The following is a 112,360-nucleotide window of genomic DNA, read 5'->3' as shown; positions in this document are numbered from 1 at the left end:
CTCCAGCCAGGCGACGGCTTCGTCGTCGAGATCGTTGGTGGGCTCGTCCAGCAACAGCAGTTCGGGTGCCGCCGCCAGCGTGGCGGCCAGCGCCAGCCGGGACCGCTGCCCGCCGGACAGCGTGCCCAGCGCCCGGCCGCGGTCGAGGCCCGGCTGTCCGAGTCCGTGCAGCGCCACCTCCACCCTGACGTCGGCTTCATAGCCGCCGCGGGCCTCGTACGCGGCGGTGAGATCGCCGTAGGCGGCCAGGTCTTCAGCGGTTTCCAGTGACGCCTCGGCCGCCCGCAGCCGGGATTCGAGCTCCCGGATGTCGGCCAGCGCGAGGTCGATCGCCTCTCCTACCGTGGCGGTGTCGGGCAGCTCCAGCGTCTGCGGGAGATAGCCGATCCCACCTGGGGCGGAGACGGTCACCGTGCCGTTGCCCGCCTTCTCGCGGCCGGCGATCAGCCTCAGCAACGTGGATTTACCGGAGCCGTTGTCGCCGATGACACCGGCCTTCTCCCCCGGTTTGACGGTGAAGCCGACCTGGTCCAGCACGACGTGGTCGTCGAAACGTTTGGTGACACCGGAGAGCACGAGTTGTGTTCCGGGATTTTGACACGGGGTACGCATAAGGGCGTCCTCCTGGATTCTCGGAAGGAAGAAGAGCGCGCGGAAGGACGCGGCCCGGCGGAGCGAAGGCTCTACGCCAGGGCCGCGTCGAAGGCGAGAATCACAGGAAGGACAAAGTTCCCATGGCCACGACGGTAGCCGGGGAGCGCGGACGGGCAAAACGAATAATGGCTGTGCATCGCTTCACAGAGTGGTCTGTGTCCCGATACCGCGACAACGATGCGCCGGTGACCGACAATCGGCCACGGAGGGTTTCCGTGTCCTGGAGGAAATGGGGTTGCTCGTGCACGGGTCAAGCGGTCCGATCGCCCGGTTCCGGCGGCGGCTCTTTCCCGGCCACAACTCGCTCGCACGTGTCTCGGACCGCGTCGAAGCCCTGCTCCTGAAGCTCATCATCCTCGCCTCGGTCCTCGCCATCCCCGTCGCGGCCGCCGTCGGCTCGGCCAATCACGACCGACAGGTGGCCGAGGCCGCCGCCGCCGCGACCGGCCGCCAGGCCACCACGGCGTACCTGCTGAAAGCCGCGCCCGTCCGCATCGTCGACAGCGAGAGCGTCGGGACCGTCGACGCCACCACCGAGGCCGCCTGGACCGACTCGCGAGGGGTCCGGCACACCGGCGGCGTCCTCGCCACACCCGGCAGCCCCGCCGGATCGCCGGTGCCGATCTGGATCGACGCCCGCGGTGCCCTCACCTCCGCCCCGAAGACCGCGTCCACGGCCGTGTTCGATTCCGTGCTCGTCGGCCTCTGGCTCTGGTTCGCGGTGGTCGCCACGCTCGTCCTCCTCCACCGGGTCCTGCGGCTGATACTGGACCGGCACCGGGCCGCGGCCTGGGAGCGTGCGTGGGCGGTCTATTCGCGTTCCGGTTCCTGGCCCTGATCCCGGCGGCGAAGGCAAAGCGCCTCGGCTAGGGTGCCCGGCATGCGCATCATGATCTCGGCGGACATGGAGGGCGCCACCGGCGTCACCTGGACCGAGGACGTCATCCCCGGAACCGAACAGTGGCAACGTTTCCGGCGCCTGTTCACCGGTGACGTCAACGCGACCATCGCCGGCCTGTTCGACGCGGGCGCCACCGACGTACTGGTCAACGAGGCGCATTCGTCCCAGCGGAATCTTCTGCTCGAAGACCTCGACGGCCGGGCGCGCATGCTCACCGGCAGGCACAAGCCGCTCTCGATGATGCAAGGGATCGACACCGGCGTGGACGGGGTCGTCTTCCTCGGCTATCACGCCGGCGCCGGCTTCGACGGCGTCCTCTCCCACACCTACTTAGAGAACCAGATTACCGGTGTGTGGCTCGACGACGTCCCCGCCAGCGAAGGCAGGCTCAACGCCGCGATGGCGGCCGAGTACGGCGTCCCGGTGCTGGTCGTCTCCGGTGACGACAAGGCCTGCGACGACGCCCAGGACTACGCGCCCGAGGCGGAACTGGTCAGGGTGAAGGAGTGCGTCAGCCGCTACGCCGCGATCTGTCTCCCGCCCGCGAGGACCGCGGAGCTGCTGACCTCGGCCGCGACGGACTCGATGAACCGGGCGGGCAGGGTCGAGCGGTACACCACTGGCCACCGGATCGAGGTCGAGTTCGACGCGAGTCATCTCGCGCAGGCCGCGGCGGTGATCCCGACGGTGGAACAGATCGGCGTCCGGCGAGTCGGCTTCGACGCGCCGGACATGACAGAAGCGATGAAGGCGTTCAAGATCGTCACGGCGATCGCGGCCGGAGCGGTGCAGGGTATCTATGGCTGAGCTGGATGTTGTCGAGGTTTGTTCGCGGTTGATCCGGTTCGACACCACGAACCGCGGTAGCGGGGACTCCGAGGGCGAGCGGGAAGCGGCCGAGTACGTCGCGTCGCTGCTGTCAGGGATCGGGATCGGCTCGAAGATCATCGAGTCCGCGCCCCGGCGCGCGAACGTGATCGCCCGGGTCCCGGGCACCGACCCGAACCTGCCCGCGCTGCTCGTACAAGGGCATCTCGACGTCGTCCCGGCCGACGCCGCCGACTGGTCGGTGGACCCGTTCTCGGGCGAAGTGCGCGACGGATTCCTCTGGGGCCGCGGCGCGGTCGACATGAAGGACTTCTGCGCGATGGTGCTCGCCGCCCTCGCCACCGGTGCGCGCCCGCGCCGAGACCTCGTCCTGGCGTTCGTCGCCGACGAGGAGGACAAGGGCGAGTACGGCGCGCACTGGCTCGCCGCGACGCACCGGTACCTGTTCGACGGCTGCGCGGCCGCGATCAGCGAGTCCGGCGCCTACACCTACCACGTCCCCGCCGCCGACGGCCGGACCGTGCGACTCTATCCGGTGGCCACGGCCGAACGCGGCACCGCGCACCTGCGGCTGACCGCCAAGGGACGGGCAGGGCACGGATCGCGCCCCAACGACGAGAACGCGGTCACCCGCTTGATCACCGCGCTCGGCAAAATCGCCGCGCACCGCTGGCCGGTCCAGCTCACCCCGACGGTGCAAGCGTTCCTGGAACGCACCGGGGAGGCGCTCGGCGTCCCGGTCGATCTGTCCGATGTGGACGGAACGATCGCGCGGCTGGGCCCCGCCGGGGCGCTGGTGGTGCCGACCGTCCGCAACAGCACGACCCCGACCATGCTCGACGCCGGCTACAAGGTGAACGTGATCCCGAGTTCGGCCGAGGCGCAGGTGGACATCCGCGTACTGCCCGGTGCGGAACCCGCCCTGTTCGCCGAGATCGACGCGATGCTCGGCGAGGGCGTCACCCGTGAGTTCGTCGCGCACCAGCCACCGGTGCAGGCCCCGGTGGATTCGCCGTGGTTCGACGCCATGGCGGCCGCACTGCGGTCGGAGGACCCCGAAGCGGTCGTAGTCCCTTACTGCATGGGCGGCGGAACGGACGCGAAGGCGTTCAGCCCACTCGGGATCGACTGCTACGGCTTCGCGCCTTTGTGGCTGCCGGAAGGTTTTCCGTACCGCGCGATGGCTCATGGGGTCGACGAGCGTGTCCCGGTCGAGGGGTTGCGGTTCGGCACGCGGGTGCTGCGGCACTTCCTGGAGAACTGCTGACGCGGGACGGTGTTGGGCGGCGGTCGTGAGTGGCGATTCGGGTTAGAACACGAAACGCCACTCACGACCGCCTTAGCGCGCCCCACGGAAAGCCTCGCAGCGAAGGCGCCTACGCGTCCTATAAGTTTGTTGCTCCGCGCAGTTGTTTGGCCGCAGCTTGACCTCTATCGGGTGAAATGAGCGGCGGCTGATCGCTACGCAAATCGGGCTAGCACATGTGTTCGGTATTCGGTATTCTTGAGGTTGTGGCCAGCGAAAACAGTCCTCAAGTGCGCTCCGAGTGGTGGCGTGCCGATACTGCGACGCTGCACGCCCGCAAACAGGAAATCGAGGTTCTGAAGCGGCAATTGAATGCGGAGCAGTACGCGATCCTGGCGGAAATCAATAACCGGGGTGTCCGTGGATGTTCCGGTCATTCGACGTTGTCGGCGCTGATTTTCGAAGACTTTCATGTCACGGAGAAGGAAGCTGGCGTCCGTGCTGACCGGGTGCTGGCGTTGCATTCCGGGGTGGTGGTGGGTGGCGAGGTCGTGCCACCGCTGGCGCCCTTGACCGCCGAAGCCGCCGCGGAGGGCGCGATCGGCGGCAGTCAGATCGACGCGATCATCCGCACCCTCGCCCGCATCCCCTCCACCGTCCCGGAAGAAGACGTACGAGGCGGGGAGAAAATCCTCGTCGAGCTGGCTCGCCGGGCCGGGCCTCGGCAGATCGCCCGCGCCGGGCGACGACTCCTGGACAAGCTGGACCCTGATGGGAAAGAGCCGCGCAACGAGGACCCGAAAGACGTGCGGCCGGAGTTGCGGTTCGTCACACACCGTGACGGCACCCTCTGCCTCACAGCCACCCTCGATCTGGAGACGTATGCGCGGTTGAAGTCCGACCTCGACCCGATGGCGAAACCCCACAAAGCCATCGACGGGGTCCGCGACTCTCGTACCCCAGACGAACGCTACGGGGATGCCTTCACCGACTACGTGCGGTTGAAGACCACCAGCCGGAACCTCCCCGGACAGGCCGGGGAAGCCACCCACATCCTGATCACCATGTCGTATGAGGACCTGATCAGCGATCTCGGCGAGGCGCACCTGGATCTGGTCGGGCCGATCAATGCCACCGACGCGCGGATCTTGGCCTGTGACGCCCGCGTTCGGCCTGGTGTTCTCGGTACTGCTGGTGAACCGTTGGACATCGGCCGATCCAAACGGACAGTGTCGTTGGCCCAGAAGTACGCCTTGACCATCCGCGATGGCGGCTGCGCGTTTCCCGGCTGCGATATGCCGGTGCCGCGCTGCACCGCACACCACATTGTTTTCTGGCGACATCATGGTGAGACGAAGATCGACAATCTCGTCCTGCTGTGCACCAAACACCACCGGCTGATCCACCACAGCCAATGGAAAGTCCAAATCGCCCAAGACGGACTACCCGAATTCACCCCACCCACCTACCTCGACCCCACCGGGACCCCGAGACGCAACACCATGCACCTCAGGACATAGACCGACGCACCGATCGCGAGAGGTGCCATGGCTTCAACGTGCCGATTCCACCATCGTCACGGGTCCGTCCCTGCCACTCGCGGGACACCACACGCCCCGAAGCCGCTTTCGCGACACACCACCTTTGCTCACCCCTCAATAGACCGACCCCGCAGGAGAGGATAAGTCCTGCCTTCCGCCAGCTGCCCCCGGCTACATTCGCGGGTTCTCGGCGGGTCGTGAGTGGCGATTCGGGTTAGAACACGAAACGCCACTCACGACCCACCCGCGGGCGCGATCACCGCAACCACAAGCATCTGCCCGCACGCGTCATCCGAATTTCATGAAGCCCGCTTAGCGTCGGCGGCGTGAGACCTCTGACTTCGCGCGTCCGGGTGGGCGTGTTCCTGATCGGCCTCGGCACGGCAGTGTCGGCGTGCCGAGGCGCCCTTCCGGTACCGAGCTCCGACGAACCGTCCGCGACATCCACGTCGTACACCGCTCCCCCGGTCGAGACCAAAACCCTGACCGTGACGCCTCCCGCGCCGACCTCGTCGTCCGCGCCGGGCCTCGAACCCGCGGCGATCGACCGGGTGTTCCAGGTCTACATGAACGGTCTGGCCAACCACGACATGACCGCGTTGCGGAGCGGCACCTGCCCGCGTCTGCGCGAAGGGCTGCTGGGCTTCGAACTGAACGGGCACTATGTCGAGCGCTGGGAGATGCTGCCGTACTCCGTCCCGCCAGGAATGGAGTTCGTGACCGTGCAGGCCAAGGTCACCCAGCGGAACGCGCGGACCGGCAGGCTGGCGGGTGACATCGTCTACTCCTGGTACGTCGAGCGGAGCGAGGACACGAACTACTACGTTTGCGGGTGGCTCGACGGCAGATGAATCCCGGAAGTGGCAGGCGAAGGCGGTCGCGCGGGACGAACGGACGGATTTCGCCGCGTCCCTGCGAACGCTGACGCCCGCGCAGTGGTTGCTCGACACAGCGATCCAGCGCTGGGTGGACTCGCTCAGAACGCCGTAGACCGGCTCACGTCCTCCCAAGCCGCCAACTCCGCCGCCTTCGCTTCATGTGTGGCCCGCAGCCCGTCGACAGCGTCGTCGCCGAGCGCGAGCCGCAGCGGCGAGTTGTCGCTTTCGAGCACCTTCACGATCGCGGCGGCGGCCTTCGCAGGGTCGCCGGGCTGTGAGCCGTCCATCCCCTCGACGAAATCCCGGATCGCGCCGGTCGATTCGCGGTAGGCCTCGATCACCCGCGACCGCTGCAGCCGGGCGCCGCCGAACTCGGTGCGGAATGCGCCGGGTTCCACGATCAGCACCTTGACGCCGAATGGTGCGACCTCGGCGGCCAAGGATTCCGACATCGCCTCCAGCGCGAACTTCGCCGAGCAATAGGCACCGAACCCGGGCGGGCTCTGCTGCCCGCCCATCGAACTCATCTGCACGATGGCACCGCTGCCCTGCGCACGCAGGTGTGGAAGCACGGCTTTCGTGACCTCGACGGCGCCGAAGAACATCACGTCCATCAGCGAGCGCAGCTCGGCCATCGTCAGTTCTTCGACCGCCCCGACCGATCCGTGCCCGGCGTTGTTCACCACGACGTCGATCCGGCCGAACGCGGCCAGGGTGGCGCTCACCGCCGCCTCGATCTGCGCGGAGTCGGTGACGTCGAGCGCGGCCGTGCGCACCCGGCCCTGTCCGAGTTCTTCCAGTTCGGCCAGGGTTTCCGGGCGGCGCGCGGTGGCCATCACGCGGTCACCCGCGTCGAGGGCGGCCAGGACGAGGTGCCTGCCGAACCCGGCCGAGCAACCGGTGATCAGCCAGACGCGGCCCGCGGTTTCCTGTGTCATTCGGGTCTTCCTTCGTCTTCGTCCATGCCCCTGAGGCTCAGGGGTGCTTCCGTCCTCCATGGTGCGAAGATCGCGTTCGGCCCGCCAACACCGGCTTCCTGGTGCGGCTACAGTCTGAGCCTGTGACCCCTGAGTTGCGGCAGTTGCGGTACTTCGTCGCCGTCGCCGAAGAAGCGAGCTTCACCGGCGCGGCACGCCGCCTGCATATCGCCCAGCAGTCGCTTTCCCAGCAGATCAGCGTCCTGGAGCGGCTTCTCGGCGCGACCCTCCTGCAGCGCGACAGCCGCGGCACCCGGCTCACCGAAGTCGGCTCACTGTTCCTTCCCGAGGCGCGTGCGGTATTGGCGCGCAACGACGAGGCGCTGTCGGTGCTGGATCGCGCGGTGCGCGGCGAAATCGGCACGCTCCACCTCGGTTTCCTGACCACCACGGCGAACTACCTCCTCCCGCCGGTGGTACGCGCGGTCCGCGACCGGCTCCCTGACCTGACCCTCACCACGGACGACACCCAGATCGCGGCGCTCGTCGACGGGTTGACCCGGGGCCGCTACGACCTGATCTTCACCCGGCCACCGTTGATCGACGGCTTCGAGACCCGCACGTTGATCATCGAGGAGGTCTGCGCCGTGCTGCCCGAGGGGCATCGGCTGGCGGGCTCCCGCGAAGTGAAGCTCGCGGATCTGGCGGACGAGCCGTGGGTGCTCACACCCCGCGGTTCGTGGGAGCCGTGGCATCGCCGCTACGACAGCGAATTCGCGGCGGCCGGGTTCACCCCGCGCGTGGTACAGCGGGCGGCGACCGTCCAGGGGCTGCTCGGCCTGGTCGCCGCGGGCGTCGGCGTGACCAGGTTGGCTCGGTCGTCGCACAGCCTGCGCCGGAGCGGCGTGGTGTTCGTGCCGCTGACGGGCGACACCGCCCGCACGGTGGTGGCCTGGACCCCGGACAACGACAAACCCGCCTTGCCCGGCGTGCTCGACATCGTGTCGGACCTGGCGGCGCGAACGGATCTGACGGAGGCCGGCTGACCCGGCATTGTGATCGTCACACCCGGCTTGCTCACCCGTTCGGACCGGGTGTCCGTAGACTTCGGTGACGATGCGACGTTTCCGGTGGTGGTGGGGTGCTCTCGCGCTCACGTTCGTGGTGGTCCTCGTTGGTTTCTTTGCCTTCTTCGGGTCGGAAAGCCGCCCGGGGCAACCGTCCCCTCGCCAAGGGCCGCCGGGCACGGGGCCGTTGACGGTCGTCTCCATCGGCGACAGCACCGTTTCCGGGGAGGGTGCGGGCGACTACACGCCCACGACCAACGGACAGGGCGGCAACTGGTGCCACCGCTCCCCCAACGCCTTCGTCGAGCAGATCAAGATCCCCGACGTCACCGCGCGCGTGAACCTCGGCTGTTCCGGAGCGCCTTCCGAGCAGGTCGCCCTCGGCGAGGCCAAGCAGTGGACCGAACCGTCGCAGGCCCAGCAGCTCGCGAACCTGATCAAGGACCATCGGGTCGCCGCGGTGGTGATCGCGATCGGCGCGAACGACGAGCCGAAGTTCTCCGCTCAGGTCAACGAATGCTTCAAGGCGTGGTTCTCCCCGCAGAATCCGCCGTGCAGTGCGGCACTCCGCACCACCTGGAAGTCCAAAGTGGACGCCATGGTGCCGAAGGTGACCAATGCCGTCGCCGACGTCAAGAAGGTGCTGGCACAGGCCGGCTACATCCCGGCGGACTACCAGCTCGTGCTGATGTCCTACGCATCACCGGTCGGCCCGCAGATCCCGGAAGCGCTCCGCAGCCTCAACGGCTGCCCGTTCCGCACCGAGGATCTGGACTGGATGCGCCGCGACGGTGTCTCCGTCCTGGCAGACGGGCTCAAGCAGGCATCGCGGGCGACCAGCGCGCGGTTCCTCGACCTTTCGCGGGCGGGCGCGGGCCGTGAGGCGTGCAGCAGCGACCCGGCGAACGAATGGTTCAGCAGGCTGACGCTGCAACTGCGCGACCTCGGCCAAGTGGACCGTGCGAGCCACGCGCTGCAGGAGTCGTTCCACCCCAACGCGAACGGGCACGCTCAGATCGCGAACTGCCTCAACGAGTTCCTCGCCGCACGCGGCGGCAACGCGTCCTGTCTCTCCGGGCCCGACGGCAAACTGCACGCCGCGCCCGAAGTGATCGCCCGCTAGAGGTCGAGTGCGGCGCGCAACGCGATGTCGATGCGCTCCTGGACCTCTTGGTCGATCTCCGCGATCTTCTCGTCGAACCACGGCCGGTACAGGCGCGTGAGGTTCAACGTGGAAACCCAATACCGCGCGTCGACGGCGACACCGAGGATGTCCTGTGGATCACGGTCCAGCAGTTCGGTGCCGAGCAGCCACGGCCGCTCGGATTCGTTCACCCCGTCCGAGGACAGCAGCACGACGGTGCGCTGCCGTGCCGGTTCGGTCGGGGGGTGGTACGTCCAGACTTCACCCCTGTGCACGCAGATCCTTCTCCGCGGCGGTCAGCTCGGCCTCGTCCGACTCGGCGGACGGTTCGACCGGAGTGCGCTGCGGGGTGTATCCGGTGCGGACGGCTTCCCTTCGAGCCGCCTTGGACAACCACGACGAGACCGAGATCCCGTGTGCCTTGGCGGCCCGCTCGGCGAACTCGAGCGCACCACTGTCGAGTGAGAGTGTGACCTTACGTGTTGCCATACCTTTTATCGTACCAGCGCCGCGCAAGCCCACCCTTTTTCCGAGAAAGGGCCGGTCATAAGGTCGGCGAGCGTCCTTCGAACGGCGTCGAAAGCACCACCGTGGTCCGCGTCGAGACCTTGGCGGCCTCGCGGATGCGGCGGAGCAGATCCTCCAGGCCGAGCGGCGAGGCCACCCGGACCAGGAGGATGTACGACTCGTCGCCGGCGACCGAGTAGCAGGACTCGATCTCCTTGATGTGCTCGAGTCGCTGCGGATAGTCGTCCGGGGCGGCGGGGTCGTTCGGCGTCAACGAGATCAGCGCGGTGAGCGGAAGGCCGATCTGCTCGCCGTCGAGGCGCGCGGTGTATCCGAGGATCACGCCGCGCTGCTCCAGCCGCCGCACCCGCTGGTGCACCGCCGACACCGAAAGACCGACCCGCTCGGCGAGATCGGTGAAACTGCGTCGTCCGTCCGCCGCCAGCTCCTGCACGATGGCCTGGTCCAGCGGCTCCAGAGAACCGGTCATGCGTCGAGCACGATCAGGTCGTGCGGACGCTGGTTGACCGACTCGACGCCGTCCTCGGTGACCACGACGATGTCCTCGATCCGGGCGCCCCAGCGGCCCGGCTGGTAGATGCCGGGCTCGACGCTGAAGGCCATGCCCGGCTCGAGCGGCAGTGTGTTGCCCTTGATGATGTAGGGCTCTTCGTGCACGTCGAGACCGATGCCGTGGCCGGTGCGGTGGATGAAGTACTCGCCGAAGCCCGCGTCGGCGATGATGTCGCGCGCGGCGGCGTCGATCGACTCGGCGGTGACGCCGGGACGGACGGCCTCGACCGCGGCGCGCTGAGCCCGCTGCAGGACCGCGTAGGTCTCGGCGACGTCGGCGTCGCGCGGCTCGCCGACCGCGTAGGTGCGGGTGGAATCGGAGTTGTAGCCCTCGGCGATCGGGCCGCCGATGTCGACCACGACGACGTCGCCGCGCTCGATGACCCGCTCGGAGACGTCATGGTGGGGGCTGGCCCCGTTCGGGCCGGAGCCGACGATCACGAAGTCCGCGTGCGTGTGGCCCTCTTCGACGATCGCGGCGGTGATGTCCGCACCGACCTCGGCCTCGGTGCGGCCCGGCCGCAGCCACTCGTGGACGCGGGCGTGGACCCGGTCGATGGCCGCGCCCGCGTCGCGCAGCGCCTGGATCTCGGTCGCGTCCTTGCGCATCCGCAGTTCGCGCACGATCGGCCCGGCCAGCGTCTGCTCGGCCTCGCCGAGCGCGCCGCGGAACGCGAGCACGTGCAGGGCCGGGGTGAAGTCGCTGACCGCGACCTGGCCCGGCTTGCCGAGCCGGTCGGCGACCAGTTCGTAGGCGTTGTCCCCGTCGACCCAGGTGACGACCTCGATGCCCAGTTCGTCGGCGGGGACGTCGGCGTAGCCGGGCGCTTCGAGCTTCGGCAGCACCAGCGCCGGGACGCCGTCGGCCGGGATCACCAGCGTGGTCAGCCGCTCGAACGAGCCACCCGCCTGCCCGATGAGGTAGCGCAGGTCCGAGCCGGGCGCGATCAGCAGGGCGTCGGTGCCGGCCGCGGCCGCGGCGGCGCGGGCCCGGTCGAGGCGGGCGCGAAGGCCGGCGGTGTCGGGGGCTGGGTTGTGAAGGGAACGGCGCGACATGGTGGCGAGCCTAGTCGGTCCCGGCCTCTTGGCTCACCAGCCGGTCGCGCTCGAGGTTGACCTCAACCTAACTTCAGGTTTTACGGTCGGTCGCATGACAACGAACACGCCTTACCAGCTCGCCGTCGTGATCAGCAGCGTCCGCGAGGGCCGCTTCGGCCCCGTAGTCGCGAACTGGTTCCTCGACCGCGCGAAACAGCGCGAAGACGTCAACCTGTCCGTCATCGATTTGGCCGAAACCCCTGAAGGACTCTCCCCCGGCGTCGCCGCCGCGGACGCCGTCGTGCTGATCGTCCCCGAGTACAACCACAGCTACCCTGGCCCGCTCAAGACCGCCCTCGACGCCACCGGCCCCGAATGGCACGGGAAGCCGGTCGCCTTCGTGTCCTACGGCGGGATCTCCGGCGGTCTGCGCGCGGTCGAGCACCTGCGCCCGGTCCTCGCCGAACTGCACGCCGCCACGATCCGCGAGACCGTGAGCTTTCCCTACGCCTGGAACTGCTTCGGGCCCGACGGCGAACCCCACGCCGCCGAAGACGTCGACCTCGCGGCGGCCACGCTGCTGAACCAGCTGGGCTGGTGGGCCAACGCCCTGCGTGACGCGCGCCGGGTGCGGCCCTACGCCGCCTGACCGGCTTCCGTGAAGGACTCGGCTGGGGGTCGGGTCCTTCACGGACTTTCGGACCGGGACGTGGCAGGCTGTCCGGGTGACCGGACCCCTCGCCCTCCTCGATTCCGCGAGCCTCTACTTCCGCTCGTTCTACGCCCTGCCCGAGTCGATGACCGCCCCGGACGGGACGCCGGTCAACGCCGTGCGCGGGTTCACCGACACCGTCGCCAGGATCCTCACCGACCGGCGCCCCGCCCGGCTCGTGGCCTGCCTGGACGCGGACTGGCGGCCGAAGTTCCGCACCGACCTGCTGCCCAGCTACAAGGCGCACCGGGTGGCCGAAGAGGTTCCGGAGGGCGGCGACGTCGAAGAGGTGCCGGACACCCTCACCCCGCAGGTGCCGATCATCCTGGAACTCCTCGAGGCCTTCGGGCTCGCGACCGCCGAGGCGGCCGGATATGAGGCGGACGACGTCATCGGCGCGCTCGCGACCCACGAGAAGAAGTCGCCGGTCGAGGTCATCACCGGGGATCGCGACCTGTTCCAGCTGGTGCGCCACGAGCCGACGCCCACGGTGGTCATCTACGTCGGCAAGGGCTGGAACAAGGCCGAGATCCTCGGCCCGGCCGAGATCGCCGAGAAGTACGGCGTCCCGGTGGAGCACGCCGGCGCCGCGTACGCGGACATGGCCGCGCTCCGGGGAGATCCCTCCGACGGGCTACCCGGGGTGGCCGGGATCGGGGAGAAGACCGCGGCGAAACTGATCACGCAGTTCGGCTCACTGCAGGCGCTGCTGGACGCGTCGACCGCCGGTGACTCCCGGGTGCCGCTCAAGACGCGGTTGCGGCTGACCGACGCCGCCGACTATCTCGCGGTCGCACCGACCGTGGTCCGGGTCGCGGCGGACGCACCGATCGAGCAGTCCCGGCCGGATCTGGTGCCGTCCGAGCCCGCCGATCCGGACAAGGTCGCGGAACTGGCGGAACGCTGGAATCTCGGCCGTTCGGTGGAGCGTCTGCTGGCCGCGCTCCCCAAGTCGTGAGCAACACCGAGACCGACCCGGCCGAACTGCTGTGCCGGGACCGACCCGGCGACGGCGTCACCGTGCTGACCCCGCGTGAGGTCCCGCTCGGCGGGCCGCGCGCGATCCGCGTCCGCCGGACGCTTCCCCAACGACAGCGGTCCCTGATCGGCGCCTGGTGTTTCGCCGACCACTACGGACCGCAGGACGTGTCGGAGTCCGGCGGTATGGACGTCGCACCGCATCCGCACACCGGATTGCAGACCGCGAGCTGGCTGTTCAGCGGTGAGATCGAGCACCGGGACAGCATCGGCACCCGTGCCGTGGTCCGGCCCGGCGAGCTCAACCTGATGACCGGCGGACACGGCATCGCGCACTCGGAAGTGTCCACTCCGGACACTTCGACCCTGCACGGTGTCCAGTTGTGGATCGCGCTGCCGGACGAGCATCGCGACACCGCACGGGATTTCCGGCACTACGCCCCGCCGGTGCTCCGGTTGCCCGGCGCCACCGCACGAGTGTTCCTCGGCAGCCTCGCCGGAACCACTTCACCGGTCCCGGCGTTCACTCCCCTGCTGGGCGCCGAACTGACGGTGGAGCCCGGGGCGACCTTGCCCCTCGGCGTCGACCCGGCTTACGAACACGGTGTCCTGCAGGACATCGGCTCCGTCACCGTCGCCGGGACGGCGCTGGACACCGGAGAACTCGCCTACCTCGCGCCCGGAGCCGAACGGCTGACGCTGGCCAACCCGGGCACCGAGCCGGCCAGGGTGCTGCTCCTCGGCGGGACCCCGTTCACCGAGGAACTGGTGATGTGGTGGAACTTCGTGGGCCGGAGCCACGAGGAGATCGCCGAATACCGCGAGGCTTGGCAGGCCCAGTCGGACCGCTTCGGCCGGGTGGATGGTTACCAGGGCACGACAGCGTGGCTGCCCGCACCCACGCTGCCGCAGGTGCGGATCAAGCCCCGGCGCAACCCGGCCTAGAAGTGCGTACCGCACCACGGCGCCCGCGTGGTGTGGAACAGCGCCTCGGCACGCGCGACCGCCGCCTCGTCGAGCACCTCGACGCGGCCGGCGAGCACCTGGTCACTGAAGAAGCCATGGCCCAGGTACAGCGACGCCAAGGTGTCGACGTCCAGCCGCAGGTCCGGCTCGGCGGTGGTGCGGTGCACGCCGCTCCGGCCGACGACGTAGCGGCCGTTGTTGTCCGGAAGCTGCCTGTCGACCACCTCCAGCACCACGGGTTCGGCCGGGCCGTACGTGCGCGCCTCGAGCGCGGCGAGCACGTCGATGAGCCGCACCCACAGGTCGTCGATCACCTCGGTGGTGGTCACCGCCCGCGGATCGGTGAGCAATTCGGCGATCGGCTCGTCCATCGGGCGCCCACGGCCTTCGACCGCCGACACCAGGTCGACCGACAGCAGGAAACGCCACAGTCCCGCCCACGCCCGCGGTGTGGCGGCGTGGAGTTCACGGATCTGCAGCAGCGCTCCACGGTCCGGTACCTGACGGTCACGTACGTCGACGCTTTGGTAGACCACGAAACCATCATCGCCATCGGGTCCACTGTGGATCGCGACGCGACAGCCTTCGTCCCCGGTGACGGCCCGGTCGAAGAAGCCTGGCCACCACAGGTCCGGTCGGGCGACGAAGCCCGGCCGATCGCCCGCGAATCGCCGGTACAGCGCCGGAACGCGTTCGACCGCCTCGGCCGGGGTGACGAACCTGACCACGCCGTCGCGCCCCACGCCGTCACGAAGCCGGGCTCGGAGGCGTTCGACGACGACGCCTTTCCCATAGGTGGCCGCGCCGTAACCGAAGCGGCCGTAGATCACGCCTTCCGACGCGTGCAACGCCGCCAGCGGGACACCGCGCGCGGCGATGTCCTCCAGCTGTGCGGCCATCATCGAGGTGAGGACGCCGCGGCGGGTCCAGTCCGCGCGGACGCCGACGCCGTCGACGGCCGCGGTGGCGAGCTTCCGTCCACCTGGGACGGTCAGTTCGGTGTCGAAGGAACTGGCGATCCCCACCAGGGTTTCGCGGTCGTCGAAAGCGGCGAACTTCCCAGCCGCGGGCCAGGTCGCGGCCATCTTGGCCCAGACTTCGTCCGAGATCGGCTTGCCGTGCAAGGCCTGTACGAGCAGTTCGAGACAGGCCCGCTGTTCACCTTCGGCCACGGCACGTACGTGGAATTCGCTCATGCCAAGAGATCCTGCCGTCCCGTCATGGCCAACCCAACCGGTTTTCAGCTGGGAGCGCCGACTTCGTAGCGGCCGTCGTCGCCGGTGACGGTGATCGAGACGGTCTTGCCCTTCCCGCCGACCTGGACCGTGCAGTTGAACGAGCTGCCGTCCTTGACGGTCTGGTTGGGCGGGCAGAGCACTTCGCCGACGTCGCGCACTTGGTAGGTCTCGGTGAGGATCTTCCGCACGTCCGCCTGCATGGTCCTCGGATCGAAGACCCGGCTCGCGGTGCGGGAGGCGGGCGAACCACCCGACGTGCCGCCGGTGGACTGTGCGCCCGACGAGAAACTCGTCGTCGGCGGGACCGTGACGGTCTTCGTCGCCGGCGCGGGTGCCGGGGTGTCCGAACACGCCGCCAGTACCGCGAAAGCGGCACCGCACAGAACGACCGTCGCGACGGCTCGCCCGCTCAAGCTTCTCCACCCCCACCGAACGTGATCTTCCAACGTCAGAAGAAGGTACCGCACCAGGGGTTCACTCGCGTACTGAACAGCAGGTCCGCCCGTTCCAGTGCGGCCTCGCCGGTGGCGCGGACGCGTCCGGCGATCGCGAGGTCCGACGCCCGCCAGCCGCCCAGGTACAGCATCGACAGGGTGTCGGCGTGCAGTTCGAGATCGGCCGGATCGGTGGTGCGGGCAGCGCCGTCCTCGGAAAGGCGGTAGCGGCCGGAATTGCGTTCCAGGAAGGGATCGGTGACTTCGATGACGAGCGGTCCGCCAAGGTAGGTGCGGGCGTCGAGCATCGAGGCGACGTCGACGAGGCGGAGCCAGCCCTCGTCCTGGATCTTCTGCACGGCCGCGTGCCGCGGGTCGGTGAACAGCAGCTCGACCGGTTCGTCGAGCGGCCGTTTTTCGGCGGTGATGCGATCGACCAGGTCCACGGAGAGCAGATGCCGCCACAGACCGGCGAACGCGTCGGGGCTCGCGTAATGGAACGACTGGATCTTCAGCAGCGCCGGGGCCCCGAAGTGGGCCCGTTCGACGTGATAGGTGACGTACCCGTCGACACCGTCCGGACCACGATGCACCGCTGTCGCCGTGGGGGTCGTCGCCCTGCGTAGTTCGCGTTCGTAACCCGGCCACAGATTCGGGGTCCGGGCGATCATGCCGGGCCGCGTCCGCGGGAGCGCGTCGAAGAGCGACGGCCATTGCGCGATGGTGCTTTCCAGGTCCAGCAGGGTGATCTCCCCACCCCCCGGTACCTCGGGGCGGAGCCGGGCACGGTGCCTGTCGACCTCGATCGACTTGCCCCGCGCGGCGACGCCGTACCCGAACCGGCCGTAGATGGCGCCTTCCGACGCGTGCAGCATCGCCGCGGGGTAGCCACGGGCGGCGAAATCCTCGAACTGGGTGCGCATCAACGCCGTCAACACACCGCGGCGGGTGCGGTCGGCGCGGACGCCGACGAGGCTGACCGCGGCGAGCGGCACCGTGCCGCCACCGGGCAGCGTCACTTCCGAATCGAAGGACCGGACGGTGCCGATCAGTTCCGGGTCGAACGCGCCGAAACCACGGTCCGGCTGCAATGACGTGGCGGACGCCGACCATTCCTCGTCGGTCATCTCCTTGACGTGCAGGGCACGCCTGAACAGGTCGGTCGCGGCCCGTTCCTCGTCGGACCGCAACCGCCGCACTGAGAAGTCGCTCATGGGACGATCATGCAGGATCGACCGCCCCGGGCGCCCGCCGCTTACCTGGTGACGGCGGGTGGCGAGACCTCGTAGTTGCCGGTGTCACCCTTCACGGTGATCGGCACGTCCTGCGGCTTGCCGTCGATCGTGGCGGTGCAGGCGAACTTCTCGCCGTCCTTGACCTCCTTGCCCGAGGGGCAGGAGACCGCGCTGACGTTCGGGATCTTGTAGGTCTCGGTGAGCAGCTTCTGCACGTCGGTCTGCATCTGCGTGTTGTTGAAGACCTGGGTGTTGAACCAGCCAGGCGTGACGAAGCCGAGGACTCCGACCGCGGCGATGATCACCACGAGCGCGCCGATCCCGATGAACAGGCCCTTCTTGGACTTCGGCTTGTCCTGCGTCTCGCCTTGGGTGCCCTGGAACTGGCCCTGGCCGTACTCGTACTGGCCCTGCTGCTGCGGCTGCCCGTACTGCGGCTGCTGCTGCGGGCCGCTCTGCGGGTAGCCAGGCTGCTGCTGGGGTCCGCTCTGCGGGTATCCCGGCTGCTGGCCGTACTGTGGCTGCTGGCCCCATTGCGGCTGCTGTTGCTGCGTCTGGGAGGGGTCGTGACCCGTCTGCTGCTGGGACGGGTCGTAAGGCGCGGGCTGCTGGCCCCACTGGGGCTGTTGCTGCTGCGTCTGCGACGGGTCGTACTGCGGCTGCTGACCCCACTGTGGTTGCTGCTGCGGGGGTTGCTGCTGCGGGCCGCTCGGCGGTTGAGTGCCGCCCGGCTGTTGCCCGTAGCCCGGCTGCTGCCCCCATTGGGGCTGCTGCTGCGGGTCGTTGCCGCCATACGGCGTGCTCATCGTTTCGCCTCCGCCTGTTCCGCATTGTCCACGACCGAGATACAAGGCCGTCGTGGGCGATCCAACCACAGGTCGGCGCCCCTGCCCACTGTTCCGGGGTGGTGTCGGGACAACTCGACGCGAGGAGTACCCACACCGGTGGCGGCGCCGAATCCGCCGGTCAGCCCAATGGTCCCGTCGAGTCTCGCTACGCACTGCCTGCCGCGACGACGCCACGCCGCAGGGCCTTCACCGCGTCCGAAGCGGCCGCCCCGACCGGATCGGCCCTCCCGAGGACGTCGCGGATCTGGTCCAGCAGGTCGATGACCTGCCGTGACCAGCGGACGAAGTCGCCGGCGGACAGCTCCTGCCCGTTCGCCTCGGCGGCGGTGAGGACCTTCTCCAGCGATTCGCCGCGTGCCCAGCGGTAGATGGGCCAGGCGAAGCCGGCGTCCGGTTCGCGAGTGCGCTCCAGCTTGTGCCGTCGCTCGTCCTCGGTGAGTTCCATCCACAGCCGCGTGGTCGCCTGCCAGGCGTCGACCACTTTGCCGGCGGGCAGCCGCGGCTCCCCCGCGATGTCGCGGCGCGCCTCGAAGACCAGCGTCGAGACGACGGCCGCGAGTTCGGCGGGAGCCAGCCCCTGCCAGACGCCGTTCCGGATGCATTCGGCGGCGAGCAGGTCGGATTCGCTGTAGAGGCGGGTGAGCCGTTTGCCGTGCTCGGTCACGCGGTCCTCGCCGTCGCCCTTGGATTCGGGGCCGAGGTAGCCCCGCTCGCCGAGCAGCCGCAGGATGCGGTCGAAGGCGCGCGCGAGCGAGTGCGTGGTCGCGGCGACCTTGCGTTCCAGTTGCTCGGTCTCCGCCGAGAGACGCTGGTGCCGCTCGACCCAGCGCAGATTCGCCTCGCGTTCGGCCAGCCCGTGGCAAGGATGCGCCCGCAGCGCACGCCGCAACGCGGCCAGCTCACCGTCCTCATTGGCCCCGGTGCGGCGCTTTTGCCTGCCGGGCAAGGAAATTCCCGCGTTGCGGAGACTCGCGGCGATGTCACGACGGGTCTTCGGGGAGCGCAGCTCGATGTGCTTGGGCAGCTTGATGTTCCCCAGCGCCTCGACGGGCGACGGGAAGTCGGAGACCGAGAGCGGGCCGGACCAGCGGTCCTCGGTGACCACGACGGGACGCGGTTCGCGGATCGGGTCGAGCCCCGGGTCGACGACGACCGCGAGCCCCGCGCGCCTACCCGCGGGCACGGCGATGACGTCTCCCTTGCGGAGTTTCTCCAGCGACTCGGCCGTGCCAGCCCGCCGCGCGGAGGTGTTCTGTCGCGAGAGCGCCTTCTCCCTCGCCGAGATCTTCGCGCGCAGCTCGACGTATTCGAGCATGTCGTCGAAGTCCCCGGTGATGGCGGAGGTGTAGCCCCGCAGGGCCTCCTTGTTCCGCTCGATCCGCCGCGCCAGCCCGACCACGGACCGGTCGGCCTGGAACTGCGCGAACGACTGCTCCAGCAGGTCGCGGGCCGCTTCGGCGCCGACCTGCGCGACCAGGTTCACCGCCATGTTGTAGCCGGGCCGGAACGACGACCGCAGCGGGTACGTCCGGGTCGAGGCGAGACCGCCGACCTGTTTCGGGTCGATGCCCGGCTGCCAGGCCACGACGGCATGGCCTTCGACGTCGATCCCACGCCGCCCGGCCCGCCCGGTGAGCTGCGTGTACTCCCCCGGTGTCAGGTCGACGTGTGCCTCGCCGTTGTACTTCACCAGCCGTTCGAGGACCACGGTGCGCGCGGGCATGTTGATCCCGAGCGCGAGCGTCTCGGTGGCGAACACGACCTTCACCAGGCCTTGGACGAACAGTTCCTCGACGGTCTCCTTGAACGCCGGAAGCAGCCCGGCGTGGTGCCCGGCGATGCCGCGTTCGAGCGCCTCACGCCATTCCCAGAAGCCGAGGACGCCGAGATCGCCTTCGGGCAGGTCCTTGGTGCGCTCGGCGACGATGCGGCGGACCTTCTCGACCTCTTCGGGGCCGTTGAGCCGCAGGCCGGACCGGACGCACTGGCCGACGGCGGCGTCGCAGCCCGCGCGGGAGAAGATGAACACGATCGCGGGAAGCAGACCGGCGTTGTCCAGGCGCTCGACCGTGTCGGTGCGCGACGGGGGCCGGTACCTCGGCATCCGAGACGGCGCCCCTCGCCGTCCTCTCGGCCCGCGCAACCCGGCCGGGGCGAAACGTCCGCCGATCTCCTCGGTGCGGCGCAGCAGGCTGGGGTTGATGCGCAGTTCGCTGCCGGGCGCGTTCTCCTCCTGCCCGGCGAAGAGGTCCATCAGCCGGTTGCCGACCAGCATGTGCTGCCACAGCGGCACCGGACGGTGCTCGTCCACCACGACGGTGGTGTCACCGCGGACCTCGACGAGCCATTCGCCGAACTCCTCGGCGTTGCTCACCGTCGCCGACAGGCCGACGACCCGGACGTGCTCGGGCAGATGGAGGATGACCTCTTCCCAGACCGCGCCGCGGAACCGGTCGGCAAGGTAGTGGACCTCGTCCATCACGACGTAGGCGAGTTCGCCGATGGTCGAAGACCCGGCGTAGAGCATGTTGCGCAGTACCTCGGTGGTCATGACCACGACCTGCGCGTTGCCGTTGATCGAAGTGTCACCGGTGAGCAGACCGACGGCGTCGGCGCCGTAGCGGCCGACGAGGTCGGCGTATTTCTGGTTCGACAACGCCTTGATCGGCGTCGTGTAGAAGCATTTGCGCCCCTCGGCGAGGGCGAGGTGCACCGCGAACTCGCCGACCACGGTCTTCCCGGCGCCGGTGGGCGCGCAGACGAGCACGCCATGTCCGTCTTCGAGCGCCTCGCACCCGCGGATCTGGAAATCGTCGAACTCGAACGCCGACTCCGCGGCGAACCGGGTCAGCTGGGGGTATCGAGCGCGGCGCCGGGAGGCCGCGTACGCCTCGGCCGGGGTCTGAGAAGGGCTGTTGACCACTTCGTCAGGGTTCCATACCCCACCGACAGTTCGCACTCGGTGTGACGATCACGGGAACGGTGACCACACCCGCGGCATCCAAGGGGGCGCTTTCCGACCGAGAGGGGATCCCATGGAGCTCGCTTGTCCGCAGTGCGCGCAGGTCGACCAGGTGCAGAGCGTGCCGGCGGTGTTCCAAAGCGGGCAGACCACCTACCGGGTGCAAGGGTCGATGGCGGCTGTCCCGGCCGGTGACGGCGTGGTCTACACCGCGACCTCGCACCGCGGCGTGTCGGTGACCGCGACCGCGGCGGCGCTCAACCCGTATCCGGTGGTCCGCGGCGGCGGCTGCTTCCTGACGCTGGCACTGCTCATGCTGATCCCCGCGTTCGTGTTCGTCTCGTTCGCCAGGGACGTGCTCGCCGAGAACCCCGCTCCGACCGCCGGCGCCCGGGCGGGCCAGCTGATCGGTGTGTGGATCTTCCCGTTCGGGACGTTCGCGCTGGTGGCGTTGTTCGCGGTGCTGTTCGTGCTGCGGCTCCGGCGGAACGCGCGGATCCGCCGGGGCATCCCCGCCGCGCTGGACCGCTGGCGGCAGGCGTGGTTCTGCCACCGTTGCGGTGGGGTGTTCTTCCCACGTGGTGAGTTGATGTCGGCCGCGGCGTTCCGGGGCCAGGTATGGCGGGCGGGCGGCTACGCCGGGGTCAGTCGCGACGTCAGGGGGTCGTGAGTGATTTGGGTCGTTCTACCGGGCATAGAAGCACCAACCGGACACCCGGTCGCAAGGATATGTCCTTTGTGGACTTCCCTGGCCCCTCAGCCGAGGACGGTGAGCGCGCCAGGCACACAGGTGATGTCGATCGGCAGCCCGCCCAGCGGCTCGCCGTCGGCGTAGACGGGCAGGTCGCTGCCGGCGAGGTGGATTTCGCTGGCTTTCAACGTCCGGACCGCCGGATGCGCGAGGTGTTCGCCCTTGCGGACGCCGGGCAGCATGCGGAGCAGGTCGCGCCTGGTGGCCTTCCCGACGACCGTGACGTCGAAGAGGCCGTCTTCGGGGTCCGCTCCCGGGCAGATCGGCATTCCGCCGCCGTAGAACGGGGTGTTGCCGACGGCGATCATGGTGGCGTCGACTTCGATCGTTTCGACGTCGGTGCGGAGCACGACCGGCCAGGTGCGGAAGGCCGCCAGTTCGGCCAGGATCGCGACGTCGTAGCGGCGCGGACCGCGAGGCCAGGTCAGCCGGTTGGCGCGTTCGGTGACCAGCGCGTCGAAGCCGGAGCACAGGACGGTCGCGAACCATTCGCCGCCGGCGCGGCCGAGATCGATCCTCCGCCGCTTCCCCTTTGCGATCCGCCTGGCAACGAGATCGGCGGCCGCGTGCGGGCTCTCCGGAATGCCGAGCGCCCTGGCGAAGTCGTTGCCGGTGCCCGCGGGCACGAGTCCGAGGGCGACGCCGGATTCGGCGCAGAACTGCACGCCCTGATGCGCCGCGCCATCGCCGCCGAGTACGACGAGGACGTCCAGCCCTGCCGCGCGCGAGTCGGTCATCAGCGCGCGGGATTCCTCCACGGTGTTGGCGACGAGGACGTCGAGCCGGTCCACGGCGGGCCGCAGCCGCGCCGCGACCGACTCCATCAGCCGTCCCGCCGCCCCGTTGCCGGAGGCGGGGTGCACGGCCAGTGCCGCGTGCATCCCGATCAGGTGACGTGGTCGGTACTGGTCCGCTTGCCACCGGTGGTGGCCGGGGGTTCGTCGTCGATCTTGCTCGGCGTGTAGTCGAACGGCGCGGCCTCGTCGTCGTCGAGCTGGTCCCAGCCCTCGGTGCCGCGTTCCTTGTCGAGCTTGCGGTCGTGGAAGCGCGCGATCTGGATGGCCAATTCCAGGAGCACCACGAGCGCACCCGCCAAGGCGATCATCGAGAACGGGTCCGAACCGGGCGTCGCGAAGGCAGCGAAGACGAACACGACCATGATCAGGCCGCGACGCCACTTCTTCAGCGTCTGGTACTTCAGGACGCCAACGCGGTTCAGCATCACCACGAACAACGGGAGTTCGAAGCTGACGCCGAAGATCAGCAGCAGCGACAGGATGAACGAGATGTACTTGTCACCGGTGAGGGCGGTGATGAACTGGTCGCCACCGAAGTTCATCAGCAGTTCGAGAGCATGCGGGATGAGCAGGTACGCCAGCACGGCGCCGGTGGCGAAGAGGATCGACGCGAAGAAGACGAAGGTGAGCGCGTACTTGCGCTCCTTCGAATAGAGGCCGGGCGCGATGAACGCCCAGATCTGATAGAGCCACAGCGGCGCCAGCAGCACCGCCCCCGCGGCGAGACCGACCTTCAGCTGGATCATGAAGGCTTCGAACGGCACCGTCTGGAGCAGCTGGCAGGGGCCGTCGATCCTTCCGCCGAGCCTGCGCTGGTACGGGATACCGCAGTACGGACCGGTCATGATGTCGCCCAGCGACGGGATCGGGCCCACCCTGGTCTGGAACCAGAGGAAGCCGATGATCCCGCCGGCCACGATGGCGAGCAGCGCGAAGCCCAGACGGCGCCGGAACTCGTAGATGTGCTCGATGAGCGTCATCGTGCCGTCGGGGTTGCTCCGGCGACTGCGCTTGCGCCGCTTCGGCGCGCGGCGCTCCTCACCCGAGGCGGAATCCGCCACTGAACAGTCCGTTCTCGTCAGGGTCCACCATGAGCGCGCCGGGACTTCGACGCGCTCATCCGCGAACAGGCTCCGCTTGGCTTACTGAAGACCGCTCAGCTGGCGTTCTTCTGCGCCTGCTCGGCCGGAGCGGGCGTGGCGGCCTGCTGCTTCTTGAGCTCGTCGAGCTGACGCTGGAGGTCGGCGACCTGCTTGTCCTGCACGGTCGAGGCGGCGGGCGCCGGCGTGGTCGCCTGCGGCAGCTGCTTGGTCTCGACCTCTTCGGTCTCGGCGGCCTTGTCCTTGTCTCCGGCCAAATCCTTGGTCTCGGCCTTGAAGATCTTCATGGACTTGCCGATGGACCGCGCGGCGTCCGGAAGCCTCTTGGCGCCGAACAGCAGGACAACGACGAGCACCAGGATGATGATGTGCCACGGCTGCAGCGCGTTCATCGTTTGCGGCCTCCTTCTCGAGTCTCTGAGTGTGATGTTACCGGTCTTCGAGCCCACGTCGTTCCGCGATCGCCACGCGCAGCGCGGCCGACCGGGCGCGAAGGAGCCCTGTCCGTTTTCGGGTGTTCGTAGCCACCATGCTCATCGTATGGGTGAGCACGCGCAAGACTCCGCGTAATTTGACCAGCAGAACAAAGAGGGCGATCAGCCCGGCGACGGCGAGCGCGATGCTCGGCAGGTACGACACGGCGTCACCCTACTGCTCGTAGGTTGACGCAAGGTGACGTGCCCGCGCCAGCGCGTCGGCCGCCCGGCGACGAACCGCCTCCCCCAGCGCGGCCGGGCTCTCGACCTGCGCGTCTCCGCCCAGCCCGAGGATCAGCCGGACCATCCAGGACTCGTCCGCGTAGCGCATCCGGATCCGCAGCCGTCCGCCGTCGAGCTCGTCGAGTTCCTCGCACGGGTAGTACTCGGCTACCCAGCGTGCGTCGGGATCGAGTGTCAGAACGGCTTCCTGCTGATCGGGACGCGGGCGGAAGACACCGTCGGAAATGTCGGTCGGCCGGGCGTGCGCCGGCGGGACGGCGGGTTCGTCGAGCACGGTGAGCTCGTCGATGCGGTCCAGCCGGAACAGCCGGACGTCCTCGGCACGGCGGCACCACGCTTCGAGGTAGCCGACGGCCTGGACGATCAGCAGCCGCATCGGGTCGACGGTGCGTTCGGTGATCTCGTCCTTGGACGCGGTGTAGTACCGGATCCGCAACGCCCGCTTCGCGGTGAGCGCGGCACGGACGGCTTCGCGGGTGCGGGCGGTCTTCTTGCCTTCGCGGACTCCCCCGCTGACGACGATTCCCGACGGCTGCGCCTGCCCAGCGGCGGCTTCGATCTTCGCGATGGCGCGGCGGACGGCGTCGGCGTCGAGGACACCGGGCGTCTCGGCGAGCGCTCGCAGTGCGACGAGCATGGCCGTCGCCTCACCACCGGTGAGCCGCAGCGGGCGGTTCATCCCGGCGTCGTGGGTGACGACGATCGTGTCGCCCTCGAAGGAGAGGTCGATCAGGTCACCGGGTCCGTAACCGGGCAGCCCGCACATCCACAGCAGTTCGAGGTCCTTGCGCAGCTGCTTGGGCGAGACGTCGAAGTCGGCGGCGGCGTCGGTGATCTTGATACCGGGCCGGGCGAGCAGGTACGGCACAAGCGCCAGCAGACGCGACATCCGGCCGGTGGCGCTCATCGGGCACCACCGGCGTGCGCGATGGCTTCGAGGCGGCTGAGGACCGACTTCGCGAGGACATCGGGTTCGAGGACCAGGACGTCCGGGCCGTGGGCGGTGAGCCAGTCGGCGGCGGATTCGGGGTAGTACAGCTCGATCTCCACGAGGTCGCCTTCTTCTCCCCCGGCGTCGCTGCGGCCGACGACACGGCCGCGGCGGCGGACCCCGGCCGCCCGGCCGTCGGCGACCCAGACGCTGGCGGTGGTCGGCGCCGACGGGTCCTCACCGCTGCTGGCCGACACCATCCGCAGCAGGTTGACCCCTTCCGGTCGTTCGACGACGCCGGGTCTCCCGATCGGCTCGACCTTCCCGGTGACGCGCGAAAGACGGAAGCAGCGGGGTGCGCCGCGATCCCGGTCGTGCCCGACGACGTACCAGCGGGCACGCCACGACACCACGCCCCAGGGTTCGAGGGTGCGGATCTTGCGTTCGGCGGAACCACTGCGCCGGTACTCGAAGCGGACCGCCTGCCCGGCCTGGACGGCGGCGAGCAGCGGGCCGAACGCCGGTTCGGCGCGCACGCGGGGTTCGACGACGGTCGGGGCGTTGTCGTCCACCTCGACCCCGGCGGCGCGCAGCTTCACCAACGCGCCTTGCGCCTCACCGGTCAGTTCCGGGGAATCCCACAGCCGTACGGCCAGGCCGACGGCGGTCGCTTCGTCGGGTGCGAGGTCGATTTCGCCGAGCTCGTAGTCGCGGCGCGCGATCCGGTAGCCGTCGATGGCGTCGAAGGCGGAGTTGCGTCCGGTCTCCAGCGGGATACCGAGCTCGCGCAGTTCGGTCTTGTCGCGCTCGAACATGCGGAAGTAGGCCTCGTCGCTGGCCGCGTCGGCATACCCGGGCACGATGCCCCGGATCCGCTCGGCGGTGAGGTACTGCCGGGTGGACAGGAGGGCCAGAACCAGGTTGACCAGACGTTCGGCGCGTGCGGTGGACACCCGGCTACCCTAGCCCGCGCCGTCCGACCCGATGGGGAGAGTCGCCGATCGCGCGTCGTAACGGTCTCTGGCGGACTCGACCTCGTCGAACCGCGTCTCGGCCCAGTCCTTGATCCCGGCCAGCAGCTCACGGAGGCTCCGGCCAAGCTCGGTCAGTTCGTAGTCGACCCGGACCGGTACACACGCGGTGACGGTGCGGGTCAGCAGACCGTCCCGCTCCAAGGTGCGCAGTGTCTGCGTGAGCATTTTCTGGCTGACGCCGGCGATCCGGCGGGAGAGGTCGCTGTAGCGCTGGGGCCCGTCGCCGAGCGCGACCAGGACCAGACTGACCCATTTGCCCGAGACCTCGTCGAGCAGCTTCCGGGCCGGACAGGCGGCGAGGTAGGCGTCGTAGGCCCGTTTCTCCTCGTTCCGCCGTTCCTGTGCCGTGCGCGTGACCACGGTCGCCGTACCTCCGCGTGAGTTGGGCACCTCGAAGTGCGTACTTCCCGAAGGAGAGTAACTCCCCATACGTTCGCTCCGAACGAGCCCTTGGAGGAGAACGATGCGCGCAGTGGTGGTCCGCCGGTTCGGCGGCCCGGAGGTCCTGGAGTTCACCGAGATCCCGGTGCCCGAACCGGGAACCGGTCAGGTACGGGTGCAGGTGGCCGCGGCCGGGGTCAACCCGGTCGACGCCGCGACCCGCTCGGGTTTCCTGACCGAGGCGGGGATCATCCCGCCGGTCGAAGTGCTCGGAATCGGCTGGGATGTGGCCGGAACGGTCGACGCGGTAGGCGACGCTGTCACCGGGTTCGCCGCGGGCGACACCGTGATCGGCCTGCGGGATCGGCCGGCGACCGCGCTCGGCGCCTACGCCGAATACGTCGTGCTCGACGCGGACGCGATCGCCGCCGCCCCGGTGACGGTGTCCACTGTGGAGGCCGCGACCCTCCCACTGAACGCTCTCACCGCGGCCCAGGCGCTCGACCTGCTCGATTTACCGCCGGGAGCGACGGTCTTGGTGACCGGGGCAGCGGGCGCTGTCGGCGGGTACGCGGTCGCCTTGGCCAAGGCGCGCGGTTTCCGCGTGGTGGCCGTCGCCGGTCCCGCCGACGAGGCACTGGTCCGAGGCTTCGGCGCGGAGGCTTTCGTGGCCCGGGGCGACTTCCTGGCCGACCGCGTGCGGTCGGAGGTCCCCGGCGGTGTCGACGCGGCCCTGGACACGGCACTGCTCGGTCTCGAAGCCTTGGACGCCGTCGCGAGCCGCGGGCGGTTCGTGGTCTTCGCGGCCGGAGCCGCCCCGATTCCCTTGCGCGGTATCAAGGTCGAGCACGTCTGGATCCGCGCGGACGGCGCCGCGCTCGCCGAACTGGCGACCCTGGTCGATGAAGGCGTGCTCGCCCTGCGGGTCGCGGACACCTTGCCCTTGGACGAGGTGGTGAAAGCACACGAGCGCCTTGCCGCCGGCGGACTCCGCGGGCGACTCGTGCTGACCAACCCCATAAGTTGACGCTTAATTAAGGCTGCGGTTATCTTCGCATCATGGACAACGACGAAATCCGGCTCGAACTCCGGCGCGAGTATCCGGACCCGATCGAAGACGTCTGGTCGGCACTCACCGAATCCGAGCGCACGGCCCGCTGGATCGGCACGTGGACAGGCAACCCAGGAGTCGGCAACACGGTCATGCTGCTGATGACCGCGGAGGAAGGTTCCGAACCGGCGCCCGCTGTTGTCCGCGAATGCGATCCACCGAAGCGGCTGGCCATGGATCTGCACAACACCGACGAGCCGACCTGGCGGGTGGAGCTGACCCTGACCCCGCACGGCGACGGAACACTGCTCGACTTCGTGCACCGGATGCCCAAACCCGATTGGGACACCTCGGACATCGCCAAGGGCTGGCACTTCTATCTCGACCGGCTCGGCGCTTCCCTCTCCGGCGAACCGGTGCCCGATTGGGACACGTACACGCCACCTAGTTTGGAGGCATGAACGATCGAGTACTGCTGATCACCGGCGCCTCCCGCGGCCTCGGCGAGGCCACCGCCCGACGGGCCGCGGCGGCCGGGTTCCGGCTGGCGTTGCTCGCCCGCGACCGCGAGGCGCTGCTCCCCCTCATCGCCGAGTTCGGTGAGGATCGCGTCCTCGCGCTCTCGGTGGACGTCACCGATTGGCACTCGCTGGCGTCCGCGGTCGAGACGGTGAAGAACACCTTCGGCGCGCTGGACGCGGTGTTCGCCAACGCGGGGCAAAGCGTCGTGGTGTCGTTCTTCGGCGACGGCGGCGCGGACCCCGAACAGTGGCGGGACATGGTGCTGACCAACGTCTACGGCACCGCACTCACCGCGAGGGCGACCCTGCCGTCACTGGCGGAGTCGAAGGGACATCTCGTGCTCACCGGTTCGGTCGCCGGGCGCTATCACCGGCCGGGCAACCTCTACTCGGCGACGAAATGGGCGGTGACCGGACTCGCCGGATCCATCCGCGAGGAGGCCGTTGGTACCGGCGTCCGGGTCACCGTGGTGCAACCGGGGCTGGTCGACACCTCGATGATCCCGGAGGACTCGAAGTCCAAGCCGAAGCTGGTACCCGACGACATCGCGAGGGCGGTGCTCTACGCACTGGAGCAGCCGCCCTCGGTCGACGTCAACGAGATCGTGGTCCGGCCGACCGGACAGGTCCGCTAGCGCGTGGCGGCGGGCCGGGGCAGCAACGCCTCGGCCAGCCGCCGCCAGTGCGGCATGGCCGATTCGCCGGGCTCGACGCCGATCATCTGGACCCCGACGTGGTCGGCGCCGGCGTCGAGATGTGCGTGCAGTTTCGCGACGACGGTGTCGAGGTCGCCCCAGAACACGAGGTCGTCGACGAGCCGATCGCTGCCGCGGCCTCCGTCGAGATCGGCTTCGGTGTAGCCGAGACGGAGGTACTTGGCGACGTTGTACTTCGACGTCAGATAGACGTGCAGGTGTTCGCGGGCGATCTCCCGCGCCCTGGCCGGATCCGTTTCGAACAGCACGGCGTGCTCGACGCCGAGGAAGGCCTGGTCCCCCAGCACTTCCCTCGCCTGGGCGGTATGCGACACCGGCACGTGATAGGTGTGCGCGCCCTCGGAACGGTCCCGGGCCAGTTCGAGCATCTTCGGTCCGTAGGCGGCCAGCAGCCGTCGTATCGGCGCGGCGGGCAGCGGGTTGGCGCTGGTGACCGTGTCGAGTTCGTCGAGGTAGGCGTTCATCGCCTCCAGCGGCTTGACTCCGGGCTGCGCGCCACCGAAGCCGAGCCCCAGGACGTGACGGCCCGGATAGGCGTCGGCCAGCAAGAGCGCCGCGCCACGGGCCCAGCGCGCCCCGCGGGAGCCGATCCGCGCGATCCCGTTGACCACGGAGATCCGTTCGGTGGACGCCAGCAGGAATCCGGCGTGAGTCAGCGCCTCGCGGCCGTCCCGTTCCGGGATCCAGATCGCGGGCCAGCCGAGTTCTTCCAGTTCCCGCACCGAATCCCGCAGCATGGCGGCCGGCTGATCTTCGAAGTCGAACGTCCAGATCCCGAAACGCCCCAGTTCCATCTGTCTCTCCTTGAGTCGAGTCCTACATATCGAAGTATCGCAGATTTTCGATATGTCATTCCCGGCGAGGGTCAGATGGCGCGTCCCAGCAGGTCGACGAGCTGCGCGATCCGCTGTTCGTCACGCCGGTAGTGCGTCCACTTCCCCACCCGGGTGGAGCGGACGAGCCCAGCACGCTGCAGCAAGGCCATATACGCCGACACGGTGGACTGCGCGAGCCCCAGCTTCTCCTGGAGATGACTCACGCAGACCCCGACCTCGTTCTGATCGGCGATGGCCCGCTCGGGCGGGAAATGCCGGTCCGGTTCGCGCAACCAGCCGAGCACCTGGAGCCGGACCGGGTTGGCAAGCGCCTTGAACACCTCGACCAGGTGCTCGGTGGCGTCCGGGTCGGGATCTGCGTGTGCGATCATGATCCTCCGAGCTTAAGCCGTTCCTCCTCAGACGAGGATGACCCGGCGCCCACGCGTGTGACCCGCCCGGCTGTCGATCTGCGCCTGCGCGGCCTCGGCGAGCGAGTACGACTTCTCGACCGGGATGTGAAGCCTTCCCCTCGCGATGAGTTCGGCGGCCTCGACGAGCGCGTCCGGCACGCTCCCGGCCACGCCGGAGAACCGGACGCCGAGGTCCGGAGCGCCGAGGTCGGCGATGGAGACGACCTTCCGCGGATCCCCGGTCAACTCGACGAGTTCACGGATCACTCCGGAACCCGCCAGATCGAGAGCCGCGTCCACCCGGCCCAGCGCACGCACCCGCTCGACCCAGCCCTCGTCGTACGTCGTGACGAGAGCGCCCAAGCCGCGCAGATAGTCCTGGTTCGCCGCGCCCGCGATACCGATCACCTTGATGCCGCGGTCCCGCGCGATCTGGAGCACCGCCGATCCGACGCCTCCAGAAGCGCCGCTGACGAGCAACGTCCGCCCCGGCTCGACCCCGACCTCCCGGACGAGGCGCAGCGCGGTTTCCACCACTGAGGGATATCCGGCCGCCTCCTCGAACGTCAGCCCCTCCGGCATCCGGGCCCAAGCCGTCAGCACGGCGAACTCGGCATAAGTGTTCAGACCTTCACCGAACACGCGATCGCCGATTTCCACGCCTTCGACGCCGTCGCCGATCTCGTCCACCACACCGGCGGCGTCCAGCCCGACCCCGGAGGGCAACTCGATCGGATGAGCCCCCAGAACCTGACCTTCACGCAGTCTCCAATCGACGGGATTCACCCCGGCCGCCCGCACCGCGACCCGTACCTGACCGGGTCCCGCGTGCGGCTCCTCCGCATCCAGAAGCCGCAAGACATCGGGACCACCGAACTCGGCGAAACTCACTCTCTTCATGCGATCGACCGTAACACTAACAGTTAGTGTTTTGAAACAAATACTGTTTTGGATCTGATAGTGTCTGCTCATGACAGAGCCGCTGGGACGCCGTGAGCGCAAGAAGGCCGCGACGCGCCAGAGGATCGCCGAAACCGCGTTGCGCCTCTTCCTGGACCGCGGGTACGACGAAGTCGGCATCCGTGACGTGGCCACCGAGGCCGACGTGGCCGTCACGACGCTCTTCTCCCACTTCACCTCGAAAGAGGCACTGGTCTTCGAGCTGGACGCGGACTTCGAACACGGCCTCACCAAGGCAGTCACCGACCGCGCTCCGGGCGAGCCGCTCATCGCCGCGCTGCGCCGGGAAATCCTGACCCAGGTGCGCCACTGCGCCTCGGCCGACGCCGCACCGGTCTGGCGCATGATCGACGGGTCATCCGCGCTGCGTGAGTACGAGGAGTTGATGAGGCTGCGCCACGCGAAGTCGCTGGCGGCTGCCATCGCCACCGACGTCGGCGCGCCGCGGCCCACGACGGCCTGCCGCGCGATCGCGCGGTTCGTGGTCGACGCCCATTCGCTGGCCCGCGAGGCGGGCGACCCGGACGCGGCGGTGGACGAGATCTTCCGGATGATCGATGCGGCCTGGGCGTCGACCGACCGCGTTCAGGCCCCTGATAGCGAGGCCGGGTCGTGAGTGGCGATTCGGGTGAGAACCCGAATCGCCACTCACGACAGCCGGGCGGCCCTGCCTTTCGCGCCGCTAGCCCAGCACGCACCGCGGGCGCAATCGACCGAGTCGAGCGAGCCCGTGTCGAAGGACTGCCAATGCCGTCCACCGTCGGGGCTCAGGTCGCTTCCGCCGGGTCCGACGGCGATGACCGTGTTCCCCAGCCAGGCCAGACCCGAGCGGTAACCGACGGGAGCCTCCGACGGCGTCCGCCAGGTGCGTCCCTTGTCCGCGCTCAACGCCACAGCGGGACCGGGCGCGTTCGGGACCGCGTAGTCGCCGCCGATGGCGACACCATGGCGCGGGTCCCGGAACGTCACGGAGAAGACCCCGGCGGAGGCGCCGCTGGGCAGTGGCGTGTCGGCCGCTTCCCAGGTCTTCCCACCGTCACCCGAGTGCAGGACCCGGGCACGGGCACCACCTCCGGTGGCGATCCAGGCGTCGCGCGGACCCGAAGTGGTGAGGCACTGGCCGCTCGCGGCGAAGCCGAACTCGCCGTCCAGCGCGGGGACCATGCCTTCGGCGGGAACCTGCTGCCAGGTGCGGCCGCCGTCCACAGTGGACCGCAGCCGGAACTTCCCGTCGACCGGATCGCTCATCGCGAGGCCACGGCGGTGGTCGAAGAACGCGAGACAGTCGTAGAAGGCGGCCGGTTCAGGGTTCTGGAACGACAGTCGCCAGCTCTTGCCGCCGTCGTCGGTGCGGTAGATCCGGGACGCCTCACCAGGCCCGATGGACAGCGCGACGGCGTGATCGGCGTCGAAGGCCTCGATATCCCGGAAATCGAGCGCCGCGGTGTCCGGCGGCGCGACGGGCTGCCAGGTGCGGCCGCGGTCGGTGGTCCGCAGAATGGTGCCCCTGCTGCCGCTGACCCACGCCGTACGGGAATCCACCGCGGAGAGACCGCGCAACTGGGCGTCCGTGCCCGTCGGGGTCTCCGTCCAAGCGGGATCGGGACAGTCCGGCGTGGCCTGCGCGACGCCGGTGAACGCCAGCGGAACGACCGCTCCCAGCAGGACAAGCAACGCACGGCGCATCGGCGCACCTCTCCCTCGAAGATCCGTGAAGGCCACCTTAAGGGACTCTGATCCCCTCAAGGTGGCCTTCACGGACCAATCAAAGTGAGCTGATCAGCCGCTCGACCCGTTCGTCGACCGAGCGGAACGGGTCCTTGCACAGCACGGTCCGCTGCGCCTGGTCGTTCAGCTTGAGGTGCACCCAGTCCACGGTGAAGTCCCGCCCGGCGGCCTGCGCGGCGGCGATGAAGTCACCGCGCAGCTTCGCCCGCGTGGTCTGCGGCGGGGTGTCCTTGGCCAATTCGATCTCGCCGTCGTCGGTGACCCGGCGGACCAGACCCTTGCGCTGCAGTAGGTCGAAGATGCCGCGGCCGCGCCGGATGTCGTGGTAGGCCAGGTCGAGCTGCGCGATCCGCGGGCTCGACAGGTCGAGGTCGTGCTTGTTGCGGTAGCGCTCGACCAGCCGGTGCTTGATCGCCCAGTCGATCTCGGTGTCGATCTTGCTGAAGTCCTGCTGCTCGACGGCTTCCAGCGCGCGGCCCCACAGCTCGACGACCCGCTCGGACTGCGGCGAAGAACCGGTCTCCTTGACGTGCTGGACGGCGCGGGCGTGGTACTCACGCTGGATGTCGAGCGCGGACGCCTCCCGGCCGCCGGCGAGCCGGACCTGGCGGCGGCCGGTGAGGTCGTGGCTGATCTCGCGGATGGCCCTTATCGGGTTGTCCAGGGTGAAGTCGCGGAACTGGACGCCCGCCTCGATCATCTCCAGCACCAGGTTCGCCGACCCGACCTTCAGCATCGTGGTCGGTTCGGCCATGTTCGAATCGCCGACGATCACGTGCAGGCGCCGGTAACGCTCGGCGTCCGCGTGCGGCTCGTCGCGGGTGTTGATGATCGGCCGGGACCGCGTCGTCGCGCTCGACACGCCTTCCCAGATGTGTTCCGCTCGCTGGGACAGGCAGTACACCGCGCCGCGCGGCGTCTGCAGCACCTTGCCCGCGCCGCAGATCAGCTGCCGGGTCACCAGGAACGGCAGCAGCACGTCCGCGATCCGGGAGAACTCCCCGGCACGGGTCACCAGGTAGTTCTCGTGACAGCCGTAGGAGTTGCCCGCCGAGTCGGTGTTGTTCTTGAACAGGAAGATGTCGCCGCCGATGCCCTCGTCCGCCAGCCGCCGCTCGGCGTCGACCAGGAGGTCCTCGAGGATCCGCTCCCCAGCCTTGTCGTGCGTGACGAGCTGCACGAGGTCGTCACATTCGGCCGTGGCGTATTCCGGGTGGGAACCCACGTCGAGATAGAGCCGGGAGCCGTTCGACAGGAAGACGTTCGACGAACGTCCCCAGGACACGACACGCCGAAACAGGTAACGCGCCACTTCATCCGGGGAGAGCCTGCGTTGCCCGTGAAAGGTGCACGTGACCCCGAATTCGGTCTCGATGCCAAAGATCCGCCGCTGCATCCCATCAGAGTAGGCGGTGAGGACCGCCTGACGGTGCGCCGTTCGGGCGGCGACACGCGGTCGGTACGTTGCATTCGGTGAAAGGTGTGCGGGAAGTCCCGATCGGGTATCACGCACATGTCGACCTGACCCGGAAGCGGTGAAACCGTGTTAAAGCAGCTCAAACGCCCTTTCCGCAAGGTCGGCCGGACCGACCGACGGCTGATGGTCCGGAGTGCGAGGCTCCCGAGGACCGGAGCCGACGACGTCATCACGGCACTTTCCAAAAGTGCGGACAAATCCAAACTCTGGTGGTGTGTCGCCGTCCTGCTCGCGGCGAAGAAGGGTCCCACCCGCCGGGGTGCTCTCCGCGGCGTGGCCGCCATCGCGGGGGCCAGTGCCGCGGCGAACCTGGTCGGCAAGCCGCTGTTCCCCCGCCGCCGTCCCGCGGCCGAAGAGGTGCCGATGCACCGGCGCCTCGTCCGCCGTCCGACCTCGTCGTCGTTCCCGTCCGGGCACTCGGCGTCCGCGGCCGCCTTCGTCACGGCCGTCGCGATGGAATCCCCCAAAACCGGCGCGGCCCTGGTCCCGCTGGCCGCCGCCGTGGCTTACTCCCGCGTCCACACCGGCGTCCACTGGCCCAGTGACGTCGGCGTGGGTATCGGCATCGGCATCGGCGCGGGCCTGCTCACCCGGCACTGGTGGCCGTTGAATCCCGACGTCCCCGGGCGCACCGCGCACACCGCCGAAGCCCCCGAAATGCGCGACGGCGAGGACATGCTGGTCCTGGTCAACCCACTGTCCGGGATCGACGGCCGCGACCCGACCGAAGACGTCCGCTTCGCCTGGCCGAAGGCCACCGTGCTGTATCCGGACCCCAAGCAGGACCTGCGCCAACAGCTCTGCGACGAGATCGCCGCCCGCGACAACACCGTGCGGGCGCTCGGCGTCGCCGGCGGGGACGGGACGGTCGCCGCGGTGGCCGCCGTCGCGGCCGACCACGACCTGCCGCTCGCGCTCATCCCGGCGGGTACCCTCAACCACTTCGCGCGCGACGTCGGCATGCGCTCGATGCCCGACGCCGACGCCGCCACCGAAGCGGGCAACGCCGTCGGCGTCGATCTCGGCGAAGTCGAGATCAACGATCAGGACGACCACCGCTACTTCGTCAACACCGCGAGCCTTGGCGGCTATCCGGAGATGGTGCGGCTACGGGAAAAGCTCCAGAAGCGGCACCCCAAGTGGCCGTCCGCGGCGATCGCGCTCGCCCGCACGCTCCGGCGCGCGAAGCCGCTGGAAGTGACCCTCAACGGCAAGCAGGCCAGCATCTGGCTGCTGTTCGTCGGCAACGGCACCTACGCGCCGAAGGGGCTCGCGCCCTCGCACCGCCCGGCACTCGATACCGGCCTTCTCGACGTCCGCTACCTGCGCGCCGACCTGCCGTACTCGCGGGCGCGGTTCATCCTGGCCACGATCACGAACAGCCTCAACGCCAGCCACGTCTACCAGGAACTCGACCTGCCGGAACTGCACGTCAAGCTGCTCAACGGCAACCGCCGCGTCGCCACCGACGGTGAGGTCGGACCACTCGGCAAGGACTTCCGGTTCCGGTCGCGGCCCAGCGCGCTGACCATCTACCGGCTCTGAGGGGCGGCCGCGCCCGAAATCAGGCCTTCACGGACTTCCCGACTCAAAGCTGCCGGTGAGGGGTGGGCCGGGTTGGTCGTGAGTGGCGATTCGGGCTCTAACCCGAATCGCCACTCACGACCCCGCTCAGTCCTACTTGGACTCACCTTCGGGCTTGTCGCCCTCGGCCTTGTCCGTCTCTGGCTCCTCCGGCTCGACGGGCAGCAGCGCGTCCAGCGCCGCCCCGGCGACCCTCCGGAACTTGCGGTTGCGCCGCTCCCGCTCCAGGACCGCGACCTCGAGCTTCACCGGGTCCGAGTCGCCGTTCGTGGGTGCCGGGGTGTTGGCGCGCAACGCCTTCACCGCGACGCCGAGCGCGGCTTCCAGCTCCATGTCCGGCTCGAAGCTGTCCTTGAGCTTCGTGGTGAGCGTGTCGGCCTGACCGCCCATCACGACGAACTTCGGCTCGTCGTAGATCGAACCGTCGTAGGTCAACCGGTACAGCTGGTCCTCGGCCGCGGTCGCGCCGACCTCCGCGACGCAGACCTCCACCTCGAACGGCTTCAGCTGCTCAGTGAAGATGCTGCCCAGCGTCGCGGCGTACGCGTTCGCCAGCGCACGCGCGCTGACGTCCCGCCGGTCGTACTGGTAACCCTTCAGGTCCGCGTGCCGGATACCGGCGACCCGCAGGTTCTCGAACTCGCTGTACCGGCCCACGGCCGCGAAACCGATCCGGTCGTAGATCTCCGACACCTTGTGCAACGTCGCCGAGGGGTTCTCGGCCACGAACAGCACGCCACCGCGGTACTTGAGCACGACCACGCTCCGACCGCGCGCGATGCCCTTGCGCGCGATCTCGGAACGCTCCCGCATCAGCTGCTCGGGAGAGGCGTACAACGGCATCGTCACTGTGGTGCTCCGCTCTTTCTGGCTCTCATCGGAAGGGACAGGGGGACGGCTAGCGTCCGCGCGCGGCCCGCGCGGCCACGACGGCCTCGGCCACCGCGGTCGTCTGCTCCACCGGCACGGCGACGGCACCCTGTTCCGCGGTGACCGTGACGACCGTCGGGAAGATCCGGCGCACCAGATCCGGCCCGCCGGTCGCGCTGTCGTCGTCCGCCGCGTCGTACAGCGCCTCGACCGCCACGCGGATGGCGCCTTCGGCGTCCGCGTCCGGGTCGTAAAGCTTCTTCAGCGCGCCCTTCGCGAACAGCGAACCCGAACCGATGGCGTGATACCCGGCGCGCTCCTCGTAACGCCCGCCCGTGGGGTCGTACGACACGATCCTGCCCGCGTGCTTGGCGTCTTCCGCCTCGAGGTCGTAGCCGACGAACAGCGGCAGCACGGCCAAGCCCGCCATCGCCATCTCCAGGTTGGACTTCACCAGCCCGGCGAGCTTGTTCGTCTTACCGTCGAGCGAGAGCGAAACACCCTCGATCTTCTCGTAGTGCGCCAGTTCGACCGCGTACAACCGCACCATCTCGATCGCCAGCCCGGCCGAACCCGCGATCCCCACCGCCGAATACTCGTCGGTGACGTGCACCTTCTCCATGTCGCGCGACGCGATCAGGTTGCCCGACGTCGCCCGCCGGTCACCGGCGATCAGCACCCCGCCCGCGAACTTGACCGCGACGATCGTCGTACCGTGCGGCGCGTCGAGCCCCGCCGCCCCGGCCGCGACCCGTCGCCCGGGAAGCAACTCGGGCGCCTGCGCCCGAAGGAAATCCGAGAACGACGAGGTCGCAGACGAGAAGTACGCGGCGGGCAGCGCCGACTTACCCGAGGTGTGTTCCATACGTGCTCAAAGTTCCAATCTGTGTGATCCGCCGGCTCCGCACCGGCGGCCGCGCGGGCCGCCGGAAGACGAGCTACTCGCCGCCCTTTTGCACGTACGCGCGGACGAAGTCCTCGGCGTTCTCCTCGAGTACGTCGTCGATCTCGTCGAGGATCGTGTCGACGTCCTCACCGAGCTTCTCGCGTCGCTCCTGGCCGGCCGGACCGCCGTCCTCGAACTCTTCGTCCGAGTCGCCGCCGCCGTGCTTTTCGATCTTTTCCTGAGCCATCTCGCCTCCCGGTGCAGCCGATGTTTCCTAGCCTACCCAGCGGTCCCGACATTCCGCGGGATCCGTGATCGCTTAACACTGAGGAAAGGAGAACCCGCTAGTCCGAACCGGTGAGTGCCTCCACCAGTTCCTCGGCGGTCGCCGAGTCGTCCAGCAGCTTCCCCACGTGGGCCTTCGTGCCCCGCAACGGCTCCAACGTCGGGATCCGCACCAGCGATTCCCTGCCGACGTCGAAGATGACCGAATCCCACGACGCCGCGGCGATGGAGTTGGCGTACTTCTCCAGCGTGCGGCCCCGGAAATAGGCCCTGGTGTCCGAAGGCGGCGTCGTGACCGCCTCCAGCACCTCCTCCTCGGTCACCAGGCGCTTCATCGAGCCCCTGGTGACGAGCCTGTTGTACAGGCCCTTGTCCAGCCGGACATCCGAGTACTGCAGGTCGACCAGCCGCAGGCGCGGCGCGCCCCAGCCCAGCTGGTCCCGCGCGCGGTAGCCCTCGAGCAACCGCAGCTTGGCGGGCCAGTCGAGCCTGTCCGCACATTCCTGGGGATCCCGCGCCAGCGCGTCCAGGATCTCGCCCCAGACCCGCAGGACCTCCTTGGACGCCTCGTCCGCGCCGGTGCGCTCCAGATTCGCCGACGCGATCTCGTGATAGGCGAACTGCAGGTCCAGCCCGGTGTACTTCCGACCGTTGGCCAGCGACACCTTCGCCTTCAGCGTCGGGTCGTGGCTGATCTGGTGCACCGCGCGCACCGGCTCGTCCAGCTTGAGGTCGTCGAACCGGATGCCCGCCTCGATCAGGTCCAGCACCAGCGCCGTCGTCCCGACCTTGAGGTAGGTCGAGTACTCGGCCAGGTTCGCGTCTCCGATGATGACGTGCAGCCTGCGGTACTTGTCCGCGTCGGCGTGCGGCTCGTCGCGGGTGTTGATGATCCCGCGTTTGAGCGTGGTCTCCAGGCCGACCTCGACCTCGATGTAGTCGGAGCGCTGCGAGAGCTGGAAACCGGCTTCCTCGCTCTGCTGGCCGATCCCGACCCGGCCCGAACCGGTCATCACCTGACGGGAGGCGAAGAACGGCGTCAGCCCGCCGATCACCGCGGTGAACGGCGTCGACCGCTGCATCAGGTAGTTCTCGTGCGTGCCGTAGCTCGCGCCCTTGCCGTCGACGTTGTTCTTGTACAGCTGCAACGGTGGCTGCCCGGGGACGGTGGCGGCCTTGCGCGCCGCCTCCTCCATGACCCGTTCGCCCGCCTTGTCCCAGATGACCGCGTCGCGCGCGTTCGTCACCTCGGGTGCCGAGTACTCCGGGTGAGCGTGGTCGACGTACAGCCGCGCGCCGTTGGTCAGGATCACATTGGCCGCGCCAAGGTCATCCACGTCCGGGTCGTGCCCAGGGCCGCTCGGCCCGGTCAGGTCGAACCCGCGGGCGTCACGCAAGGGCGATTCGACCTCGTAGTCCCACCGTGCCCGCCTTGCCCGCGGGATGTCGGCCGCGGCCGCGTAGGCCAGCACGACTTGAGTCGAGGTGAGTACCGGGTTCGCCGTCGCGTCGCCCGGCACCGCGATGCCGTACTCGACTTCGGTTCCCATGATCCGCCGCATACCCACCACCCTACGGGGTCGGAGCCGTGCGACGATGCCCCCCATGTCAGGCAGTGACGAACTCGTTGCGCTCTATGACCTCGGCGGAACCGTGGTGGGGGCGGCCGCCCGCTCCCGGGTGCGTGCCGAGAACCTGTGGCACGCCGCCGGCGTGGTCTTGGTCCGTTCGAGTGATGGAAACTCCGTCTACGTGCACCTGCGCACACCCACGAAGGACGTCTATCCCTCCACTTGGGACTGCTGGGCGGGCGGCATCGTCGCGGTGGGTGAGACCCCGGAGGACTGCGCGCGCCGCGAGCTGGCTGAAGAACTCGGTGTTCACGGAGTGGAACTACAGCCGCTTTTCGTCCACATCACCGACGACGGCACGATCCGGTGCCACAACTTCGCCTTCGAGGTCCGCTGGGACGGCCCCTTCGTGCATCAGCCGTCCGAAGTCGTCGAAGGACGATGGCTGACGCTGGACGAACTGCGTTCGTGGCTCGAGGATCCGGAGAGCTTGTTCGTGCCGGACGGACGGCTCGGGGCGTTGGAGTGGTTCCGGCGGGAAGCCGCCCGCTAGGCCGAACGGAGGCGCTGCGCCACGATCGGCAGCAACCGCCGCGCCGCGTCGGCCGCCCGCGCCTCGGTCCCGGCGGTCACGCTGAGCGCGGAAACGAGCTTCCCCTTGGCGAGCAACACCGTGCACGTCTTGCCTTCGCACCAGGCGCGCTGCGCTTCGACACCGGGCTGCCTCGTCAACGTGAGCTTCTTGCCCTCGCAGACCGCCCGGGTGACGACGTCCGAGGCGTCGCGGTCGGTGTACTCGGTGACCTGATGCTCCAGCGTCGAGCCGCTCGGGTACGACCACGCCGTCGAGCGGCTCGTGCCGCGGGTGAGACCGGTCAGACAGCCGGACATCTTGCTCTCGCCCGGGACGACCTCTTCCTCGGCGACGTCCTCGTCTGTCAGCAACGCGGCGGAAACGGCCGCGGGGACCGGGGCCGAGGTCGGCGGCGGCACCGGCGCGGCCTGCGGCTCGACCGAAGGCCGCGTGGGTCCGACCGTGGGCGTCGGCGCCGGGTCGTCGTAATAGGTGTCGAGGTCGTTGGGACGGTCGGCGCATCCGGACAAGCCGAACAACGCGACCGTCGCCACCGCGAGCACCTGCCGATGACGCACCCTCAAGCCTCCCCGGTGTCCCGCCAGTGGTTTGCCGCGAGACTAGACCAGTCCGTCAGTGCCAGCCGAGGCAGGACCTGTGCCGCCAGTAGGCGACGGGTTCTTCGGCGAGCCCCGCCAGCTCCGCGAGCTCGTCCGCGGTCAGCTTCACCTTCGTGGCAAGGAGATTCTCCGCGAGCTGCGCCGTGCTCGACGGACCGATGACCGCCACCGGCCGCCACTCCCGCGCCAGCGCCGCCGCGATCGCCACCGCGTCCGGGCCCGCCTCGTGCTCCCGCGCGGTCCGGGCGAGCACCGGCGGCGGCTCGACCACCAGACGTCCGTTCGCGACGGTTTCCTTGACCAGGACCCGTTTCCCGGCCGCGTGTGCCTCCGCGAGCGCCGGGCCGACCGAAGGTTCGAGCAGGTTCCACGTGGACTGCACGGCGCTGAAGACCGGTGTGCCGGACACTTCCAGCTCGAACGCGCGGCGGACGGCGTCGGCCTGCGCCGGCCCGGAGGTGGAGAATCCCACCGGGACGCCGTCGGCGGCGAGTTCGGCCAGCGCGCCGATCAATCGCTCGTCCGTGAACAGCGGACTGTCCACAGTGAGCGAGTGGACCTGGTAGAGCGACACCGCTTTCCCCAGCAGGCCAACGGTTTCCGCCCACTGTTCGGCGAACCGCGCCGCGGTGTGCTCCTTGACCTCGTGCACGTCGGCGTCGAGCTTCCACTCCCCCACGTAGCGGTAGCCCCATTTGCTCGACACCGTCACGTCCTCGTGGGCGCGATCGGCGAGCCACCCGGCGAGGAACTCCTCCGAAGAACCATACGAACGGGCCACGTCGATCCAGCGGACGCCCGCTCGGTACGCGTCGTCCAGCACGTCGTGGGTCGCCGCGCGCATCGCGTCGACCCCGCGTCCCGGCGGCAGCGCGTCGACCCGGCCGAGGTTGATGTACGCGGGCCTGCCGAGTGCCGCCAGGCCGACGGCGATTCGTTCGCCGACGCAGATTTCCGAGTCTGTCACCGGGTTCCTTCGTTCTTGTGGCGGAGGATCGCGAGCCACTGGCTCGAGTTCTGCGCCTGCCGGTGGAGCTTTTCGAGGCGGGCGGCCGGGGCCCGAACGTAACCCTTGCCGAAGACCGGCGCGATCTGACGGAGGCTGGCGCCCTCTTCCCTGGCGGCGAGCAGTGCCCAGTCGGAGGCGTCGGCACAGGCCGCGGAGGCGCGCCGCAACTCCCCCAGCAGTTCGATGAGTTCGGGGGCGCTCACCTCCCCCGCCTGGACAGCGGCGGCCGTCGTTTCCAGCCACGCCAGGACATCGGCTTCGGTGATCGGCGCGCGCGGGCGCCCGGAGGTTTCGCTCACAGCCCCGAAGTATAGGACGTTATACGCACGACGGTGACCGGCGGCGCGCCGGAGAGCTCGGACACAGCGTCCGAAATCCGCTGGAGTACGCGGAGGTTTCCGGATTCACTGAGCCTGGAGCTTGAGGATTCAGGAGAAGGACAATTGGGACGTTTCGGTATCGCGATCCGGTTCGCGGCACTCGCGATCGTGTGGGGTGCGAGTTTTCTGTTCATCAAGGTCGGTCTCACCGGCCTGTCGCCGGCGCAGGTGGCGCTTTCCCGCATCTGCCTCGGCGCCTTGGCGCTGATCGCCATCGCCGCCTGGCGGCGCAAGCCACTCCCCCGTGATCCGGCACTCTGGGGTCACCTCGCGGTCGTCTCCGTGCTGCTGTGCGTCATCCCGTTCCTGCTGTTCTCCTGGGCCGAGCAGTACATCTCCTCCGGGCTCGCCAGCATCTTCAACGCGACGACCCCGCTGATCACCATGCTCATCGCCGCGGCGGCCCTGCCGTCCGAACGGTTCACGAAGGCCCGCACAACCGGTCTGATCCTCGGTTTTCTCGGCGTGCTCACGATCGTCGGGGTCTGGCAAGGGGTCGACGTCTCCCACGAACTGACGGCGCAGCTGGCCTGCCTCGGCGCGACGACCTGCTACGGGATCTCGTTCGTCTACGTCCGGCGGTTCATCTCCGGGAGGAACCTCGACGCGCCGACCATCGCGCTCGGACAGGTCGGGTGCGGCGCCGTGGTGATGCTGGCGCTGGCGCCGTTCATCGCGACGTCGCCGGTGCGCCTCGACACGCCGATCATCCTCAGCATGATCGCGCTCGGCGCGCTGGGCACCGGCCTCGCCTACGCTTGGAACGCGTCGATCATCGCGGCGTGGGGCGCGTCGAACGCATCGGCCGTGACCTACCTCACACCTGTCGTCGGCGTACTGCTCGGCGTCCTGGTCCTCGACGAACCCTTGGCGTGGAACCAGCCCGTCGGCGCGTTGCTCGTCGTCCTCGGGATCCTGGCCGCACACGGCCGGTTGAGCCCGCGCAAGAAAGTCCAGGAACCCGTACCCGCGTAAGACACACCGAAGGGCCCTTCACCGCTGGCATGCGGTGAAGGGCCCTTCGGTTGGTACTACAGGTACTGACCGGTGTTCGTGGCGGTGTCGATCGCCCGCCCGGAATCCTGGTTCTTGCCGGTGACGAGCGTGCGGATGTAGACGATCCGCTCGCCCTTCTTACCGGAGATCCGGGCCCAGTCATCGGGGTTGGTCGTGTTCGGCAGGTCCTCGTTCTCCGCGAACTCGTCCACGATCGCGTCCAGCAGGTGCTGCACACGCAGGCCGGGCTGCTGGGTTTCCAGCACCGACTTGATGGCCGACTTCTTCGCCCGGTCCACGATGTTCTGGATCATCGCGCCCGAGTTGAAGTCACGGAAGTACAGGACCTCCTTGTCACCGTTGGCGTAGGTGACCTCGAGGAACCGGTTCTCGTCCGTCTCCTCGTACATCCGCTCGACCGTGTGCTGGATCATCGCGTCGAACGTCGCCCGGCGGTCGCCGCCGAACTCGGCGAGGTCGTCGGCGTGGATCGGCAGACCGTCGGACAGATACTTGGAGAAGATGTCCTTCGCGCCTTCGGCGTCCGGACGCTCGATCTTGATCTTGACGTCGAGCCGGCCCGGCCGCAGGATCGCCGGGTCGATCATGTCCTCACGGTTGGAGGCGCCGATGACGATGACGTTCTCCAGGCCCTCGACACCGTCGATCTCCGAAAGCAGCTGCGGGACGATCGTGGTCTCCACATCGGAGGACACGCCCGAACCGCGGGTGCGGAAGATCGAGTCCATCTCGTCGAAGAACACGATCACCGGGGTGCCTTCGGAGGCCTTTTCCCGAGCCCGCTGGAAGATCAGGCGGATATGCCGCTCGGTCTCCCCGACGAACTTGTTCAACAGCTCCGGACCCTTGATGTTCAGGAAGTAGGACTTCCCGTCCGCCTTGTCGCCGCGGGCTTCCGCGACCTTCTTGGCGAGCGAGTTGGCCACCGCCTTGGCGATGAGGGTCTTACCGCAGCCAGGAGGCCCGTAGAGCAGCACGCCCTTCGGCGGGCGCAACTGGTACTCCTGGTAGAGATCGGCGTGCAGGAACGGAAGCTCGACGGCGTCGCGGATCTGCTCGATCTGCCGGGTGAGGCCACCGATGTCCTCGTATTGGACGTCGGGCACCTCCTCCAGCACGAGATCCTCGACCTCCGCCTTCGGCACGCGCTCATAGGCGTAGCCGGCCTTCGAATCCACCAGCAGGGAATCGCCCGGCTTGAGGGGCTGTTCGGCCAGCGGATCGGAGAGCAGGACGACCCGCTCCTCGTCCGCGTGCCCGACCACGAGCGCACGGGGGCTGCCGCCCTCGACGTCCGGGGCCAGCACCTCGCGCAAAGCGCAGACCTCGCCGATCTTCTCGAAGTCGCCGCCTTCGACGACGGTGAGTGCCTCGTTGAGCCGCAACGCCTGTCCGCGCTGCAGTGTCGAGACCTCGACCGCGGGTGAGACCGAGACCCGCATCTTGCGGCCCGCGGTGAACACATCCACCGTGTTGTCCTCGTACGCGGTCACGAACACGCCGTAACCGCTCGGAGGCTGGGCCAGCCTGTCGACCTCCTCCCGCAACGCGAGCAACTGGCCACGCGCCTCGCGGAGCGTCTCGACCAGTTTCGTGTTGCGTTCCGTGAGTTGGCTCACTCGTTCCGACGCCTCGGCGAGTCGCTGCTCCAGCACTCGGTTCTGACGTGGCGAATCGGTGAGCTTCCGGCGCAGCAGGGCAACTTCCTCCTCGAGGAAGCGAACTTGACGTGCCTGCTCGTCGGACGTGATCTCGGCTCCGGTCGTTTCTGAAGGGTCGGCCTCCTCGCGCCGACCTCCGGGAAGGTCATGATGCATTGGGCACCTCCTCGGAGTGCTTTTCATTCCACGGTACCGGCGATCACCGACAATAAAAGGCCTTTCCGCATCACAAGATCGGCGCGTCGCGTTCTGGGCGACCCGACTGCACGTACGTTCCCGCCGCGCAAGGGGCCATCCCGGTGCCGGGTCCGACACTCCCATGGTCACAATCCGTCCACCTGCCTTGACCTGGGCCGGAATACCCGCTCCGTACGGGTGCAAACGGGTTTCCGGTATCAGTTCGGCCCTAATCGAGCGGCGATCCGGGTCGATGGCTAGCATCGGGCCGACGTTCGCCGGGTCGGCGGACCGGCTTGTCGTGTTGAGCAATTTCGCAGAACAGCTAGGGGGCAACAGCCATGACTTACCCGCCGCAGCAGCCCGGCGGCTACGGGCAAGACCCGTACGGCCAACAGGGCGGGTACCCGCAGAGCGGCCCCCAGCCGCAGCAGGGATACCCCGGGGGCGGCCAGTACGGCCAAGACCAGTACGGCCAGCAGGGCGGATACCCGCAGAGCGGGCCCCAGCCCCAGCAGGGATACCCCGGTGGCACGCAGCAGTTCGGCCAGCCGGATCCGTACGGTCAGCAACAGGGCGGTTACAACGCCTACCCGCAGGAAGGCGGCTACGGTGAGCCGCCTAAGAAAAAGAAGACCGGGCTGATCGTCGGCATCGCGATCGGCGCGGTCGTCCTGGTCGGCGGCGGGGTCACCGCGCTGGTCATCGCGCTGAACTCGGACGACGGCGACAAGACCGCCGCCCCGCCCGCCAGTTCCAGCAGCGCGGCTCCGACGGGTTCCGCGTCTTCCTCGGCGCCGAAGTCGTCGTCCTCCTCCACGCGGACCAAGTCCAGCTCGCCGAGCACTCCCAAGGGCTCCGGGCCTGCCCCGCTGGGCAAGGCGACGCCGCAGGAGGTGGCCGACGCCGTCATCGCCGCGTACAACGTCGGTGACGGCAAGATTGTCGCGCAATCGGCCTGCCGCAGCGTGAACACCAAGGACGAGGTGCCGATCGGCAAGGACATCAAGATGGAGAAGACCGGGGAGATGACGATCAGCGGCGACACCGCGAAGCTCCCGGCGAAGGTCACCCAGGGCACCAAGGTCGACTCGGGCAACCTGAACTTCAAGAAGGAGTCCGACCTCTGGTGCTTCACCGGCGGCAAGAGCTGACCCGAAGCCGGTGTCCAGCAGGCTGATCGCCGTTCTCGCCGGCTGCGGCGCGGTCGTGGTCGGTGTCGTGGTGGGGCTGCTGCTGGTGGCCCCGTCCGGCTCCGACCCGGCCGCGTCGAGCACCGCCGCGTTCCCGCCGGGACCGGGTTCGTCCCGTCCGGTCCCGGTGGATCCGGACGTGGCCGCGGTCGAGGTGGTCGGCAAGGCGATCGCCGCGGCCATCGTGAACCACGACGCGACGGCGTTCGGCGAACTCACCTGCGTCCAGCAGTCGTCGGCCGAACTGGCGGAGCTGAAGCGGAAGTGGGAGGCCGCGGGCAAAGTGAGCGCGACCATCCCGGATCCGCCGTCGGTCGGTGGCGACTCGGCCACCGTGACCGTCCACGTCGAAGGCGCGGGCGGTCAGAAGGACACTCCGTTCCCGCTCAAGAAGCGAGACGGCAAGTGGTGCGTGCCCTGATTTCTGTGCCCGGTCAGCCCTTGCCGGAGCGGCGGTGGACGCGCGGCGACACGGTTCCGTCGGCCAGACGGCGCGCCGTCAGCAGGAACGCGGTGTGCGCGACCATCCGGTGGTCCGGCCGCACCGCGAGGCTCACGACGTGCCACGGCCGCATGAGCGTCTCCCACGACTCCGGCTCGGTCCAGCACTGCTGATCCCGCAAGGCTTCCGTGATCCGCGACAGCTGTGTGACCGTCGCCACATAAACCGTCAGCACGCCGCCGGGCACCAGATGCGCGGCGACCGTCTCCAGCTGGTCCCAGGGTGCCAGCATGTCGAGCACCACCCGGTCGACCTCACCGGTGTGGGTCGAAAGATCCGCGACCGTCAGCGACCAGTTGTCCGGTTTGGCCCCGAAGAACTTCTCCACGTTCCGTTCGGCGTGTTCGGCGTGGTCGTCGCGGATCTCGTAGGACTGCACGGTGCCCTCCGAGCCGACCGCCCGCAGCAGCGAACAGGTCAGCGCCCCGGAACCGGCACCTGCCTCGAGCACCCGCGCGCCCGGGTAGATGTCGCCCCACATCACGATCTGCGCGGCGTCCTTCGGGTAGATCACCTGCGCGCCGCGCGGCATCGACAGCACATAGTCCGGCAGCAGCGGACGCAGCGCCAGATAATGGCTGCCGCCCGCCGAAGTGACGACCGAACCCTCCTGCGCCCCGATCACGTCGTCGTGCGCCAGCGCGCCGCGATGGGTGTGGTACTGCTGTCCCTCGGCCAGGACCATGGTGTAGTGCCGCCCCTTGGAGTCGGTCAGCTGAACCCGGTCACCAACACGAAACGGCCCACGGACCGACACTGAACCTCCAGAGCGCAAACACTTGATCGACGATCGATCCTCGCAGGTGGCCGGATCGCGCTACGCCGGGGGTCGGCTCCGGGTCATCGCGGCGCGCAGGTCCTCGCGCCGGAGCACCCCGGCGGGCCTGCCTTCGTCGTCCACGACGAGGAACTGCCACGCGGCGGTTTCCCGCACTCGCTCGGCAATCTCCTCCCCCGACTCCGAGGAAAGCAGCACGGTGTCGGCGCGGATGGGCTCCGCGGCCATCTCCGCGGGCGCGTGCGGCGAGGTCCCGGCCAGTTGCGCGGCGGCCGTCTCGTCGAGCAGCCCGGCCGCGACGCCGTCGGCACGCACCAGGACCACACCGCGGCCGGCCGAAGCGGCCAGCGCGTCCGAGACGGGGCTCTCGGCGGGGAGCTGGAGCACGGGCCGGATGAGTTCGCTCAGCCGTACGCCTTCGGGCCAGCCGCGACGCGCTTCGGCGGCGAGTTCGCTTCGCGCGCCGAGGATCACGAACCACGCGGTCACGACGCAGACGCCGAGCCGAAGCCAGCGGTCCTCGCTGCCGGCCGCCAGTCCCCACAGCGCCCAGATGACCAGTCCGGCCGCGACGAGACCGCCACCGACGACGGCGGCGCGGGTGCCCTTGTCGCGGCGGCCGGTGGCGGCCCAGACCCCCGCGCGGACCAGTCGTCCGCCGTCGAGCGGCAGTCCGGGCAGGAGGTTGAAGATCCCGACGGCGAAGTTCGCGACGGCGCATTCGGCGATGAGCAGCCATGCCGCGCTTTCCGGCGGGACGGCGAACATGAGCAGTCCGCAGAAACCGCCGAGCAGCAACGAAACCACCGGTCCCGCGGCGGCGACGAGTCCTTCGTGCCGCGGCTGGCGGGGTGTCCTGGCGACCTCGGAGAGACCGCCGAGGAGGAACAGCCGCAGACGCCGGACCGGGATGCCGAGGCGCAGCGCCACCAGACAGTGCCCGAGTTCGTGCGCCAGCACCGACAGTCCGAGCAGGACCGCGAACGCGGCCGCCAGCAGCCACGACGTCAGCGTCGTCGCGCCGGGCAGGAACCGTCCGACCAACGGCGTGTAGAGGACGACGATGATCAGCGAGCCGATCCACCACGAGGGGGCGAGCAGCACGGGGATGCCGGAGACGCGGAACAGCAGTAATCCACCGTCCGGCGCCACACCTCGTCGAGGCGGGCCCTGCTCACCCGTCACCGCCATGTGCAGAGCGTAGATGTCCAGGTGTGGGGTGCCGGTAACCCGCCCTTCCCGTCCGGGTGGTGTCGGTCATGCCCGCTCCGGTGCGTCGCGGCCACGGAACTGTCGGTACCCGGCGTTACCCTCCCACCATGCCCGACACCGACACGGTCACCGCCGATCCGCCGCCCGGCGCCGAAGTCCCGCGCCGTCGGCCGGCCCTGTCCCCGTCGCGTGCCAGCGACTTCAAGCAGTGCCCGCTGCTCTACCGCTTCCGCGCGGTGGACAGACTGCCCGAGATCCCGACGAAGGCCCAGCTGCGCGGCACGCTGGTGCATTCCGTGCTGGAGCGCCTGTTCTCCCTCCCGCAAGCAGATCGCACTCCCCCACAGGCCAAGGAGTTGCTCGCGCCGGCGTGGCAGGAGCTGTCCGCGGAACGTCCGGAGTGGATCGAGCTGTTCGATCAAAACGATCCCGAGGCCGTCACCTCGTGGCTGGCTTCGGCCGAGCAGCTCGTCGACACCTACTTCGGGCTCGAAGACCCGCGGCGGCTGGAGCCGGAGGCGTGTGAGCTGCACGTCGAGATCGAACTGGGCTCCGGGGTGCTGCTGCGGGGTTACGTCGACAGGCTGGACGTCGCGCCGACCGGTGAGATCCGCGTCGTCGACTACAAGACCGGCGCCGCGCCCCGCGAGATCGGCGAGGCCAAGGCGATGTTCCAGATGAAGTTCTACGCCGTGGTCCTGTGGCGGCTGCGCGGTGTCGTGCCGCGCCAGCTGAAACTGATGTACCTCACCGACGGGCAGTCACTGGCCTACACCCCCGACGAGGCCGAGCTGATCCGGTTCGAGCGCACGCTCGAAGCGATCTGGCAAGCGATCCTCAAAGCGGGCAAGACCGGCGATTTCCGGCCCAATCCGAGCAAACTCTGCGCGTGGTGCGATCACCAGGCGGTCTGCCCGCAGTACGGCGGCACTCCCCCGCCCTATCCCGGCTGGCCCGAACCGGATCCCGGCGACGAGTCCGTATTGGACCGTGCGGATTAGGGCTTGAACCACGGACCTAGGGTGTCCGGTGTGACAGAAGCCTTCTACATCCCCTCGGGCGACGGAAAGTTCGTGCCGACCGAGCACACCGCGGGCCCGTGGACCCCGGACGCGCAGCACTTCGGGCCGCCCTCGGCGTTGCTGGTGCGCGCGCTGGAGGGGATCGAAGCACCGCACGCGAGCCAGCTCGCTCGGGTGACGATCGAGATCCTCGGCCCGGCTCCGTTGAAGGAGCTTTCGGTGCGGGCATCGGTGAAACGGCCGGGCCGGTCGGTCGAGTGGCTGGAGGCCGAACTCCTCCACGGTGAACGCGCCGTCGCGCGGGCCTCCGCGTGGCGCATCGCGACCTCGGACACCACGCCGGTGGCCACCTTCGAAGGCCCGGCCCTGCCGTCGCCGGACGATCTCCCGGCGTCGAGCTGGCCCGAAGGCTGGCACGGCGGCTATCTGGACGCCATCGAATGGCGGCGGGTCCGCGGCGCGCTCGACGAACCCGGTCCCGCGACGGTCTGGGGACGTCAGCGGGTCGCTCTCGTGGACGGGGAGAAGCCGAGCGCGCTGCAGCGGCTGTTCGTGCTGGCGGACTCCGGCAACGGGATCTCGAACTTCCTCGACCCCCGCGAGTGGTGGTTCATCAACTCGGAGCTGACGGTGCACCTGCGCCGTCCACCACTGGGTGACTGGATCGGCGTCGACGCGGCCACGCTGGTCGGCCCGAACGGCATCGGCACGGCGACGACCACGCTGCACGACGCGTCCGGCCCGCTGGGCTCCGGAGCGCAGGCGTTGCTGGTGCGGCCGCGACAGGCGGGCTCATAGACGCGCTTTCTCGGCGTGTTTCCAATAGCCTTCCCGGAACAACAGACGCAGGGAGCGCTTCGGCATGCAGATCACCTCGGTGGTCAACCAGAAAGGCGGGGTCGGCAAGACCTCACTCAGCGTGGGCGCGTCGGCCGCACTGGCCGAACGCGGCCGCCGGGTGCTGCTGATCGACCTCGACCCACAAGGGCACGCGACCACCGAACTCCTCGGCTTGGACGAGGTGGCCCCGGACGCGCCCAGCCTGGCGAAAGCCCTGACCAAGGTGTGGAAGGGCCCGATCGAGGAACTCGCCGTGCGGCACCCGCGCAGCAACATCGGGCGCGGCGGCGCGTTCGACGTCATCCCGACGTCGCCGGGCATGTTCGACCTGATCAGGCGGCTCGACCAGTTCCGGGTGCCGGGCTGGCAGCTGGCCAGGGTGATCCAGTTCGCGAACTACGACCACATCATCATCGACTGCCCGCCCGCGCTCGACGTCCTGACCAACAACGCGCTCGCCGCGTCACACGGGATTCTGGTGCCGGTGCAGCCGGACCGCACGAGCATCCGCGCGCTGCGCCTGCTCTCGGACCAGGTGCGTTACGTCGAACAGACCGTCGGCCGTCCGCCGATCGCCTACTACGGCCTCGTTCCCGGGCTGTACCGCCGTCCGATCTCGCATTACGCGGCGGCGGCACTCCAGGAGCTGTACACGTTCGGGATCCCGATGCTTTCGCACGTCCCGCTGGGCGTGGTGATGAACGAGGCCGCCGCGCACGGCGTGCCCGTGACGACCTACGCGCCGGAAACCCTGCAGGCGCTGTCGTTCCGGGAGATCGCGGAAACGCTGGACGGGTATCTGCGGAACCACCCGGCGGCGGCGATCGTGCCCGCGGACGAGGAGTTCGTCTTCGAAGACTTCATCACCGAGGTCTCGGTGGCCCGCAGTGCCAACGACAACGGCGCGCGGAAGAAGCTCTACGACCTGATGCCCAAGAAGCCGAACAGGCCTCGGTAGCCGTGGGGTCTCGTGAGTGGTAATGACGGTTAGAACCGTCATTACCACTCACGAGGACCTACAAGCGGCAGGCCCGGATATCCGAGGCCAGGACGGCCTTCGCGCCGGTCTCGGCGAGTTCGTCCATGATCCGGTTGACCTCCTTGCGCGGGACCATCGCCCGCACGGCCACCCAGTCTTCGTGCGCGAGCGGCGCGACGGTCGGTGACTCGAGGCCCGGCGTGATCGCGATGGCCGCGTCGAGCAGCGAACGCGGGCAGTCGTAGTCCAGCATCATGTAGTGCTGGGCGAAGACGACACCCTGCAGCCGCGCCTTCAGCTGGTCCTTGGGCCGGGTGTGGTCGGTGCCCGCGCGCTGCAGCAGCACCGCCTCCGACACGCAGATCGGGTCACCGAAGGCCACGAGGTTGTGCTGACGCAGCGAACGACCGGACTCGACGACGTCGGCGATGGCGTCGGCGACACCGAGCTGGATCGAGATCTCGACGGCGCCGTCGAGGCGGATGACCTCCGCCTCCACCCCGTGCTGTTTCAGGTTCTCCCGGACGAGCCGCGGGTACGACGTCGCGAGCCGCTTGCCCTGCAGGTCTTCGGCTTTCCAGTCCTTGCCCGCCGGCGCGGCGTACCGGAACGTGGAACCGCCGAAGCCGAGGCCGAGGATCTCCTCGACCGGAGCGCCGGAGTCGAGCGCGAGGTCGCGGCCGGTGATGCCGAGATCCAGCTCGCCGGATCCGACGTAGATCGCGATGTCCTTGGGACGCAAGAAGAAGAACTCGACCTCGTTGACCGTGTCCAGCACGGTCAGGTCGCGGGCCTCATGTCGCTTGCGGTAGCCGGCCTCTCCGAGCATCTCCGACGCGGCGGCGGCGAGGGCTCCCTTGTTCGGCACGGCGACACGCAGCATTGCTTCTCCTTGGTTCTCCAGGACGCGAACGCGTCACAGGTACCGGTACACGTCCTCGGTCGACAGCCCACGGCCGAGCATGAGCACCTGCACCCGGTACAGCAGCTGAGAAATCTCCTCCGCGAGCCTGTCGTCGGACTCGTGCTCGGCGGCGATCCACACCTCGCCCGCTTCTTCGAGCACCTTCTTGCCCTGGGCGTGCACTCCAGCGTCCAGCGCGGCGACCGTGCCGGAACCGTCGGGGCGCGTGACCGCGCGGTCGGCAAGCTCGGCGAACAGCTCATCGAAGGTCTTCACGGTCCGAGATCCTTCCATCCGCACCGCGACCGCGCTGCCCCGGGCCGGTGTGGTGACACCGGCGTCACACCTCCGTGTCCGTGAACACGCTCAGAACAGCGTGGTGCCTCCCCGTTCGAAGTCGAGCAGTTGCCGCTTCCGCTCGATACCGCCGCCGTAGCCGGTGAGATCGCCGTTCGAGCCGACGACCCGATGGCACGGCACGATGATCCCCAGCGGGTTCTTCCCGTTGGCGAGCCCGACCGCTCGCGACGCCGTCGGCCTGCCGAGCCGGTCGGCGAGTTCGCCGTAGGAGACCGTCTCGCCGTAGGGGATCCCGACCAGGCCTTGCCAGACCATCCGCTGGAATTCGGTGCCGCCGAAGCTCAGCGGGACGGTGAATTCCTTCCGCTGGCCGGCGAAGTACTCCTTCAGCTGTTTCTCGGTCTCCACGAAGATCCGCGCGGTCGGATCCGGCTGACCGAAACTCTCCTCCACCGGACGGTGCCGTTGCCCGACCATGTACAGGCCGCAGAGGCTCTCGCCGTCCGCGACCAGGGTCAGCGGCCCGTACGGACTGTCGATCAAGGTGTTCGTGCGCATGGTGCTCCTTGCGAATTCAGGCGGCGGGCAGCCGGTTGATCGGGTGATCTCCGGTCGCCCAGAGGTGTTGGACGGCGTAGGCGCGCCAAGGTCGCCAGCGTTCCCCGTGCTCGACGAGCGCGGCCGGGCTCAGCTCGTACTCCTTCGCGGCGACCTTGACGCCGAGGTCGGTCGGGAGAAAGGCGTCCGGGTCGCCGAGGGAGCGCATCGCGATGCTCTCGACGGTCCAAGGGCCGAAGCCGGGCAACGCGTGCAGCCGTTCCCGGGCACGCTGCCAGTCGCTGCCCGCCCCGAGGTCGAGGCCACCGTCGGTCAGTTCGGCGACGAGGCCGAGCAGCGTCCGTTTACGGCTCTGCGGCATGGCGAGGCTTTCGGGGTCGATCTCCGCGAGCGCGGCGGGATCCGGGAAGACGTGGGTGAGGCCGCCGTCCGCGTCGTCGACCGGTTCGCCGTGCGCGAGGACCAGCCGGGCCGCGTGTGTCCGCGCGGCGGCGGTGGACACCTGCTGCCCCAGCACGGCGCGGACGGCGAACTCGTCGCCGTCGACGGTCCGGGGCACCCGCCTGCCCGGCGCGGCGGCCACGAGCGGCGCGAGCAGCGGGTCCGCGCCCAAGAGGTCGTCCACGGCGAGCGGATCGGCGTCGAGGTCGAGCAAGCGACGGCAGCGGCTGATCGCGGTCGAGAGGTCTCGCAGGTCCGACAGGGTGAGGCGGCAGCCGATGTGGCCGTCTTCGGGTTTGAGCGCGACGACGCCCGCGCCGTGCGGGAGTCGCAGTGTCCGGCGGTAGGCGCCGTCGCGCCACTCCTCGACGCCGGGGACACCGGTCGCGACGAGGTGCCCGAAGAGGTTGTCCGGGAACAACGGCTTCCGGTACGGCAGCCGCAGGTTCAGTGTCCCGGGCGCGACCGCCGGCGCGGTGCGCACGCGCGCCCGCAACTCCGTCGGGGACAGCGCGAAGACCTCGCGGACGGTGTCGTTGAAGGTCCGGACACTGCCGAATCCGGCGGCGAGCGCGACGTCGATCATCGGCAGGCTCGTGGTCTCGATCAGCAGCCGCGCCGTCTGCGCACGCTGGGCCCTGGCCAGGCTGAGCGGGCCCGCGCCGAGTTCGGCGCGCACGTGGCGCTCGACCTGCCGGACGCTGTAGCCCAGCCGGGCGGCCAAACCGCTCACGCCGTCGGTGTCGACGACGCCGTCGGCGATCAGCCGCATCGCCCTGGCCACCAGGTCGGCGCGTTCGTTCCACTGCGGCGAACCGGGACTGGCGTCCGGGCGGCACCGTTTGCAGGCGCGGAAACCGGCCTCCTGCGCGGCCGCCGCGCTCGGGTAGAACGCCATGTTCTCCGGTTTGGGCGGGACGACCGGGCAGCTCGCCCGGCAGTAGATCCGCGTCGTCAGGACGGCGGTGAAGAACCAGCCGTCGAAACGGTCGTCCTTCGCCTGGACCGCTCGGACGCAACGCTCGAAGTCCTCATGCACCAGGCCAGCATCACCGACCACGAGGCCGGGGTCTAGCGAGAATGCGACATGGAGGTCAGGGCAGGAGCGCGGTCAATCCCGGCACGTCGAGGCCGACGAGCGAGGAACGGAACACGCGCCGCTCCCCCGGCGGGACGTCGACGTCGTTCGGGATCACCACCACCGTGCAGCCCGCCGCGGCCGCGGAAGCCGCGCCCGGCGGGGAATCCTCGATCGCGACGCACCGGGACGCCTGGACTCCCAGCAACTCCGTCGCCAGCTGATACGGCCTGGCGTGCGGCTTGTTCAGACCATCGACCTCGTCACCGCAGACGGTGGCCGCGAAGTACTCGCGCCCGATGGTGTTGAGGGCGAGTTCGGTCAGAGACCGTTCGGTGGAGGTGACCAGCGCCATCGGCACGCCCTGGGCGCGCAACAGGTCGAGCAGCTCCCGCGCGCCGGGGCGCCACGGGAGAGGCCCGTCGAAGAGGTTGGCCGTGCGCGCGCGGATCCACTCCCCCATCTCCGCGATCGAGTCGGGGGTGACGGGTTTGGCGCACACTTCGAGCAGGAACGCGGCCGTGTCGTCCATATTGGACCCGACGAGGCTCAGCCGCTGCCGCTCGGTCAAGGTGCCACCGAGGCTTTCGACGGCCTCGTAGAGGGCGACGTCCCACAGCTTCTCCGAATCGACCAGCGTGCCGTCCATATCCCACAGCACGGCGGCGAGTCCGTCCGGTGTGGACGGTGCGGTCACGGCTCCCCCTTCACGATCAGGTGTTGAAGTACTTCGCCTCCGGGTGGTGGCAGACGATCGCGCCGGTCGACTGTTCGGGATGCAGCTGGAACTCTTCCGGCAGCTTCACGCCGATCCGCTCCGGGCGGAGCAGCTCGACGATCTTCGCCCGGTCCTCCAGGTTCGGGCAAGCGCCGTATCCCAGGGAGAACCGAGCCCCACGGTAGCCGAGTTTGAAGAACTCCTCGACGTCGTCCGGGTCCTCCTCGGCCACCGCCGCGCCGCCCGCGAAGCGCAGTTATTCGCGCACGCGCCGGTGCCAGTACTCGGCCAGTGCCTCCGTGAGCTGCACGCCGAGGCCGTGGACCTCCAGGTAGTCCCGATAGGCGTTCCCGGCGAACAGCTCGTTGGCGTAGTCGGCGATGGGCTGCCCCATGGTGGCGAGCGTGAACGGAATCACGTCCACCTCGCCGTTCGCGAGCGCCTGGTCGCGTGGCCGGTAGAAGTCGGCGAGGCACAGCCGCCGGTCCCGTCGCTGCCTCGGGAAGGTGAACCGCGACCGCTCCGGAGCGTCCGGCCGGGGCTCGGTCAGCACCACGACGTCGTCGCCGTCGGCGAAGCACGGGAAGTACCCGTAGACCACCGCGGCGTGCGCGAGGACGCCGTCCGCGGTGAGCCGGTCCAGCCAGAACCGCAGCCGCGGCCGCCCCTCGGATTCGACCAGTTCTTCGTAGGTCGGCCCTTGGCCACCACGCACGCCTTTGAGCCCCCACTGGCCCATGAACGTCGCGCGTTCGTCGAGCATGGCGGACCGGGTGTCCCAGAACGGCGGCGACGGAAGCGGGACGTCCGTGGCGACGTCGGAACGGGCCGGAAGGTCCACTTCGGACTCTTCGGCGGCCTTCTTCGCCTTGCGTGCCTCGGCGATCCGCAGGGACCGCTCCCGGCGTTCCTTACGCTCCCGCCGTTTCCGCTCGGCTTCGGCGTCCACGATGGGCGATTCGCCGCGTTTGGCCGCCATGATCGCGTCCATCAGACGCAGTCCCTCGAACGCGTCACGGGCATAGCGCACATCGCCGAGATAAAGCTCCGCGAGGTCGTTCTCCACATAGGACCGGGTGAGCGCCGCCCCGCCCAGCGCCTGGTGGCGGGCTGGACGTCCGCGACCGCTTCGGCGAGTCCCTCGGGTGACAGCGGTTAGACCGCGCCGTTCGGGCCCAGTTCGGGCAGTCCGGCGTTCGGCATCACCGACAGCGGGACGCGCGCGTGCTTCGACAGCTGCCGCAGGTGCTCGCTCATCTCGGCGGGTCCGGTGGCGCAGTTGAGGCCGATCAGATCGATGTCCATCGGCTCCAGCGCGGCCGGCGCCGCGGTGACCTCGGTGCCGAGCAGCATCGTGCCGGTGGTCTCGACAGTGATCGAGGCGAGCACCGGCACCCGCCTGCCCTCGGCCTTCATCGCCCGGTGCGCGGCGATGATCGAGGCCTGGGTCGCGTACTCGTCGGCGACCTCACGGGCGAGCCGCGCGCCCACCTCGGACAGTTCGAAGATCCTGTCCGGAATGCCGTATTCGGCCAGGTTCGCGTAGTTTGCCCCGAAGGTGTTCGTCTCCAAGAGGTCGGCGCCCGCCTCGAGATAGCCGCGATGCACAGTGCGGACGACGTCCGGACGGGTGACGTCGAGGATCTCGTTGCAGCCCTCCAGACCGGCGAAATCATCCAGGCCGAGGTCGTTGCGCCTGCAACGCGGTCCCCATCGCACCGTCGGCTACCAGGACTCGAGTACGCAGCGCGTCGAGCAGCGGTGACGAAAGGCGATCGGACATGCCCAACAGGGTACGACCGCCTGGTCGTAGGCTGGTCCGGTGAGTGAGCCCGTCGACGAGACCCAGCGGCCCGGCCGCGACCAACCGGACGACACCAAGCCGATCATGATCGTCGCCTTCGAAGGATGGAACGACGCAGGTGACGCGGCCAGCCGGGCGGTCGAGCATCTCCAGCTCAACTGGGATGCGACACCGCTGAGCGAGCTGAGTCCGGACGAATACTACGACTTCCAGGTGAGCAGACCGACCGTGCGCATGGTCGACGGTGTCACCCGAAGGGTCGACTGGCCGACCACCCGGCTCTCGGTTTGCCGCCCGGAAGGCTTCAGCCGGGACGTGGTGCTGGTCCAAGGACCCGAGCCGAACATGCGCTGGCGCGCCTTCTGCGGCGAACTGCTGGAGTACATCCAGCAACTGGAGGTCGCCACCGTCGTCACCCTCGGCGCGCTGTTGGCCGACACCGCGCACACCCGGCCCGTCCCGGTGACCGGGACGGCGTACGACAAGGACACCGCCTCACAGTTCGGCTTGGAGCTGAACAACTATCAGGGCCCGACCGGCATCGTCGGCGTCCTGCAGGACTACTGCGTGCAGGCGGGCGTACCGGCGGTGTCGATCTGGGCGGCGGTGCCGCACTACGTCTCACACCCGCCGTCACCGAAGGCCACGCTCGCCCTGCTGCACAAACTCGAAGACGTCCTCGACGTCGAGATCCCGCTCGGCGCGCTGCCGGAGCAGGCCGAGGAGTGGCAGCGGACGGTCACCGACATGGCCGAAGAGGACGAGGAGATCAGCGAGTACGTCCGGGGCCTCGAGGAGCGCGGTGACGCGGAAACCGAGTTCACGCTGGACGACGTGAGCGGGGACAAGATCGCGGCCGAGTTCGAGCGGTACCTGCGGCGCCGCCGTCCCGGACAGGACGGTCCGGGGAGGGGCTGACAGCGGCTTCTCAAGCGCCATGAAAGGTCCCTTGATTGCAAATTTTGCAATGAAGGGGCCTTTCATGGCATCGGCGGTCGCCTCAGAAGATGCGCCGCAGCGGGATCGGACCCCGCGCCCGTTTCCGCCACTCCCGCGGGTAGCCGAGCGAGACCTCCTCGAACCGCACCCCGTCCGCTTCCGTGGAGCGCGGGATGTGCAGGTGCCCGTAGACGGCGACCTCCGCGCGGAACCGCAGGTGCCAGTCCTCGGTCTCGGTCGTCCCGCACCACAGCGCGAACTCCGGCCAGTACAGCGGCGCGGTCGGATGGCGGTGCAGCGGCCAGTGCGACATCAGGATCGTGCCGTGGTCCTCCGGGATCGCCTCCAGCCGCCCGGTGCTGATCTTCACCCGGTCGGCGCACCACGCCTGCCTGTTGGGATACGGGTCCGGATGCAGGAAGAACTCGTCCGTGCAGAGCACACCGGCGTCGCGCGCCTGGTCGATGGCCGCCTGCATCGGCAGCCCTTCGGCCGCCGGGGCCCGCCAGCTGTAGTCGTACAGCACGAACAGCGGGGCGATCGTCAGCGGTTTCTCCTGGTGATCCCACACCGGGTACGGATCCTCCGGGGTGAGGACGTCGATCTCGCGGCATCGCTCGACCAGGTGCTCGTAACGCGCCTGGCCGCGCAGCTGGCATTCGTCTTTCTGGGTGGTCCACAGCTCGTGGTTGCCGGGGACCCAGACGACCTTCGCGAAGCGTTCTCGCAAGGTCTTGAGCACCCTGATCACGGATTCGGCGCGTTCGGCGACGTCACCGGCTACGAGCAGCCAGTCGTCGGAGGTACGGGGGACGACCTCGTCGACGAGCGGGGCGTTGCCCTCATGGGTGACGTGGAGGTCGCTGGTGGCGAAGAGATGCGGCACTCCACCACCGTAGCTTCACTCGGACCGGGGAACCGCCAAGACCGCATCACGGCGTAAGCGGCCCGACGCCAGGACGCCCAGCACGATCAGCGCGGAGACGGTGTGCAGGGCCGCCTGGACGTTCAGCAGGACACCGGTGCCCAGCACACTCACGAGCCCGCCCGCCAGCAGCGCACCCAGCGCGGTGAAGCCCGCCATCCCGGCGAACATCGTGCTGAGCACGCGGCCGGACCGCTCTGGCGACGCGGCCGTCTGGACCAGCGACAGCAAGCCGGAACCGGCCAGTACCCCCGGTGCGCCGACGAGCCCGAAGAGTCCGATGTAGACGCCCAGCGACGCCGTAAGCGCAGGCAGGTTCCAGATCAGCGCCGACAGGAGGCCGAGCGCGAGCCCACCCCAACCGAGCAGCGCGGCGGGCGCGACCTTGCGGGCGACGGTGGCGACGGCGAATCCGGCGGCCAGCCCGCCGAGTGCCTGCACACCGCGCAACAGGCCGACGTCGCCTTCGGTGCCGCTGAGGATGTCGAGCACGAAGACCACGAACAGCACCAGGAACATCCCCTGGGCCAGCGAGGTCAGGACCACGACGGCACCGGCGACACGCAGCCGTCCTTCCCGGCCGATCTCACGAAGGCCGTCGAGCCACGCCCGCACCACCGACTCGTGCGGACCGGCCGCCACTGACGCGGCGGCCCGGCGGAACGGGAGCGCCAGCAGGGCCGACGCGATCACCAGTACGCCGAGGTAAGCCACCACGACCCAGCCCAGGCCACCGAAGCCGAGCAGGAGACCGCCCGCCCAGCCGCCCGCGAGGCGAGCGACGCTGCCGTTGATGCTCATGAGGCCGTTGGCGCCGGTCAGCTCGTCCGGGCCGACCAGTTCCGGTACGAGCGCGTTGCGGGCGGGTTCGAACAGCGAGGCCAGCCCTGCTTGGCCCGCCATGACCGCGTAGATCACGAACACGGGACCGTCGGCCCCGACGAACAGCAGCGGCAGCGCCACGAACGCCTGCGCCGCGCAGACCACGCACAGCACCAGCCGCCGGTTCCAGCGATCCGCGATCACCCCGGCGACCGGGCTGAGCAGCACCGCGGGCAGCAGCCCGAGCACGATGCTCAACGCCGTGGTGGCCGCGGAGCCGGTCGCCTGGAAGACGAACACCGGCAACGCGATCTGCAGCATCCATTCGGCGGTCTCGGAGAAGAAGGCGGCGATCCACAGCCGCGCGAAAGCGGGCTCTCTCAACGGTTTCATCTGCTCGGCTTCCCCTCCGCGTCGATGCGCGGGAACGCGCGCAACCCCAGATGCACCGGCCAGGCCTCCTCCGGCGCGTCCTCGCGGATCGCGCCGACGTAGGGCCGGACCAGGGCGTTGATTCCCTCGATCAGCTTGTCCAGTTCCGCGGCGGTCACCCGCAGCGAATAGGTGTTGATGCCGGCGGAGTCCCGCCACTCCTTGTCCAGCAGGTCCGCGGCTTCGAGGTAGCGCTCGGTCAGTTCCCGCTCCCGCGCGAGTGTCGTGCCCACGACGGCCAGCTGCGCCCCGCGCAGCTCCGGGTCGTCCCCGAATTCGATCCCGACCTGGCAGGCGCGCCAGGGCCGCTCGCGTCCGTCCTCCCCCTCGACGCGTTCGACCAGGCCGTGCTGGGCGAGTTGGCGCAGGTGCCAGCTGATGTTGGAAGCGCTCGAACCGACGGCCGTCGCGCATTCGCTGGCGGTGCGCGGCCCCACCGCCATCAGATGGTCCACCAGCGCCGAACGCAGCGGATGCGCCAGCGCCCGCATCAGCTCGACGTCCTCGATCCGCTTGCGCGGCGGCAACCCGCTCATCGTCCGACCAATCTGAAAGGTTTATTTCGAAAGTTCTCTTTCAGAGTTTCAGACGTCCGCCGCGGTGTCAAACCGGAACCGGGGGTTGACTAACGCTACATAGGTTGCGTTAGACTGCTCGCATCATGGACAACTGACACCGCATCCCTCCCCCGCTCCGAGGCGGCTTCGGTAGAGCACGGCTCCCGCAAGCGACCAAGCCCGGCGGGGATCCCTCACGGATCCGAAACGCGGTGATGTCGTATGTCTTCCCTTTCTTTGATCGCCAAGGACCTCGTCCGCTCCTACGGCACCCGCGTCGTGCTCGACGGCGTCGACCTGATCGCTTCGGCGGGGCAACGGCTCGGTCTCGTCGGCGAGAACGGTGTCGGGAAGTCCACGCTCCTGCGCCTGCTCGCCGGCGTCGAAGAGCCGGACGGCGGTGAGGTGCTCCGTGGCGACGACGTCGGATTCCTGCTGCAGGAGCTGCCATTCCCTGCGACGGCACGGTTCTCCGACGTCATCGACGACGCGCTCGCCGAGATCCGGCAGGCGTCGGCGAGACTCGACGAACTGACCGCGGCGCTTACGGAACGCCCTGACGACGCGGTTGTCCTCGACGAGTACGGCACCGTCCTCGAATGGGCCCAGGCGCACGACCTCTGGGACGCCGACCGGCGGGCCGAGGTCGTCTGCGCGGGTCTCGGGCTCGCCGGGATCGATCCGGCGCGGCCGTTGGGCACGCTGTCGGGCGGGCAGCGGTCACGGCTCGGCCTGGCCGCGCTGCTGATCCGGCGACCGGGAACGCTGATCCTCGATGAGCCGACGAACCACCTCGACGACGGGGCGATGGAGTTCCTCGAACAGCATCTCGCGTCGCTGACCGGTGTCCTCGTGCTGGCGTCGCACGATCGCGTGTTCCTCGACGCGGTGTGCACCGACATCGTCGACCTCGATCCGGCGCTGGGCGGACCGACCCGGTACGGCGGCGCGTATTCCGCCTACCTGGACCAGAAACGGGCCGAACGGGCGCGCTGGGAACAGCGGTACGCCGAGGAACAGGACGAGCTGAAGGAACTGCGCGAATCGGTCGCCGTCACCGCGCGCAACGTCGCGCACAACCGGCCGCAGCGTGACAACGCCAAGATGCTCTACGACTTCAAAACCGGGAGGGTGCAGAAACAGATCTCACGCCGGGTCCGCAACGCCCAGCTGCGGCTGGACGAACTGGAACGCGATCAGGTGCGGAAGCCACCCGGCCCGCTGCGGTTCCAGGCGGAACTGACCGGCACGCCCGGCGAGGACAAGACGGCGATCTCGGTCCGGGACATCCACGTCCCGGGACGGCTGCGGCTGGAGACCCTCGACATCACGACCACGTCGAGACTCCTGATCACCGGCGGGAACGGCGCGGGGAAGTCCACGCTCCTGTCCGTGCTCACCGGCGCGCTGACCCCGGACGCCGGGACCGTCCTTCGTGGACGCGGGATCCGGATCGGCCTGCTGGCACAGGATGTGGAGTTCGCCGAGCCGGACCGGTCGGCGCAGCGGATCTACGCCGAAACACTCGGCGAGGGTGTGCCGCCGTTGCGCAGCCTGGGTTTGCTGGCTCCGCGGGACCTCGGGACCAGTGTCGGCGCGCTGTCGGTCGGGCAGCGGCGGCGGCTCGCGCTGGCGTTGCTGATCGCCGATCCACCGGAGGTGCTGCTGCTCGACGAGCCGACGAACCATCTCTCGCTCACCCTGGCCGAGGAATTGTTCGCCGCGCTCGACACGGCTCCGGGCGCCGTCGTCATCGCTTCGCATGACCGCTGGCTGCGCCGGGACTGGACGGGCGACCACCTGCGGCTGGAAGCCGGTCGCGTCGCGGTATAGGGCGTTATACGGTCTTCGGGTGTGTCATGAGGGGTCCCCATAGGACGAAATTTGTCCCATGGGGACCCCTCATGACGTTTTTCAGAGCACAGGGTTTTCAGAGCACGATGCCGAGCAGCGCGTTCACGCCGTTCCGGATCAGCCCGGGTGCCGCCGGATCGGAGCCGGCGCGGTTCAGCGCCTCGGCCACCCAGGCGTCGACGGCGGCGAGTGCCTTCGGGGTGTCGAGATCGTCGGTCAGGTGGTCGCGGAGGCGGGCGATCGTGTCCTCCGCGGCCGGACCGGTGCCGAGCGAAACAGCGTCACGCCAGCGGGCGAGCCGGTCCTCCGCGTCCGCGAGCAGCTGCGCGCTCCATGGGCGGTCTTCCCGGTAGTGACCGGCGAAGAGCGCGAGCCGGATCGCGCCGGGGTCGACCTTGTCGGCCCGCAGCCGCGAGACGAACACGAGGTTCCCCCGCGACTTCGACATCTTCTCGCCATCGAGGCCGATCATCCCGGCGTGCACGTAGTGGCGCGCGAACGGCCGGTCCCCCGCGACGGCTTCCGCGTGCGCGGCGCTGTACTCGTGGTGCGGGAAGATGAGGTCCGAGCCGCCGCCCTGGACGTCGAAGCCGAGACCGAGACGGTTGACCGCGATCGCACTGCACTCGATGTGCCAGCCGGGGCGCCCGGCACCCAGTTCCGACTCCCACGACGGTTCCCCCGGTCGCGCCATCCGCCACAGCAGGGCGTCGAGCGGGTGCTGCTTGCCCGGCCGGTCCGGGTCTCCCCCGCGTTCGGCGAAGTACTTCGCCATGGTCTCGGCGTCGTAGTTCGACTCGGAGCCGAAGTGCCCGGTCGCGTTGTGGTCGAAGTAGATGTCCGGGTACTCCGCGTCGTCGGCGCGGTACGCGCTGCCGTTCGCCAGCAGCTTGGCGATCACCTCGACGATCTCCGGGATGCTCTCCACCGCCCCGACGAACTGCCGCGGCGGCAGCACCCGCAGCGCGGCCATGTCCTCGCGGAACAGGGCCGTCTCGCGCATGCCGAGGACGACCCAGTCGTCCTTGTCCCGCTCGGCCCGCTCCAGCAGGGGCTCGTCGATGTCGGTGACGTTCTGTACGTAGTGGACGTCATGCCCGGCGTCGCGCCACAGGCGGTTGACCAGGTCGAATGTCAGATATGTGGCGGCGTGGCCCAAATGGGTGGCGTCGTACGGCGTGATGCCGCAGACGTACATCCGAGCGGTGGACCCGGGCGCCGTGGGGCGGATCTGCCCCGTCGCCGTGTCATGGAGCCGCAGCGGACGGGGGGTGCCGGGGATACGGGGCACGTCGACCGATGACCAAGTCTGCATACCTCGACTGTAAGCGGAGCCGCGCCGCCGTTCCCGTCCGGTGGGAGCCGGACACGGCCGGAGTAACCGAACTCGCTATTCCCGGGCACGGACCGCGTTGGCGTGGACGGCGTCCCGGATGTACTCGCCGAGGCCTGGCCGCTGATCGGGCTCGCGCACCAGGAACCCCAGCTGGACCGGTTCGGTCGCGTACATCCCGGCGATGTCGCGGTGCAGGGCGTGGTCGCAGTCCCCCATGAACGCGGCCAGCATGCGCCGGTGCTCTTCGGCGAGGTCCATCGCCGCGACGCTGTCCGCGGGCGCGCCGGAGTCGACGACGTCGAGCAGCCGCCGGACCCAGTCCTGGCGGATCTTCTCCGCCTCGGCCCATTCCTCCTTGGACAGTGGCCTCGCCGCCGCCTGCCACTGCGGGGTCTCGCCCCACCGCCGGACGGCCTCCTCCGCGTAGCCCTCCGGTTCACGGAACTCGCCGAAGACCTCGAACTTCTCCTCCGGCGTCAGCGCCCCGCCGACCTGCTTCGCCTCGATCACCCGCTCGACGGACTCGACCATCCGGGTCAGCTCACCGATCCGCTCCGTCAGCAGCGTCCGTTGCCGCTTCAAGTGCTCCAGCGCGTCCAGGTCCGGGTCGTCGACGACCTTCGCGATCGTCTCCAGGCCGAACCCGAGTTCGCGGTAGAAGAGGATGCGCTGCAAACGGTCGAGGTCGTCGTCGCTGTAGCTGCGGTATCCCGCCGCCGTCCGCCCGCTCGGTGAGAGCAGGCCGATGTCGTCGTAGTGATGCAGTGTGCGCACGGTGACCCCGGACCACGCCGCGACCTTCCCCACCGGATACCCCATCGACCCAGCGTAGGTGGACGGTGTCACCGGCCGCTGACCTACCGCTTCCTGGTCCGCAGGTAGTCACCGACCACGGCGGCGCCGAGCCCGTCGAGGTCCGGCGCGACGACCCGGCCGCCCGAACGGCGCGCGAGCAGATCGACGAACGCGGTCAGGCGTGGGTCGTCCCCGAGCCGGAACACCGTCACCGAGGCACCGAGCTTCGCCATCCGGTCCACTTCGGACAGTGTCTTGAGCAAGGTCCTCGGCTGGGGCGGATAGTCGAACTCCGCCGTACCGTCGGATTCCAGATGCGCTGTCGGCTCGCCGTCGGTGACCATCAGGACCACCGGCTGCGCGTCGGGATGCCGCCGCAGATGCCGTCCCGCCAGCAGCAGGGCGTGGTGGGCGTTGGTGCCCTGCTCCCAAGCGCCTTCCAGGCCCACCAGTTCGGCCAGTTCGACCGACGTGGCGTAGCGGCCGAACGTGATCAGCTGCAAGGCGTCGTTGCGGAACCGGGTGCTGATCAGCTGGTGCAGGGCGAGCGCTGTCCGCTTCATCGGCAGCCAGCGGCCTTCCTGCACCATCGACCACGAGGTGTCCACGAGCAACGCCACCGCCGCGCGGGACCTATGCTCGGTCTCGACCACTTCGACGTCGGAGACGTCCATCCGAACGGACCGTTCGCCGAGCGAAACCGAGCGCAGGACGGAGTTGCGGACCGTCCTGGAGACGTCCCAGGGCTGCATGTCCCCGAACCGCCACGGCCTGGTCGCGCCGGTCGGTTCACCCGCCGCGCCGGCGGATTCGGTCTCCCGCCGGCCCGCCTTGCCGCGCAACGCGTTCACGACGTCGGCGAGCGCGGTTTCCCCGAGTCGCCGCAAAGCCTTGGGCGACAGCCGAAGCGTGCCGTCGGGAGCGCGTTCGAACAGTCCCTGCCGTCGTAGTTCACGTTCCAGTTCGGACAGTCGCCGGGCGTCGACGCCGGCGTCCGGGCCGAGCTGACGTTCGAGCGCGTCGACGTCGATGTCCTCCAGTCTCGCGCCGGGATAGGACTGGCCGAGCTGTTCGGCCAGCGCGTCCAGTTCGGCGAGATCGGACATGGCGCGGGCGCCCTCGCCGAGACCGAGCGGATCGTTGCCCCGAAAGCGTTCCGAAGACGTCCAGTCCGCACCGGGCCGCAGCGCGCGCAGCTGCGAGTCCAAAGTGGACAACTGCTGCGCCAGCCGGGGGTCCCCGAACGCCTGCTGGGACAGCTCGGCCAGTTCGGCGCGCTGTTCGGGGGTCATCGAGTTGAGCATCCGCTGTGCCGCCGCGGCACGGGCGGCGAGGACGTCGATCAGCTCCTCGACGTTCTTCGGGTTCTCCGGGAAGAACTCGCCGTGTTCGGCCATGAACCCGGCGAACCGCTCGGGCACGTCCTCGCGGCCCTGCGCGTGCGCGGCCAGCAGGTCGTTGAGATCGGCGAGCATCTTGTTGGCCCGCTCGACGTCCTCGGGACCCGCGTTCCGCAGTGCCTCCTTCATCCCTTCGAAGCGGGAATCCAGCAACTCACGGCCGAGCAGGTCGCGGATCTTCTCGTAGTTCTCCCTGCCTCGCGCCGAACGCCAGTCGTACTCGGCGAGTTCGCGCACGGCCGCCGCCGTCCCCGGCGGCAACGCGTCCAGCCGAGCCTCCCGGAAGCGGGCGTCGTCGTCCGGATCCGGGAACAGGTCACGCCGCTCCGCCTCCAGCGCCTGGTCGAGCAGCCGCCGGACCTCCTGCAGGGTCCCGTCCAGCCGGTGGCGGCGCTGGATCTCCGACCGGCGCTGCCAGAGCCGCCTGGTCAGCTCGTCCAGCCCGGCGGTGCGCGGGGTCCCGCGCCGCAGCAGTTCCTCCAGCGCGGACCGGGGCGAGGCGCCCGCCATCACCTCGCGGCCGATCTCGTCGAGCGCGTCGCGCAGGTCCGCGGGTGGTGCCAGCGGATCCGGGCCGTCGTGCCACGGCCCGTACGAATACCCTTCCGGCTGTGTCATCGCCGCCTCCGCGGGAGTAAGTACGTCGGCGGTGCGCTCATCGGCCGTAGACGGTCGTCGAATCGTCGGAATCCTTGGCGAGTTTCCGCGACAGGAACAGGGATTCCAGCGCCAGTTCGACCGCGGCGGCGATCCGGCCCGCCGGCTCGTCCGGGCCGACACCGGCCCGCGCGGCGACGTCGTGGAGCACGGGCAGTTCCGGAAGCGCGGCGAGCACGTCCTTGCCGGGTACGCGTTCCCCGGTGGTGACCAGGTGCCCGCCCTCGACGGCGTCGGCCAGCGGCAGCAGGTCCAGCCCGGCGAACCGCGAACGGGCCGTCTCGGCGACAGCGCGGCGCAGCAGGTGCACGAGGTGTTCGGTTTCGCGCCCCTCCTCCCCTGGCTCGAATTCGAGTTTGCCGCGCAGTACGGCCGGTACCGCGTCGAGGTCGACCGGACGCGCCACGGCGGGTTCCTCACCGGTGAGCGCGGACCGGCGCAGCGCCGCCGCGCCCACGGTCTCCGCCGCCGCGATGGCGAACCGGGCCGAGACGCCGGACCGCTGGTCGATCACCGGCGATTCGCGCAGGTTCCGCACGAACCGGGCGAGCACTTCCAGCAGCGGCTCGCCGACCTCGGCGACCAGGCTCGCTTCCTGCCGCACGACCGCGATCTCCGCGTCGACGTCGAGCGGGTAGTGCGTCCGGATCTCCGCGCCGAACCGGTCCTTGAGCGGGGTGATGATGCGGCCGCGGTTGGTGTAGTCCTCCGGGTTGGCCGTCGACACCAGCAGGACGTCCAACGGCAGGCGCAGGGTGTACCCGCGCACCTGGATGTCGCGTTCCTCCATCACGTTCAGCAGGGCGACCTGGATGCGCTCGGCCAGGTCGGGCAGTTCGTTGATCGCCACGATGCCGCGGTGGGCACGCGGGACCAGTCCGAAGTGGATGGTGTCGGGATCGCCGAGGCTGCGGCCTTCGGCGACCTTCACCGGGTCGACGTCGCCGATCAGGTCACCGACCGAAGTGTCCGGTGTGGCCAGTTTCTCCGTGTAGCGCTCGTCGCGGTGACGCCAGGCCACCGGCAGCGCGTCGCCGAGTTCGGCGGCACGGCGCCGCGATTCCGGGGTGATCGGGTCGAGCGGGTGCTCGCCCAGTTCGGCGCCGTCGATGACGGGCGTCCATTCGTCGAGCAGCGCGGCGAGACTGCGCAGCAGCCGGGTCTTTCCCTGACCGCGTTCACCGAGCAGGACGACGTCGTGGCCGGCGAGCAGCGCGCGTTCCAGCTGGGGCAGGACGGTGCGGGAGAAACCGACGATCCCCGGCCAGGGGTCTTCCCCGGCGCGGAGCTTCACGAGCAGGTTGTCGTGCAGTTCTTGTTTGATCGAGCGCGGCGTGTGGCCTGCCGCGCGAAGGTCCCCGGCGGTGCGGGGCAGAGGTGCGGGAACAGCGTTCACCTGTTCGACGCTACGTCGCGATCAGGTACCTGTCGACGTGAAGCAACTCCAGCTCGGTACAGGTGGTCGTGCCCTTTTCCGGGTTTCGCCGGGCACACGACTAAAATAAGTCCAGTGTGCCGATCCAGTGCGACCCTCGCGGTCTGGTCTTCTGCGTGGCTGAACGGGGCCGCCGCCTCCGACGACGTCCTTGACGCCCTTCAGGTCTGGGGCGAGGCTCACGACGTCGTCGCCGCGGATGCCGCGGCCGCCGAGGCGTTCGACCTGCCGCTCGCGTTCAACCGCGCCGCGACCCCGGTCCAGTTGCTGCTCGCGCTGCGCTCGCAGGGCGCGAAGAGCATGGAGCTGCTGCTGCCGGTCCCCGGCGATGTCCGCGGCCTGGGTGGGGGCGGCCAGTTCATGGCGGCCGCGCTGCGGACCGGCGAGGCGGTCTTGCTGCCGGATCTCGGCTACGGCCTGGTCCCGGAGTCGATCGCCGAAGGTCTCATGCGGTGGACCGTCTACTCGGTACCCACACCGGGCGTCCTGGAGTTCCGGTCACTCGGCGAGGCCGAGCACGGTCTGACCGACGCGATCCGCGCGAGCGCCGGCGCGCTGCAGTCCCTCGACGTCGCCAGCGAGCGGCCGGGGGTACGGGCGGAGCTCTCGGCGAGGCTGCGCGCGGCCACCGACGCGCCGTGGCCCGCCGGTATGCCGGGCCGTTCGCTGCGCGTACTCCAGCGGTCGGAGGAGATCGCGGCGATCCTGGCGATCGCCGAATCCGACGATCCGGGCGGCGCGCTGTCGGCCTCGGCCACGCTGCGGCGGTCGGAGGCCTTGCGGCCGTTGAACGAGGCGGTCCGGAACGCACGGTGCGCCGCGATCAACGAAGCGGTGCGGGTGTTCGCGGACCAGGCGGACCGGCACCCTTAGCCGTCCGGTCTCGTGAGTGGTAATGGCGGTTCTAACCGTCATTACCACTCACGAGGCCCACTACGGACGCGCGGGCCTCTTCGCCGGTTCACAACACCCAACCGCGCAGGGCGCCCCGTTCACCGTGCACCCGGCCGCCGGGAACGGTGACAGCTTCCGCGGCGGCACGCCTTCCGTGTGCTCACGGATCAGCTCCACGACCAGCTCCGCGAATCGCGGATCGGTGCCCGGGGTGGCGGCCCGCGCGAAGGCCATGCCGTGTTCCGCGGCACGTTCGGCGGCCTCGTTGTCGAGGTCCCAGATCACTTCGAGGTGGTCCGACACGAACCCCACCGGGCAGATCACCACCGACGTGACGCCTTCCGCGTGCAACGCGTCGATGTGGTCGACGATGTCCGGCTCCAGCCACGGCACCTGCGGCGGGCCGGAGCGCGACTGCCAGACGACGTCGTAGGTCTCGATCCCCGCTTGGGCCGCGACGAGACGGGCGGCCTCGGCGATCTGGCGCGAATAGCGGCGGCCGCCCTCCGAGGGCGGTCCGGACGCGGAGTCGGCGGACTCGGGGACCGAGTGCGCGCAGAAGACCGTCCGGGTGCCGGGCCGGTTCCCCAGCTCGGCGTGGGCGGCGCGGACGGCGTCGGCGAAGGCCGCGATGAACAGCGGGTGGTCGAAGAACTGCCGCAGCTTCACCAGGCCCGGCGCGCCGTCGCCGACAGCCGCGCGGGCGCGCTCGATGTCCTCGTCGTACTGGCGGCAAGCGGAGTAGCCGCCGTACGCGCTCGTGGGGAAGACCAGCACCCGCTGGGCTCCCGCCTTGGTGATCTCGGCCAGTGTCTCTTCGACCATCGGCCGCCAGTTGCGGTTGCCGAAGTGGACGGGCAGGTCGATCCCGGCCGCCGTGAGCTGCTTCTCCACCGCGGAGATCGCGTCACGGTTCAGGCGGTTGATCGGCGAGACCCCGCCGAAATGCTGGTAATGCTCGGCGACCTCGAGGAGTCGCTCCCTCGGGACTCCCCGGCCCCGCGTGACGTTCTCCAGGAACGGCATCACCTCGTCGGGCCCCTCGGGACCACCGAACGAAAGCCAAAGCAGCGCGTCATAACCCACCCTGACATCTTGCTCTTGTGGCGCCCCGCACGCTGACCCGGCCCATTTTGAACCGGTCGATCCAAAACCTGATACGGTTGCTTCCATGGCCAGGCCGAAGGAATTCGACGAGCGCACCGCGATCGGACGCGCCATGGCCGCGTTTTGGCGTCGTGGCTACGAGGGCACGTCCACCCAAGCCCTCTGCGAAGCCACCGGCCTCGGCCGCAGCAGCATCTACAACACCTTCACCAGCAAGCACGAACTGTTCATGCGCGCGCTCGACCACTACGCCGAACGCGGTATCACCTCCAGAACGGCGCTGCTGGAGGAGGCCGAGACGGGCATCGAGCGGTTCCGGGCCCTGTTCTCCTACACCATCGACGAGGAGGTCGCGACCCACGGCCGCGGCTGCCTCGTGGTCAACACGGTGGCCGAGTTCGGCGACCGCGATCCCGAGGTCAAGGCGCGGATCGACGCCGACACGAAACGACACCTCGCACTCCTCACGTCCGTCGCCCTGGAGGGCCAGCACGATGGGACGGTCGAGAAGACCCGCAAGCCCGCCGACATCGCCGAGTTCGCGCACAGCACCGTCGCCGGGCTCCGGTTGATGTCCCGGCGCGGGTCCGGCCGGGCGGCCATGGAGGCCGTGGCGGACATCGCGCTGGCCGCGCTCGCCGCGAAGTAACCCACCGAGAACCCGCCGCGACGCTGCCCACATTTTGGACTGAACGATACAAAACCTGGAGGAAGTCCCGTGCCTTTGGCAGTCTGCGTCCTCGGACTGAGCGTCTTCGCGCTCGGCACGTCCGAGTTCATGATCACCGGCCTGCTGCCGGGGATGGCGGCCGACCTGAACGTCGGCATCCCGGAAGCCGGGCTGCTCATCTCGGCCTTCGCGATCGGCATGGTCGTCGGCGCTCCTCTGCTCGCGATCGCCACCCTGCGTGTGCCGAGGCGCGCCACTTTGATGTGTCTGCTCGTCGTCTTCGGGCTTTCGCACGTCGTCGGCGCGCTGGGTTCGGGTTATGCGCTCCTGTTCGCGACCCGCGTCGTCAGCGCGGTCGCCTGCGCCGGGTTCTGGGCGGTCGCGGCGGCCACCGCCGTCGCGCTGGTGCCGGCCGAGCGACGCGGGCGCGCGCTGGCGATCCTGGTCGGCGGACTCACCGTCGCGAACATCGCCGGCGTCCCCGCCGGCACCTTCCTCGGCCAGCACGCGGGCTGGCGGGCGGCGTTCTGGGCGGTCACGGTGCTGACCGTCATCGCGCTCGTCGGTGTTTTCGCCCTCGTCCCGGAAACGCAGAACGGCGCCAAGACAGCGGTCGCGACCGAACTGCGGCTCTACCGCGGCGGCCGGTTCTGGCTGGCGCTGGGCGTGATCGCCCTCGCGCAGGCGATGATCTTCGCGACCTTCAGTTACCTGGCGCCGCTGTTGACCGACGTCGCCGGATTGCCCGAAGGCTGGGTCCCGGGCGTGCTCTCCCTGTTCGGGCTCGGCGCGCTGATCGGGATCACCGTGGGAGGACGTCTCGCGGACGCGAAGCCGTTCCTGACCCTCTACGGCGGCTTGGCCCTCGCTCTGCTCGCCTTGATCCTGCTCGCGGTGTCCGGCCCGGCGACCCCGTTGGCGATCTTCGCCGTCTTCCTGTTCGGCGTCGCCGGATTCGGCGTCAATCCCGCCCTGAACGTGCGCGCCTTCGCCGTGGCGGGCAACGCGCCCACGCTCGTCGGCGCGAGCACGACCGCCGCGTTCAACGTCGGCAACACCGTGGGCCCGTGGCTCGGCGGTGAATCGATCGACGCCGGTCTCGGCTACCCCAGCGTCGCGTGGGTGAGCGTCGGTCTCGGCGTCGCCACGATGCTCGCCCTCACCTTCGCCGCCGGTGTCCAGCGCACCGACGACACCCGTTTGGTTCGCGAACCCGTTACCCAGTAGGGAGAATCATGTCCGAACGCACCGAAGCCACGATCGCCGAATTCTTCCGTCGAATGTCCACAGGGGACACCGACGGGGCCACGCAACTCTTCGCCGACGAGGTCGCCTGGGACATCCCCGGCGCGACCGAACTGGTCCCGTGGATCGGCCCGCGCCGGAACCCGGCGGAGATCCGCGAGTTCTACGACCTGCTCGACAAGGGCCTCGTCAAGGACCGGTTCGACGTCGAACGCCTCCTCGTCGACGGGCCGCACGCGGTCGCGGTCGGCCGCCTGCGCTCGACGATCCGCGGTACCGGCAAAGTGATCGAGACGGCCTTCTCCATCCAGCTCGAGGTGAACGACGACGGCCTGATCACCAAGTACCTGCTGCTTGAAGACTCCTGGCACGTCGCCCACGCCGTCCTGCCCTGATGCGCGTGAAGGCCCCCTTCCCTCGGCTGGTCAGTTGAAAACCGTGGCCGAGGGAAGGGGGCCTTCACGCGCGTTGAGACCTAGAAGCCGGTGGCGTGCAGACCACCGTCGACCATGATCATCGAGCCGGTGGTGGCGGGCAGCCAGTCCGACAGCACGGCGCAGACGGACTTCGCCGTCGGGTCCGGGTCGGAGCTGTCCCAGCCGAGCGGAGCGCGGTCGCCCCAGCCGTTCTCCAGATCCGCGAAGCCGGGGATCGACTTCGCGGCCATGGTCTTCATCGGACCGGCGCTGACCAGGTTGACCCGGATGCCCTGCGGGCCCAGGTCGCGGGCCAGGTACCGGTTGACCGACTCCAGCGCCGCCTTCGCCACGCCCATCCAGTTGTAGGCGGGCCACGCGACGCGCGCGTCGAAGTCCATGCCGACGATCGACGAACCGCGCGAGAGCAGCGGCAGCGTCGCCACGGCGAGGGCCTTGAAGGAGTACGCCGAGACGTCGACGGCCACCTTCACGTCCTCGCTGGGGGCGTCCAGGAACGGCGCGCCGAGGCAGGATTGCGGGGCGAACCCGATCGAGTGCAGCACACCGTCGAGACCGTCGACGTGCTCACGGACGCGATCGGCGAGCGAGTCGAGGTGCTCCTGGTTGGTGACGTCCAGCTCCAGCACCGGCGCCTCCTCGGGGAGACGCTTGGCGATGCGCTCGACGAGCGACAGCCTGCCGAAGCCGGTGAGCACGACCTTCGCGCCCTCCTGCTGCGCGATCTTGGCCGCGTGGAACGCGAGCGAGGCGTCGGTGATGACGCCGGTGATCAGCAGGCGCTTGCCTTCGAGCAGTCCTGGCACGGGACCTCCAGTCCGGAGTGGGTGAGCAGTACGGGAAAAGCGGGACGTCAGTGGCCCATGCCGAGGCCGCCGTCGACCGGCAGCACCGCGCCGTTGACGTACCCGGCCTCTTCGGAGGCGAGGTAGCGGACGGCGGCGGCGATCTCCGACGGCTCGGCGTACCGGCCGGAGGGGACCTGGGCGAGGATCTCCTTCTTGCGGTCCTCGCCGAGTTCGTCGGTCATGTCCGTGGCGACGAAGCCCGGGGCGATGACGTTCGAGGTGATGTTGCGCGAGCCCAGTTCACGGGCCAGCGACCGGGCGAGGCCGACGAGGCCCGCCTTGCTCGCCGCGTAGTTGACCTGGCCGGCGGAACCGCTGAGGCCGACGACGGACGAGATGAAGATGTAGCGGCCCCACTTCCCGCGCAGCATGCCGCGGGAGGCGCGTTTGGCGACCCGGTAGGCGCCGGTGAGGTTGGCGTCCACCACGCGGGTGAACTGGTCCTCGCTCATGCGCATGAGGAGGGTGTCGTCGGTCATCCCGGCGTTCGCGACCAGGACCTCGACGGGTCCCTGGTGCTCCTCGACGAGCTTGAACGCGGCGTCGATCTGCTCGGCGTCGGTGACGTCGGCCTGCACGCCGAAGAGGCCGTCGGGCGCGCCGGAACCGCGGTGCGTGATCGCGACCTTGTGCCCCTGCGCCGCGAGGTCCTTCGCGATCGCCAAACCGATGCCGCGGTTGCCGCCGGTGACCAGTACCGACCGTGCCACTTAGCTCTCCTCGCCTCGTCCTCGTCCCGCTGACGCACTGAGGTTATCGGCTCACCCGGGACCGGCCGGAGCCGCGCCACCGCTACCTCCGGGTAACCGCGACCGTCCTAAGCGGATGTTAGGAACCGGACCGAAACCTTGCCCGCCTGTCACCGATTGATCATCGTGAGCCGGAACACAGGAGGTCAAAGATGACAACCCCGATCGGTGCAGCGGCACCGCCCGTAAGCGAGAAGCGAGTCGTCGGCAACGTGCTTCGCGGCTCCATCGGCAACCTGGTCGAGTGGTACGACTGGTACGCCTACGCCGCCTTCACCACGTATTTCGCCAAATCCTTCTTCCCGACGAAGGACACGACGGCGGCGTTCCTCGGCACGGCGGCGGTGTTCGCCGTCGGTTTCCTCATGCGGCCGCTCGGTGGCTGGATGCTGGGCCGGTTCGCCGACCGGTTCGGGCGTCGTAGCGCGCTCGTGCTCTCCGTCACCTTGATGGCGGCCGGGTCGCTGATGATCGCGGTCACCCCGACCTATGCCTCGATCGGCATCGCCGCGCCGATCCTGTTGCTGGTGGCCCGGCTCATCCAAGGGCTTTCGGTCGGTGGCGAGTATTCGACTTCCGCGACCTATCTGTCCGAAGTGGCCACTCCCGGCAAACGCGGCTTCTACTCCAGCTTCCAGTATGTGACGCTGTACGGCGGCCAGCTGCTCGCGCTCGGCCTCCAGCTGCTGCTGCAGGCCATCCTCACCGAACAGCAGCTGACCTCGTGGGGCTGGCGGATCGCGTTCGTCGTCGGCGCGCTGGCCGCGGTCGTGGTGATGTTCCTGCGCCGCGGGATGGACGAGTCGGCCAGCTTCGAGGAGGCCAAGGCGTCCGGCACCGGCAAGGAGGCGGGAGACAAGGGCACGCTGCGCGCGCTGGTCAAGTATCCGAAGGAGATCGCGCTCGTCATCGGCCTCACCCTCGGCGGCACGGTGTCCTTCTACACGTTCGCCACCTACAGCCAGAAGTTCATGGAGAACACCGCCGGCATCCCGCGCCGCACGGTCACGCTGATCCTGTTCTGCGCGATCCTCGTCGCCGCGATCCTGCAGCCGTTCGCGGGCAAGCTGTCGGACCGCATCGGCCGCCGCCCGCTGCTGATGTTCTTCGGGATCGCCGGCACGCTGCTGACCGTCCCGATCATGACGCTGATGGGCGGAACCAAGGAGCCGGTGCTCGCGTTCCTGCTGATGCTGGCCGGACTCGTCATCGTCACCGGGTACACCTCGATCAACGCGATCGTGAAGGCCGAGCTGTTCCCGACGAAGATCCGCGCCATCGGCGTCGGGCTCCCCTACGCGCTCACCGTGGCGATCTTCGGTGGCACCGCCGAGCTCATCGCGCAGGCGCTGAAGGGCGCCGGTCACGAATCGGTGTTCTTCTTCTACGTCGCGGGCTGTGTCCTCGTGTCGCTGATCGTGTACGGCACAATGCGGGAAACTTCGAAGACCTCGGAGCTGGACAAGAAGCCCAAGACCCGGCCCGAGCCCGAGCTCGTGTCCGGCCGCGAAGGCTAGGCGGGAAGGTGTGGCCGTGCGCGTGCTGCTCGTCGAGGACGACGCCGGCGTCGCCGACGCGCTCGCCGAAACGCTGCAAACGCGCGGCCACATCGTCTCCCAGGTCAACCGGGGCAGCGACGCGCTGAACCGGCATCGCGAGGCCGAGATCATCCTGCTCGATCTCGGCCTGCCCGACATGGACGGGCTCGACGTGCTCCGCAAGGTCCGGCAGGTGTCCTCGGTGCCGGTGCTGGTCCTCACCGCCCGCGGCGACGAGCGTTCGGTCGTCCGCGGGCTGCGGCTCGGCGCCGATGACTACCTGACCAAACCGGTCCGCCTCGCCGAACTGCTGGCCAGGATGGATACCGTCGTGCGCCGCGCCGCCTCTTCGGGCGCGCCGCAGGACGATGTCGTCCGCGTCGAGGACGTCGAGATCGACCTCGGCGCGCGCCGCGTGCTCGTCGCCGGGACCGACATCGGGCTCACCACCAAGGAGTTCGCCGTCCTGGCCGTGCTCGCCGCGCGTCCCGGTACGGCGGTGAGCAGACAGCAGGTGATGGACGAGGTCTGGGGCGACGCGTACCTCGCCGTCTCCCGTTCCCTGGACGTGCATCTGACCCAGTTGCGCGCGAAGCTCGACAGGCCGGGGCTGCTGACCACGATCCGGGGTTTCGGCTACCGCCTCGGCCGGGACTGACCGATGCGTGCCCGGCTGCTGGTCGTCCTGGTCGTGCTCGCGCTGACCGTGGTCGCCGCGTTCGCCATTCCGCTGTTCGGCTCGACCGCGGCGCAGCGGACCCAGCAGCTCGTGATCGCCCGCAACGCCGACGTCGACCGGTTCGTCGTCCTCGCCCAGCAGGCCGTCGACGCGGACGATCCGAGCGCGCTGGCTGTCGACGCCGAGCGGTATTCCTCGTTATACGGCGAGGCCGTCGTCGTAGTCGACGCGCGCGGGGTGCCGCTGGTCGAGACCGGCGGGATGACGGCCGCGGAACCGGTGGTGCGCTCGCTCGTCGAGTCCGCCTTGCGCAACCAGCCCGCGAAAGGCCCCGAACAGCTGAGCTCGTGGTCGGCCGATCCGGTCTACTTCGCCCGTCCGGTCGGCACCGGCACCCGGGTGGCGGGCGTGGTCGTGCTGCGGGCGTCCGTGGCGACCGCCGCGGCCGACATCGCCTTCCGCTGGGCCGCGATCGTCGCGGGCGCGGTGCTGGTGGCGGCCGTGTTCGTGCTGCTCGCGGTGCTGCTGGCGCGGTGGATGGTGCGGCCGCTGCACGAACTGGAGACCGGCGTCCAGGCGGTCACCGAAGGGCATCGCGCACAGGTCCCCGCCCGGACGGGGCCGAGGGAACTGCGGTCGCTCGCGACGTCGTTCAACCGGATGTCCGACGCCGTGGTCGAGGCATCGGAGCAGCAGCGCCGTCTTGTCGCGGACGCGTCGCACCAGTTGCGGAATCCCATGGCCGCGTTGCGGTTACGGGTCGACTCGCTGGCCGCGCAGGTCGACGGCGACGGCCAACGGGCCTACCGGGCGACGGTCGCCGAGGTCGAACGCCTGGAATCCCTGCTCGACGGACTGCTCGCGCTGGCGCTCGCCGAAAGCGCGGCGACCCGGCTGGCCGCGGGCGAAGCCGGCGACGAACCCTGCGACCTTCCTTCCGTGCTCGCGGAACGCGTCGACGCGTGGCGTCCGTCGGCCGACGACGCGGGAGTGGACCTCGCCGCCGCGGAGGGCCATCACGAGCCGGTGACCGTGCGGTGCCCGGAAAGCGATCTCGCCCAAGTGCTCGACGTTCTGCTGGACAACGCGGTGCACTACGCCGGCCGCGGCGCGGCCATCACCACCGGCTACGAAACCCGCGGCACGACCGCCACGGTCTTCGTGTCCGACAACGGACCCGGACTGTCCACAGAGGACCGGAAACGGGCGACCGAACGGTTCTGGCGTGCCGGCGGCGACGGCGCGCCGAGGGGAACGGGGCTCGGCCTCTCCATCGCGAACCAGCATGTGCTCGCCAGGGGCGGGAAACTCGAGCTGCGCCAAGCCGAACCGCACGGCCTCGAAGTCCGCGTCGAACTCCCTCTCGCCACGGGAGGAACACCATGACCGTCACCAGGCGCACCGCCCTGCTCGCCGGGCTCGCCACCCTCGCGGGCTGCTCGACGGCGGGGTATCAAGGCCCGGAACGAGAGGTCGTCATCGCGGCGGGCGAGAGCGGCGGTTTCTACCTCGCCTTCGCGGAACTGCTGGCCCAGGAGCTGAACCGGGCCGAACCGCGGCTACGCGCGACGGCCGTGGCGACCGAGGCCAGCGTCGAGAACCTGCGGCGGCTGCGCGACGGCCGGGCCGATCTCGGGCTCGTCCTCGGCGACGTCGCCGAATCCGCCTTCGCCGGCGCGGATCCGTTCACCGTCCCGATCGCCTTCTCGGCCATCGGCCGGGTCTACGAGAACTATCACCAGCTCGTGGTCCGCGCGGACGGCGGCGTGCGCTCCCTCGCCGATCTCGCCGGGCGACCGGTGGCGATGGGCGCGAACGGGTCCGGCGTGGCGGTGTTCAGCACCCGGCTGTTCGCCCGCGCCGAAGTCCCGGTGAAACCGAAGAACCTCCTGCTCGGAGCGGCGATCAACGCGCTGGTGGCGCACGAGGTCGACGCGCTGCTCTGGTCCGGCGGCATCCCCACCCCGGCGCTGACCGAGCTGAACCGGATCACCGCGATCACGCTCCTCCCCCTCGACACGCACCTCCCGGCACTGCGCGCGGGCTACGGACCGGTGTACGACCAGGTCCACGTTCCGGCGCAGGCCTACCAAGGAGTCGGCGAACTGCGCACCATCGGCGTCGCGAACCTGTTGCTGGCGGCGCCTTCCCTGCCCGACGACGTCGCCGCCGCGGTGGCGCGCACCCTGGCCGGACACGCCGCCGACCTCGTCCCGGCGGCCGCGGTGGGAACGCAGTTCCTCGACGTCCGGACGCTGATCGGCACCGGCAAGGTGCCGCTGCACCCCGGTGCCGCGTCGGCCTACCGTGCCCTGCACGGGTGACCCGGACTCCGTCTCGAGAGGGATGCGCGTCGCACCGGGGCGCTGCCAGGGTCGGAAGAAGGCGGCCACCGGGCCGTCCCGATCCGGAAGGACTCCAGCAGTGTCATCGAGACACACCAGGATGGTGCGGGGTTCGGCGCTGATCGCGGGCCTCGCGCTCGCGGGCGGGCTCGCCACGGCCACCCCCGCCGTGGCGGCGGAGCAGGTCAAACTCACCGCTCCCCCGCTCACCGGCCAGCACGACGTCGGCACCACCGACCTCCATCTCGTCGACGACTCCCGTCCTGATCCGTGGAAGCCGGAGCGGCGCCGGGAACTCATGGTCACCGTCACCTATCCGGCGGAGCGGTTCGCCGAAGGCCCGCGGGCTCCGTGGCTCACACCCGGGATGAGCGCCGTCATCGACCAGGCGCTGGCGGGTGAGGACTACCTCGGTCTCCCGGCCGGCTCCATCGACTGGACATCGGCGAAGCGGAGGGCCGAGATCGGCGTCCCCGCGGCGCACGGCGCCCCGAAGCCGGTCGCGCTCTTCTCCCCCGGTTTCGGCGGCCCACGGGAGACGTACTCGGCGATCGTCGACGATCTCGCGAGCCGTGGTTACGTGGTCGTGTCGCTCTCGCACACCTACGAGAGCGCGGCGGTCGAATTTCCCGGCGGACGGCTGGAAACCGCGGTGCCGCCAGGAGAAGGTCCCGAGTTCATGAAGAGGGCGCTCGACGCACGGGTCGATGACTTCCGCTTCGTTCTCGACCAGCTCGCGAAGATCGCCCGTGGCGAGAATCCCGACGCGGAGAAGCGGCGACTCCCCCACGGTCTCGGCTGGTCGCTCGACCTGTCCCGCGTCGGCGCCTACGGGCATTCCTACGGCGGCTTCACCTCCGGCGAGACGATGGTGCACGACCGCCGGATCGACGCCGGGATCAACCTCGACGGAGCGATGGCGACCGCGTTCGGCTACCCGCCGGGCAGTGCCTACGTGCCCGGCGAGGTCACGAAACGCGGTCTCGACCGGCCGTTCATGCTGATGGGCGCCGAGGGCGTCGACGAGAACGGGAAGCCGCTGGAGCACACGCACAAGCAACCCGATTTCGACCGCAGCTGGGCGGATTTCTGGGCCAACCAGCGGGGCTGGAAGCGGGATCTGCTCCTGCGCGGCGGCAGCACGCACATGTCCTACAGCGATCTGCAGGTCTTGGTGCCACAGCTCGGTTCGCGAGTGGCGCCGGAGAAGCGGGAAGCGGTGATCGGCACCATCGATCCCCGTCGTTCGCTCGCCGCGCAACGGGAGTACATCGGCGCGTTCTTCGATCTGCACCTGAAGGGCCGTGACCGGCACCTGTTCGACGGCGAATCGCCGCGGCACCCGAACATCGACTTCATCGACTGAGCCGAACGCGCGTGACGGCCGGGAGAGTGCAGGCCTGATTCTGGGCGCCGATCGACCTTGAGCGTCCACAACGGACACATCCTGGCGACCGAGCGTCCGGTTCATGCCTTCGTGCCCGGTTCTGCTGGGGTCGTGAGTGCTGATGAGAGTCATCGGGGGTAAGGCAAATGTGGCGTGTCCGTGAAGGCCTCCTTCCCTACTTTCAAGGTAGGGAAGGAGGCCTTCACGGACTTTCTGGCTTGAGGGTTCCGGCGTGGGGTTGGCTGGGTTGGTCGTGAGTGGCGATTCGGGTTAGAACCCGAATCGCCACCCCCAACCAACCCGACCCACGGCCCACCGCCGCCCTCCCGCCTCAACGCGTGAAGGCCCCCTTCACGCGGAACCAGTAGGTTGGAAACTGTGACCGAGCCACGGAAACCGATCCTCGAGATGCCGCTGCGCGTGCGCTACCACGAATGCGACGGACAGGGCATCGTCTTCAACGCGCACTATCTCGCCTACGTCGACATGGCCATGTTCGACGTGGAGAAAGCCCTCTTCGGATCCCACGAGAACGCGCTGGAACACGGTGCCGACCTCGTGGTCGCCGAATCGAACCTCCGTTACCACGCGCCGTGCCGCTACGACGACGAACTGGTCGTCGCCGTGTTCCTGAACCATCTCGGGACGACGTCGCTGATCATCGACTTCGAGATCCGCCGCGGCGAAACCCTGTGCACGGAGGTGAAGACGCGCTACGTCTTCGTCGATCCGGCGACGCTGAGGAAGGCGGCGCCACCCGCGTCCGTGCGCGAGGTGTACGCCGCCCTCCTGCCCGCTCAGGCGGACTGAACGCCGGGGCGCCGGTCCTCCACGACGTAGCTGGCCCGCGTGCTGATCGGCGCGCCGGGGGTGTTGACGTACGGCACCACCCGGAAGTCGCTGCGCCAGCGCTGCCGGTTCACGTTGACCCGGACGTAGCCGCGCTGGTTGTTGAAGAACTTCATGTGCGGGTTGGCCTTCAGCAGGTTCTCCCCGGCGGGTGTCATGTCGGCGCCGTTGCCGCCGCTGGTGATCGACGTCCCGACGAACTCGCTCGCCACGGTCGGCGAACCCGGGTCGCCGAAGTCGCGCTTGAGGTCCCAAGCGTAGTTCTGGTGCCGGTCGCCGGTGATGACCACCAGGTTCCGCACACCCCGGTCCTGCGCCGCGGCGAGCACGCGGTCGCGGTCGGCGACGTAGCCGTCCCACGGGTCGAGGTAGACGTTGGTGGCGGCGCCCGCGTCGGTGTCGGTCTGGCCCATCGGAGCCTGGTTGCCCAGGATCTGCCAGCGCGCGTGGGATCGGGAGAAGCCGTCGAGCAGCCACTTCCGCTGCTCAGCGCCGAGCAGGGTCCTGTCTTCGTCGAAGCGATCGGTGCAGGTCGCCGACTGGCCGTCCCCACAAGGCTGGTCGTCGCGGTACTGGCGGGTGTCGAGCATGGTGAACTCGGCGAGCGTGCCGTAGCTCAGGCGCCGGTGCAGCCGCGCGTCCGGCCCCTTCGGCAGCTGGGCGATGCGGTACGGCAGGTGCTCGTACATCGCCTGGAACGCCTGGGCGCGGCGCCGGCGGAACACGGCCGGGTCCTGGTCGGGTTCGTTGTCGGCCTGGGAGAGGTCGCCGGCCCAGTTGTTCTCGACCTCGTGGTCGTCGTTGACGTGGATCCACGGGAAGGCGGCGTGCGCGGCCATCAGCGGCGCTTCGGACTTGTAGAGCGCGTACTGCAGCCGGTAGCGGGCGAGGTCGAAGGTCTCGCCCTTGAACTGCGGCCCGACCGGCGTGCCGCGTCCGACGCCCGTGACGCCGCTTTCGTAGAGGTAATCCCCCAGGTGGACGACCAGGTCGAGATCCTCGGCCGCCATGTGGTCGTACGCAGTGAAGTGCCCGGCCTCCCACGACTGGCAGGACGCGAACGCGAAGTTCAGCTCACGCGGCGACGACCAGGCGACCGGCGCCGTCCGCGTGCGGCCGACCGGGGAGATCTCGCCGCCCGCGCGGAAGCGGTAGAAGTACTCGTGGTCCGGCGCGAGACCGTGGATCTCGGGGTGCACGGAGTGGCCGAGTTCGGGCGTGGCGACCGCGGACCCGCGGCGGATCACGGCGCGGAAGCGCTCGTCGAGCGACACCTCGTACTCGACGCGCACCGGCGTCCGCGGCATTCCGCCGAAGCCGTCGGCTTCGTAGGGCCGCGGCGCGAGCCTGGTCCAGAGCACGACACCGCCGGGCAACGGATCGCCCGACGCGACACCGAGGGTGAACGGGTTACCGGCACCGCGGGCGAGCGGCATCGCGCCGGCGGCGTTCCAGGCGCCGGTCCCCAGCAGGACGGCGGCCGCGCCGGCGGAGCCATAACCGAGGAAGCGACGCCGCGACAGGGGATGAGGGAGTGAAGGCATGAAGCCCTCCTGTGGTGGGATGGTCACGGGCGGGCCTCATGCTCGTCCGGCTTGATGGCCACCCGGCCGCGCTCAGGCGAAGCGCCCGTGAACGAAAGACGATCAACCCTCGTGTTCCGCATCCTGTTCTACCGCCCGGAAATCCCGCCCAACACGGGTAACGCGATCCGCTTGACCGCGAACACCGGCTGCGAACTCCACCTGGTGGAGCCGCTCGGTTTCACGCTGGAGGACAAGCAGTTGCGGCGTGCCGGGCTCGACTATCACGACCTCGCGCGCGTCCACGTCCACGCGGACCTCGACGCGGCGTGGGCGGCTCTGCTCCCCTCGCGGGTGTACGCGTTCAGTGCTTCGGCGACGCGGCTGCACACCGACGTCGCGTACGAGCCGGGAGACGTGCTGATGTTCGGGCCGGAGTCGGCGGGGCTGCCTGCGGAGGTTCAGGAGTCCGCCCAGGTGACCGATCGGGTGCGGCTGCCGATGCTGCCGTCGAGCCGGTCGCTGAACCTGTCCAACACCGCGGCGATCGCCGTCTACGAGGCTTGGCGGCAGAACGGCTTCGCGACTCCCTGACCGCCCCGCGCCCGTGCTATGAAAGGTCCTTTCCTTGCAAAATTTGCAAGGAAAGGACCTTTCATAGCACGCTCGGGAACCGGATCAGGGCAGGCGCTGCCCCAAGAAGAGCGAGGCGGCGGCGCCGATCATCAGCACCAGTGTCCCGATGATGACCCATGGACGACTCGCGTCGGCGTCCTTCAGTTCGTACCCGATCTGCTCGCCGAGGTCGTTGTACACGCGTTTCAGCTCATCCGCGCTGGCCGCCTTGTAGAAGTCGCCGCCCGAAAGCCGCGCGATCTCCTCCAGCGACTCGTCGTCGACCTTCACGTCCTGCGGTTTGCCGTCGATGTCGACCGAGCCGTGCGTCGTCCCGAACGAGATCGACGAGATCGGCACCTGCGCCTGTTTCGCCGCCTGCGCGGCCGTGTAGCCGCCCCGCGGTGCGTACAGGTCGTCCGGGACCGTCTGCTTGCCGTCACTCATCAGGACGATCCGGGCGGGCGGCGGGCCTTCAGCACCACCGACGATCGCCGAAAAACTCTCGATCGACTGCAGTGCGGCGAAGATCCCTTCACCGGTGGCCGTCGACTGCGCGAGCTTCAGGTTGTCGATCGCCTTCACGACACCGCCGCGATCGGTGGTGGGGGCGACCAGCACGGTCGCCGTCCCCGCGAACGAGATCAGTCCGAGGTTCACCCCCGGGGTCATGTTCTGCGCGAACGAGCGCGCCGACTCCTGGGCCGCCTTCAGCCGGGTCGGGGCGACGTCGGTCGCTTCCATCGACAGCGAGGTGTCGATCACCAGCATCACGGTGGCCCGGTTGCGGGGCACCTTCTGCTCGGCCGTCGGGCCGGCGAGGGCGACGGTGAGCACCAGCAGCGACAGCACGATCAGGATGGCGGGAACGTGCCGCACCCAGCCTTGGCTCTTCGGCGCGATCTTGTCCAGCAGTTCCAGGTTGGCGAACCGCAGGGTGCGCTTGCGCCGCGCGCGCTGGGAGAGCACGTAGCCCACGGCCACCGCGACGACCGCCAGCAGCAGCAGGAACCACCACGGCGAGGCGAATCCGGTCAGGCTCACGCGACACCACCGGACCAGCGGCGCTTGCGGGCCACCACGAACCGGACCATGTCCGCGATCCAGTCCGAATCGGTGCGCAGCACCAGATGCGCGGCACCGGCCCGCCGCAGCGCGGCCGCGACCTCCTGCCGGTGAGCGTGCGCCGCGGCGCCGAATTCCTTGCGCAGCAAGGCCGAAGCGTGCACTTCGCGCTGTTTCCCTGTCTCCGGGTCGGCCAGCACGACGGTGCCCACGTCGGGCAGGTCGATGTCGCGCGGGTCGAGGACTTCGATGGCGATGAGGTCGTGGTGCCCGCCGAGGGCGCGCAACGGGCGCTGCCATTCCGTGTCGCCGAGGAAGTCGGAGATCACGACGGCGAGCCCGCGGCGGCGGGGCGGACGGCGCAGTTTCTCCAGCGCCGCGGCGAGATCCCCGCGGACGCCCACTTCGGCACGCGGGGTCTCGGCGATCTTGCGGACCAATCCCCGCGCGTGCGGAAGACCGCCGCGCGCCGGGATACGCGTGATGCTGCCCGCCCCGTTCGTCACGAGCGCGCCGATCCGGTTGCCGCCACCACCGGTCAGGTGGGCGACCGCGGCCGTCGCGCAGACGACCAGGTCACGCTTCTCGCACAGCGCGGTACCGAAGTCGAGGCTCGCGGACACGTCCGCCACCAGCCACGTCTCCAGTTCACGGTCGGCGACGGTCTCCCGGATATGCGGACTCGTCGTCCGCGCGGTGACCGCCCAGTCCATCCGGCGGACGTCGTCGCCGGGCTGATACGGCCGGGCCTCCCCCGGTTCCGAACCCGGCCCTGGCACCAGGCCGAGGTGGTTTCCCTGCAGCAGACCGTCGAGACGGCGGCGCACGTCGAGTTCGAGCGTGCGCAGGCCCGCCTCCAGCCGCTCCCCGCGGAGTACCGGCGGAGCCCAGGAAGGACGTTCGCCCTTCTCGTTCTTCACGCGAGTTCCTTACCTGACCGGTGCGCCCGCCGGGACCGGGCCGCCCTGCCCGGTGCCGCCCTGCGGACGGGCCGAGACCTGCGGCAACGGCACGGTCTGCAGCACCCGCGTGATGATGTGGTCGATGGGGACGCCGTCGGCCAGCGCGTCGTAGGACAGCACGAGCCGGTGACGCAGCACGTCGGGGACGACGTCGACGACGTCCTGCGGCAGCACGTAGTCCCGGCCGCGGACCAGCGCCAGTGCCCGCGAGGCGGCGATGATGCCGAGGCTGGCCCGCGGCGAGGCGCCGTAGGAAACCCAGCCCGCGACGTCGGCGAGGCCGTGATCGTTCGGGGTGCGGGTGGTGAGCACGAGGCGGACGACGTAGTCGACCAGCGCGTGGTGCACGAACACCTGCGAGGCCACGCCCTGCAGGCGGACCAGCTCACTCGGGGAGAGCACCTCCTGCGGGGTGGGCGCGGTGACGCCCATCCGGTAGATGATCTCCCGCTCTTCCTCGGCGGTCGGGTACTCGACGACGATCTTGAACAGGAACCGGTCGCGCTGCGCCTCGGGCAGCGGGTACACGCCCTCGTTCTCGATCGGGTTCTGCGTGGCGAGCACCAGGAACGGGTCGGGCATCTGGAAGGTCTGGCCACCGATCGACACGTGCCGCTCCGCCATCACCTCGAGCATCGCCGACTGCACCTTCGCCGGCGCGCGGTTGATCTCGTCGGCGAGCACGAAGTTCGCCACCACCGGGCCCAGCTCGACGTCGAACCGCTCGGCGCCCTGCCGGTAGATCCGGGTGCCGAGGATGTCGGCGGGGACCAGATCCGGGGTGAACTGCACGCGGGAGAACGAGCCGCCGACCACTCGCGCGAAGGTCTCGACGGCGAGGGTCTTCGCGACGCCGGGAACACCTTCGAGCAGGAGGTGGCCCTTGGCCAGCAGGCCGACCAGCATCCGCTCGACCAGCCTGTCCTGGCCGACGATGATCCGCTTGACCTCGAACACGGTCCGCTCCAGCAACTGGGCGTCCCGCGCCGGCGTTCCGGGCTGCTGCTGCGCGCCGTCGGCGTAGCCGGGCTCGGTCACTCGTGCCTCCTGTGTTCCCCGCTTGCGTTCTTGCGTCCGGATGTGACCGTAGTGGTCGGTGGCACAGCCGTTCGTGAAGGTAGCCAACCGGACCACCGGTATGACGGCTGTGAAGGGGCCACTTTCGCTACGAGAGCCGGTCCAGATCCTCCGGCGTGTCGATGTCGTCGCTCTCTCCCGGCTCCTCCGGGACGTCGACGATCTCCAGCCCGCCGAGCGTCCGCCGCAGCGACGCGTTCTCGACCCGGTCCGGCAACGCCGCCCGCACCGCTTCCGCACGCCAGGCGCCGAGCAGCCACTGCCGCTCACCCGAGGAGTCGACCAGAACCGCCCCCGACGCCGGTCCGAGCGCGGCCACCAGCCTGTCCACAGTGGACTTCCGGACCCCGGCGAGGTCGCCTGCCAGCACCACGACGAGCTCCGTGCGCACCATGGCGAGTCCCGCCGCCAGCGCGGCGACCGGACCCGCTCCGGGCGAAGCCTCCCGTGTCCAGCGCACGTCGCCGAAACCCGGCCGTTCCGGACCGACGACGATCACCGGGTCGGCGTCGACGAGCGCGGCCAGGGCGCGCGCCATCAAGGGTTTCCCGCCGACGGGCAACGCGGGTTTGTCCACACCGGACAGGCGGCGCGCGGCGCCACCTGCCAGCACGATCCCCGCGTAGCCCACGGCCTAGCCGATCAAGCGGGTCGCGTACGGCATGATGCCGCCGTAGCGCACCGGCGCGATCCGCACTCGCAGACCGGACTGCGGCGCCTCGACCATCTGGCCGTTCCCGAGGTACATGGCGACATGGTGGATGCCCCTCGCGCTGCCGCCCCAGAAGAGCATGTCACCGCGGCGCATCTGCGAGAGCGGCACCTTCCGGCCCGCGTTGTACTGGTATCCGCTGTAGTGCTGGAGCGCCCGCACCCCCGCGAAGGCGTAGATCATCAGGCCGGAACAGTCGAAGCCGATCTTCATGTAGTCGCCGTAGCGGTCCGCCGTGCCACCGTCGCGGATACCGCGGGTCGGACCGGAGGTGTTGCCGCCGCCCCACGCGTACGGAAGTCCCAGCTGCGACAGCGCCCGCTGCACGACGGCTTCGACACTCGCCCCGGCGGGAGCCGAATGGACGGGCCTTCCCGACGGACGACCGCCGCCGCCTTGGCTCGGCGTGGCCGCGGCGAGAGCGGCCTGACGAGCGCGTTCCTCGTCTTCGCGGGCCTTCTGCGCCTTCCAGTCCTCGTAGCGCTGGCGCTGGCCCTGCAGACCGTTGACCCGCTGCTGCGCCTCGAAGAGCTGTTTCTCGACGTTCGCCTTGTCGGCTTCGAGCAGTTCGTTCTGGGTCGCCTGCGTGTCCTGCGCGTGCTGGGCGGCGCTTTGGGCATTGTCCGCCTCGCGCTTGGCCGCCTCGGCTTCGCGCTTGCGCTCCTGCGCGATCTCCAGCTTCTTGCGCGCCGTCGCGTCCTTGTTGGACTTCTCCGTCTGCGCGCGCTTCATCGTGTCGAGCGCGTTGAGCCTGCTGCCGCCGACCGCGTCGAGCAGCTGGGCGCGGCCGAGCAGTTCCTTGGGGCTGTCGGCGGTGAGGTACGCCGAGACCGATCCGACGGTGCTGCCCTGCTGGAAACTGGCGGCGGCGAACTTGTCGAGATCGGCGCGGGCCTTGTCGATGGCGGCCTGCGCGGCGTCGGACTCGGTGCGCGCGGACCGCGCCTCCCGGTCGGCCTGCGCGGCGGTGTCCTGCGCGGTCTCCGCGTCGACCCTCGCTTTGTTGGCCTCTTCCATCTTCAGCTCGACTTCGTCGTTGAGCTGAGAGAGCTTCGACTCGGCCTGCGCGAGCTGGTTGGTGAGCCTGCCGACGTCACCGGCCTTGGCGTTGGCGTCGGCCTTGCTCGAGTTGATCTCCGAGTCGCTGGGATTCGGCGGGGGCGGCGGCACCGCCAGGCCGGTGCCCGTCACCCCGAGCAACAGAGCGACGCCGAGCGCGCCGATGGTCACTCCACGGCGGGCACGGGTCCGAGACCCGGTTTCACCACGCACGATCCGCCCACCTCCTGATCTTGAACAACGAGCTCACTGTGCCACTGCTGTCACAGCATTACCACAAACACCACCAGGAACTTACACACCGTAGGCACCATTTCCCCTCAACGGGGGACGAACAGACGACCGCTACCCCACTCGAACGGACGCAAACCGCTGAGACGTTCATGACCGGTGTGGCGGCTTGCTTCCCGAAGTGAGCGGGAAGGGCCCGGAACCGGGGGGCGACTTGAATTTAAAAAAGGACAGGCGTACTGTTTTAAAGGACGAACGAGGTGTGCCATCCCGCGTCCGGACCTACGGTGGGGGTGCGCAAGACTCGCTCCCGGCCGGCCCGAACGGCCTGGAGAACTCACCGAACTGACCCGCCACTGGAGTTAGAAGTGACTGCACCCGCCAGCAAGGACAGCTTCGGCGCCAAAGACACGCTGAAGGTGGGCGACGCCTCCTACGAGGTGTTCCGCCTGAACAAGGTCGAGGGCTCCGAGCGCCTTCCCTACAGCCTGAAGATCCTGCTCGAGAACCTGCTGCGGACCGAGGACGGCGCGAACATCACCGCCGACCACATCCGCGCGCTCGGCAACTGGGACGCCAAGGCGGACCCGTCGATCGAGATCCAGTTCACCCCCGCCCGCGTGATCATGCAGGACTTCACCGGCGTGCCCTGCGTCGTGGACCTCGCCACCATGCGCGAAGCCGTCACCGACCTCGGCGGCGACCCCGACAAGGTGAACCCGCTGGCTCCCGCCGAGCTGGTCATCGACCACTCGGTCATCATCGACGTCTTCGGCCGCCCGGACGCCTTCGAACGCAACGTCGAGATCGAGTACGAGCGCAACCGCGAGCGCTACCAGTTCCTCCGCTGGGGCCAGGGCGCCTTCGACGAGTTCAAGGTCGTCCCGCCGGGCACCGGCATCGTGCACCAGGTCAACATCGAGCACCTCGCGCGCACGGTCATGTCCCGCAACGGCCAGGCCTACCCCGACTCCTGTGTCGGCACCGACTCGCACACCACGATGGTCAACGGCCTCGGTGTGCTGGGATGGGGCGTCGGCGGCATCGAGGCCGAGGCGGCCATGCTGGGCCAGCCGGTCTCCATGCTCATCCCGCGCGTCGTGGGCTTCAAGCTCACCGGCGAGATCCCCACCGGCGTGACCGCCACCGACGTCGTGCTCACCATCACCGAGATGCTGCGCAAGCACGGTGTGGTCAGCAAGTTCGTCGAGTTCTACGGCGAGAGCGTCGGCGCGGTGCCGCTGGCCAACCGCGCCACCATCGGCAACATGAGCCCCGAGTTCGGCTCCACCGCGGCGATCTTCCCGATCGACGAGGAGACCGTCCGCTACCTCAAGCTCACCGGCCGGTCCGAAGAGCAGGTCGCGCTCGTCGAGGCCTACGCCAAGGAGCAGGGCCTCTGGCACGACCCGTCGCACGAGCCGGAGTACTCCGAGTACATCGAGCTGGACCTCTCGACGGTCGTCCCGTCGATCGCCGGCCCGAAGCGCCCGCAGGACCGCATCGAGCTCACCGACGCGAAGTCCGCGTTCCGCAAGTCGATCCACGACTACGTCGGCGGCGATCAGGACGCCCCGCACACCAACGTCGACGAAGCCGTCGAGGAGTCCTTCCCGGCCAGCGACCCTGCCGCCCTCTCGTTCAAGGACGAGGGCTCGGTCGAGATCCAGTCGGCGGCCAACGGTCACAGCGGCCGCCCGACCAACCCGGTGAAGGTCAGCACCGCCGACCGCGGCGAGTTCGTCCTCGACCACGGCGCCGTGGTGATCGCCTCGATCACCTCGTGCACCAACACCTCCAACCCGTCGGTCATGCTCGGCGCGGCGCTGCTCGCGCGCAACGCGGTCGACAAGGGCCTCGCGGTCAAGCCGTGGGTCAAGACCTCGATGGCGCCGGGTTCGCAGGTCGTCACCGACTACTACAACAAGGCAGGCCTCTGGCCGTACCTGGAGAAGCTGGGCTACCACCTGGTCGGCTACGGCTGCACCACCTGCATCGGCAACTCGGGCCCGCTGTCGGACGAGATCTCCGCGGCGATCCAGGAGAACGACCTCACCGCGGTTTCGGTGCTCTCGGGCAACCGGAACTTCGAAGGCCGGATCAACCCCGACGTGAAGATGAACTACCTCGCGTCGCCGCCGCTGGTCATCGCCTACGCGCTGGCCGGCACGATGGACTTCGACTTCGAGAACCAGCCGCTCGGCCAGGACACCGAGGGCAACGACGTCTTCCTGAAGGACATCTGGCCCTCGGCCAAGGAGATCCAGGAGACCATCGACTACGCGATCACGCAGGAGATGTTCACCAAGGACTACGCCGACGTCTTCGACGGCGGCGAGCGGTGGAAGTCCCTGCCCACGCCCGAGGGCAAGACCTTCGACTGGGACGCGGAGTCCACCTACGTCCGGAAGCCCCCGTACTTCGAAGGCATGAAGGCGGAGCCGTCGCCGGTCACCGACATCTCCGGCGCGCGCGTGCTGGCGAAGCTGGGCGACTCGGTCACCACGGACCACATCTCCCCCGCCGGCGCGATCAAGCCGGGCACCCCGGCCGCGCAGTACCTGACCGAGCACGGCGTGGAGAAGAAGGACTTCAACTCCTACGGCTCGCGTCGCGGTAACCACGAGGTCATGATTCGCGGCACCTTCGCGAACATCCGGCTGCGCAACCAGCTGCTGGACGACGTGCAGGGCGGCTACACCCGCGACTTCACCCAGGACGACGCCCCGCAGGCGTTCATCTACGACGCGGCGCAGAACTACGCGGCGCAGGGCATCCCGCTGGTCGTCCTCGGCGGCAAGGAGTACGGCTCCGGTTCGTCGCGTGACTGGGCGGCCAAGGGCACCTCGCTGCTGGGCGTGCGCGCGGTGATCACCGAGTCGTTCGAGCGCATCCACCGGTCGAACCTGATCGGCATGGGCGTCATCCCGCTGCAGTTCCCGGCGGGCGAGTCGGCCGCGTCGCTCGGCCTCGACGGCACCGAGACCTTCGACATCTCGGGCATCACCAAGCTGAACGAGGGCGAGACCCCGCGCACGGTCCACGTCACCGCGACGAAGACCGACGGCACCAAGGTGGAGTTCGACGCGGACGTCCGCATCGACACCCCGGGTGAGGCGGACTACTACCGCAACGGCGGCATCCTGCAGTATGTCCTGCGGAAGATGACCAAGGCGTAAGCACTTCGCGCGTGAAGGCCCCTTTCCCCGCACTTTGAGGAAAGGGGCCTTCACGTATTTCGGTACCGTGCTTCATGACCTCGGGGAGAATCCACGTCGAAAGCGGTGAGCTGGCGTACGAGATCCGTGGTGAGGGCGACCCGGAGTTCTTGGGCGGCTCGTGAGTGATTCGGGTCGTTCTAACGACCCGAATCACTCACGAGCGCACTCTTCCCGGTGCTCCGGACGGCGGTCCACCACCCGGCCCAGCGGGCGCAGGAGCACGTTGACCCCGACGATCACCACGGTTCCGGCGAGCGCGACGACGTAAAGCCCCGCTCCCGCAAGGGAACCGACGGCCGCGGAGCACCACAGCGTGGCGGCGGTGTTCAGCCCGCGCACGTTCATCCCGTCCCGCAGGATCACGCCGGCGCCGAGGAATCCGATGCCGGAGACGATCTGGGCGGCCACCCGCGTCGGGTCGGCGTCCCCGCTGGTGTTCAGTCCGCCGAAACCGTGGGCGGACAACAGAACGAAGAGGGTGGCGCCGACGGCGACGAGGGCGTTGGTGCGGAGACCGGCCATCCGGGCACGGTACTGACGCTCGATGCCGATGACCGCACCGAGGCCGACGCCGGTGCCGACCCTGAGCAGCATTTCGAAGGTGTTCATGATTCCGGCTCTTTTCTGGCGTGCGCACACAAAGCCAGACAGGGAAAGGAGACCGGAGAAAGTCAGCGCACCGCGCACAGGGGTGAACGGCGTCCGTTTCCGGTCGATCCAGAACTGTCTTCCGGCATGTGCCGCTCACCTCGCTTTCGTACTCGAACGGTGTTGATCAACCTTCGGAGGCTACCACGACGTTCACTCGTCCTCAGTACCGTGAGACGAAGGCCTCGCGGATCGTATCCCGCAGCCCAGAAGTCCGTGAAGGCCTCCTTCCCTACCTTGAGAGTAGGGAAGGAGGCCTTCACGGACTTACGCCTGAGTTCAGGCAGTGGTTTCGAACGGCTGGACGTTCGGCTGGAACACCTGACCGTTGGCCGGGGCCTTCAGATCGATCAGGTAGTCGGCCGTCGCCTTGTCCACCCCGAGCGAGTCACCCAGGATGCAGTGCCCGAAGGCGTCGACCGACAGCAGCCGGGCGTTGCCGAGCTGGTCGGCCATCCGCTTCGAGAACAGATACTGGGTCGCCGGGTCGTAGTAGTTGCCGATGACCAGCACCGGGGTGTCGGTCTTGGCCTGCCACGGGCCGCGATAGACGTCCGGCTTCTTCGCCGGCCACACCGGGCAGCCCGCGATGTCCGCGAAGGCCTGGTAGCGGCCGAAAGTGGGCGATTCCTTCTCCCACTTCGCGGCGATCTCCGGGACCTTCTCCTGTTTGATCGTGATCTTCTTGTCCGAGCAGTTCACGGCGAAGTAGGAGTCGTCGCCCACGTACGGGCTGTCCGGGTTCGCGTCGGCACGCCCGTTCGCGCCCGACCGCAGCACCTTCAGCTCTACGGCCTGCGCCGTCTGCGTCTGGGCCGACGGCGGGTGGACGACGTTGTACAGCGCCTGCAGGTCGTCGGCCAGCGGGGGGAACGACGTCGGCGAGTACAGCACCCCGGCGACCGTGCTGGTGAACGCGTTGATGTCGTAGCTGCTGCCGTCCGGCAGCTTGATCGGCTGCCGGCGCAGGTAGTCGCGGATCTCGTCGAACTTCTCCCGCGGCGTGCCCGCGCTGAACGAGCACTTCGGCCCGACCTGCGCGCACTTGCGCAGGAAGGCGTCCAGCGCGATCTCGAACCCGCGAGCGCGCTCGCGGTCGTACTGCACGCCATCGCTGGTGCGCAGTGCCGGGTCGACGTTGCCGTCGATGACGATCGCCCGGCTCTGCTTCGGGAACATCGACGTGTACGTCGACCCGATCAGGGTCCCGTACGAGAAGCCGACGAAGGTCAGCTTCTGGTCACCGACGGCGGCCCGCATCTTGTCGAGGTCGCGCACGACGTCCTTGGTGGACATGTGGTTCAGCAGTGCGCCGGCGTTGTTCTTGCAGAACTGGCCGTAGTCGCGGTACGCGGCCAAGGTGCCGGAGATCTCTTGCCGCGACAGCGGCACGGGGACTTGTGCGCCGAAGACGTCGTTCGCGTCTTCCTGCGTGGTGAAGCATTTGAGCGGGTTGCTGGCGCCGACGCCACGCGGGTCGAACCCGATCAGGTCGAACCGGTCCAGCACCTGCGGCTGGAAGTAGTTCGCCGCGCCGATCGGCATCCGGAACCCGGAGCCACCGGGGCCACCCGGGTTGAGGAACAGCGAGCCGACCTTCTTGCCGGGCGTCTTCGCGGCGCGCTTCAGCATCGCGATGTCGATGGTGCCGAGCGCCGCGTTGTCGTGGTCGATCGGCACGCGATACCTTGCGCAGCTGTAGAATTTCGCCTGGTCGGCGGGAACACCGCGGATCTGGTCCGCCGTGCAGGCACCCCAGTTCACCGGCGCCGTCGCGCCGACCTGGGCGGCGGAGGTCCCGGCGTCCTGGGCGGCGACCGCGGTTCCGGGCGTCCCGGTCAGCGCGGCGCCTGCCACGAGTGCCCCTACCAGTGCGAAACCGCGCACCGGCCTCCTTGTGGATCTCGGCAAAACGACTCCTCCCTCGCCTGGCGACGTAACGGATCACGTCGCACGATGCGCCGTCGACGTCACGGCGCGTAACACCAAGGGAGCCTCGCACAAGCGGGTGACCCCGTCACCGGCCGAAAGGATGGTGCGTACCTATCGTGTGGTGGTCTTCAACTCGAAAATCGGTAACACCCGGCGAGCGGCTTGCTCCTCCATGGAGTAGCCCGGCCAGAACTCCAGCAGGAGCTTCCACATCGCGTCGTACTCGTCTCCGAGGAGTTCCCTGGCCCTGACCGGGAACTCCTTACCGGCCAAGGCCACGACCGCGTCCGGATTCGAGCGCAGATTGTGCGTCCACGCGGGATCGTTCGGCCTCCCCCAATTGGACCCAACGAGCACGAAGTCCTCCCCGTGCGGGAAGTACAACAGGTTGGTGGCGCGAGGCAGCCCGCTCTTGCGGCCTGTCGTGGTCAGCCGCAGGGAAGGGAGCCCGGCCAGCGCGACCAGGCTCACCTTCCCCTTGAACAGGCGGTGGAGTTTCTTGTCCACCCAGATGATCCCGCCCGCGAGCTTCATCAGCCACGGTTTCGTGCCGAGCGCGCGAGCGAGGAACGTAAGAGGGTTAGCCACGCACAGATCTTGCCAGGCTCACCCCGAACCGTGATGCCGAGTCCGTCCACCATTTCTCCACCGCGAAGCCGGCTTCGGCCAGTTCGGCGGCGATTCCCTCCCGCCGGAACTTCGCGGAGATCTCGGTGCGGACGTATTCGCCTTCGTCGAACTTCACCTGCAGGTCGGCGCCCGGGATGTCGACGGTCAAGGACTCACGGGCGCGCAGGCGCATTTCGATCCATTCGTTCTCCTCGTCCCAATACGAGACGTGGTCGAAGGCGGCAGGATCGAAGTTCGCGCCGAGGCCGTCGTTGATCACGTGGAGCATGTTGCGGTTGAACTCGGCGGTGACCCCGGCCGCGTCGTCGTAGGCGTTTTCCAGCGTTTCCCGGTCCTTCACCAGGTCCGTCCCGAGGAGGAGCCACTCCCCCTCGCCCAGCACCTCGCGGACCGAGCGCAGGAAGGTGGCGCGGTCGGCGGGCAGGAAGTTGCCGATCGTGCCGCCGAGGAAGACCACCAGCCGCGGCCGATCCCCCGGCAGCAGGTCGAGATGCCGGGTGAAGTCCCCGACCACGCCGCGGACGTCGAGGGACGGATAGTCGGCCGTGATGGCCTCCGCTGCTTCGGCGAGCGCGGTTTCGGAGACGTCGAGCGGCACGAACTCCTTCAGCGTGCCGTGGCTCGTGAGCGCGTCGAGCAGAAGCCGGGTCTTCTCACTCGACCCGGAACCGAGTTCGACCAGCGTGTGCGCGCCGGTGCTTTCCGCGATCTCCCCACCGCGCGCGGCGAGTACCTCCCGTTCGCTGCGGGTCGGGTAGTACTCGGGCAGCGCGGTGATCTTCTCGAACAGTTCGCTGCCGCGCGCGTCGTAGAACCACTTGGGCGACAACCACTTCCGGTCCGCCCCCAAGCCGGCACGGACGTCCGCGCGCAGCTGTTCGGTGATGTCCGATTCGCTGTGGTGTACGTCGAGGTCCAGTTCGGTCATCGTGCCTCAGGGCTCCGATCGGCTTCGAGGGTGGTGTTTTCTTCGAGTGCGATGATCTCCACGCCTTCCCCGGTGACCCGGACGGCGTGACGGTCGGGAACGGGCGTCCATCCGGCGTCGTCACACGGTTCTGAAGCGACGACGACACCCCCGCCGACGTCGCGATAGGACAGGGAATGCGTCCAGGCCGTGCCGATGAGCGTCCTGCCGTCGGTCAGCAGGAGGTTGAGCCGGGAACCCGGCCCCGTCTCCTCGACAGCGGTGGTCAGCCACCTGATGGCCCCCAGCGGGTCTTCACCCGCTTCGAGCCGCTCACGCAGCAAAGCCCACAGCAGCACCGAATCGGTCGTCGCTTCGAGGGTCAACAGCCGGGTGACCGGCAGTTTCGCGGCCAATTCGGCCATCGACTCCGGCCAGCCCTTGACCAGTCCGTTATGGCTGAAGAGGAACGGACCGCCGGTGAAGGGCGCGTTGGCCGCCTCGACCACCGGCATCCCCGTCGTGCCGTTGCGGACCGCCGCCATGAAGGCGTGCGATCGCACCGACCCGGCCAGCGCGGGCAGGTCCCCGTCCGTCCACAAGGGAGTGGACCGGCGCAGTCGCAGCGGCTCCGGGCCCTCGGCGTACCAGCCGAGGCCGTAGCCGTCCGCGTTGACCGAACCGCCGCCCCGCATGTCGGCCGGGGCATAGGACTGCACGAGCAACGAATGAGGGGCGTGGAAGAGCACGTCGGCGGGCGAACGCGGCTCGCCGAGATACGCGAGATGACGGCACATGCCGCTCAGGCCACCTCATCCCGCCGCACGTCCCGGGCACAACGGAAGCCCGAGAAGATCTGCCGCCGGATCGGGTGGTCCCAGTTGCGGAACGTGCCGCGGATGGCCGCCGCGTCCGTGCCGAACGAACCGCCGCGCAGAATCCGGTAGTCCCCGCCGAAGAACACCTCGGAGTACTCCTTGTACGGGAACGCGGCGAAGCCCGGATACGCCTCGAACCCGCTGCTGGTCCACTCCCAGACGTCCCCGATCAGCTGGTGCACGCCCAGCGGCGACGCACCCGCCGGGTACGCGCCCACCTCCGCGGGCCGCAGATGCCGCTGCCCGAGATTGGCGTGGTCGGGGGTGGGTTCCTCGTCGCCCCAAGGGAACCGGCGCGAACGGCCGGTCGCCGGATCGAACCGGGCGGCCTTCTCCCATTCCGGTTCGGTGGGCAGCCGCCTGCCCGCCCAAGCGGCGTACGCCTCGGCCTCGTAGAAGGAAACGTGGACCACGGGTTCCGCGGCGGGCACCTTCTCGTAGACCCCGAATCGCGTGCGCCACCAGCCGTCGGGCTCCCGTTTCCAGAAGCGCGGCGCGTCGATGCCGTGCTCGCTGCGATAGGCCCAGCCGCGCTCGCTCCACCACCTCGGGTCCTGATAACCCCCGGAGTCGAGGAACTCGGTGTACGCCTCGCAGGTGACCGGTGTGGTGTCGATGAAGAACGCCTCCACCGCGACCTCGTGTGCCGGGCGCTCGTTGTCCAACGCCCACGGTTCGGCCGAGGTGCCCATCGTGAAGGAACCACCGGGAACGAGGACCTCGGCGGGCAACCGCCCGGTCCGCGACGGCGGCGGTGCGGGCGCGTGCAGCACCGGATCGCCCTTGCGGAGCTGGTGGGTGGCCAGCATCGTCTCGTCGTGCTGCTGCTCGTGCTGGGTGATCATGCCGAAGGCGAAAGCGTCCTCGGTGAGGCGCCTGCCTTGCAGCGGAACGTTTTCCAGGACGTCGAAGGTTTTCTCGCGGACCTCGCGGACGTACTTGCGGGCTTCTTCCGGCCCCAGCAACGGCAGCTCCGGGCGATCCGCGCGGGCGTGCTGGAACGCGTCGTAGATGTCGTCGATGTCCGGACGCAGCGCCTCACGGCCGCCGACGTCGCGGACCAGCCAGAGTTCCTCCTGGCTGCCGATATGGGCCAGATCCCAGACCAGCGGCGACATCAGTTTCGAATGCTGGCGGACCAGGTCCTCGTCGTCGACGTCGGTCAGCGCGACGCTGCGCTCGCGGGCCCTGGTGAGCGCCTCGGCCGCGTGGGCGCGCAGGTCTTGCGGGCTCAGCGCGCGAAGCGGGTTGGTCTCGGTGCTTTCCACGCTCATGACTGGTGGCTCCTCGAACCGTGGACGAGGGACTGCACGCCCTCGCTGATCCCGTTGATGGTCTCCGGCGGCAGACCGGTCATGCCGAGTTCGGCACAGCCGAGGTCGACCACCTCGGCGGCGACGGCGGCGATCACCTGGTCGGCGAGGCCGAACCGGGCCGCGCACTCCCATTTGCCCATGACCGGTTCGCACAGTTCGAGCACCTTGTCCACCGTGGACGGGCGCGCGAGCAGCGCGGCCAGCAGGGCGACCGGATGCAGCCACCTGGCGGCCGGCTGGGCGTCCAGATAGCGGATCTCCAGGTACCCCTGTGGACGAACCGGGGTGAAGAAGGTCGTCAGGTGATAGGCCAGGTCGTCCTCGGTGGGCTTGCCGAGCCCGGCACCCGCATCCCGACCGTCGATCCAGTCGGCGAAGGTCAGGGAATCGGGCGCGTCCCACCCGCCGTCGCGACCGGGCAGCACCATCAGCGGGGTGTCCAAGCTGCGGCGTGCCCACTCCCTCGCCGGATCGCTCGACGGCTCCGCCGAGCGGGTGCGGCACTTCTCGGTGTCCATCACGGCCAGCCAACGCGCGGACGCGTGGCCGGTGTCGCGTCCGGCGTGGACCCGGGAATTGGCGAAGGTGGCCAGCAGGGGCGGCCCGAGCGCGTGGACGGCGGCCCAGCGCGTGGCGAGATCGCCCGCTTCGCCGGTGTCCACGCACACCTGCAGGCCCGCGGTGCTGCACATCATCGTCGCGCCACCGTCACCCATCGGGGCGAAGCGGCGTTCCATGGCGGCGTAGCGGGGGGTGCCCAGTTTGCGGACCGGGGCGCGATGCCTGTCGATCCCGGTGTCGCCCAGGTACAGGCCTCGGGTGGCGAGAAGGGTTTCGAGGTGGGCCAGATCGGCCGAGACGACGGCGTCCAGTTGGCGCAGCGTGGTCTGGGGTTGAGCGGAGATCTCCACCTGACATCCGGGCTCGAGGCTCAACGGGGAACCTGCCGGAAGCGGGAGGGCGGGGCTGTCGGGGCGCAAGGTCCGCGGGGTGTGCGGGCCGAGCGCGGTGGCGAGATCGTCGGGATCGAGAGGCCGGGCGGGCTCGTCGGCGTAGTGCACGGTGAATTCCAGCTCTACGCCGAGAAGTCTCGGTGGCCCGTGCTTGAAGCACACGGAAGCCACATACGCCTCACCTTCGGCGCGGTCCGACAGGACCTTCGCCGTCGCGTTCGACGCGCTCCCGGACTTCTCGGGGAAATCATGAACAGTAGTCATCTTTCCGCCGTCCAGTCGGTTGTCCGATATTCGGGAAAACTCGACTTCGGACGCTACACGCGGGGTCCGACAAATTCAGGTCGGTTCTTGCCGGGCAAGCTTCCCGGACCACTATCCAGGACGGACAGATCAGGGCAAAGCGGGCTCCGTGCCCAGGCCCAGCGACGCGGCGGCGTTGCGGACCGCCTCGATCACCAGCTGCAGGGCCGGTCGTCGCGACGACGTCGTCCGGTAAGCGATCGAAACCGTTCGAAGCAACGGTGTGGTCAACGCGACAACGTCGATCCCCGGGGGCCGGAGACCGAGCCCGAGGTCCGAGACGAGGGTTATCCCGAGGCCCGCCCGGACCATCGCCATCGCCGTCGACTGCTCTTCCACCTCGTGGTTGATCTTGGGCTCGAACCCGTGCCGATGACAGGCGGTGCGCACCGCCCGGCCGAAGTGACTTTTCGGGCTGGCGAGGATCCACGGGTGCTCGGCCAACTCGAGCAGCGACGCGCTGCCCGCGGGGACGGCACCGGCGGGCACCGCGGCATGCAGCCGTTCCACCGCGATCACCGCGCGCTCCAGACCGGCGTCCCACGGCATCGGCGCGTCGGAGTAGTCGATCACGAACGACAGGTCCAGTTCCCCGTCACGGACGGCGTCGGCGGTGTCCTCGGGCGCCAGCTCACGGGTCCGGACCTGGATCCCCGGATGTTCGCCCGCGAGCGCCGCCAGCGCGTGCGGCAGAAGCCCGGAAGCGACCGAGGCCCACACGCCGGCCATGAGACGCACCGAAACGGTCGTCTGCGCCTCCTCCAGCGCCAGCGTCGCCCGCTCGACCGAGCCCAGAATCTCCTCGGCGTGCTCTGTCAGCAGTAACCCCAGTTCGGTCAGCTGCACCCGTCTGCCGAATCGCTCGAACAGCTTCGCGCCCACGTCCCGCTCCAGCTGAGCCAGCTGCTGCGACACCGCCGACGCGGTGTAATGCAGTGACGCCGCGGCCGCCGTGACGGTGCCGCGCCTGCTCAGCTCGCGGAGCATCCGCAGGCGGTGCAACGAAAGCTCCATGTCCCCAACGTAAACGGGCGCGGTCGCGGACGCCGGATGACGCGTTACACCAGTTTCTCTGCACACCATCGTTCAGATTCGGTAAATGGACGCCCGCCCCCACCGGGGCGCACCCTCGGGAGTGGCGCAGGACGACCCCGAACCCCCGAAGGAGGTGGCCGCATGGCCGCGAGGAACGCCGAACCGCTGATGAGGCTCATCTGGACCGACCCCGTCACCGGTGCCACCGGCTACCTCGTCGTGCACAGCCTGGTCTCCGGCATCGCGACCGGCGGGACCCGGATGCGCGCGGGCTGCACGATGTCCGAGGTCGAGGACCTGGCGCGAGGGATGGCGAACAAGACCGCGACCTTCGGCCTGCCGGTCGGCGGGGCCAAGGGCGGTATCGACTTCGATCCGAAGGACGACCGCGCTTTCGGTGTCCTGGAACGGTTCTGCGCGTTCCTGCGGCCGTGGATCGACAACCACTGGGTGACCGCCGAAGACCTCGGCGTGCCGCAGCACTTGATCGACGAGGTGTTCGCGAAGCTCGGGCTCGAGCAGTCGTACCACGCCGCGATCCGCCGTTCGGCCGATCCGGCGCACACCCTCCGCCGTGTGCAGGCCGGGTTGAGCACCCCGGTCCCCGGCGGGCTGCTGCTCGGCGACGTCATCGGCGGTTATGGCGTCGCACAGGCCTGCCTCGGGGTCGCCGACGCGTGGGAGTGGCCGGTCGAGAAGACCACCGTCGCCGTGCAGGGCATCGGCACCATGGGCGGTGGCGCGGCCTGGTACCTGCACGAAGCCGGGATGCGAGTCGTCGCGGTCGCCGACGCGGCAGGCACGCTGTACCGGCCGGGAGGCCTCGACATCCCGGCGCTGCTGGACCTGCGTGACTCCTACGGCGAGATCGACCGGAGCCGGCTGCCGTCGGACGTCCGGCTGCTGCCCCGTGACGAGATCGTCGCGACGGAGGCCGACATCCTCGTCCCGGCGGCGATCTCCTACGCGCTGCGCGCCGGGAACCAGGGGTCTGTCAAGGCGAAGGTCGTCATCGAGGCGGCCAACGCGGCGACCACCCCCGACGCCGAAGCGGGCCTGGCGGCTCGCGGAATCCCGGTGATCCCGGACTTCGTCGCCAACGCCGGTGCCGCCGCGTGGGCGTGGTGGCTCCTGCTCGGCGAGGTCGGCGCCGACCCGGCCGATTCGTTCCTGCGGTTGCGGACCGAGATGCGGGCCAAGGTGGCGCTGCTGCTGAGTTCGTGGAACCTCGACCGCATCGCCCCGCGCACCACCGGCCTCCGGCTCGCCGAAACCACCCGTTCGGACGCCACCACCCCGGAGTCCGAACCGATGCTGGTCATTCCCTGACGTCACGCGCGTGAAGGCCCTCTTCCCTCGGCCCTGGTTTTGAGTGACCAGTCGAGGGAAGAGGGCCTTCACGCGCGTTCATGGTCAGGCGGCGAAGCGATCGGTGGCGGCGATGAGGACCTCGCGCATGGGCTCGTCCTGGGTGCTGTGGCCGACCTCGTCGATGATCACCAGTTCACTGCCCGGCCAAGCGTGCGCCAGCTCCCAGGGGGTGCCGATGAGGTTGCCCAGATCGAGACTTCCTTCGGCCAGGACGGCCGGGATGTGGGCCAACGTCTTGGCCTCCCGCAGCACCACGCCTTCGTCCAAAAAGGAGCCTTGACTCCAGTAGTGCGTGACCAGCCTGGCGAAGGCCAGCCGGAACTCGGGCGACTCGAAACTCTTGTACGGCGGGGAAGTCGGGACGATCGCGTCCTCCCAGTCACACCAAGCGGCGGCCGCCTTCTGGTGCACCGCCGGATCCGGGTCCATGAGCAACTTGTAGTAGGCCGCCGCCAGATCACCGTCGCGGTCCGCTTCGGGTACGCCGTCACGGAACTTGGCCCACGCTTCGGGAAAGATGCCGCCAAGGCCCCGGGTGAGCAGATCGGTCTCGCTTCGTCGTCCGGTGGCCAAGCCCATCAGGACCATCTCGGACACCCGGTCCGGATACCGCTCGGCGTAGACCAGCGCGAGCACCGACCCCCACGAACCGCCGAAGAGCAGCCATTTCTCGATGGCCAGATGTTCGCGGAGCTTCTCCATGTCGGCGATCAGGTGGTCGGTGGTGTTGGTGGAGAGGTCGGCGTCGGGAGCACTCGCGTGCGGCGTGCTCCGGCCACAGCCGCGCTGATCGAACAGCACGACGCGGTACTTGGCCGGGTCGAAGTAGCGGCGCAGACCCGTACTGCAGCCGGTGCCCGGACCGCCGTGCACCGTGACGGCGGGTTTGCCGTCGGGATTCCCGCAGGCCTCCCAGTACACGAGGTGCCCGTCGCCGACGTCGAGCATCCCGCGGTCGTACGGTTCGATTTCCGGATACAACCTTGTCACGTTCTCGTCCTCCCAGACCCGGCCCGAAATACAACAGCGCTGTCACAATAGCCTGGATGGACGCTCGGGTGCGCGGGGTTTTCGGCCGCGAAGGAGGTGAGACTTCCGGTGAGGAGTGGGCTGGGTTGGTCGTGAGTGGCGATTCGTGTTCTAACCCGAATCGCCACTCACGACCACCTGTACCGACCTCGCACCGGCGCGCTCATGTACTAGCCGCGGCTAACCGCCCAGAGTCGAGGCCACGTTCCGAAGCGCGTCCGCCAGTTCCGGTGGACCGGCGGGTCCGATGTGGACCACCGCGTCGTTGCCCCGCCCCGTCGTGTAGCTCAGGTACCGGCCCCAGTCGGTGTCCGCGAAGTGCAGCGGATCCTCGACCGCGACGTGCCTGCCGACTTCGTCCCGCTTGCCGACGTAGAGCTCTCCGCTTCCCTCGACCGGCCGCTGCACCAGGCTGACGATGTCCGCGATCACCGGCGGCAGGGAATGCGTGTCCGGGCCACGCCGTGCCGCCTCTTCGAGTTCGTAAGCCCGGACCGTGCGCAGCCTGCCGCCGCCCGCGGGGACGGGCGGCAACTGTTCGATCAGCGTTTCGGGCAGGCGCCGCCGGTCGATCTCCTGCAGTCCGACCCAGTCGCCGGACGCCACGGCCAGCACCGCCTGCAGTCCCAGCGAAGCGGCGAGCACGCCGTAGGTCTCGCCGCCGGTGTTCACCCAGCCGTAGTACTCGATCGCCGGCTTCGTGAGGACCGGTAGCCAGTCCAGGAAGTCGACCGACGCGCGACCGCTCGAGTCCAGCAGCCCGGCCTGCGCCAAGGCGGCTTCCACTCGCTTGTCCGCCTCCGCGCGCGCCGTCCTGGACAGCCACCGCGGTTCGGGGCGCAGCGTGATGTGCAGGTCGCCGACGCGTTCGCGTTCGGCGAGCACCGCCAAGGCTTCGACCGGGATGTCCACCCGGCCCGTTCTGACGGTCATCCGCTACTCGCCGATGACCGGCGGGCTGGTCCGCTGGTCGGTGCCGAAGATCGCGTCAGGGTCGGCCTCGATCAGGTAGTCGGGACGCTGGTGCTCGTCGTCCTCGTCACCTTCGCCGCGCCTGCCGCCGGCGCCCATCGGGCCCATCTGACCCCCACCGAGGCCACGGCCGCCACCCGCGCCGCGGCCATCGGGCAACCCGGCGCCCGGCATGCCGCTGCCCATACCGCCGACGCCGGTGCCCTTGCCGGCACCGAGACCACCGGAACCAATGCCACCCGGCCCACCCGGTCCACCCGCGCGGCCGCCAGTGCCACCCTCACCGCCGAGGAGCCTGCCCGCCGCACTGTTGGGCCCGGGAATGTTGCGGCCTCCAGAGCTTCCGGGCGGGTTCTGCCCGGTGCTGCCGGGGTTGTAGTTCTGGCCGAGCCCGTTGGTGAGACCGACGACGTCTTCGAGGTCGCCGGTGCCGCGTCCCGTGTTCTTGCCCGGGAGCTCGGTGGTCTGCCCTGGCTTCCCCCGGCCGCCACCGGACGGGAGCGTCGTGTCGCCGATCCCCGGCTTCCTCGTCGGCGTCGTGATGCCGGTGTCGCTGCCGGGCCGGTCCCTCGGGTTCACCTGCCGGTCTTCACCGACCCCCGGCTTGTTCTGGTTCTGATTCTGGTTCCGGTCGGCGCCGTTGTCGTCCGTGCCATTCCTGTCCGTGCCGCTGGTGTCGGTGCCGTCGTTGTCGTCGTCGTCCCCTTCACCGGTCCGGCCGGGCTTCACCGGGATGTACGGCGGCGGCTTGATCGGCGGGGGCCCGTCATCGACCTTCACACTGACGTTCGCGCCGTCGTTCTTCAGCACGCCGTAGTCGGTCGGCAGGCTGGAACTCGTGCTGCTGGTGACCGAGTCGTACTGCTCCATCACGCGGACGTTGTTCTGGTTCGCCGCCTCGTGCTTCGCGACGCCCTCTTGGTAGTTCTTGATGTCGTTGTTGACCATGAACGGCCCCGCGATGGGGATCGCGCCCTTGAGGCCGGTGGTCCACGGGTTCGGCTTCTCCGGCTTGTCCGGCACCGGGACGACGGACGAGCCCGAATCGTCGAAGCTGTCGGCCTGCGTGGTGACCGAAGCCTTCGTGGTGAACAGCGGGTCCGCCGTCTCCTTGAAAGCCTGCTCGAGCGGGCCCGCACCGGCATTCGCCGCGTCGGCGCCGGACCCCGTCCAGGAGGACGCCATCCGCGTCTGCAGCGACTTGATGGCCATGCCGCGTTCGACATAGGCGTCCGACAGGTCGGCGATGCGATCGGCCGCCGAACGCAGGTTGCGGGTGTCGCCCTGAGTGAAGTTCTCGTAGATCTGCTTGCCGTCCACCCTCATGCCCCCTGGAGTGACTTGATCACGGCCGACGCGAGTTTCTGCGCGGTCCCACATGAATCCTGTTCGTTGTCGAAGCCCTTGGCGAGGGTGCTGATCGCCAGATCGTCGGCGACGCCGACCGCGAGGTCGCAGTTGCCGCCGGCTCGCCTGTCCTGGACTCCGTAATAAACGGTCGGATAGCCGTCAACCTCGGGGCCGGGCTCCAGGAACCTCAGTTGCCCGGCTTCCTTGGCCTTGTGCAGACCGGCCAGGCCACCCATGCCTTTTTCGCGGTTTCCGCTACCGAGGATGATCAGCAAGCTGTCGGCCTTACCGCGGATCCCCCAGCTGCAACTGGGGTTATTGGTCTCGTTCCCCGGTTCGCCGGGCTGTGTGAACCCCAATTCCGCGGCAGTGGCAGCCGGGAGCAGCTTGCACGCGTCACCGACGTACGCCGAAGCGTCCAGCGGAGTCGCCACCTTCGGGACGTTCGGGTCCTGCGGTGCGGCCGACGACGAAGCCGTCCCAGTGCTGGGCGATGGCGTCCCGGGATTCTCTCCCGAGCAGCCCGCGACCGCGACAGAAACGAGCACGAGCGTCGCCGCGGCGACGCGATTCCTCAACACGTTCGGCATCCTCAGGTCGTGCGCAGGGTGTTGGCCTGGTCGGTCGCCATGGTCTTCGTGCGGGCGATCTCCAGCTTCTCGATGTAACCCTCGATGTAGGTCCTCATCGAGTCGTTCTGCTTCTGCAGGGACAGCAAGGAGTCGAGACCGGAGTTCACATAGCTGGCACTGGCCTCGTCCTGGCCCGGAGGCATCAGGTCGGCCAGGATTTCGTCGATCTTGTCGCCGTCTTTTACGACCTTCTCCAGCTCGTCCTGCCACAACCCGATGACGGTCTTCAGCTCCTCGGGGCTCATCTCGAAGCCGCCGCCCCCGCCGCCTCCACCGCCGTAAACGGTCGGCTCCGGCGGCGTGGTGAGGTCACCCCAGACGGCCTTGATCGCGCTCGCGGCATCGCCGATGATGTTCACGCCCGGCACCTTCCCCTCAGCATTCACGCATCGTGACGGACAAAGCGTAGCCAAGTGGCGGACGACGTGTCAGCCGATCCGCGCTACTGGTCGGACGCGTGTCGAAACCGAGCGGTTCCCCCTGTCGGGCGAAGATCCCGGGAACTGGTCACAGTACGTACGTACGGATTGCTTTACCCGGGTTCTCGGTGACAGGATTCGAGGATGCCACGCGTCAGCCAGGACCACCTCGACGCACGCCGGCGCCAGATCCTCGACGGCTCCCGCGTGTGCTTCGCGCGGTACGGCTACGAGGGTGCCACCGTCCGGCGGCTGGAGGAAGCCACCGGACTTTCCCGCGGTGCCATCTTTCACCACTTCCGCGACAAGGAGTCCCTCTTCCTGGCACTCGCCGAGGACGACGCGGTCCGCATGGCCGACGTGGTCGCCGAACAGGGTCTCGTCCAGGTGATGCGCGATCTGCTGTCGAACCGCAGTGAGCACCCCGCCGACTGGCTTGGCACGCGGCTGGAGGTCTCGCGGCGGCTGCGCACCGACCCCGAGTTCCGCGCCCGCTGGGCCGAGCGCTCCCATCAGCTGACGGCCGCGACCCGCCGCCGTCTGCTGCGCCAGCGCGACGCCGGGATCCTGCGCGACGACGTCGATGTCGACGTCCTGACCGCCTATCTCGAACTCGTCCTCGAAGGACTCGTCTCCCACCTCGCGATGGGCTTGCCCGGAGACGATCTCGGCCCGGTCCTCGACCTGGTCGAGGAGAGTGTGCGACGGCACCGCGCCCCCGCGGTCGGCGGAACACGTTAAGATTGTCCCATCGCCGCAGTACAGCGGCGGTATCTGTTGGTTTCCGATCGAGGAGTGACTCTTTTCGTGCGCGACGCGCAGTCACCTGGTGACAGTATCGAGCCGGGTGGCACACCCGGCTGTTCCGAGGACTTTCCCGCCGGCTCCCGCGGCAGGAAATGATGGAAGTCCTGCTCGCCGTTCTCGGCATTCTCCTCTTCCTCCTGCTGACCATCGGCACCGGACTCGCCGTCGCCGCCGAGTTCTCGCTCACCGCGCTCGAGCGCAGCACGATCGACGCGAACGTCCGCCAGGTCGGCGACCGCCGCGCGCTTACGGTGCAGAAGGCGCACCGCACGCTCTCGTTCCAGCTCTCCGGCGCGCAGGTGGCGATCACCATCACCACGCTGATCACCGGTTATCTCGCGGAACCGGTGATCGGTGACCTGCTGCACCCACTGTTCACCGCCGTCGGGTTCTCCGAGGGGTTCGCGGACGGGGCCTCGCTGGCGGTCGCGCTGATCCTGGCGACCTCGCTGTCGATGATCCTCGGCGAGATGATGCCGAAGAACCTCGCGATCGCCCGGCCGTTGCAGACCGCGCGCGCCGTCGCGGGGTACCACTCGCGGTTTTCGTCGCTGTTCCGCTGGCTCATCACCCTGATGAACAACAGCGCCAACTTCCTGGTCCGCAAGTTCGGTGTCGAACCGCAGGAGGAACTGCGTTCGGCCCGTTCGCCACAGGAGCTCGGCTCGATCGTCCGCTCCAGCGCGGAAAGCGGCACGCTCGACACGTCGACGGCCGAACTGCTGGACAAGTCGCTGCGCTTCGGCGAGCGGACCGCGGACGAGCTGATGACGCCACGCGTCCAGCTCGAATCGCTGACCGTCGACGACACGATCGCCGACCTCATCGAGATCTCGCGGCGCACCGGCTTCTCGCGTTTCCCGGTCTACACCGAGGATCTCGACGACGTGCAAGGCGCCGTCCACATCAAGCAGGCCTTCACCGTGCCCGCCACGCAGCGCGCCACGGTGCGGATCGGCTCGGTCATGCGGCCGATCCCGACCGTTCCCGAGTCCCTGCCGGGCGACTCGCTGCTCACCCGGCTGCGCGACTCCCGGTTCCAGCTCGCGATCGTCGTCGACGAGTACGGCGGCACCGCGGGACTGGTGACGCTCGAAGACGTCGTCGAGGAGATCATCGGCGACGTCCGTGATGAGCACGACGAGCGCGAAGCGCCGTCCTCGCAGCAGGTCGGCGCCGACAACTGGCTTGTGTCCGGGCAGCTCCGCGCCGACGAGGTCAGCACCGAGACCGGGTTCCGGATGCCCGACGGCGACTACGAAACCATCGCCGGGCTGATCCTCGAGCGGCTCGGCCGCATCCCCTCCCCCGGTGACGCCACCGACCTCGACGGCTGGCGGCTCACCGTGACCAAAATGGACCGGCTGCGGATCGCCGAGGTCGAGGTCCGCCGCGTCGAAGCCACCGCGCCCGCCGAGCAGGAGCCCGCCCGATGAGCGACTGGTTCAACATCTTCCTCGTCGTGGTCCTGTTGCTGGCCAACGCGTTCTTCGTCGGCGCCGAGTTCACCCTGATCTCGTCGCGGCGGGACAGGCTCGAAGCCTTGCTGGAGCAGGGAAAGACCCGCGCCCGGATCGTCATCAACGCGAGCAAGAACGTCTCGCTGATGCTCGCGGGCGCACAGCTCGGCATCACCATCTGCTCGCTGCTGCTCGGACGCCTCGGCGAGCCCGCCATCGCGCATCAGCTGGCCGGTTTCTTCGAGCTGCTCGGGATTCCCGACGTGCTGCTGCATCCGATCTCGTTCGCGATCGCGCTGGCGTTCATCACCATCCTGCACGTCCTCATCGGCGAGATGGTGCCGAAGAACCTCGCGATCGCCGAGCCGGAGCGCCTGGCGCTGTGGCTGGTCCCGGCACACGTGGCCTGGGTGAAGCTCGCCAACCCGTTCATCTGGCTGCTGAACTTCGTGGCGAACTCGCTGCTGCGGTTGTTCAAAGTCGAGCCGAAGGACGAACTCGAAACCGCCTACACCTCCGACGAACTCGCCGAACTGCTCAGCGAGTCGCGGCGGGAGGGCCTGCTGGAGCAGTCCGAGCACCAGCGGCTGAGCAAGACGCTGTCGTCGGTGGAGAAGACGGTGGCCGACGTGCTGGTCCCGACGGCGCAGCTGACCACGCTGCCCTGCTCGCCCACCCTGGGCGACGTCGAGCGCGCGGTGTCCTCGACCGGCTTCTCCCGCTTCCCGGTGTGCACCGACGACGGGACGCTGACCGGCTATATCCACGTCAAGGACATCCTCGACCTCGTGGGCAAGTCCCCGACGACCGTGGTGCCGTCGAACAAGACCCGCGCGCTGACCGAACTGCGCGCCGACGCCCGCCTGGACGAGGCGTTGTCGGCGATGCGCAAGGAAGGCAGTCACCTGGCGCGGGCGCTCAGCCCGGCCGGGCAGGCCGTCGGCGTCGTCACGCTGGAAGACCTCGTCGAGGAATACGTGGGAACCGTCCGCGACGGTACCCACGTCATGTCATGACCGGCCCGATCGTCCTGCCGGAGCCCGTCTGGCTGGGTCGGGAGGACGACCATATGACCCGGATGCGGCACTGGACGACACCGCACCAGCGCCGCCGCTCGCGGGGCGAGAAGCATCCGGTGCTCGACTTCCTCTTCACCTACTACTCGCACCGGCCCGGCCATCTCGAACGCTGGCAGCCGGGGCCGGGCGTCGTCCTCGAAGGCCGGGCCGCGCACCGGTTCCTGGAGCGGAAGGGCTACGTCGAGACGCCGGACGGCGTCATGCTGGATCCGGCGGGTTTCACCGCGGGCCGGGCCAAAACCGCCGAATTCGTTCTCGGGCTGCTTTCCGCCACCGCTTCCCGTGCACCGAGACTCAGTTGTTTCGGGCTTCACGAATGGGCAATGGTTTACCGGGAAACGGCGAATGAGGTTCGTCACTCACAACTGCCGCTCCGGCTCGGTTCGGCCGGAACGGACGGTGTCGTCGAGTCCCTGGAGATCCGGTGCGGACATTTCGACGCCTTCCGGTTCTTCACCGAGCCCGCGCGGCCGCGCAACACGCTGCGGCCGGCGCGGGAGAACCAGCTCGAGTTCGAGCAGCCTGGCTGCCTGCACGCCAACATGGACCTGTTCAAATGGGCCTACAAACTCGACCCGTTCGTGCCCGCCGAGCTGGTCGGGGACTGCTTCGAGCTGGCGGCGGACATCCGGGAGCTGGACATGCGCGCCAGCCCGTACGATCTCGCCTCGTTCGGGTACTCGCCGGTCCGGATCGAGACCCCGGAGGGCAGGGCGGAGTACGCCCGCGCCCAGGCCGCTTTCGCCCGCCGCGCCGCGCCTCTGCGTGAACACCTGATAGCGCATTGCGAACGACTTCTGGCCGAGGTAAAGAGGGTCCCCGCGACACGCGGAAAACAACTGTGAGTTGCCGCGTTCCCCGTAACATCTTCCCCTGTTAGAGTGATAACGGTTTGATTGCATACGCAGCGCGAGCGCGCACGTTTCGAAAGGACAACGATGGGGCGACACAGCGTTGCCGAAGAGCCGGTACCGCACCCCCTCGACCCGCCGAAGCGCCCCCAGGGCCGCAGTGAGGCGACTGGCTCGCACCGGATCGTGGGGAAGAAGGCACCGCGGCGAAGGATCGCCAAGTGGCCCATCGCCTGCCTGGTCCTGGTGGTCCTGGTCGCGATCGGAGTCTTCGGCTGGAACTGGGCGGACGGAGAGCTCAACACCCGTGCCGAAGCCCAGGCCAAGGGCTGCAGCGCCGGTGACACCCCGATGCGGGTCGTCGTCACCCCCAGCATCGAAAAGCCGCTCCGCGCGGCGGCCGACCGCTGGAACAACGCCGCGACCGTGGTCCGCGACCACTGCGTGATCATCCAGATCGACGCGCTACCCTCGGCGGCCGTGCTCGACGGCCTCGTCGGGCGGACGAACCTGGACGCCATCGGCGGACTTCCCGTCGCCTGGATCCCCGAGTCGTCCTACTGGGTGACCGAGCTGAACACCGCCAAGCCCGAACTGATCGGCTCGCCCGCCGAGTCGGTCGCGACGGCGCGTTCGGCCGACTACCCGCTCGTCGGGCTCGCCGGCAAGACCATCGACGAGGTCCAGATGCGCGCCTCTCAGATGTTCCGGCAGTTCCTGCAGCAGCCCGCCCAGCAGGCCGACTTCGCCGCCGCGGGCATCAAGGCCACCTGAGGTCGCACGCAGAAGTACGTGAAGGCCCCCTTCATTGCGCCAGACGCAGTGAAGGGGGCCTTCACGTACTTCCGGGGCTCAGTCGGCGAGAAGCTGTTCACGCAGGATGTCGGCGTGCCCGCAATGGTGGGCCAGCTCCCGCAGCACTTGCAGGTACACCCAGTGAAGCGTGCGCGGTCCGGTCCGGTGACCGGTCACGACGGTGTCCAAGGGCAGGTCCTTGACCGTCGTCCGGGCCGTGGCGCAGGCTTCCCGGTATGCCGCGGTGACCGAGGCGATGGTGTCGTCGCCGGAAAGCCGGAAGGACTCCTCCGGATCCGGCACCAGGCCGAGTTCCTTACGCGGCGTGCCACCCACGCACTCCTCGAACCACACCCGCTGCATCCAGGTCACGTGCTTGAGCAGCCCGAGCGGCGTCGTCGCCGACGGGACGAGCCGTCGGCGGGCCTGCTGCTCGGTGAGACCGTCGAGCGTCGCCTCGAGAGCGGTGCGATAGTCCTCGATGAACGCCTCGAGCTGCGTGCGCTCGTCCTCCAGCGGCACATCGAACGGACCCATCAATGTCTCCTCCCAGTCTCTTGAGGGAAAGGCCTGGTGCTAAACAAGGTCGAAAGTGTCCGGGTCGGGGCCGATGCGGATGCCGTCGTCGAATTCGGCGAGGGCGGCCAGATCGTCTTCGGCGAGTTCGAAGTCGAACACGTCGAAGTTCTCGCGGATCCGGGACGGTGTCACGGATTTCGGGATAGCCACGGTGCCGAGCTGCAGATGCCAGCGCAGCACCAGCTGTGCCGGGCTCTTGCCGTATTTCGCCGCGAGGGCGGTCAGCGTCGCGTCCGACAGGAGCGACCCTCGCGCGAGCGGACTCCACGCCTCGGTGACGATGCCGTTCTCGGCGTGGAACTCCCGCAGCGCCTTCTGCTGCAACCGGGGATGCAGCTCGACCTGGTTGACCGACGGCACGATCCCCGTCTCGTCGAACAGCCGCCGCAGATGCGGCTCGTGGAAGTTCGACACCCCGATGGCCCGAACCCGGCCGTCCGCGTAGAGCTTTTCCAGCGCTCGCCAGGTTTCCACGTACTTGCCGCGGGTCGGCATCGGCCAGTGGATCAGGTACAGGTCGACCCGGTCCAGGCCCAGTTCCGCCAGGCTGGCGTCGAACGCGCGAAGCGCCTCGTCGTACCCGTGGGCCGAATTCGGCAGCTTCGTGGTGATGAACAGTTCGTCGCGGGGCACGCCCGCCGAGCGGATCGCCTCGCCGACACCGGCTTCGTTGCGGGAGGACGCGGCGGTGTCGATGCCGCGGTATCCGGCCTCGATCGCGGTCCGGACGACCTTGGCCGTATCGCCCGCGGGCACCTGCCAGACACCGAAACCGAGTTGGGGGATGGCTACCTCGTTGTTCAGGACGACGGAAGGCACGGCCATGGATGAAGAATCCTCACTCCGAGTCGGTGACTGGACTTCCTGCCGCATCATTCCATCCCGCGCCGCGCGTGCGCGCGCAGATACTCGGCCGTGTCCGGGTCGGCCGGGAAGAAGGATTCGATCACCAGCTCGGCGACGGTGATGTCCAACGGCGTCCCGAAGGTGGAAACCGTGCTGAAGAATGTGAGATCCACGCCTTC

114 protein-coding genes and 1 pseudogene (2 of these 115 only partly in view) are annotated in these 112,360 nt (G+C 69.1%); 43 read left to right on the top strand and 72 right to left on the bottom strand.

Going from position 1 to position 112,360, the window contains the following annotated elements; translation table 11 throughout:
- Positions 1-612, bottom strand: partial view of a ribosomal protection-like ABC-F family protein gene (abc-f, locus tag ACZ54P_RS15885; RefSeq protein ID WP_465462259.1) — the 5' end (the start) only. Its footprint begins 1,017 nt before the window's first position; 612 of the gene's 1,629 nt are visible here — the first part of the coding sequence; the start codon lies at positions 610-612; the stop codon falls past the left edge of the window.
- A 283-nt stretch (positions 613-895) separates the two neighbouring features.
- Between abc-f and ACZ54P_RS15880 the strand changes: the two genes are divergently transcribed.
- The 5 genes from ACZ54P_RS15880 (at position 896) to ACZ54P_RS15860 (ending at position 6,021) form a co-directional block, all read left to right on the top strand.
- Positions 896-1,492: an Rv1733c family protein gene (locus ACZ54P_RS15880; RefSeq protein WP_465462258.1), complete on the top strand. Its 597-nt coding sequence runs from the start codon at positions 896-898 to the stop codon at positions 1,490-1,492.
- A gap of 42 nt (positions 1,493-1,534) precedes the next feature.
- Entirely contained in the window at positions 1,535-2,362 is an 828-nt protein-coding gene (locus ACZ54P_RS15875) for a M55 family metallopeptidase (RefSeq protein ID WP_465462257.1), read from the top strand.
- Positions 2,355-3,650 (top strand): M20/M25/M40 family metallo-hydrolase, encoded by a 1,296-nt coding sequence (locus ACZ54P_RS15870; protein WP_465462256.1) that lies wholly within the window; start codon positions 2,355-2,357, stop codon positions 3,648-3,650. Before ACZ54P_RS15875 ends, ACZ54P_RS15870 begins: the two co-directional genes overlap by 8 nt.
- A 245-nt stretch (positions 3,651-3,895) precedes the next feature.
- Entirely contained in the window at positions 3,896-5,149 is a 1,254-nt protein-coding gene (locus ACZ54P_RS15865; protein ID WP_465462255.1) for an HNH endonuclease signature motif containing protein, read from the top strand.
- A 347-nt stretch (positions 5,150-5,496) separates the two neighbouring features.
- Positions 5,497-6,021 (top strand): hypothetical protein, encoded by a 525-nt coding sequence (locus tag ACZ54P_RS15860; protein ID WP_465462254.1) that lies wholly within the window; start codon positions 5,497-5,499, stop codon positions 6,019-6,021.
- Between the two features lie 125 nt (positions 6,022-6,146).
- Here ACZ54P_RS15860 and ACZ54P_RS15855 read toward each other — a convergent pair whose 3' ends face one another.
- Positions 6,147-6,986: an oxidoreductase gene (locus ACZ54P_RS15855; protein ID WP_465462253.1), complete on the bottom strand. Its 840-nt coding sequence runs from the start codon at positions 6,984-6,986 to the stop codon at positions 6,147-6,149.
- Between the two features lie 122 nt (positions 6,987-7,108).
- On the opposite strand from ACZ54P_RS15855, the gene ACZ54P_RS15850 reads away from it, so the two are divergent.
- Both ACZ54P_RS15850 and ACZ54P_RS15845 read left to right on the top strand, forming a co-directional pair.
- On the top strand, positions 7,109-8,011 hold the full coding sequence (locus tag ACZ54P_RS15850; RefSeq protein ID WP_465462252.1) for a LysR family transcriptional regulator: 903 nt from the start codon (positions 7,109-7,111) through the stop codon (positions 8,009-8,011).
- Between the two features lie 70 nt (positions 8,012-8,081).
- Positions 8,082-9,155 carry a GDSL-type esterase/lipase family protein gene (locus ACZ54P_RS15845; protein ID WP_465462251.1) on the top strand — a complete coding sequence of 358 codons (1,074 nt, stop codon included), beginning with the start codon at positions 8,082-8,084 and terminating at the stop codon, positions 9,153-9,155.
- Here ACZ54P_RS15845 and ACZ54P_RS15840 read toward each other — a convergent pair.
- From ACZ54P_RS15840 to ACZ54P_RS15825, 4 genes are read right to left on the bottom strand one after another with little or no spacing between them, the layout of a single operon-like run.
- Positions 9,152-9,451, bottom strand: coding sequence for a hypothetical protein (locus ACZ54P_RS15840; RefSeq protein ID WP_005150941.1), 300 nt, complete (start codon positions 9,449-9,451; stop codon positions 9,152-9,154). The two genes, ACZ54P_RS15845 and ACZ54P_RS15840, sit on opposite strands and share 4 nt — an antisense overlap.
- Positions 9,438-9,665, bottom strand: a complete 228-nt coding sequence (locus tag ACZ54P_RS15835; protein WP_061986494.1) for a hypothetical protein — start codon at positions 9,663-9,665, stop codon at positions 9,438-9,440. Before ACZ54P_RS15835 ends, ACZ54P_RS15840 begins: the two co-directional genes overlap by 14 nt.
- A 55-nt stretch (positions 9,666-9,720) precedes the next feature.
- Entirely contained in the window at positions 9,721-10,173 is a 453-nt protein-coding gene (locus ACZ54P_RS15830) for an Lrp/AsnC family transcriptional regulator (RefSeq protein WP_061986496.1), read from the bottom strand.
- Complete coding sequence (locus ACZ54P_RS15825; RefSeq protein WP_465462250.1) at positions 10,170-11,312, bottom strand: M24 family metallopeptidase; 1,143 nt, start codon at positions 11,310-11,312, stop codon at positions 10,170-10,172. Before ACZ54P_RS15825 ends, ACZ54P_RS15830 begins: the two co-directional genes overlap by 4 nt.
- A 94-nt stretch (positions 11,313-11,406) precedes the next feature.
- Here ACZ54P_RS15825 and ACZ54P_RS15820 point away from each other — a divergent pair, with 94 nt between their 5' ends.
- From ACZ54P_RS15820 to ACZ54P_RS15810, 3 genes are all read left to right on the top strand, one after another.
- Complete coding sequence (locus tag ACZ54P_RS15820) at positions 11,407-11,943, top strand: NADPH-dependent FMN reductase (protein ID WP_465462249.1); 537 nt, start codon at positions 11,407-11,409, stop codon at positions 11,941-11,943.
- Positions 11,944-12,019: 76 nt separating this feature from the next.
- On the top strand, positions 12,020-12,964 hold the full coding sequence (locus tag ACZ54P_RS15815; RefSeq protein WP_465462248.1) for a 5'-3' exonuclease: 945 nt from the start codon (positions 12,020-12,022) through the stop codon (positions 12,962-12,964).
- Positions 12,961-13,929, top strand: coding sequence for a pirin family protein (locus tag ACZ54P_RS15810; protein WP_465462247.1), 969 nt, complete (start codon positions 12,961-12,963; stop codon positions 13,927-13,929). Before ACZ54P_RS15815 ends, ACZ54P_RS15810 begins: the two co-directional genes overlap by 4 nt.
- On the opposite strand, the gene ACZ54P_RS15805 is transcribed toward ACZ54P_RS15810, so the two are convergent.
- The 5 genes from ACZ54P_RS15805 to ACZ54P_RS15785 all read right to left on the bottom strand — a co-directional run bounded on the left by ACZ54P_RS15805 (position 13,926) and on the right by ACZ54P_RS15785 (position 20,628).
- Complete coding sequence (locus ACZ54P_RS15805) at positions 13,926-15,146, bottom strand: GNAT family N-acetyltransferase (protein ID WP_465462246.1); 1,221 nt, start codon at positions 15,144-15,146, stop codon at positions 13,926-13,928. The two genes, ACZ54P_RS15810 and ACZ54P_RS15805, sit on opposite strands and share 4 nt — an antisense overlap.
- 44 nt (positions 15,147-15,190) lie before the next feature.
- The gene (locus ACZ54P_RS15800) at positions 15,191-15,601 is read right to left on the bottom strand and encodes a DUF4333 domain-containing protein (protein ID WP_465462245.1); all 411 of its coding nucleotides are present in this window, start codon (positions 15,599-15,601) and stop codon (positions 15,191-15,193) included.
- 35 nt (positions 15,602-15,636) lie between these two features.
- Positions 15,637-16,836: a GNAT family N-acetyltransferase gene (locus ACZ54P_RS15795; RefSeq protein WP_465462244.1), complete on the bottom strand. Its 1,200-nt coding sequence runs from the start codon at positions 16,834-16,836 to the stop codon at positions 15,637-15,639.
- Positions 16,837-16,877: 41 nt separating this feature from the next.
- Positions 16,878-17,663 carry a DUF4333 domain-containing protein gene (locus ACZ54P_RS15790; protein WP_465462243.1) on the bottom strand — a complete coding sequence of 262 codons (786 nt, stop codon included), beginning with the start codon at positions 17,661-17,663 and terminating at the stop codon, positions 16,878-16,880.
- Positions 17,664-17,850: 187 nt separating this feature from the next.
- Complete coding sequence (locus ACZ54P_RS15785) at positions 17,851-20,628, bottom strand: DEAD/DEAH box helicase (protein ID WP_465462242.1); 2,778 nt, start codon at positions 20,626-20,628, stop codon at positions 17,851-17,853.
- Between the two features lie 112 nt (positions 20,629-20,740).
- Here ACZ54P_RS15785 and ACZ54P_RS15780 point away from each other — a divergent pair, with 112 nt between their 5' ends.
- Positions 20,741-21,337, top strand: coding sequence for a hypothetical protein (locus ACZ54P_RS15780; RefSeq protein ID WP_465462241.1), 597 nt, complete (start codon positions 20,741-20,743; stop codon positions 21,335-21,337).
- 86 nt (positions 21,338-21,423) lie between these two features.
- Here the strand turns inward: ACZ54P_RS15780 and ACZ54P_RS15775 are convergent, their stop codons facing one another.
- The 7 genes from ACZ54P_RS15775 to ACZ54P_RS15745 all read right to left on the bottom strand — a co-directional run bounded on the left by ACZ54P_RS15775 (position 21,424) and on the right by ACZ54P_RS15745 (position 26,359).
- Positions 21,424-22,299 (bottom strand): diacylglycerol/lipid kinase family protein, encoded by an 876-nt coding sequence (locus ACZ54P_RS15775; protein WP_465462240.1) that lies wholly within the window; start codon positions 22,297-22,299, stop codon positions 21,424-21,426.
- A gap of 5 nt (positions 22,300-22,304) precedes the next feature.
- The gene (gene tatC, locus ACZ54P_RS15770) at positions 22,305-23,276 is read right to left on the bottom strand and encodes a twin-arginine translocase subunit TatC (RefSeq protein WP_465462239.1); all 972 of its coding nucleotides are present in this window, start codon (positions 23,274-23,276) and stop codon (positions 22,305-22,307) included.
- 95 nt (positions 23,277-23,371) lie between these two features.
- The gene (tatA, locus tag ACZ54P_RS15765; protein ID WP_465462238.1) at positions 23,372-23,707 is read right to left on the bottom strand and encodes a Sec-independent protein translocase subunit TatA; all 336 of its coding nucleotides are present in this window, start codon (positions 23,705-23,707) and stop codon (positions 23,372-23,374) included.
- A 37-nt stretch (positions 23,708-23,744) separates the two neighbouring features.
- Complete coding sequence (locus ACZ54P_RS15760) at positions 23,745-23,954, bottom strand: bacteriophage holin (RefSeq protein WP_465462237.1); 210 nt, start codon at positions 23,952-23,954, stop codon at positions 23,745-23,747.
- 9 nt (positions 23,955-23,963) lie between these two features.
- Entirely contained in the window at positions 23,964-24,941 is a 978-nt protein-coding gene (locus ACZ54P_RS15755; RefSeq protein ID WP_465462236.1) for a helix-turn-helix transcriptional regulator, read from the bottom strand.
- Positions 24,938-25,918 (bottom strand): helix-turn-helix transcriptional regulator, encoded by a 981-nt coding sequence (locus tag ACZ54P_RS15750; protein WP_465462235.1) that lies wholly within the window; start codon positions 25,916-25,918, stop codon positions 24,938-24,940. The genes ACZ54P_RS15755 and ACZ54P_RS15750 overlap by 4 nt, the downstream gene beginning before the upstream one ends.
- A gap of 9 nt (positions 25,919-25,927) precedes the next feature.
- Positions 25,928-26,359 carry a winged helix-turn-helix transcriptional regulator gene (locus ACZ54P_RS15745; protein WP_465462349.1) on the bottom strand — a complete coding sequence of 144 codons (432 nt, stop codon included), beginning with the start codon at positions 26,357-26,359 and terminating at the stop codon, positions 25,928-25,930.
- A gap of 103 nt (positions 26,360-26,462) precedes the next feature.
- On the opposite strand from ACZ54P_RS15745, the gene ACZ54P_RS15740 reads away from it, so the two are divergent.
- From ACZ54P_RS15740 to ACZ54P_RS15730, 3 genes are read left to right on the top strand one after another with little or no spacing between them, the layout of a single operon-like run.
- A complete protein-coding gene (locus ACZ54P_RS15740; protein WP_465462234.1) occupies positions 26,463-27,407 on the top strand; it encodes an NADP-dependent oxidoreductase in 945 nt (314 codons plus the stop codon).
- 32 nt (positions 27,408-27,439) lie between these two features.
- A complete protein-coding gene (locus ACZ54P_RS15735; RefSeq protein WP_465462233.1) occupies positions 27,440-27,892 on the top strand; it encodes an SRPBCC family protein in 453 nt (150 codons plus the stop codon).
- Positions 27,889-28,587: an SDR family oxidoreductase gene (locus tag ACZ54P_RS15730; protein WP_465462232.1), complete on the top strand. Its 699-nt coding sequence runs from the start codon at positions 27,889-27,891 to the stop codon at positions 28,585-28,587. The genes ACZ54P_RS15735 and ACZ54P_RS15730 overlap by 4 nt, the downstream gene beginning before the upstream one ends.
- Here the strand turns inward: ACZ54P_RS15730 and ACZ54P_RS15725 are convergent.
- The 3 genes from ACZ54P_RS15725 to ACZ54P_RS15715 all read right to left on the bottom strand — a co-directional run bounded on the left by ACZ54P_RS15725 (position 28,584) and on the right by ACZ54P_RS15715 (position 30,796).
- Positions 28,584-29,462: a TIGR03620 family F420-dependent LLM class oxidoreductase gene (locus ACZ54P_RS15725; RefSeq protein ID WP_465462231.1), complete on the bottom strand. Its 879-nt coding sequence runs from the start codon at positions 29,460-29,462 to the stop codon at positions 28,584-28,586. The genes ACZ54P_RS15730 and ACZ54P_RS15725 overlap by 4 nt on opposite strands.
- A gap of 71 nt (positions 29,463-29,533) precedes the next feature.
- On the bottom strand, positions 29,534-29,875 hold the full coding sequence (locus tag ACZ54P_RS15720; RefSeq protein WP_465462230.1) for an ArsR/SmtB family transcription factor: 342 nt from the start codon (positions 29,873-29,875) through the stop codon (positions 29,534-29,536).
- Between the two features lie 27 nt (positions 29,876-29,902).
- A complete protein-coding gene (locus ACZ54P_RS15715) occupies positions 29,903-30,796 on the bottom strand; it encodes an NADP-dependent oxidoreductase (protein WP_465462229.1) in 894 nt (297 codons plus the stop codon).
- Positions 30,797-30,866: 70 nt separating this feature from the next.
- Here ACZ54P_RS15715 and ACZ54P_RS15710 point away from each other — a divergent pair, with 70 nt between their 5' ends.
- Positions 30,867-31,472, top strand: a complete 606-nt coding sequence (locus ACZ54P_RS15710) for a TetR/AcrR family transcriptional regulator (protein ID WP_465462228.1) — start codon at positions 30,867-30,869, stop codon at positions 31,470-31,472.
- 32 nt (positions 31,473-31,504) lie between these two features.
- Here the strand turns inward: ACZ54P_RS15710 and ACZ54P_RS15705 are convergent, their stop codons facing one another.
- Both ACZ54P_RS15705 and pafA read right to left on the bottom strand, forming a co-directional pair.
- Entirely contained in the window at positions 31,505-32,542 is a 1,038-nt protein-coding gene (locus ACZ54P_RS15705) for a WD40/YVTN/BNR-like repeat-containing protein (RefSeq protein WP_465462227.1), read from the bottom strand.
- Positions 32,543-32,621: 79 nt separating this feature from the next.
- A complete protein-coding gene (pafA, locus tag ACZ54P_RS15700) occupies positions 32,622-33,980 on the bottom strand; it encodes a Pup--protein ligase (protein WP_007035399.1) in 1,359 nt (452 codons plus the stop codon).
- A 147-nt stretch (positions 33,981-34,127) separates the two neighbouring features.
- Here pafA and ACZ54P_RS15695 point away from each other — a divergent pair, with 147 nt between their 5' ends.
- Entirely contained in the window at positions 34,128-35,606 is a 1,479-nt protein-coding gene (locus tag ACZ54P_RS15695; RefSeq protein WP_465462226.1) for a phosphatase PAP2 family protein, read from the top strand.
- 132 nt (positions 35,607-35,738) lie between these two features.
- Here the strand turns inward: ACZ54P_RS15695 and prcA are convergent, their stop codons facing one another.
- From prcA to dop, 4 genes are all read right to left on the bottom strand, one after another.
- Positions 35,739-36,494, bottom strand: coding sequence for a proteasome subunit alpha (gene prcA / locus ACZ54P_RS15690; RefSeq protein WP_465462225.1), 756 nt, complete (start codon positions 36,492-36,494; stop codon positions 35,739-35,741).
- Positions 36,495-36,543: 49 nt separating this feature from the next.
- The gene (gene prcB, locus ACZ54P_RS15685) at positions 36,544-37,380 is read right to left on the bottom strand and encodes a proteasome subunit beta (RefSeq protein ID WP_465462224.1); all 837 of its coding nucleotides are present in this window, start codon (positions 37,378-37,380) and stop codon (positions 36,544-36,546) included.
- A gap of 73 nt (positions 37,381-37,453) precedes the next feature.
- On the bottom strand, positions 37,454-37,648 hold the full coding sequence (locus ACZ54P_RS15680) for a ubiquitin-like protein Pup (protein WP_037319666.1): 195 nt from the start codon (positions 37,646-37,648) through the stop codon (positions 37,454-37,456).
- A gap of 97 nt (positions 37,649-37,745) precedes the next feature.
- Complete coding sequence (dop, locus tag ACZ54P_RS15675; RefSeq protein ID WP_465462223.1) at positions 37,746-39,248, bottom strand: depupylase/deamidase Dop; 1,503 nt, start codon at positions 39,246-39,248, stop codon at positions 37,746-37,748.
- A gap of 43 nt (positions 39,249-39,291) precedes the next feature.
- Between dop and ACZ54P_RS15670 the strand changes: the two genes are divergently transcribed.
- Positions 39,292-39,810, top strand: coding sequence for an NUDIX hydrolase (locus ACZ54P_RS15670; RefSeq protein WP_465462222.1), 519 nt, complete (start codon positions 39,292-39,294; stop codon positions 39,808-39,810).
- On the opposite strand, the gene ACZ54P_RS15665 is transcribed toward ACZ54P_RS15670, so the two are convergent.
- The 3 genes from ACZ54P_RS15665 to ACZ54P_RS15655 are packed head-to-tail and all read right to left on the bottom strand — an operon-like array spanning position 39,807 to position 41,759.
- Positions 39,807-40,409 (bottom strand): hypothetical protein, encoded by a 603-nt coding sequence (locus ACZ54P_RS15665; RefSeq protein ID WP_465462221.1) that lies wholly within the window; start codon positions 40,407-40,409, stop codon positions 39,807-39,809. The two genes, ACZ54P_RS15670 and ACZ54P_RS15665, sit on opposite strands and share 4 nt — an antisense overlap.
- A 55-nt stretch (positions 40,410-40,464) precedes the next feature.
- Positions 40,465-41,418: an aldo/keto reductase gene (locus ACZ54P_RS15660; RefSeq protein WP_465462220.1), complete on the bottom strand. Its 954-nt coding sequence runs from the start codon at positions 41,416-41,418 to the stop codon at positions 40,465-40,467.
- Positions 41,415-41,759 carry a hypothetical protein gene (locus ACZ54P_RS15655; protein ID WP_465462219.1) on the bottom strand — a complete coding sequence of 115 codons (345 nt, stop codon included), beginning with the start codon at positions 41,757-41,759 and terminating at the stop codon, positions 41,415-41,417. The genes ACZ54P_RS15660 and ACZ54P_RS15655 overlap by 4 nt, the downstream gene beginning before the upstream one ends.
- 144 nt (positions 41,760-41,903) lie before the next feature.
- Between ACZ54P_RS15655 and ACZ54P_RS15650 the strand changes: the two genes are divergently transcribed.
- Positions 41,904-42,815 (top strand): DMT family transporter, encoded by a 912-nt coding sequence (locus ACZ54P_RS15650; protein WP_465462218.1) that lies wholly within the window; start codon positions 41,904-41,906, stop codon positions 42,813-42,815.
- A 56-nt stretch (positions 42,816-42,871) separates the two neighbouring features.
- On the opposite strand, the gene arc is transcribed toward ACZ54P_RS15650, so the two are convergent.
- Positions 42,872-44,674, bottom strand: coding sequence for a proteasome ATPase (arc, locus tag ACZ54P_RS15645; RefSeq protein WP_465462217.1), 1,803 nt, complete (start codon positions 44,672-44,674; stop codon positions 42,872-42,874).
- Between the two features lie 362 nt (positions 44,675-45,036).
- Between arc and ACZ54P_RS15640 the strand changes: the two genes are divergently transcribed.
- Together ACZ54P_RS15640 and ACZ54P_RS15635 are read left to right on the top strand one after the other, a co-directional pair.
- Complete coding sequence (locus ACZ54P_RS15640; protein WP_465462216.1) at positions 45,037-45,849, top strand: hypothetical protein; 813 nt, start codon at positions 45,037-45,039, stop codon at positions 45,847-45,849.
- Positions 45,850-45,859: 10 nt separating this feature from the next.
- Positions 45,860-46,309, top strand: coding sequence for a hypothetical protein (locus ACZ54P_RS15635; protein WP_465462215.1), 450 nt, complete (start codon positions 45,860-45,862; stop codon positions 46,307-46,309).
- Between the two features lie 13 nt (positions 46,310-46,322).
- On the opposite strand, the gene ACZ54P_RS15630 is transcribed toward ACZ54P_RS15635, so the two are convergent.
- Positions 46,323-47,147 carry a tRNA (adenine-N1)-methyltransferase gene (locus ACZ54P_RS15630; protein WP_465462214.1) on the bottom strand — a complete coding sequence of 275 codons (825 nt, stop codon included), beginning with the start codon at positions 47,145-47,147 and terminating at the stop codon, positions 46,323-46,325.
- Between the two features lie 60 nt (positions 47,148-47,207).
- Positions 47,208-48,359, bottom strand: coding sequence for a site-2 protease family protein (locus tag ACZ54P_RS15625; RefSeq protein WP_465462213.1), 1,152 nt, complete (start codon positions 48,357-48,359; stop codon positions 47,208-47,210).
- A 128-nt stretch (positions 48,360-48,487) separates the two neighbouring features.
- Between ACZ54P_RS15625 and ACZ54P_RS15620 the strand changes: the two genes are divergently transcribed.
- From ACZ54P_RS15620 to ACZ54P_RS15610, 3 genes are all read left to right on the top strand, one after another.
- Positions 48,488-49,381: a RecB family exonuclease gene (locus tag ACZ54P_RS15620; protein ID WP_465462212.1), complete on the top strand. Its 894-nt coding sequence runs from the start codon at positions 48,488-48,490 to the stop codon at positions 49,379-49,381.
- A gap of 30 nt (positions 49,382-49,411) precedes the next feature.
- Positions 49,412-50,200 (top strand): thioesterase family protein, encoded by a 789-nt coding sequence (locus ACZ54P_RS15615; RefSeq protein ID WP_465462211.1) that lies wholly within the window; start codon positions 49,412-49,414, stop codon positions 50,198-50,200.
- A gap of 64 nt (positions 50,201-50,264) precedes the next feature.
- A complete protein-coding gene (locus ACZ54P_RS15610; RefSeq protein ID WP_061986579.1) occupies positions 50,265-51,200 on the top strand; it encodes a ParA family protein in 936 nt (311 codons plus the stop codon).
- A 58-nt stretch (positions 51,201-51,258) separates the two neighbouring features.
- Here the strand turns inward: ACZ54P_RS15610 and hisG are convergent, their stop codons facing one another.
- From hisG to ACZ54P_RS15575, 7 genes and pseudogenes are all read right to left on the bottom strand, one after another.
- Complete coding sequence (gene hisG, locus ACZ54P_RS15605) at positions 51,259-52,104, bottom strand: ATP phosphoribosyltransferase (RefSeq protein ID WP_465462210.1); 846 nt, start codon at positions 52,102-52,104, stop codon at positions 51,259-51,261.
- Positions 52,105-52,137: 33 nt separating this feature from the next.
- Entirely contained in the window at positions 52,138-52,401 is a 264-nt protein-coding gene (locus tag ACZ54P_RS15600) for a phosphoribosyl-ATP diphosphatase (protein WP_076161940.1), read from the bottom strand.
- A 90-nt stretch (positions 52,402-52,491) separates the two neighbouring features.
- The gene (locus ACZ54P_RS15595) at positions 52,492-52,983 is read right to left on the bottom strand and encodes a methylated-DNA--[protein]-cysteine S-methyltransferase (RefSeq protein ID WP_465462209.1); all 492 of its coding nucleotides are present in this window, start codon (positions 52,981-52,983) and stop codon (positions 52,492-52,494) included.
- A gap of 16 nt (positions 52,984-52,999) precedes the next feature.
- Positions 53,000-54,463: an AlkA N-terminal domain-containing protein gene (locus ACZ54P_RS15590; protein ID WP_465462208.1), complete on the bottom strand. Its 1,464-nt coding sequence runs from the start codon at positions 54,461-54,463 to the stop codon at positions 53,000-53,002.
- Between the two features lie 55 nt (positions 54,464-54,518).
- Positions 54,519-55,199, bottom strand: coding sequence for an HAD family hydrolase (locus ACZ54P_RS15585; protein ID WP_465462207.1), 681 nt, complete (start codon positions 55,197-55,199; stop codon positions 54,519-54,521).
- A gap of 16 nt (positions 55,200-55,215) precedes the next feature.
- Positions 55,216-56,316: pseudogene (locus ACZ54P_RS15580) on the bottom strand (vitamin B12 dependent-methionine synthase activation domain-containing protein); the annotation flags it as partial.
- Positions 56,317-56,375: 59 nt separating this feature from the next.
- Complete coding sequence (locus ACZ54P_RS15575; protein WP_465462206.1) at positions 56,376-56,939, bottom strand: homocysteine S-methyltransferase family protein; 564 nt, start codon at positions 56,937-56,939, stop codon at positions 56,376-56,378.
- 103 nt (positions 56,940-57,042) lie between these two features.
- Between ACZ54P_RS15575 and ACZ54P_RS15570 the strand changes: the two genes are divergently transcribed.
- Complete coding sequence (locus tag ACZ54P_RS15570) at positions 57,043-57,942, top strand: PAC2 family protein (RefSeq protein WP_465462205.1); 900 nt, start codon at positions 57,043-57,045, stop codon at positions 57,940-57,942.
- Between the two features lie 82 nt (positions 57,943-58,024).
- On the opposite strand, the gene ACZ54P_RS15565 is transcribed toward ACZ54P_RS15570, so the two are convergent.
- The 3 genes from ACZ54P_RS15565 to ACZ54P_RS15555 are packed head-to-tail and all read right to left on the bottom strand — an operon-like array spanning position 58,025 to position 60,678.
- Positions 58,025-58,849: a metallophosphoesterase family protein gene (locus ACZ54P_RS15565; RefSeq protein WP_465462204.1), complete on the bottom strand. Its 825-nt coding sequence runs from the start codon at positions 58,847-58,849 to the stop codon at positions 58,025-58,027.
- Positions 58,850-58,864: 15 nt separating this feature from the next.
- Complete coding sequence (locus ACZ54P_RS15560) at positions 58,865-60,103, bottom strand: MFS transporter (RefSeq protein ID WP_465462203.1); 1,239 nt, start codon at positions 60,101-60,103, stop codon at positions 58,865-58,867.
- Positions 60,100-60,678 (bottom strand): ArsR/SmtB family transcription factor, encoded by a 579-nt coding sequence (locus tag ACZ54P_RS15555; RefSeq protein ID WP_465462202.1) that lies wholly within the window; start codon positions 60,676-60,678, stop codon positions 60,100-60,102. The genes ACZ54P_RS15560 and ACZ54P_RS15555 overlap by 4 nt, the downstream gene beginning before the upstream one ends.
- A 243-nt stretch (positions 60,679-60,921) precedes the next feature.
- Between ACZ54P_RS15555 and ACZ54P_RS15550 the strand changes: the two genes are divergently transcribed.
- Entirely contained in the window at positions 60,922-62,532 is a 1,611-nt protein-coding gene (locus ACZ54P_RS15550) for an ABC-F family ATP-binding cassette domain-containing protein (RefSeq protein WP_465462201.1), read from the top strand.
- A 97-nt stretch (positions 62,533-62,629) separates the two neighbouring features.
- Here the strand turns inward: ACZ54P_RS15550 and mshC are convergent, their stop codons facing one another.
- The 4 genes from mshC to ACZ54P_RS15530 form a co-directional block, all read right to left on the bottom strand.
- On the bottom strand, positions 62,630-63,868 hold the full coding sequence (gene mshC / locus ACZ54P_RS15545) for a cysteine--1-D-myo-inosityl 2-amino-2-deoxy-alpha-D-glucopyranoside ligase (RefSeq protein ID WP_465462200.1): 1,239 nt from the start codon (positions 63,866-63,868) through the stop codon (positions 62,630-62,632).
- 75 nt (positions 63,869-63,943) lie between these two features.
- Positions 63,944-64,708 (bottom strand): MerR family transcriptional regulator, encoded by a 765-nt coding sequence (locus ACZ54P_RS15540; protein WP_465462199.1) that lies wholly within the window; start codon positions 64,706-64,708, stop codon positions 63,944-63,946.
- A 38-nt stretch (positions 64,709-64,746) separates the two neighbouring features.
- Positions 64,747-66,702, bottom strand: coding sequence for a vWA domain-containing protein (locus tag ACZ54P_RS15535; protein WP_465462198.1), 1,956 nt, complete (start codon positions 66,700-66,702; stop codon positions 64,747-64,749).
- Positions 66,703-66,739: 37 nt separating this feature from the next.
- A complete protein-coding gene (locus ACZ54P_RS15530; RefSeq protein WP_465462197.1) occupies positions 66,740-68,137 on the bottom strand; it encodes a sigma 54-interacting transcriptional regulator in 1,398 nt (465 codons plus the stop codon).
- A gap of 114 nt (positions 68,138-68,251) precedes the next feature.
- Between ACZ54P_RS15530 and ACZ54P_RS15525 the strand changes: the two genes are divergently transcribed.
- A complete protein-coding gene (locus tag ACZ54P_RS15525) occupies positions 68,252-69,049 on the top strand; it encodes a hypothetical protein (protein ID WP_465462196.1) in 798 nt (265 codons plus the stop codon).
- Positions 69,050-69,109: 60 nt separating this feature from the next.
- Here the strand turns inward: ACZ54P_RS15525 and ACZ54P_RS15520 are convergent, their stop codons facing one another.
- On the bottom strand, positions 69,110-70,156 hold the full coding sequence (locus ACZ54P_RS15520; RefSeq protein WP_465462195.1) for a ferrochelatase: 1,047 nt from the start codon (positions 70,154-70,156) through the stop codon (positions 69,110-69,112).
- A gap of 85 nt (positions 70,157-70,241) precedes the next feature.
- Here ACZ54P_RS15520 and ACZ54P_RS15515 point away from each other — a divergent pair, with 85 nt between their 5' ends.
- From ACZ54P_RS15515 to ACZ54P_RS15505, 3 genes are all read left to right on the top strand, one after another.
- Positions 70,242-70,826, top strand: coding sequence for a TetR/AcrR family transcriptional regulator (locus tag ACZ54P_RS15515; protein WP_465462194.1), 585 nt, complete (start codon positions 70,242-70,244; stop codon positions 70,824-70,826).
- A 69-nt stretch (positions 70,827-70,895) separates the two neighbouring features.
- On the top strand, positions 70,896-72,074 hold the full coding sequence (locus tag ACZ54P_RS15510) for a Cmx/CmrA family chloramphenicol efflux MFS transporter (RefSeq protein ID WP_465462193.1): 1,179 nt from the start codon (positions 70,896-70,898) through the stop codon (positions 72,072-72,074).
- 8 nt (positions 72,075-72,082) lie between these two features.
- Complete coding sequence (locus ACZ54P_RS15505; RefSeq protein ID WP_465462192.1) at positions 72,083-72,487, top strand: nuclear transport factor 2 family protein; 405 nt, start codon at positions 72,083-72,085, stop codon at positions 72,485-72,487.
- An 80-nt stretch (positions 72,488-72,567) separates the two neighbouring features.
- Here the strand turns inward: ACZ54P_RS15505 and fabI are convergent, their stop codons facing one another.
- Positions 72,568-73,335, bottom strand: a complete 768-nt coding sequence (fabI, locus tag ACZ54P_RS15500; protein ID WP_061986623.1) for an enoyl-ACP reductase FabI — start codon at positions 73,333-73,335, stop codon at positions 72,568-72,570.
- Between the two features lie 47 nt (positions 73,336-73,382).
- Entirely contained in the window at positions 73,383-74,087 is a 705-nt protein-coding gene (gene fabG / locus ACZ54P_RS15495) for a 3-oxoacyl-ACP reductase FabG (RefSeq protein WP_465462191.1), read from the bottom strand.
- Between the two features lie 191 nt (positions 74,088-74,278).
- Between fabG and ACZ54P_RS15490 the strand changes: the two genes are divergently transcribed.
- From ACZ54P_RS15490 to ACZ54P_RS15465, 6 genes are all read left to right on the top strand, one after another.
- On the top strand, positions 74,279-75,643 hold the full coding sequence (locus ACZ54P_RS15490) for an MFS transporter (RefSeq protein WP_465462190.1): 1,365 nt from the start codon (positions 74,279-74,281) through the stop codon (positions 75,641-75,643).
- 10 nt (positions 75,644-75,653) lie between these two features.
- The gene (locus tag ACZ54P_RS15485; protein ID WP_465462189.1) at positions 75,654-76,322 is read left to right on the top strand and encodes a response regulator transcription factor; all 669 of its coding nucleotides are present in this window, start codon (positions 75,654-75,656) and stop codon (positions 76,320-76,322) included.
- A 3-nt stretch (positions 76,323-76,325) separates the two neighbouring features.
- Positions 76,326-77,729 (top strand): sensor histidine kinase, encoded by a 1,404-nt coding sequence (locus tag ACZ54P_RS15480; protein WP_465462188.1) that lies wholly within the window; start codon positions 76,326-76,328, stop codon positions 77,727-77,729.
- The gene (locus tag ACZ54P_RS15475; RefSeq protein ID WP_465462187.1) at positions 77,726-78,667 is read left to right on the top strand and encodes a TAXI family TRAP transporter solute-binding subunit; all 942 of its coding nucleotides are present in this window, start codon (positions 77,726-77,728) and stop codon (positions 78,665-78,667) included. Before ACZ54P_RS15480 ends, ACZ54P_RS15475 begins: the two co-directional genes overlap by 4 nt.
- 121 nt (positions 78,668-78,788) lie before the next feature.
- The gene (locus ACZ54P_RS15470; protein ID WP_465462348.1) at positions 78,789-80,054 is read left to right on the top strand and encodes an alpha/beta hydrolase family protein; all 1,266 of its coding nucleotides are present in this window, start codon (positions 78,789-78,791) and stop codon (positions 80,052-80,054) included.
- 399 nt (positions 80,055-80,453) lie between these two features.
- Positions 80,454-80,885, top strand: coding sequence for an acyl-CoA thioesterase (locus ACZ54P_RS15465; protein WP_465462186.1), 432 nt, complete (start codon positions 80,454-80,456; stop codon positions 80,883-80,885).
- Here ACZ54P_RS15465 and ACZ54P_RS15460 read toward each other — a convergent pair.
- A complete protein-coding gene (locus ACZ54P_RS15460; protein WP_465462185.1) occupies positions 80,873-82,468 on the bottom strand; it encodes an alkaline phosphatase D family protein in 1,596 nt (531 codons plus the stop codon). The genes ACZ54P_RS15465 and ACZ54P_RS15460 overlap by 13 nt on opposite strands.
- A gap of 111 nt (positions 82,469-82,579) precedes the next feature.
- On the opposite strand from ACZ54P_RS15460, the gene ACZ54P_RS15455 reads away from it, so the two are divergent.
- The gene (locus tag ACZ54P_RS15455; protein WP_465462184.1) at positions 82,580-83,041 is read left to right on the top strand and encodes a tRNA (cytidine(34)-2'-O)-methyltransferase; all 462 of its coding nucleotides are present in this window, start codon (positions 82,580-82,582) and stop codon (positions 83,039-83,041) included.
- An 84-nt stretch (positions 83,042-83,125) separates the two neighbouring features.
- Here the strand turns inward: ACZ54P_RS15455 and ACZ54P_RS15450 are convergent, their stop codons facing one another.
- From ACZ54P_RS15450 to ACZ54P_RS15430, 5 genes are all read right to left on the bottom strand, one after another.
- The gene (locus ACZ54P_RS15450; RefSeq protein ID WP_465462183.1) at positions 83,126-84,106 is read right to left on the bottom strand and encodes a VWA domain-containing protein; all 981 of its coding nucleotides are present in this window, start codon (positions 84,104-84,106) and stop codon (positions 83,126-83,128) included.
- Positions 84,103-85,047 carry a DUF58 domain-containing protein gene (locus tag ACZ54P_RS15445; protein WP_465462182.1) on the bottom strand — a complete coding sequence of 315 codons (945 nt, stop codon included), beginning with the start codon at positions 85,045-85,047 and terminating at the stop codon, positions 84,103-84,105. The genes ACZ54P_RS15450 and ACZ54P_RS15445 overlap by 4 nt, the downstream gene beginning before the upstream one ends.
- A gap of 9 nt (positions 85,048-85,056) precedes the next feature.
- A complete protein-coding gene (locus tag ACZ54P_RS15440) occupies positions 85,057-86,127 on the bottom strand; it encodes an AAA family ATPase (RefSeq protein ID WP_465462181.1) in 1,071 nt (356 codons plus the stop codon).
- 127 nt (positions 86,128-86,254) lie between these two features.
- A complete protein-coding gene (gene mobA / locus ACZ54P_RS15435) occupies positions 86,255-86,797 on the bottom strand; it encodes a molybdenum cofactor guanylyltransferase (protein WP_465462180.1) in 543 nt (180 codons plus the stop codon).
- Positions 86,798-86,800: 3 nt separating this feature from the next.
- Entirely contained in the window at positions 86,801-88,150 is a 1,350-nt protein-coding gene (locus tag ACZ54P_RS15430) for an NlpC/P60 family protein (protein WP_465462179.1), read from the bottom strand.
- A 386-nt stretch (positions 88,151-88,536) separates the two neighbouring features.
- Between ACZ54P_RS15430 and acnA the strand changes: the two genes are divergently transcribed.
- Entirely contained in the window at positions 88,537-91,347 is a 2,811-nt protein-coding gene (gene acnA / locus ACZ54P_RS15425; protein ID WP_465462178.1) for an aconitate hydratase AcnA, read from the top strand.
- Between the two features lie 192 nt (positions 91,348-91,539).
- Here the strand turns inward: acnA and ACZ54P_RS15420 are convergent, their stop codons facing one another.
- From ACZ54P_RS15420 to ACZ54P_RS15385, 8 genes are all read right to left on the bottom strand, one after another.
- A complete protein-coding gene (locus tag ACZ54P_RS15420) occupies positions 91,540-91,998 on the bottom strand; it encodes an MgtC/SapB family protein (RefSeq protein WP_465462177.1) in 459 nt (152 codons plus the stop codon).
- A 318-nt stretch (positions 91,999-92,316) separates the two neighbouring features.
- Positions 92,317-93,924, bottom strand: a complete 1,608-nt coding sequence (locus tag ACZ54P_RS15415) for an alpha/beta hydrolase (RefSeq protein ID WP_465462176.1) — start codon at positions 93,922-93,924, stop codon at positions 92,317-92,319.
- 156 nt (positions 93,925-94,080) lie between these two features.
- Positions 94,081-94,503, bottom strand: coding sequence for a nitroreductase family deazaflavin-dependent oxidoreductase (locus ACZ54P_RS15410; protein WP_465462347.1), 423 nt, complete (start codon positions 94,501-94,503; stop codon positions 94,081-94,083).
- Between the two features lie 46 nt (positions 94,504-94,549).
- Positions 94,550-95,527, bottom strand: a complete 978-nt coding sequence (gene egtD / locus ACZ54P_RS15405; RefSeq protein ID WP_465462175.1) for an L-histidine N(alpha)-methyltransferase — start codon at positions 95,525-95,527, stop codon at positions 94,550-94,552.
- Positions 95,524-96,303 (bottom strand): ergothioneine biosynthesis protein EgtC, encoded by a 780-nt coding sequence (gene egtC, locus ACZ54P_RS15400; protein ID WP_465462174.1) that lies wholly within the window; start codon positions 96,301-96,303, stop codon positions 95,524-95,526. The genes egtD and egtC overlap by 4 nt, the downstream gene beginning before the upstream one ends.
- Positions 96,304-96,308: 5 nt before the next feature.
- Complete coding sequence (egtB, locus tag ACZ54P_RS15395; RefSeq protein ID WP_465462173.1) at positions 96,309-97,658, bottom strand: ergothioneine biosynthesis protein EgtB; 1,350 nt, start codon at positions 97,656-97,658, stop codon at positions 96,309-96,311.
- Complete coding sequence (locus ACZ54P_RS15390) at positions 97,655-98,917, bottom strand: glutamate-cysteine ligase family protein (protein ID WP_465462172.1); 1,263 nt, start codon at positions 98,915-98,917, stop codon at positions 97,655-97,657. Before ACZ54P_RS15390 ends, egtB begins: the two co-directional genes overlap by 4 nt.
- Before the next feature lie 129 nt (positions 98,918-99,046).
- Complete coding sequence (locus tag ACZ54P_RS15385; protein ID WP_465462171.1) at positions 99,047-99,970, bottom strand: LysR family transcriptional regulator; 924 nt, start codon at positions 99,968-99,970, stop codon at positions 99,047-99,049.
- A 162-nt stretch (positions 99,971-100,132) separates the two neighbouring features.
- Here ACZ54P_RS15385 and ACZ54P_RS15380 point away from each other — a divergent pair, with 162 nt between their 5' ends.
- The gene (locus ACZ54P_RS15380) at positions 100,133-101,320 is read left to right on the top strand and encodes a Glu/Leu/Phe/Val dehydrogenase dimerization domain-containing protein (RefSeq protein ID WP_465462170.1); all 1,188 of its coding nucleotides are present in this window, start codon (positions 100,133-100,135) and stop codon (positions 101,318-101,320) included.
- 84 nt (positions 101,321-101,404) lie between these two features.
- On the opposite strand, the gene pip is transcribed toward ACZ54P_RS15380, so the two are convergent.
- The 5 genes from pip to ACZ54P_RS15355 form a co-directional block, all read right to left on the bottom strand.
- Positions 101,405-102,352 carry a prolyl aminopeptidase gene (gene pip, locus ACZ54P_RS15375; RefSeq protein WP_465462169.1) on the bottom strand — a complete coding sequence of 316 codons (948 nt, stop codon included), beginning with the start codon at positions 102,350-102,352 and terminating at the stop codon, positions 101,405-101,407.
- A gap of 219 nt (positions 102,353-102,571) precedes the next feature.
- Positions 102,572-103,303, bottom strand: a complete 732-nt coding sequence (locus tag ACZ54P_RS15370; RefSeq protein ID WP_465462346.1) for an ESX secretion-associated protein EspG — start codon at positions 103,301-103,303, stop codon at positions 102,572-102,574.
- A gap of 24 nt (positions 103,304-103,327) precedes the next feature.
- Entirely contained in the window at positions 103,328-104,689 is a 1,362-nt protein-coding gene (locus tag ACZ54P_RS15365; protein WP_465462168.1) for a hypothetical protein, read from the bottom strand.
- Positions 104,686-105,303, bottom strand: coding sequence for a DUF3558 domain-containing protein (locus ACZ54P_RS15360; protein ID WP_465462167.1), 618 nt, complete (start codon positions 105,301-105,303; stop codon positions 104,686-104,688). Before ACZ54P_RS15360 ends, ACZ54P_RS15365 begins: the two co-directional genes overlap by 4 nt.
- A 2-nt stretch (positions 105,304-105,305) precedes the next feature.
- The gene (locus ACZ54P_RS15355; RefSeq protein WP_465462166.1) at positions 105,306-105,704 is read right to left on the bottom strand and encodes a hypothetical protein; all 399 of its coding nucleotides are present in this window, start codon (positions 105,702-105,704) and stop codon (positions 105,306-105,308) included.
- A gap of 204 nt (positions 105,705-105,908) precedes the next feature.
- Between ACZ54P_RS15355 and ACZ54P_RS15350 the strand changes: the two genes are divergently transcribed.
- From ACZ54P_RS15350 to ACZ54P_RS15330, 5 genes are all read left to right on the top strand, one after another.
- Positions 105,909-106,505, top strand: a complete 597-nt coding sequence (locus ACZ54P_RS15350) for a TetR/AcrR family transcriptional regulator (RefSeq protein WP_465462165.1) — start codon at positions 105,909-105,911, stop codon at positions 106,503-106,505.
- Between the two features lie 158 nt (positions 106,506-106,663).
- Positions 106,664-108,007: a hemolysin family protein gene (locus ACZ54P_RS15345; RefSeq protein WP_465462164.1), complete on the top strand. Its 1,344-nt coding sequence runs from the start codon at positions 106,664-106,666 to the stop codon at positions 108,005-108,007.
- Positions 108,004-109,047 carry a hemolysin family protein gene (locus ACZ54P_RS15340; protein ID WP_465462163.1) on the top strand — a complete coding sequence of 348 codons (1,044 nt, stop codon included), beginning with the start codon at positions 108,004-108,006 and terminating at the stop codon, positions 109,045-109,047. The genes ACZ54P_RS15345 and ACZ54P_RS15340 overlap by 4 nt, the downstream gene beginning before the upstream one ends.
- Positions 109,044-109,955 carry a 3-methyladenine DNA glycosylase gene (locus tag ACZ54P_RS15335; RefSeq protein ID WP_465462162.1) on the top strand — a complete coding sequence of 304 codons (912 nt, stop codon included), beginning with the start codon at positions 109,044-109,046 and terminating at the stop codon, positions 109,953-109,955. The genes ACZ54P_RS15340 and ACZ54P_RS15335 overlap by 4 nt, the downstream gene beginning before the upstream one ends.
- A 93-nt stretch (positions 109,956-110,048) precedes the next feature.
- The gene (locus ACZ54P_RS15330) at positions 110,049-110,735 is read left to right on the top strand and encodes a hypothetical protein (protein WP_465462161.1); all 687 of its coding nucleotides are present in this window, start codon (positions 110,049-110,051) and stop codon (positions 110,733-110,735) included.
- Between the two features lie 78 nt (positions 110,736-110,813).
- On the opposite strand, the gene ACZ54P_RS15325 is transcribed toward ACZ54P_RS15330, so the two are convergent.
- The 3 genes in view from ACZ54P_RS15325 to ACZ54P_RS15315 are tightly spaced (at most 47 nt apart) and all read right to left on the bottom strand, a layout consistent with a single transcriptional unit that may run on beyond the window.
- Complete coding sequence (locus tag ACZ54P_RS15325; protein WP_465462160.1) at positions 110,814-111,293, bottom strand: DinB family protein; 480 nt, start codon at positions 111,291-111,293, stop codon at positions 110,814-110,816.
- A 39-nt stretch (positions 111,294-111,332) separates the two neighbouring features.
- The gene (locus tag ACZ54P_RS15320; protein ID WP_465462159.1) at positions 111,333-112,160 is read right to left on the bottom strand and encodes an aldo/keto reductase; all 828 of its coding nucleotides are present in this window, start codon (positions 112,158-112,160) and stop codon (positions 111,333-111,335) included.
- A 47-nt stretch (positions 112,161-112,207) separates the two neighbouring features.
- Positions 112,208-112,360: the 3' end of a helix-turn-helix domain-containing protein gene (locus ACZ54P_RS15315; protein ID WP_465462158.1), read on the bottom strand. 675 nt of this gene lie beyond the right edge of the window; the window shows 153 of its 828 coding nt (coding positions 676-828); the start codon falls outside the window, past its right edge — the gene reads right to left on this strand; the stop codon is at positions 112,208-112,210.

The sequence above is a fragment of the Amycolatopsis sp. NPDC034160 genome (assembly GCF_055575355.1).
This window is presented reverse-complemented; position numbering and strand designations above follow the sequence as displayed.

Coding starts and splice junctions, on each gene's coding strand:
- ACZ54P_RS15625 (WP_465462213.1), bottom strand. CDS start 48,359: ATGGCGGTGACGGGTGAGCAGGGCCCGCCTCGACGAGGTGTGGCGCCG.
- ACZ54P_RS15875 (WP_465462257.1), top strand. CDS start 1,535: ATGCGCATCATGATCTCGGCGGACATGGAGGGCGCCACCGGCGTCACC.
- pafA (WP_007035399.1), bottom strand. CDS start 33,980: ATGCAGCGGCGGATCTTTGGCATCGAGACCGAATTCGGGGTCACGTGC.
- ACZ54P_RS15835 (WP_061986494.1), bottom strand. CDS start 9,665: ATGGCAACACGTAAGGTCACACTCTCACTCGACAGTGGTGCGCTCGAG.
- ACZ54P_RS15780 (WP_465462241.1), top strand. CDS start 20,741: ATGGAGCTCGCTTGTCCGCAGTGCGCGCAGGTCGACCAGGTGCAGAGC.
- ACZ54P_RS15735 (WP_465462233.1), top strand. CDS start 27,440: ATGGACAACGACGAAATCCGGCTCGAACTCCGGCGCGAGTATCCGGAC.
- ACZ54P_RS15365 (WP_465462168.1), bottom strand. CDS start 104,689: ATGAGGGTGGACGGCAAGCAGATCTACGAGAACTTCACTCAGGGCGAC.
- dop (WP_465462223.1), bottom strand. CDS start 39,248: ATGCGGCGGATCATGGGAACCGAAGTCGAGTACGGCATCGCGGTGCCG.
- ACZ54P_RS15825 (WP_465462250.1), bottom strand. CDS start 11,312: ATGTCGCGCCGTTCCCTTCACAACCCAGCCCCCGACACCGCCGGCCTT.
- ACZ54P_RS15475 (WP_465462187.1), top strand. CDS start 77,726: ATGACCGTCACCAGGCGCACCGCCCTGCTCGCCGGGCTCGCCACCCTC.
- ACZ54P_RS15330 (WP_465462161.1), top strand. CDS start 110,049: ATGGGGCGACACAGCGTTGCCGAAGAGCCGGTACCGCACCCCCTCGAC.
- ACZ54P_RS15535 (WP_465462198.1), bottom strand. CDS start 66,702: ATGACACAGCCGGAAGGGTATTCGTACGGGCCGTGGCACGACGGCCCG.
- mshC (WP_465462200.1), bottom strand. CDS start 63,868: ATGCAGACTTGGTCATCGGTCGACGTGCCCCGTATCCCCGGCACCCCC.
- egtB (WP_465462173.1), bottom strand. CDS start 97,658: ATGAGCGTGGAAAGCACCGAGACCAACCCGCTTCGCGCGCTGAGCCCG.
- ACZ54P_RS15360 (WP_465462167.1), bottom strand. CDS start 105,303: ATGCCGAACGTGTTGAGGAATCGCGTCGCCGCGGCGACGCTCGTGCTC.
- ACZ54P_RS15870 (WP_465462256.1), top strand. CDS start 2,355: ATGGCTGAGCTGGATGTTGTCGAGGTTTGTTCGCGGTTGATCCGGTTC.
- ACZ54P_RS15775 (WP_465462240.1), bottom strand. CDS start 22,299: ATGCACGCGGCACTGGCCGTGCACCCCGCCTCCGGCAACGGGGCGGCG.
- ACZ54P_RS15620 (WP_465462212.1), top strand. CDS start 48,488: ATGCCCGACACCGACACGGTCACCGCCGATCCGCCGCCCGGCGCCGAA.
- ACZ54P_RS15470 (WP_465462348.1), top strand. CDS start 78,789: ATGGTGCGGGGTTCGGCGCTGATCGCGGGCCTCGCGCTCGCGGGCGGG.
- ACZ54P_RS15680 (WP_037319666.1), bottom strand. CDS start 37,648: ATGGCTCAGGAAAAGATCGAAAAGCACGGCGGCGGCGACTCGGACGAA.
- ACZ54P_RS15790 (WP_465462243.1), bottom strand. CDS start 17,663: ATGAGCACGCCGTATGGCGGCAACGACCCGCAGCAGCAGCCCCAATGG.
- ACZ54P_RS15410 (WP_465462347.1), bottom strand. CDS start 94,503: ATGAAGCTCGCGGGCGGGATCATCTGGGTGGACAAGAAACTCCACCGC.
- ACZ54P_RS15795 (WP_465462244.1), bottom strand. CDS start 16,836: ATGAGCGACTTCTCAGTGCGGCGGTTGCGGTCCGACGAGGAACGGGCC.
- ACZ54P_RS15390 (WP_465462172.1), bottom strand. CDS start 98,917: ATGACTACTGTTCATGATTTCCCCGAGAAGTCCGGGAGCGCGTCGAAC.
- ACZ54P_RS15420 (WP_465462177.1), bottom strand. CDS start 91,998: ATGAACACCTTCGAAATGCTGCTCAGGGTCGGCACCGGCGTCGGCCTC.
- ACZ54P_RS15380 (WP_465462170.1), top strand. CDS start 100,133: ATGGCCGCGAGGAACGCCGAACCGCTGATGAGGCTCATCTGGACCGAC.
- ACZ54P_RS15540 (WP_465462199.1), bottom strand. CDS start 64,708: ATGGGGTATCCGGTGGGGAAGGTCGCGGCGTGGTCCGGGGTCACCGTG.
- arc (WP_465462217.1), bottom strand. CDS start 44,674: ATGCATCATGACCTTCCCGGAGGTCGGCGCGAGGAGGCCGACCCTTCA.
- ACZ54P_RS15460 (WP_465462185.1), bottom strand. CDS start 82,468: ATGCCTTCACTCCCTCATCCCCTGTCGCGGCGTCGCTTCCTCGGTTAT.
- ACZ54P_RS15550 (WP_465462201.1), top strand. CDS start 60,922: ATGTCTTCCCTTTCTTTGATCGCCAAGGACCTCGTCCGCTCCTACGGC.
- ACZ54P_RS15805 (WP_465462246.1), bottom strand. CDS start 15,146: ATGAGCGAATTCCACGTACGTGCCGTGGCCGAAGGTGAACAGCGGGCC.
- ACZ54P_RS15515 (WP_465462194.1), top strand. CDS start 70,242: ATGGCCAGGCCGAAGGAATTCGACGAGCGCACCGCGATCGGACGCGCC.
- ACZ54P_RS15385 (WP_465462171.1), bottom strand. CDS start 99,970: ATGGAGCTTTCGTTGCACCGCCTGCGGATGCTCCGCGAGCTGAGCAGG.
- ACZ54P_RS15855 (WP_465462253.1), bottom strand. CDS start 6,986: ATGACACAGGAAACCGCGGGCCGCGTCTGGCTGATCACCGGTTGCTCG.
- ACZ54P_RS15345 (WP_465462164.1), top strand. CDS start 106,664: ATGATGGAAGTCCTGCTCGCCGTTCTCGGCATTCTCCTCTTCCTCCTG.
- ACZ54P_RS15555 (WP_465462202.1), bottom strand. CDS start 60,678: ATGAGCGGGTTGCCGCCGCGCAAGCGGATCGAGGACGTCGAGCTGATG.
- ACZ54P_RS15720 (WP_465462230.1), bottom strand. CDS start 29,875: ATGATCGCACACGCAGATCCCGACCCGGACGCCACCGAGCACCTGGTC.
- egtC (WP_465462174.1), bottom strand. CDS start 96,303: ATGTGCCGTCATCTCGCGTATCTCGGCGAGCCGCGTTCGCCCGCCGAC.
- ACZ54P_RS15320 (WP_465462159.1), bottom strand. CDS start 112,160: ATGGCCGTGCCTTCCGTCGTCCTGAACAACGAGGTAGCCATCCCCCAA.
- ACZ54P_RS15505 (WP_465462192.1), top strand. CDS start 72,083: ATGTCCGAACGCACCGAAGCCACGATCGCCGAATTCTTCCGTCGAATG.
- ACZ54P_RS15715 (WP_465462229.1), bottom strand. CDS start 30,796: ATGAAGAGAGTGAGTTTCGCCGAGTTCGGTGGTCCCGATGTCTTGCGG.
- tatA (WP_465462238.1), bottom strand. CDS start 23,707: ATGAACGCGCTGCAGCCGTGGCACATCATCATCCTGGTGCTCGTCGTT.
- ACZ54P_RS15705 (WP_465462227.1), bottom strand. CDS start 32,542: ATGCGCCGTGCGTTGCTTGTCCTGCTGGGAGCGGTCGTTCCGCTGGCG.
- ACZ54P_RS15725 (WP_465462231.1), bottom strand. CDS start 29,462: ATGGAACTGGGGCGTTTCGGGATCTGGACGTTCGACTTCGAAGATCAG.
- prcB (WP_465462224.1), bottom strand. CDS start 37,380: ATGGAACACACCTCGGGTAAGTCGGCGCTGCCCGCCGCGTACTTCTCG.
- ACZ54P_RS15335 (WP_465462162.1), top strand. CDS start 109,044: ATGACCGGCCCGATCGTCCTGCCGGAGCCCGTCTGGCTGGGTCGGGAG.
- ACZ54P_RS15640 (WP_465462216.1), top strand. CDS start 45,037: ATGACTTACCCGCCGCAGCAGCCCGGCGGCTACGGGCAAGACCCGTAC.
- ACZ54P_RS15490 (WP_465462190.1), top strand. CDS start 74,279: ATGACAACCCCGATCGGTGCAGCGGCACCGCCCGTAAGCGAGAAGCGA.
- ACZ54P_RS15730 (WP_465462232.1), top strand. CDS start 27,889: ATGAACGATCGAGTACTGCTGATCACCGGCGCCTCCCGCGGCCTCGGC.
- ACZ54P_RS15610 (WP_061986579.1), top strand. CDS start 50,265: ATGCAGATCACCTCGGTGGTCAACCAGAAAGGCGGGGTCGGCAAGACC.
- egtD (WP_465462175.1), bottom strand. CDS start 95,527: ATGACCGAACTGGACCTCGACGTACACCACAGCGAATCGGACATCACC.
- ACZ54P_RS15560 (WP_465462203.1), bottom strand. CDS start 60,103: ATGAAACCGTTGAGAGAGCCCGCTTTCGCGCGGCTGTGGATCGCCGCC.
- ACZ54P_RS15325 (WP_465462160.1), bottom strand. CDS start 111,293: ATGGGTCCGTTCGATGTGCCGCTGGAGGACGAGCGCACGCAGCTCGAG.
- hisG (WP_465462210.1), bottom strand. CDS start 52,104: ATGCTGCGTGTCGCCGTGCCGAACAAGGGAGCCCTCGCCGCCGCCGCG.
- ACZ54P_RS15350 (WP_465462165.1), top strand. CDS start 105,909: ATGCCACGCGTCAGCCAGGACCACCTCGACGCACGCCGGCGCCAGATC.
- ACZ54P_RS15845 (WP_465462251.1), top strand. CDS start 8,082: ATGCGACGTTTCCGGTGGTGGTGGGGTGCTCTCGCGCTCACGTTCGTG.
- ACZ54P_RS15340 (WP_465462163.1), top strand. CDS start 108,004: ATGAGCGACTGGTTCAACATCTTCCTCGTCGTGGTCCTGTTGCTGGCC.
- ACZ54P_RS15670 (WP_465462222.1), top strand. CDS start 39,292: ATGTCAGGCAGTGACGAACTCGTTGCGCTCTATGACCTCGGCGGAACC.
- ACZ54P_RS15595 (WP_465462209.1), bottom strand. CDS start 52,983: ATGCGCACGAACACCTTGATCGACAGTCCGTACGGGCCGCTGACCCTG.
- ACZ54P_RS15740 (WP_465462234.1), top strand. CDS start 26,463: ATGCGCGCAGTGGTGGTCCGCCGGTTCGGCGGCCCGGAGGTCCTGGAG.
- ACZ54P_RS15830 (WP_061986496.1), bottom strand. CDS start 10,173: ATGACCGGTTCTCTGGAGCCGCTGGACCAGGCCATCGTGCAGGAGCTG.
- ACZ54P_RS15820 (WP_465462249.1), top strand. CDS start 11,407: ATGACAACGAACACGCCTTACCAGCTCGCCGTCGTGATCAGCAGCGTC.
- ACZ54P_RS15480 (WP_465462188.1), top strand. CDS start 76,326: ATGCGTGCCCGGCTGCTGGTCGTCCTGGTCGTGCTCGCGCTGACCGTG.
- ACZ54P_RS15755 (WP_465462236.1), bottom strand. CDS start 24,941: ATGAGCGCCACCGGCCGGATGTCGCGTCTGCTGGCGCTTGTGCCGTAC.
- ACZ54P_RS15710 (WP_465462228.1), top strand. CDS start 30,867: ATGACAGAGCCGCTGGGACGCCGTGAGCGCAAGAAGGCCGCGACGCGC.